The organism is Streptomyces sp. NPDC047453 (assembly GCF_040643155.1).
GTDB lineage: Bacteria > Actinomycetota > Actinomycetes > Streptomycetales > Streptomycetaceae > Streptomyces.
Genome location: NZ_JBEYTS010000005.1, coordinates 172,674 through 259,594, shown reverse-complemented (window position 1 = coordinate 259,594; position 86,921 = coordinate 172,674). Strand labels below are relative to the sequence as shown.

At 70.2% G+C, this 86,921-nt stretch carries 72 protein-coding genes, 3 tRNA genes and 5 pseudogenes (1 of these 80 only partly in view); 40 read left to right on the top strand and 40 right to left on the bottom strand.

Annotation, left to right across the window (positions count from 1 at the left end; genetic code table 11):
• Positions 1 to 52: 52 nt before the first annotated feature.
• The 3 genes from ABZ818_RS07915 to ABZ818_RS07905 form a co-directional block, all read right to left on the bottom strand.
• A tRNA-Arg gene (locus ABZ818_RS07915) sits at positions 53 to 125 on the bottom strand.
• 55 nt (positions 126 to 180) lie between these two features.
• The gene (locus ABZ818_RS07910; RefSeq protein ID WP_361412094.1) at positions 181 to 1,683 is read right to left on the bottom strand and encodes an IclR family transcriptional regulator C-terminal domain-containing protein; all 1,503 of its coding nucleotides are present in this window, start codon (positions 1,681 to 1,683) and stop codon (positions 181 to 183) included.
• 335 nt (positions 1,684 to 2,018) lie between these two features.
• Complete coding sequence (locus ABZ818_RS07905; protein WP_361412062.1) at positions 2,019 to 3,305, bottom strand: M6 family metalloprotease domain-containing protein; 1,287 nt, start codon at positions 3,303 to 3,305, stop codon at positions 2,019 to 2,021.
• 397 nt (positions 3,306 to 3,702) lie between these two features.
• Here ABZ818_RS07905 and ABZ818_RS07900 point away from each other — a divergent pair, with 397 nt between their 5' ends.
• Together ABZ818_RS07900 and ABZ818_RS07895 are read left to right on the top strand one after the other, a co-directional pair.
• The gene (locus ABZ818_RS07900; RefSeq protein ID WP_361412060.1) at positions 3,703 to 4,356 is read left to right on the top strand and encodes a helix-turn-helix domain-containing protein; all 654 of its coding nucleotides are present in this window, start codon (positions 3,703 to 3,705) and stop codon (positions 4,354 to 4,356) included.
• Between the two features lie 244 nt (positions 4,357 to 4,600).
• Entirely contained in the window at positions 4,601 to 6,148 is a 1,548-nt protein-coding gene (locus tag ABZ818_RS07895) for an MFS transporter (protein ID WP_361412058.1), read from the top strand.
• A 107-nt stretch (positions 6,149 to 6,255) separates the two neighbouring features.
• On the opposite strand, the gene ABZ818_RS07890 is transcribed toward ABZ818_RS07895, so the two are convergent.
• Positions 6,256 to 6,783 carry a MarR family transcriptional regulator gene (locus ABZ818_RS07890; protein WP_361412056.1) on the bottom strand — a complete coding sequence of 176 codons (528 nt, stop codon included), beginning with the start codon at positions 6,781 to 6,783 and terminating at the stop codon, positions 6,256 to 6,258.
• A gap of 101 nt (positions 6,784 to 6,884) precedes the next feature.
• On the opposite strand from ABZ818_RS07890, the gene ABZ818_RS07885 reads away from it, so the two are divergent.
• Together ABZ818_RS07885 and ABZ818_RS07880 are read left to right on the top strand one after the other, a co-directional pair.
• On the top strand, positions 6,885 to 7,676 hold the full coding sequence (locus ABZ818_RS07885; RefSeq protein ID WP_361412054.1) for a class III extradiol ring-cleavage dioxygenase: 792 nt from the start codon (positions 6,885 to 6,887) through the stop codon (positions 7,674 to 7,676).
• 446 nt (positions 7,677 to 8,122) lie between these two features.
• Positions 8,123 to 9,121, top strand: a complete 999-nt coding sequence (locus ABZ818_RS07880) for a sigma-70 family RNA polymerase sigma factor (protein WP_361412052.1) — start codon at positions 8,123 to 8,125, stop codon at positions 9,119 to 9,121.
• A 396-nt stretch (positions 9,122 to 9,517) separates the two neighbouring features.
• On the opposite strand, the gene ABZ818_RS07875 is transcribed toward ABZ818_RS07880, so the two are convergent.
• Positions 9,518 to 10,516 (bottom strand): YafY family protein, encoded by a 999-nt coding sequence (locus tag ABZ818_RS07875; RefSeq protein WP_361412050.1) that lies wholly within the window; start codon positions 10,514 to 10,516, stop codon positions 9,518 to 9,520.
• Positions 10,517 to 10,579: 63 nt separating this feature from the next.
• Here ABZ818_RS07875 and ABZ818_RS07870 point away from each other — a divergent pair, with 63 nt between their 5' ends.
• From ABZ818_RS07870 to ABZ818_RS07850, 5 genes are all read left to right on the top strand, one after another.
• Positions 10,580 to 12,124: an MFS transporter gene (locus ABZ818_RS07870; protein ID WP_361412048.1), complete on the top strand. Its 1,545-nt coding sequence runs from the start codon at positions 10,580 to 10,582 to the stop codon at positions 12,122 to 12,124.
• Positions 12,125 to 12,322: 198 nt separating this feature from the next.
• A complete protein-coding gene (locus ABZ818_RS07865) occupies positions 12,323 to 13,084 on the top strand; it encodes a DeoR/GlpR family DNA-binding transcription regulator (protein ID WP_361412046.1) in 762 nt (253 codons plus the stop codon).
• Entirely contained in the window at positions 13,081 to 14,028 is a 948-nt protein-coding gene (pfkB, locus tag ABZ818_RS07860; RefSeq protein ID WP_361412044.1) for a 1-phosphofructokinase, read from the top strand. The genes ABZ818_RS07865 and pfkB overlap by 4 nt, the downstream gene beginning before the upstream one ends.
• 136 nt (positions 14,029 to 14,164) lie before the next feature.
• Positions 14,165 to 16,348: a fructose-specific PTS transporter subunit EIIC gene (locus ABZ818_RS07855; RefSeq protein WP_361412042.1), complete on the top strand. Its 2,184-nt coding sequence runs from the start codon at positions 14,165 to 14,167 to the stop codon at positions 16,346 to 16,348.
• 113 nt (positions 16,349 to 16,461) lie between these two features.
• Complete coding sequence (locus ABZ818_RS07850) at positions 16,462 to 16,716, top strand: hypothetical protein (RefSeq protein ID WP_361412040.1); 255 nt, start codon at positions 16,462 to 16,464, stop codon at positions 16,714 to 16,716.
• A gap of 85 nt (positions 16,717 to 16,801) precedes the next feature.
• Here the strand turns inward: ABZ818_RS07850 and ABZ818_RS07845 are convergent, their stop codons facing one another.
• Together ABZ818_RS07845 and ABZ818_RS07840 are read right to left on the bottom strand one after the other, a co-directional pair.
• Positions 16,802 to 17,548, bottom strand: a complete 747-nt coding sequence (locus ABZ818_RS07845) for a DUF6227 family protein (protein WP_361412038.1) — start codon at positions 17,546 to 17,548, stop codon at positions 16,802 to 16,804.
• A gap of 206 nt (positions 17,549 to 17,754) precedes the next feature.
• Positions 17,755 to 18,783, bottom strand: coding sequence for a P1 family peptidase (locus tag ABZ818_RS07840; protein ID WP_361412036.1), 1,029 nt, complete (start codon positions 18,781 to 18,783; stop codon positions 17,755 to 17,757).
• Between the two features lie 95 nt (positions 18,784 to 18,878).
• Here ABZ818_RS07840 and ABZ818_RS07835 point away from each other — a divergent pair, with 95 nt between their 5' ends.
• Positions 18,879 to 19,061, top strand: coding sequence for a hypothetical protein (locus ABZ818_RS07835; protein ID WP_361412034.1), 183 nt, complete (start codon positions 18,879 to 18,881; stop codon positions 19,059 to 19,061).
• Between the two features lie 28 nt (positions 19,062 to 19,089).
• Here the strand turns inward: ABZ818_RS07835 and mscL are convergent, their stop codons facing one another.
• The 7 genes from mscL to ABZ818_RS07800 all read right to left on the bottom strand — a co-directional run bounded on the left by mscL (position 19,090) and on the right by ABZ818_RS07800 (position 24,906).
• Complete coding sequence (gene mscL / locus ABZ818_RS07830; protein ID WP_361412032.1) at positions 19,090 to 19,548, bottom strand: large conductance mechanosensitive channel protein MscL; 459 nt, start codon at positions 19,546 to 19,548, stop codon at positions 19,090 to 19,092.
• A gap of 63 nt (positions 19,549 to 19,611) precedes the next feature.
• Positions 19,612 to 20,226 carry a hypothetical protein gene (locus tag ABZ818_RS07825; protein ID WP_361412092.1) on the bottom strand — a complete coding sequence of 205 codons (615 nt, stop codon included), beginning with the start codon at positions 20,224 to 20,226 and terminating at the stop codon, positions 19,612 to 19,614.
• Positions 20,117 to 20,500 carry a hypothetical protein gene (locus ABZ818_RS07820; protein ID WP_361412030.1) on the bottom strand — a complete coding sequence of 128 codons (384 nt, stop codon included), beginning with the start codon at positions 20,498 to 20,500 and terminating at the stop codon, positions 20,117 to 20,119. The genes ABZ818_RS07825 and ABZ818_RS07820 overlap by 110 nt, the downstream gene beginning before the upstream one ends.
• Positions 20,501 to 20,580: 80 nt before the next feature.
• On the bottom strand, positions 20,581 to 21,414 hold the full coding sequence (locus tag ABZ818_RS07815) for an S-methyl-5'-thioadenosine phosphorylase (RefSeq protein ID WP_361412028.1): 834 nt from the start codon (positions 21,412 to 21,414) through the stop codon (positions 20,581 to 20,583).
• A gap of 75 nt (positions 21,415 to 21,489) precedes the next feature.
• Positions 21,490 to 21,828, bottom strand: a complete 339-nt coding sequence (locus ABZ818_RS07810) for an FmdB family zinc ribbon protein (protein ID WP_361412026.1) — start codon at positions 21,826 to 21,828, stop codon at positions 21,490 to 21,492.
• A gap of 67 nt (positions 21,829 to 21,895) precedes the next feature.
• Positions 21,896 to 23,191, bottom strand: coding sequence for an MFS transporter (locus ABZ818_RS07805; RefSeq protein ID WP_361412024.1), 1,296 nt, complete (start codon positions 23,189 to 23,191; stop codon positions 21,896 to 21,898).
• Between the two features lie 203 nt (positions 23,192 to 23,394).
• A complete protein-coding gene (locus ABZ818_RS07800; RefSeq protein ID WP_361412090.1) occupies positions 23,395 to 24,906 on the bottom strand; it encodes a potassium/proton antiporter in 1,512 nt (503 codons plus the stop codon).
• A 214-nt stretch (positions 24,907 to 25,120) separates the two neighbouring features.
• On the opposite strand from ABZ818_RS07800, the gene ABZ818_RS07795 reads away from it, so the two are divergent.
• Complete coding sequence (locus tag ABZ818_RS07795; RefSeq protein WP_361412022.1) at positions 25,121 to 27,934, top strand: penicillin acylase family protein; 2,814 nt, start codon at positions 25,121 to 25,123, stop codon at positions 27,932 to 27,934.
• Between the two features lie 126 nt (positions 27,935 to 28,060).
• Here the strand turns inward: ABZ818_RS07795 and ABZ818_RS07790 are convergent, their stop codons facing one another.
• A complete protein-coding gene (locus tag ABZ818_RS07790) occupies positions 28,061 to 28,687 on the bottom strand; it encodes a 5-formyltetrahydrofolate cyclo-ligase (RefSeq protein WP_361412020.1) in 627 nt (208 codons plus the stop codon).
• 91 nt (positions 28,688 to 28,778) lie between these two features.
• Between ABZ818_RS07790 and galU the strand changes: the two genes are divergently transcribed.
• From galU to ABZ818_RS07755, 7 genes are all read left to right on the top strand, one after another.
• The gene (gene galU / locus ABZ818_RS07785) at positions 28,779 to 29,705 is read left to right on the top strand and encodes a UTP--glucose-1-phosphate uridylyltransferase GalU (protein ID WP_361412018.1); all 927 of its coding nucleotides are present in this window, start codon (positions 28,779 to 28,781) and stop codon (positions 29,703 to 29,705) included.
• Between the two features lie 5 nt (positions 29,706 to 29,710).
• On the top strand, positions 29,711 to 31,033 hold the full coding sequence (gene glp / locus ABZ818_RS07780; protein WP_361412016.1) for a gephyrin-like molybdotransferase Glp: 1,323 nt from the start codon (positions 29,711 to 29,713) through the stop codon (positions 31,031 to 31,033).
• 86 nt (positions 31,034 to 31,119) lie between these two features.
• The gene (moaC, locus tag ABZ818_RS07775) at positions 31,120 to 31,632 is read left to right on the top strand and encodes a cyclic pyranopterin monophosphate synthase MoaC (RefSeq protein ID WP_326802854.1); all 513 of its coding nucleotides are present in this window, start codon (positions 31,120 to 31,122) and stop codon (positions 31,630 to 31,632) included.
• Positions 31,629 to 32,171: a MogA/MoaB family molybdenum cofactor biosynthesis protein gene (locus ABZ818_RS07770; protein ID WP_361412014.1), complete on the top strand. Its 543-nt coding sequence runs from the start codon at positions 31,629 to 31,631 to the stop codon at positions 32,169 to 32,171. Before moaC ends, ABZ818_RS07770 begins: the two co-directional genes overlap by 4 nt.
• A 20-nt stretch (positions 32,172 to 32,191) precedes the next feature.
• The gene (locus ABZ818_RS07765; protein ID WP_361412012.1) at positions 32,192 to 32,818 is read left to right on the top strand and encodes a GNAT family protein; all 627 of its coding nucleotides are present in this window, start codon (positions 32,192 to 32,194) and stop codon (positions 32,816 to 32,818) included.
• Between the two features lie 195 nt (positions 32,819 to 33,013).
• Positions 33,014 to 34,225, top strand: a complete 1,212-nt coding sequence (gene glpR, locus ABZ818_RS07760; protein ID WP_361412010.1) for a gephyrin-like molybdotransferase receptor GlpR — start codon at positions 33,014 to 33,016, stop codon at positions 34,223 to 34,225.
• A gap of 74 nt (positions 34,226 to 34,299) precedes the next feature.
• Positions 34,300 to 34,373, top strand: a tRNA-Ala gene (locus ABZ818_RS07755).
• A 134-nt stretch (positions 34,374 to 34,507) separates the two neighbouring features.
• Here ABZ818_RS07755 and ABZ818_RS07750 read toward each other — a convergent pair.
• Positions 34,508 to 34,990: a GNAT family N-acetyltransferase gene (locus ABZ818_RS07750; RefSeq protein WP_361412008.1), complete on the bottom strand. Its 483-nt coding sequence runs from the start codon at positions 34,988 to 34,990 to the stop codon at positions 34,508 to 34,510.
• A gap of 81 nt (positions 34,991 to 35,071) precedes the next feature.
• Between ABZ818_RS07750 and ABZ818_RS07745 the strand changes: the two genes are divergently transcribed.
• Entirely contained in the window at positions 35,072 to 35,875 is an 804-nt protein-coding gene (locus ABZ818_RS07745; RefSeq protein ID WP_361412006.1) for an exodeoxyribonuclease III, read from the top strand.
• A gap of 6 nt (positions 35,876 to 35,881) precedes the next feature.
• On the opposite strand, the gene ABZ818_RS07740 is transcribed toward ABZ818_RS07745, so the two are convergent.
• Complete coding sequence (locus ABZ818_RS07740) at positions 35,882 to 36,502, bottom strand: MerR family transcriptional regulator (RefSeq protein WP_361412088.1); 621 nt, start codon at positions 36,500 to 36,502, stop codon at positions 35,882 to 35,884.
• A gap of 204 nt (positions 36,503 to 36,706) precedes the next feature.
• Here ABZ818_RS07740 and ABZ818_RS07735 point away from each other — a divergent pair, with 204 nt between their 5' ends.
• The 4 genes from ABZ818_RS07735 (at position 36,707) to ABZ818_RS07720 (ending at position 40,478) form a co-directional block, all read left to right on the top strand.
• Positions 36,707 to 38,254 (top strand): NAD(P)/FAD-dependent oxidoreductase, encoded by a 1,548-nt coding sequence (locus ABZ818_RS07735; protein ID WP_361412004.1) that lies wholly within the window; start codon positions 36,707 to 36,709, stop codon positions 38,252 to 38,254.
• The gene (locus ABZ818_RS07730; RefSeq protein ID WP_361412002.1) at positions 38,251 to 39,294 is read left to right on the top strand and encodes an alpha/beta hydrolase; all 1,044 of its coding nucleotides are present in this window, start codon (positions 38,251 to 38,253) and stop codon (positions 39,292 to 39,294) included. Before ABZ818_RS07735 ends, ABZ818_RS07730 begins: the two co-directional genes overlap by 4 nt.
• Positions 39,291 to 40,184, top strand: a complete 894-nt coding sequence (locus tag ABZ818_RS07725; RefSeq protein WP_361412000.1) for an SDR family oxidoreductase — start codon at positions 39,291 to 39,293, stop codon at positions 40,182 to 40,184. The genes ABZ818_RS07730 and ABZ818_RS07725 overlap by 4 nt, the downstream gene beginning before the upstream one ends.
• A gap of 96 nt (positions 40,185 to 40,280) precedes the next feature.
• Positions 40,281 to 40,478 carry a hypothetical protein gene (locus tag ABZ818_RS07720; protein ID WP_361411998.1) on the top strand — a complete coding sequence of 66 codons (198 nt, stop codon included), beginning with the start codon at positions 40,281 to 40,283 and terminating at the stop codon, positions 40,476 to 40,478.
• A 115-nt stretch (positions 40,479 to 40,593) separates the two neighbouring features.
• Here ABZ818_RS07720 and ABZ818_RS07715 read toward each other — a convergent pair whose 3' ends face one another.
• On the bottom strand, positions 40,594 to 44,055 hold the full coding sequence (locus ABZ818_RS07715) for a S41 family peptidase (protein WP_361411996.1): 3,462 nt from the start codon (positions 44,053 to 44,055) through the stop codon (positions 40,594 to 40,596).
• A 155-nt stretch (positions 44,056 to 44,210) separates the two neighbouring features.
• Here ABZ818_RS07715 and ABZ818_RS07710 point away from each other — a divergent pair, with 155 nt between their 5' ends.
• The 4 genes from ABZ818_RS07710 to ABZ818_RS07695 all read left to right on the top strand — a co-directional run bounded on the left by ABZ818_RS07710 (position 44,211) and on the right by ABZ818_RS07695 (position 48,597).
• Positions 44,211 to 44,810, top strand: coding sequence for a TetR/AcrR family transcriptional regulator (locus ABZ818_RS07710; protein ID WP_361411994.1), 600 nt, complete (start codon positions 44,211 to 44,213; stop codon positions 44,808 to 44,810).
• A gap of 104 nt (positions 44,811 to 44,914) precedes the next feature.
• Positions 44,915 to 47,131 (top strand): MMPL family transporter, encoded by a 2,217-nt coding sequence (locus tag ABZ818_RS07705; RefSeq protein ID WP_361411992.1) that lies wholly within the window; start codon positions 44,915 to 44,917, stop codon positions 47,129 to 47,131.
• A gap of 153 nt (positions 47,132 to 47,284) precedes the next feature.
• On the top strand, positions 47,285 to 47,824 hold the full coding sequence (locus ABZ818_RS07700) for a YbaK/EbsC family protein (RefSeq protein WP_361411990.1): 540 nt from the start codon (positions 47,285 to 47,287) through the stop codon (positions 47,822 to 47,824).
• Entirely contained in the window at positions 47,821 to 48,597 is a 777-nt protein-coding gene (locus tag ABZ818_RS07695; protein ID WP_361411988.1) for a DMT family transporter, read from the top strand. Before ABZ818_RS07700 ends, ABZ818_RS07695 begins: the two co-directional genes overlap by 4 nt.
• Before the next feature lie 133 nt (positions 48,598 to 48,730).
• Here ABZ818_RS07695 and ABZ818_RS07690 read toward each other — a convergent pair whose 3' ends face one another.
• Both ABZ818_RS07690 and ABZ818_RS07685 read right to left on the bottom strand, forming a co-directional pair.
• Positions 48,731 to 52,096 carry a tetratricopeptide repeat protein gene (locus ABZ818_RS07690; protein ID WP_361411986.1) on the bottom strand — a complete coding sequence of 1,122 codons (3,366 nt, stop codon included), beginning with the start codon at positions 52,094 to 52,096 and terminating at the stop codon, positions 48,731 to 48,733.
• A 49-nt stretch (positions 52,097 to 52,145) separates the two neighbouring features.
• Entirely contained in the window at positions 52,146 to 52,463 is a 318-nt protein-coding gene (locus ABZ818_RS07685) for a trypco2 family protein (protein ID WP_361411984.1), read from the bottom strand.
• A gap of 422 nt (positions 52,464 to 52,885) precedes the next feature.
• On the opposite strand from ABZ818_RS07685, the gene ABZ818_RS07680 reads away from it, so the two are divergent.
• Positions 52,886 to 52,959 (top strand) — tRNA-Met (locus ABZ818_RS07680).
• 523 nt (positions 52,960 to 53,482) lie between these two features.
• Here the strand turns inward: ABZ818_RS07680 and ABZ818_RS07675 are convergent.
• The 5 genes from ABZ818_RS07675 to ABZ818_RS07655 form a co-directional block, all read right to left on the bottom strand.
• The gene (locus ABZ818_RS07675) at positions 53,483 to 54,037 is read right to left on the bottom strand and encodes a hypothetical protein (RefSeq protein WP_361411982.1); all 555 of its coding nucleotides are present in this window, start codon (positions 54,035 to 54,037) and stop codon (positions 53,483 to 53,485) included.
• A gap of 198 nt (positions 54,038 to 54,235) precedes the next feature.
• Entirely contained in the window at positions 54,236 to 57,379 is a 3,144-nt protein-coding gene (locus ABZ818_RS07670; protein ID WP_361411980.1) for a DEAD/DEAH box helicase family protein, read from the bottom strand.
• Positions 57,379 to 58,641 (bottom strand): restriction endonuclease subunit S, encoded by a 1,263-nt coding sequence (locus ABZ818_RS07665; protein WP_361411978.1) that lies wholly within the window; start codon positions 58,639 to 58,641, stop codon positions 57,379 to 57,381. The genes ABZ818_RS07670 and ABZ818_RS07665 overlap by 1 nt, the downstream gene beginning before the upstream one ends.
• A complete protein-coding gene (locus tag ABZ818_RS07660; protein ID WP_361411976.1) occupies positions 58,638 to 60,383 on the bottom strand; it encodes a class I SAM-dependent DNA methyltransferase in 1,746 nt (581 codons plus the stop codon). Before ABZ818_RS07660 ends, ABZ818_RS07665 begins: the two co-directional genes overlap by 4 nt.
• 313 nt (positions 60,384 to 60,696) lie before the next feature.
• Positions 60,697 to 60,954 carry a hypothetical protein gene (locus ABZ818_RS07655; RefSeq protein WP_361411974.1) on the bottom strand — a complete coding sequence of 86 codons (258 nt, stop codon included), beginning with the start codon at positions 60,952 to 60,954 and terminating at the stop codon, positions 60,697 to 60,699.
• Between the two features lie 760 nt (positions 60,955 to 61,714).
• On the opposite strand from ABZ818_RS07655, the gene ABZ818_RS07650 reads away from it, so the two are divergent.
• Positions 61,715 to 62,137, top strand: coding sequence for a hypothetical protein (locus ABZ818_RS07650; protein ID WP_361411972.1), 423 nt, complete (start codon positions 61,715 to 61,717; stop codon positions 62,135 to 62,137).
• A 290-nt stretch (positions 62,138 to 62,427) separates the two neighbouring features.
• Entirely contained in the window at positions 62,428 to 63,342 is a 915-nt protein-coding gene (locus ABZ818_RS07645; protein ID WP_361411970.1) for an aminoglycoside phosphotransferase family protein, read from the top strand.
• Between the two features lie 3 nt (positions 63,343 to 63,345).
• On the opposite strand, the gene ABZ818_RS07640 is transcribed toward ABZ818_RS07645, so the two are convergent.
• Positions 63,346 to 64,719 carry a sporulation protein gene (locus ABZ818_RS07640; protein ID WP_361411968.1) on the bottom strand — a complete coding sequence of 458 codons (1,374 nt, stop codon included), beginning with the start codon at positions 64,717 to 64,719 and terminating at the stop codon, positions 63,346 to 63,348.
• A 210-nt stretch (positions 64,720 to 64,929) separates the two neighbouring features.
• Between ABZ818_RS07640 and ABZ818_RS07635 the strand changes: the two genes are divergently transcribed.
• Positions 64,930 to 65,487 (top strand): ATP-binding protein, encoded by a 558-nt coding sequence (locus tag ABZ818_RS07635; protein WP_361412086.1) that lies wholly within the window; start codon positions 64,930 to 64,932, stop codon positions 65,485 to 65,487.
• Positions 65,488 to 65,807: 320 nt separating this feature from the next.
• Entirely contained in the window at positions 65,808 to 66,107 is a 300-nt protein-coding gene (locus ABZ818_RS07630) for a hypothetical protein (RefSeq protein ID WP_361411966.1), read from the top strand.
• Between the two features lie 410 nt (positions 66,108 to 66,517).
• Here the strand turns inward: ABZ818_RS07630 and ABZ818_RS07625 are convergent, their stop codons facing one another.
• Complete coding sequence (locus ABZ818_RS07625) at positions 66,518 to 67,297, bottom strand: GntR family transcriptional regulator (protein ID WP_361411964.1); 780 nt, start codon at positions 67,295 to 67,297, stop codon at positions 66,518 to 66,520.
• 164 nt (positions 67,298 to 67,461) lie between these two features.
• Between ABZ818_RS07625 and ABZ818_RS07620 the strand changes: the two genes are divergently transcribed.
• The 4 genes from ABZ818_RS07620 to ABZ818_RS07605 all read left to right on the top strand — a co-directional run bounded on the left by ABZ818_RS07620 (position 67,462) and on the right by ABZ818_RS07605 (position 70,956).
• Positions 67,462 to 67,809, top strand: a complete 348-nt coding sequence (locus ABZ818_RS07620) for a hypothetical protein (protein ID WP_361411962.1) — start codon at positions 67,462 to 67,464, stop codon at positions 67,807 to 67,809.
• Positions 67,809 to 69,110 (top strand): FtsK/SpoIIIE domain-containing protein, encoded by a 1,302-nt coding sequence (locus ABZ818_RS07615; RefSeq protein WP_361412084.1) that lies wholly within the window; start codon positions 67,809 to 67,811, stop codon positions 69,108 to 69,110. The genes ABZ818_RS07620 and ABZ818_RS07615 overlap by 1 nt, the downstream gene beginning before the upstream one ends.
• On the top strand, positions 69,107 to 69,304 hold the full coding sequence (locus ABZ818_RS07610; RefSeq protein WP_361411960.1) for a hypothetical protein: 198 nt from the start codon (positions 69,107 to 69,109) through the stop codon (positions 69,302 to 69,304). The genes ABZ818_RS07615 and ABZ818_RS07610 overlap by 4 nt, the downstream gene beginning before the upstream one ends.
• 302 nt (positions 69,305 to 69,606) lie before the next feature.
• Positions 69,607 to 70,956 carry a replication initiator gene (locus ABZ818_RS07605; protein ID WP_361412082.1) on the top strand — a complete coding sequence of 450 codons (1,350 nt, stop codon included), beginning with the start codon at positions 69,607 to 69,609 and terminating at the stop codon, positions 70,954 to 70,956.
• Between the two features lie 124 nt (positions 70,957 to 71,080).
• Here ABZ818_RS07605 and ABZ818_RS07600 read toward each other — a convergent pair whose 3' ends face one another.
• A complete protein-coding gene (locus ABZ818_RS07600) occupies positions 71,081 to 72,526 on the bottom strand; it encodes a recombinase family protein (protein WP_361411958.1) in 1,446 nt (481 codons plus the stop codon).
• Positions 72,527 to 72,552: 26 nt separating this feature from the next.
• On the opposite strand from ABZ818_RS07600, the pseudogene ABZ818_RS07595 reads away from it, so the two are divergent.
• A pseudogene (locus ABZ818_RS07595) lies at positions 72,553 to 72,675 on the top strand (EamA family transporter); the annotation flags it as partial.
• Positions 72,676 to 72,765: 90 nt separating this feature from the next.
• Entirely contained in the window at positions 72,766 to 73,041 is a 276-nt protein-coding gene (locus tag ABZ818_RS07590) for a DUF1876 domain-containing protein (protein ID WP_361411956.1), read from the top strand.
• A gap of 16 nt (positions 73,042 to 73,057) precedes the next feature.
• On the opposite strand, the gene ABZ818_RS07585 is transcribed toward ABZ818_RS07590, so the two are convergent.
• The 4 genes from ABZ818_RS07585 to ABZ818_RS07570 all read right to left on the bottom strand — a co-directional run bounded on the left by ABZ818_RS07585 (position 73,058) and on the right by ABZ818_RS07570 (position 76,932).
• Positions 73,058 to 74,227, bottom strand: coding sequence for a serine hydrolase domain-containing protein (locus ABZ818_RS07585; RefSeq protein WP_361411954.1), 1,170 nt, complete (start codon positions 74,225 to 74,227; stop codon positions 73,058 to 73,060).
• Between the two features lie 140 nt (positions 74,228 to 74,367).
• Positions 74,368 to 75,117, bottom strand: a complete 750-nt coding sequence (locus ABZ818_RS07580; protein ID WP_361411952.1) for an ABC transporter ATP-binding protein — start codon at positions 75,115 to 75,117, stop codon at positions 74,368 to 74,370.
• Complete coding sequence (gene cbiQ, locus ABZ818_RS07575; protein ID WP_361411950.1) at positions 75,114 to 75,875, bottom strand: cobalt ECF transporter T component CbiQ; 762 nt, start codon at positions 75,873 to 75,875, stop codon at positions 75,114 to 75,116. The genes ABZ818_RS07580 and cbiQ overlap by 4 nt, the downstream gene beginning before the upstream one ends.
• A gap of 1 nt (position 75,876) precedes the next feature.
• Positions 75,877 to 76,932 carry an energy-coupling factor ABC transporter permease gene (locus ABZ818_RS07570; RefSeq protein ID WP_361411948.1) on the bottom strand — a complete coding sequence of 352 codons (1,056 nt, stop codon included), beginning with the start codon at positions 76,930 to 76,932 and terminating at the stop codon, positions 75,877 to 75,879.
• 166 nt (positions 76,933 to 77,098) lie between these two features.
• Between ABZ818_RS07570 and ABZ818_RS07565 the strand changes: the two genes are divergently transcribed.
• Complete coding sequence (locus ABZ818_RS07565; RefSeq protein WP_361411946.1) at positions 77,099 to 77,458, top strand: SsgA family sporulation/cell division regulator; 360 nt, start codon at positions 77,099 to 77,101, stop codon at positions 77,456 to 77,458.
• A 100-nt stretch (positions 77,459 to 77,558) separates the two neighbouring features.
• Here ABZ818_RS07565 and ABZ818_RS07560 read toward each other — a convergent pair whose 3' ends face one another.
• The 6 genes and pseudogenes from ABZ818_RS07560 to ABZ818_RS07535 all read right to left on the bottom strand — a co-directional run bounded on the left by ABZ818_RS07560 (position 77,559) and on the right by ABZ818_RS07535 (position 84,854).
• A complete protein-coding gene (locus ABZ818_RS07560) occupies positions 77,559 to 79,232 on the bottom strand; it encodes a penicillin-binding transpeptidase domain-containing protein (RefSeq protein WP_361411944.1) in 1,674 nt (557 codons plus the stop codon).
• Between the two features lie 134 nt (positions 79,233 to 79,366).
• A pseudogene (locus ABZ818_RS07555) lies at positions 79,367 to 80,991 on the bottom strand (penicillin-binding transpeptidase domain-containing protein).
• Positions 80,992 to 81,151: 160 nt separating this feature from the next.
• Entirely contained in the window at positions 81,152 to 81,391 is a 240-nt protein-coding gene (locus ABZ818_RS07550) for a hypothetical protein (RefSeq protein ID WP_361411942.1), read from the bottom strand.
• A gap of 230 nt (positions 81,392 to 81,621) precedes the next feature.
• Positions 81,622 to 81,774, bottom strand: a pseudogene (locus tag ABZ818_RS07545) (DNA primase); the annotation flags it as partial.
• 477 nt (positions 81,775 to 82,251) lie between these two features.
• Positions 82,252 to 82,524: pseudogene (locus ABZ818_RS07540) on the bottom strand (hypothetical protein); the annotation flags it as partial.
• Positions 82,525 to 82,727: 203 nt separating this feature from the next.
• Positions 82,728 to 84,854: pseudogene (locus tag ABZ818_RS07535) on the bottom strand (FtsK/SpoIIIE domain-containing protein).
• Positions 84,855 to 85,044: 190 nt separating this feature from the next.
• On the opposite strand from ABZ818_RS07535, the gene ABZ818_RS07530 reads away from it, so the two are divergent.
• The gene (locus ABZ818_RS07530; protein WP_361411940.1) at positions 85,045 to 85,263 is read left to right on the top strand and encodes a hypothetical protein; all 219 of its coding nucleotides are present in this window, start codon (positions 85,045 to 85,047) and stop codon (positions 85,261 to 85,263) included.
• A 50-nt stretch (positions 85,264 to 85,313) separates the two neighbouring features.
• On the opposite strand, the gene ABZ818_RS07525 is transcribed toward ABZ818_RS07530, so the two are convergent.
• Both ABZ818_RS07525 and ABZ818_RS07520 read right to left on the bottom strand, forming a co-directional pair.
• Complete coding sequence (locus ABZ818_RS07525; protein ID WP_361411938.1) at positions 85,314 to 85,631, bottom strand: hypothetical protein; 318 nt, start codon at positions 85,629 to 85,631, stop codon at positions 85,314 to 85,316.
• A 789-nt stretch (positions 85,632 to 86,420) separates the two neighbouring features.
• Positions 86,421 to 86,921 carry the end of a site-specific integrase gene (locus ABZ818_RS07520; RefSeq protein ID WP_361411936.1) on the bottom strand. Its footprint extends 765 nt past the window's final position, so 501 of the gene's 1,266 nt are visible here — the last part of the coding sequence; the start codon falls outside the window, past its right edge; its stop codon occupies positions 86,421 to 86,423.

Here is an 86,921-nt window from a genome sequence, read left to right as displayed (position 1 = left end):
CCGTTCGAATGGAACGGGGGGCCGCTAGCCTTCTGACCTGCGGTGCAAGCTGTGCCCCCGGCAGGATTCGAACCTGCGACACCCGCTTTAGGAGAGCGGTGCTCTATCCCCTGAGCTACGAAGGCGGATCGTGGCGTGTGGGCCACAGGCGTCAGCGTACCGGATTGGGGCGGTGGGGAGTCAGGTCAGGGCGACACGGGTGAAGCGGGAGGCCATGTGGAGGTCTTCCTCCAGGTGGTGGGCGGTTCGGGTCAGGGCGGGGAGGAGGTCCTCGATGCACTCCTCGCGGGTGTGGCGGGCCGCGTGCAGGGCGATGTTCGTCGCGGCGACCGCTCTGCCCGTGCGGTCGCGGATGGGGACGGCGATCGAGCGCACGCCCTGTTCCAGTTCCTCGTCGACCAGGGCGTAGCCGTGGCCTGCCAGGAGGGCTCGGCCCAGGGACGTCGCGCGGGCCGGGAGGCGGGCGCCGACCGTGATGTCGACGCTCATGATGCGGCTCGTGGTGGCACGCGCCGTGTACTGGATCTCCTCGCCGGACGGCGTCAGCACGGCGAGGGAGGTCGTCTCGTGCACGTGGGCCGCCAGGTCCTCCAGATGCGGCTGGGCGATCCCGGACAGGGAGGCGCGGGAGAGGGGCGGGAAGCCCAGGGACAGGACCCGGGGGGTGAGGGTGAACGTACGGGTGTCCCGGGACTGGCTCACCAGGCCCAGGTGCTCGTAGGTGATCAGCGCCCTGCGCGCCGTCGCCCTGGCCAGGCCCGTGGCCTTGGCCACCTCCGTCAGGGTCAGGGCGGTCCGGCCCTCGTCGAAGGCCGTCAGGACCGTCAGCCCGCGGGCCAGGGATTCGATGAAGTCGCGGCCCAGTTCCTGTTTCGAGGCGGCGGTCCACGTCGCCAGGCCCGACGGCGGCGGGACGGGCGCCGGGGGCGGGGCCTCGCGCAGGTCCCGTTCCATGGCCGTGACCGTCTCCCGCAGGCGGGGCAGCAGCGTCGTGCGCAATTCACGTGCCGAGTGGCGGCTGGTGTGGCTCACCACGCTCGCCACGCACGCGATCCGGCCGTCGGCGGGGTTCCGTACCGGGACGGAGACCGCGACCAGGCCAGGTTCGATCAGCTGGTCGTCCAACGACCAGTCCTCCCGGCCGGCTTGAGTGGTTCGTTCCTCGAAGTCGTCCGGCCGTCCCGGGGAACGTGGCGGTACCGCAGGGAAGTTCCGGTCCCCCGGGTCGGCCGAGCGGCGCTCGTGCCAGCGGCGCCAGTCCTCGTCCGTCCACTCCGTGGCGAACAGCGCGCCCGGCGCGGTGCGTTCGGCCGGAAGCAGGTCGCCGATGCGGAAGCTCAGGGACATCGCGCGGCGGCGGGTCGCCTGGTGGATGAAGCGGATTCCGTCGCGGTCGCCGACCGCCAGGGACACCGACTCGTCCAGTTCGTCGGCGAGTGCGTCGGCGCGCGCGCCGAGCAGGGCCGGCAGGCGCAGGGCGGCCAGGTAGGCGTTGCCCAGTTCCATCAGGCGGGGGGTGAGGACGACGTCCCGGCCGTCGAGGCGGACGTATCCCATGCGGGCGAGCGTCGCCGTGATGCGGTCCACCGTCGAGCGGGCGAGGCCCGTCGCACGCTCCAGGGCGCTGGGGCTCAGCGCGCCCCCGGCCAGCGTCAGCTGCCGCAGCACCGCTACGCCCCGCATCAGCGGGGCGACCGCCTCGGCGGGTGCGGCCGGTGCGGCGGGTGCCGCAGGTACGGCGGGTGCGGCCGGGTGCGTACCTGCCGTGGAGGGCCCGATGCGGGCGTCGGCGCCGGCGGCCCCGTGGGCCTCCGGATCCGTCGTGGTGTTCGCGGGCATCGGCTCGGCTCTCCGGTACGGTGGCGGTCGCAGCAGGCCTACGGTAGTCCGTTCGCGAACTCGTCCGCGTCACTCACCCCACCGCCGGCCTCACCCCGCCTCCCCCCATCTCACCTCATCTCGCCCACCCGCCTCGGCCCCGGTGCGCTCCCACTCCCGCTCCCCGCAGACTCCTCGCGTCACTGCCGAGTGACCCGCACCCGGTAGTTCCCCGCGCGGTCGGCCGAGATCACGTCGACGCGGATGTGTGCCTTGGGATCCTTGAAGGACTCGCCCGGTGCGAAGGGCGCGTCGGAGAGTTCCGCCTCGACGTTGGGGCTGCGGGTGCAGCCGCCGGAGTGGGGGTGGGAGTCGTGGACCTTGATCGGGCCCTGCCCGGTGTCGACTTCGGCGTTGACCTTGTAGACCAGGATCCCCGGACGGCACACCTCCTCGTCGTTGCCCTCCCGGGTGCGCAGTTCGAGGGCGTAGCCGGTCCGTCCGTCGAGGGGGACGAAGACCAGTTTGTGGCCGCCCGCCCGGCCCAGCGGGGTGAGGGTGTACTCGGCGGACCCCTTTTTGGACGCGCAGCTCACCTGGGAGGCGTCCAGCCAGCCCAGCTTCCACTTGTGCCAGCCGAGCAGGTCGTTGTTGGCGCCCCAGTCCTCGCTCATGATGTCCCAGTGGCCGACCGCCTCCCCGCCTTCCTGGGTGTAGAGGTCGGGCAGGCCGAAGACGTGGCCGTTCTCGTGGGGCAGGACGCGGAAGCCGGTGTTCTCGTACGAGCCGGAGCCGTCGTCCTGGCGGGAGTAGATGAAGGACACGTTGGCCATGGCGACGCCGTTGGCGACGGGCGCGTCCGAGTTGCCGGCGAAGGTCACCGACAGGACCGTGTCCAGGGCGGAGGGGCCCGCGTTCGGGGTCATGAGGATGTTGATCAGGTCGTAGTCCCGGAAGTCCACCGTCGGTCCGGCGGACTCGACTATGTCCTTGATCAGTTGGCGGTAGCCCGGGTCGAACGGGGCGCCGCGCTCCAGGCCGTAGTCCTTGAACGGTTTCGGCATGCGCAGCCACCGGGTGATGGGGGTCTGCGCGCGGTAGTCGAGGCGGCCGTAGGAGGCGGTGCGGAACCACTCCTGGGTCTGCGGGAAGAACTCGTGGAAGCGGTCGAGCGCGTTGTCCTCGCCGGGCGCGTCGGAGAAGTCGATCATCAAGGTCAGAGCGTGGACGGTGCCGAGGGAGCGGGCGTAGCCGCCGGTGGTGGGGACGCCTTCCGACATCTGGACCGAAGAGGCTCCGCTGATCATGCAGGGGATCAGCGCGGGGGAGAGCGCAGCCGTCCCGGTCTCCGGGCCGCCCGCCCTGAGGTGACCGGTTCCCGCAGAGGTGCCGACCGCGAGGATCAGCGCCGTGACGGAGCCCAGGGCGACCGCACGGCGCTTGGGTATCGGGCCTTTACGGCGGCGGCGGGGCGGCTGCACCTGCATGCGTTCACCTTTCGCGCCGGGCAGCCGCCAGTTCCCGGCTGCACCCTTGTGATCACCCTGTGTCGCTGGGCCGTTCGGCGCGCGCTGGAGCGGTCCGGTCGTGGGACGGGCCGCCCGGTCGTGCGAAATGCGTGCGTCCAGATGGGTGTGACTCAGGTCACGGAAAAACTCGCGGCGGTCGGGAAATAACCGGGGACCTCTTCCCCGTTTGGTCATGTGTCCGAGCGAAACGGGGACTCGCTCCCCGGATCGCCCCGCCCGCCCGACTCACCGCCCGCCCGCCCGGCTGACCGGCGGGCCGGCCGGCCGATCGACCGCCCCACCGCCCGACTTACCGACGGGTCGGCTGACCAGCCGGCCGCCCGACCGACTGACCGATCGACCTGAGGAGTACGCCGTGAAGACCGCGACGACCGCGAATCCCGAACTGCGCAAGGCGACCCGGCCTCGCGCCGACGCCCTGCGCAACCGGGAGCGGATCGTCACGGCCGCCCGCGAGATGTTCGTCGAGCACGGGCCCGAGGTGCCGCTCGACGAGATCGCCCGCCGGGCCGGCGTCGGCAACGCCACGCTGTACCGCAACTTCCCGGACCGCGACGCCCTCGTACGCGAGGTCGTCTGCTCCGTCATGGACCGTACGGCTCGGGCGGCCGAGCGGGCGCTCGCCGAGACGGGCGACGCCTTCGACGCCCTGGAGCACTTCGTGCACGCCTCCGCCGACGAGCGGATCAGCGCGCTGTGCCCCATGGTCTCCAGCACCTTCGACCGGAACCACCCCGACATGGAAGCCGCCCGCACAAGGGTCGAGCACCTCGTCGAGGAGGTCATGGACCGCGCCAAGGAGGCCGGGCAACTGCGCCCCGACGTGGGCGTCGGCGACGTGATGGTCGCCGTGGCCCAGCTCTCCCGGCCGCCGGCCGGCACCGGCTGCGGCAGCATCGACCGCTTCGTGCACCGTCATCTGCAACTGTTCCTGGACGGGCTGCGGGCCCCGGCCCGATCCGCCCTGCCGGGTACGACCGCGACCCTGGAGGACCTCCGCCAGGCCTGACCAACCGGGAGCGGTCGGCCCGGATCCGCACTCCGGCCGTCACCGCGTCACGGCCGGCCGCCGCCCCGCCCACCGAACTCATCATCCGCAACCGAGCCCCGGGCCGACCGTGACGGTCGGCGCGATCTTCCGACACCACCTTTTCCGTCTTTCCTCGTCTTCTCCCGCCTCTTCCCGGCCTTTCCTGTCCTTTCCTGTCCTTTCTCGTCTTTTTCCGTCACGAAGTTCCGAAGTGGGTACCCCCATGTCTGAAACAGCCGCAAAGGCTCCCGGCGCCCCGGACAAGTCCGGTGACCCGGGCCGCTGGAAGGCGCTCGTCTTCATCGCGCTCGCCCAGCTGATGGTCGTGCTGGACGCGACCATCGTGAACATCGCCCTCCCCTCCGCCCAGCAGGACCTGGGCATCTCCGACGGCAACCGGCAGTGGGTCGTCACCGCCTACGCCCTCGCCTTCGGCGGACTGCTGCTCTTCGGCGGCCGGATCGCCGACCTGTGGGGCCGCAAGCGCGCCTTCGTGACCGGTCTGATCGGCTTCGCGGTGGCCTCCGCGCTCGGCGGCGCGGCCACGACCGGCGCGATGATGTTCGGCGCCCGTGCGCTGCAGGGCGTCTTCGGCGCGCTGCTCGCGCCCGCCGCGCTCTCCCTGCTCGCGGTGACGTTCACCGACGCCAAGGAGCGCGCCAAGGCGTTCGGCATCTACGGCGCGATCGCCGGTGGTGGTGGCGCCGTCGGCCTGATCCTCGGCGGATTCCTCACCGAGTACCTGGACTGGCGCTGGACGTTCTTCGTGAACATCCCGTTCGCCGTCGTCGCCGCGGCCGGCGCCTACTTCGTCATCCGTGAGCCGGCCGGCGGCCGCAACCGCTCCCCGCTCGACGTCCCGGGCGTGGTGCTGTCCACCCTCGGCCTGGTCGCCCTGGTGTACGGCTTCACCCGCGCCGAGTCCGAGGGCTGGAGCGACACCCTGACCGTCTCGATGTTCGTCGCGTCCGCCGTTCTGCTGGCGACCTTCGCGCTGGTCGAGTCGCGGGTGAAGGCCCCGCTGCTGCCGCTGCGCGTGGTCACCGACCGCAACCGCGGCGGGATCTACCTGTCGCTGGGCCTCGCGGTCATCGGGATGTTCGGCCTGTTCCTCTTCCTCACGTACTACCTCCAGGTCGTGCGGGGGTACACGCCGGTGCGGACCGGCTTCGCCTTCCTCCCGATGGTCGCGGGCATGATCACCGGCTCCACCCAGATCGGCGCCCGCCTGATGACCCGCGTGGCACCGCGGCTGCTGATGGGCCCCGGCTTCCTGGTCGCCGCCACCGGCATGCTGCTGCTGACCCAGCTGGAGATCGGCTCCTCCTACGCCGCCGTGCTGCTGCCCGCGATGCTGCTGCTGGGCCTCGGCATGGGTACGGCGTTCATGCCCGCCATGTCCCTGGCCACGCAGGGTGTCCAGCCGCGGGACGCGGGCGTCGCCTCCGCGATGGTCAACACCTCGCAGCAGGTGGGCGGTGCCATCGGTACGGCCCTGCTGAACACGATCGCGGCCTCGGCCACGACCTCGTACATCCAGGACCACATCGCGGACGCCGCCACCAAGCCCCAGCAGCAGCTGGTGCAGTTGCAGGCCATGGTGAACGGCTATACCAGCGCCATCTGGTTCGCCGTCGGCATCCTGGTCGTGGCCGCCGTGATCGCCCTGACCCTCGTCGACGCGGGTCGTCCGGGCGGTACCAAGGTGACCGGGTCCGGTTCCGGCGCGGGCGCCGAGGACGAGGTGGCGGTGCCGGTCATCGCCCACTGAACCACTCACTGAACCACCCGCTGATTCACCTGCTGAGGCGCCCGCTCAGACCCTGTTGAGGTGCCCCCGGGCGGTACGTACTTCAGCCCCTCCGGGCCGTACGTACCTCAGCGGAGCCAGGGCAGGTCCGCACCCGCTTCGTTCGGCTGGAGTCCCTCGGCGACGATCTGCATGATCTCGCCGAGGGACTTCTGCTGTTCCGGGCTGAGGCGGTCGAACAGCGCCTGGCGTACGGCGGTCACATGGCCCGGAGCGGTGCGTTGCAGCACCTGGAGGCCCTGGTCCGTCAGGACCGCGAACTGGCCGCGCTTGTCGGAGGGGCAGTCCTCGCGGCGCACCCAGCCGTTCTTCTCCAGGCGGGCGATCGCGTGGGAGAGGCGGGAGCGGGTGATCTTGGCGTCCATGGCCAGCTCGGTCATCCGCAGCCGGCGCTGCGGGGCCTCGCCGAGCTTGACGAGGAGGCCGTAGTAGATGTGCGGCATGCCCGCGTCGCGCTGGAGCTGGCGGTCGAGGTGGTCCTCGAGCAGGGTGGTGGCGTGCCGGTAGGAACGCCAGACGCGCTGCTCCTCGGCGGTGAGCCAGCGGTGGGCATCGGCCTCGGCGGGCTCGGGGGCGGAAGCGGGTGCCGTGTTCATACGTCCACTGTACGAGCTACTTCTTGAAGGTTAAACAAACCGCGCGTAATGTGAGGACAGAGCTTTAGCTTTCAAGCATCCAGTCGCAGGGAGTCGCCACCATGTCCGCCACCACCCGGGAGCGCATGCCCGCCCTCTACCTCAGCCACGGTGCCCCGCCGCTCGCGGACGACCCGGTCTGGCCCGGCCAGCTCGCCGCCTGGTCCGCCGAGCTGCCCCGCCCCAAGGCGATCCTCGTGGTCTCCGCGCACTGGGAGGAGGCCCCGCTGGCCCTCGGCGCCACCGTGACGGTCCCGTTGGTCTACGACTTCTGGGGCTTCCCCGAGCACTACTACCGGGTGCGGTACGACGCCCCCGGCGCGCCCGAACTCGCCGAGAGCGTACGGAAGTTGCTGCGCGCGCCCGGAATGCCCGTGCAGGACGTCCCGGACCGCGGCCTCGACCACGGCGCCTACGTCCCGCTCGTCGAGATGTTCCCCGAGGCCGACATCCCCGTGCTCCAGGTCTCCATGCCGACCCTCGACCCGGTCCGGCTCATGGACATCGGCCGCAGGCTGGCGCCGCTGCGCGACGAGGGCGTGCTGATCGTCGGCTCCGGCTTCTTCACCCACAACCTGGCCGCCCTGCGGCACACCGGGGGCGGGGTGCCGAGCTGGTCCGCGGAGTTCGACGACTGGGGCAGGCGTGCCCTGGAGACCCGCGACTGGGACGCCCTGCTGGACTTCCTCGGCAAGGCCCCGGCCGGCCGGTACGCCCACCCGCGCACCGAGCACTTCGCCCCGCTGTTCGTGACCATGGGCGCGGCGGAGGCCGGCGGTGAGCTGGGCACGCAGAAGTCCGTGATCGACGGCTTCTGGATGGGCCTGGCCAAGCGCTCGGTGCAGTTCGGCTGAGACATGTGCGCCCCCGCTGCGTAAGACGAGGGTGTGGGGAGTCTTGGATTTTCCCGAGAGTCCGGGTTTGCGGCAACCTTCCATCGGAGCGATTCGTCCATCAGGGTGGAAGGCGGTCGAAGAGGTCGAAGGGGACGCTCTTCCCGGAGTGGCGCCATTGGTGTGAGCGGAGTCTCACATGCGGGGCATCCGTCGGGGTCCGTGAGGGGCCCGGGGAGGCCCTCGATGCCACGCTGACCTGCGGTTCCGTATCCGTCGGCGGCGACGTTCGGCGGCTGCGGCGAAACAGGGTACTGCATGATCAGAAAATTGGCGGGCGGGTTGGGAATTCTGTCCGGATTCCAGTCGTTGTTTCCATCGGATGCCGGGCACCCGAGGAGAGTTCCGAGGCAGGTGCCAAGCATCTGAAGGACCACCCGCTGACCCACCATCGCAAGGGAGCACGCATGGCAACCCGTGCCGTCGCCCGTCGTCAGTCCGCCACCGGCGAGACGGCCGACGCGGCAAGCAGTGTTCGCGCCCATGGCGGCGAGATCGCCGATCGCGACCTGGTCGGCATGTATCTCGACGAGATCGCGCGTACACCGCTGCTCGACGCCGCCAAGGAAGTCGAGCTGTCCCAGATCATCGAAGCGGGTGTGTTCGCGCGGCAGGTCCTCGACCGGCACGAGGAGACGAAGACGGACGCCACCGACGCGGAGCTCCGGGCCCTGGTCGCCCAGGGGGAGCGGGCGAAGGACGTCTTCATCCGTTCCAACCTGCGCCTGGTCGTGGCGGTCGCCCGGCGCTACCCGCGCAGTGGCCTGCCCCTGCTGGACCTGATCCAGGAGGGCAACGCCGGCCTGGTGCGCGCGGTGGAGAAGTTCGACTACCGCAAGGGCTTCAAGTTCTCGACGTATGCCACCTGGTGGATCCGCCAGGCGATCACGCGCTCGATAGCGGACCAGTCGCGCACCATCCGGCTGCCCGTCCACCTCGTGGAGGAGCTGGGCCGCATCCGACGTGTGCAGCGCGAGTTCAACCGGGAGCACGGCCGCGACCCGGAGCCCGCGGAGATCGCCGAGGACCTCGGCTCGACGCCCGAGCGCGTCTCGGACGTCCTTGACTGGGCCCGTGACCCGGTCTCGCTGAACATGTCGGTGGACGACGAGGGCGAGACCCAGTTCGGGGACCTCCTGGAGGACACCTCCGCGGTGTCGCCCGAGCAGTCGGTCATGACGCTGCTGCGCAGCGAGGGGCTCGACGACCTCATCGGCCGCCTCGACCAGCGCACGGCCTCGATCATCAAGATGCGGTACGGCATAGAGGACGGCCGCGAGCGTACGCTCACCGAGGTCGGCAAGGAGCACGGCCTGACGCGTGAGCGCATCCGCCAGATCGAGAAGCACGCGCTGCTGGAGCTGAAGAAGCTGGCCCGCGACACCGGGTTCGACGCGGCGGCGTGAGGCCGTTCCGAACGGGATCCGGCCAGGGAGACGTCCAGGGGCGCGCAGGGATGCCCGTCCCCGAGGACGTTCGTCCCGGCCGGGGCGTGGTGAGACCGGGCAGACCGGGCGCGTGAGGTTGTCGGTGCACCGGGCGACCGCGTACGCCCGGTGGCGAAGGGCCGCGCAAACATGGCCGTGTACCGCCGCTTCAAGCGGCGGGGGCACGGGAACAACCCTTCAGAGCCCAGGAGTTGGACCGCCGGACGGGTTCCGGACCGGACCGGCTCCAGGCCGCTTCGGCGGAACGCACTGACGTCCAGAGCCACGTCCCGACGCACTCCCCCCGGCGCCGGGACTTACCCAGAGCCGGGCTCCGGCGCCTCTCCCCCCGGGGCGCCGGAGCTCGGCTCCACTTCAGTCGCCCGGGGCGCGCGCCGCAGGGAGGCCGCCGCCCCCGCCGGCCCGCGTCAGCCGTGCCCCCAACTGCCGTACGCATTGCACGAGTTCATCGGGCTCCTCCACCGTGAACTCGCACCCCAGCATCGCCAGCCGCACCGCGAGCCACTCCACCCGGTCGCCGGCCGTGGCCCGCAGCCGGCAGCCGCCCGTGTCGAGCGGCTCCGGGGTGCCGAGCCACGAGGGCAGCCGCGCCGCGACCACCTCGGCCGGGTCGGCGAAAGCCACCGCGAACGTGTAGGTCTCCTGCCTGCGGTACATCGACTGCCTGAGGTACTCGGCCGCGCTTCCGGTCGGCAGCTCCCGCGGAGCGAACCGCGCACCGGTGGCGAAGGGCTCGCTCACCCGGTCGACGCGGAACGTCCGCCAGTCCGCGCGGTCCAGGTCGTACGCCACGAGGTACCAGCGCCGACCGGTCGACACCAGTCGGTACGGCTCGGTCAGCCGCCGCGACACGGCCCCGTCGCCGGCCCGGTAGGCGAACCGCAGCCGCTCGTACCCCGCCACCGCGGAGGCCATGACGGTGAGCGTCTCCGTCGCGACGCTCGCCCCGTCGCCGCTGGTCAGCGGAGTCGTCGCGGCCTGAAGCGTGGAGACGCGGTGCCGCAGCCGGGTCGGCAGCACCTGTTCCAGCTTCGCCAGCGCCCGCACCGACGCCTCGTCGACGCCCTCGATCGCGTGCCCGGCCCCCGCGCGCAGCCCGACCGCGATCGCCACCGCCTCCTCGTCGTCGAGCACGAGGGGCGGCATGGCCTTCCCCGCGACCAGTCGGTAGCCGCCGTCGGCGCCCTTGGTCGCCTGCACCGGATAGCCCAGCTCACGCAGCCGGTCGATGTCCCGCCGGACCGTGCGCCGGGACACCCTGAGCCGGTCGGCGAGTTCGCCGCCGGGCCACTCGCGGGGCGTCTGGAGGAGGGAGAGGAGCTGGAGGAGCCGGGCCGGAGTGTCCGTCGTCATAAATCCGAGGATGCCGCAGAAGTGGGACACGATCTGACCTAATGCCTGCCTAGGTTTGGCGTCATGTCCTCCACCGAAACCCTTGCCGACAGCCCGGCCCCGGCCCCCGCCGCCGACCGCCGTCGCTGGTTCGCGCTGGCGATCGTGATGACCGCGGCCTTCATGGACCTCGTGGACGTCACGATCGTCAACATCGCGATTCCGTCCATCCAGCAGGACGCCGGCGCGTCCTTCAGCCAGATCCAGTGGATCACCGCCGGGTACGCCCTTGCCTTCGCGGCCGGGCTGATCACCGGCGGCCGGCTCGGCGACATCCACGGCCGCAAGCGGCTGTTCCTCCTCGGCATCGGAGGCTTCACCCTCGCCTCCGCGCTGTGCGGCTTCGCCGCGAACCCCGACATGCTGGTCGCCGCCCGTCTCCTGCAGGGCGCCATGGCGGCGATGATGGTCCCGCAGGTGCTCTCGATCGTGCACGCCACCTTCCCGGCGCACGAACGCGGCAAGGTCTTCGGCCTGTTCGGCGCGATCGTCGGCCTGGGCGCGGTCTCCGGCCCGCTGCTCGGCGCGCTGCTCACCGAGTGGAACCTGTTCGGGCTGGAATGGCGGCCTATCTTCCTGATCAACCTGCCCGTCGGCGTCCTGGCCCTCGTCCTCGGCAACCGTTTCATCAGCGAGTCCAAGGCTCCTCGGGCCCTCAAGCTGGACCTCGTCGGGGTCGCCCTGGTCACCCTGGGCCTGCTGATGCTGCTCTACCCGCTGACCCGGGGCCGCGAGCTGGGCTGGCCGCTGTGGGGGTACGTCTCGATGGCGGGCGCGCTGGTGGTCTTCGCGGCGCTGGTGGCGTATGAGCGGAGCAAGGCGGCGCGGGACGGCTCGCCGCTCATCGAACTGTCGCTGTTCCGGGTGAAGAGCTTCGCCGCGGGTATCGCGGTGCAGACCGTCTTCGGTGTCGCGCTGGGTGTGTTCTTCCTGGTCTGGACGCTGTACATGCAGGTCGGCCTGGGCTGGAGCCCGCTGCGGGCGGGCCTGACGGGCGTACCGTTCTCGATCGCCGTGTCCATCGCGGCCGGGATGTCGGTGCAGAAGCTGGTCCCGCGCTTCGGCCGCAAGGTGCTCCAGGCCGGCGCGCTGGTGATGGCGGCCGGTGTCCTGCTCTACATCTGGGAGTCCGAGCGGTACGGCCTGCACATCGCCCCCTGGCAGATGGCGCTCCCGCTGGTCGTGATGGGCGTGGGCATGGGCCTGATCGTGGCGCCGCTGACGGACGCGGTGCTCTCGGAGGTCCCGCGTGAGCACGCGGGTTCGGCGTCCGGCCTGATCAACACCGTGCAGCAGATGGGCAACGCGCTGGGACTCGGCCTGGTGTCGGTGGTGTTCTTCGGGGTCATCGGCGACCGCCTGGCCCCGGCCGAGGTGGGTCCGGCCTTCGTCAACGCCTTCCAGCACGCGCTGGTGTGGGTGGCGGCGGTGCTGGGCGTCATCTTCGTCCTGATGTCGGCCCTGCCCAAGCGACCGGGCCGCCAGGCGGAGGACGCCGAGGAGGCCGGGACGGAGGCGGCCGGTGAGCCGGCCGTGGTGGCACAGCGGGCGGGCGAACTGGTGGGCTGACCTGCGCGAACGTGGGCCTATGCCGCACGAGGGCCGATGGGCCCGGCACCCTCGGTGCCGGGCCCATCGGCGTACCCGGACACGACCGGAAGTCCGTTCATGTCCGGTTCCATGCCCGAACCTGTTTACTTCCTGGACGTCCCGGCGTAGCCTCCGGGAGGAACCACAAGTTCGGGCATCAGTCGGAGGCGAGCGGACATGTACGCACCGGAGCGGCAGCAGGAGATCCTCCGGCTCGCCCGGGACGGCGGCCGCGTGGACGTCGTGTCGCTCGCCGAGGAGTTCCAGGTGACGGCGGAGACGATCCGCCGCGACCTGAAGGCCCTCGACCGCGCGGGCCTGCTGCGCAGGGTGCACGGCGGCGCCATCCCGGCCGGCCGTCTCGACTTCGAGCCCGACCTCACCGAGCGCGAGTCCACCGCCGCCGACGAGAAGGACCGCATCGCCAAGGCGGCCCTGGCCGAACTGCCGGCCGAAGGCACGCTGATCCTCGACGCAGGCACGACGGTGGCCCGTGTGGCCGCCGCCCTGCCCCTGGAGGCCTCGCTCACCGTCGTCACGCACTCCCTGCCGATCGCCGCCCGCCTCGCGGACCACCCCGGTCTCCAGCTCCACCTCGTGGGAGGGCGGGTGCGCAACCGCACCCGCGCCGCCGTGGACGCCTGGGCGCTGCGGGCCTACGGCGAGATCCGCGCCGACGTGCTGTTCGTCGCCGCCAACGGCTTCTCCGCCGAACACGGTCTGACCACCCCCGACCTCGCCGAGGCCGCGGTGAAGCGCGCGGCGATCGCCGCCGCCCGCCGTGTGGTGCTGCTCGCCGACTCCGCCAAGCACGGCCAGGAGCACTTCGCCCGCTTCGGCGGCCTGAACGACGTGGACCTGCTGATCACCGACAGCGGATTGAGTCCCGAGGACGCGGCCGCCATCGAGCGCGCCGGCACGGAAGTAGTACGCGCATGATCGTCACCGTCACCCCCAACCCCTCCCTGGACCGGACCTACGAGGTCCCCTCGCTCGAACGCGGCCAGGTCGTCCGGGCCACCGGCGAGCGCATGGACCCGGGCGGCAAGGGCGTGAACGTCTCACGCGCCGTCGCGGCCGCCGGCCGGCGCACGGTCGCCGTCCTGCCCCTGGGCGGCGCCCCGGGCGCGCTCGTCGCGGACCTGCTCGACGCGCAGGGCATCGACGTCGCGCCGGTGCCGGTCGCCGGGGGCACCCGCTCGAACATCGCGCTCGCGGAGGCCGACGGCGTCCTGACGAAGATCAACGCACCGGGTCCGGAACTCTCCGCCGAGGAGCAGGAGTTGCTGCTGGAGACCGTGCGGCGGCAGTCGCACGGCGCGGACTGGATCGCGTGCTGCGGCAGCCTGCCGCGCGGGCTCGCGCCGTCCTGGTACGCCGACCTGGTCGCGCGGGCGCACGCGGCCGGTGTGCGCATCGCTCTCGACACCTCCGGGCCCGCCCTGCTGGCGGCGCTGCGCGAGGGCCCCGACGTGGTCAAGCCCAACGCCGCGGAGCTCGCCGAGGCCGTCGGCCGCTCCCTGGCGACGGTCGGCGACGCGGTGAAGGCGGCCGAGGAGCTGCGCGGGCTCGGCGCGCGCACCGTCCTCGCGAGCCTGGGCGCCGACGGGCAACTGCTCGTGGACGAGGCGGGCGCCTGGTTCGGCAGCGCGCGCGTGGACGCCGTCCGCAGCAACGTCGGTGCCGGCGACTCCTCCCTTGCCGGGTTCCTGATCGCCGGCGGCACCGGGCCGGAGGCCCTGGCCCTTGCCGTCGCACACGGCGCGGCCGCCGTCCAGCTGCCGGGCAGCCTGATGCCGACACCCGCCGACCTGGACCCGGCGGCGGTGACGGTCACGGCGGACGTGCCGGTGGACCGCGCGCTGACGGAGCCGGTGACATGACCCCCCGCCCGCCCCGCACCCGGTGCCGTACGACACCTCCGCCGACCCGCACCGCTTCCAACTCTCCCCGCACTGCCCCCGTCCCCACCCCCGCCCACCCCACTGACCGGGCGATACGCGCGCTAAGGAGCCCGCGATGAGCGACATGATCACCGCGGACCTGGTCGACCTCGACCTGTCCGCCGACACCAAGCAAGCGGCGGCGCGCTCCCTCGCCGAACGGATGGTGGCCCTGGGCCGGGTCACCGACCTGGAGGGCTTCCTCGCCGACGTGGCCGCCCGCGAGGCGCAGATGCCGACCGGCCTCGACGGCGGCATCGGCATTCCGCACTGCCGCAGCGAGCACGTCGTCGAGCCGACACTGGCCTTCGGGCGCAGCGCGGCCGGGATCGACTTCGGCGCGGCGGACGGCCCCGCCGATCTGATCTTCCTGATCGCGGCCCCGTCCGGCGCCGACGACGCCCACCTGAAGATCCTCTCGTCGCTGGCCCGGCAGCTGATGAACAACGAGTTCACCTCCGCACTGCGTTCGGTGGACAACGCGGCGGCCGCCACCGCGCTCATCCGCGGGGACGAGACTCCGGGCGAGGCCACGGCAGCGGCCAAGGACTCCGCGGCGGACGCCGAGGGCTCCGCCGCGACCGCCGAAGGCGTCTCCGCCGAGGCGCAGGACACCCCTGAAGACACCGCCGCGACGCCGGGGGCGGCCTCCTCCAGCGCCGTGGCGGGCAGCACGGCCCCGACGCCGGACGCGAGCGGCGAGGGCGCGGCCGGCGAGGGCGTGAGCGCCAAGGACACGAGCGGCGAGGGCGAGCGTCCGTTCCGGATCGTCGCCGTCACCTCCTGCCCCACCGGTATCGCGCACACCTACATGGCGGCCGAGTCGCTGGAGAACGCCGGCCGTGAGGCGGGCGTCGAGGTCGTCGTCGAGACCCAGGGTTCGGCGGGCTTCACCCGGCTCGACCCGGCGGTGATCGCGGCCGCGGACGGCGTGATCTTCGCCCACGACGTCCCCGTACGCGACAAGGACCGCTTCGCCGGAAAGCCGGTCGTCGACGTCGGCGTGAAGGCGGGCATCAACCGGCCCGGCGAACTGATCACCGAGGTCCGCGGCAAGGCCGCGCGCGGTGAGGTGACCGCGGCGCCCGCGCCGGGCGGCACCCCGGTCGAGCGGGCCGGCGAAGCGGGCGAGGGCTACGGCACGAAGCTGCGCAAGTGGCTCATGTCCGGCGTCAGTTACATGGTTCCCTTCGTCGCCGCAGGTGGTCTGCTGATCGCCCTCGGGTTCGCGATCGGCGGCTACGAGATCAACAAGGCGCCGTCGGTGATGGACCACTTCGTCTGGACCCAGGCGGACAGCTGGGCCGCCCTGCTGTTCCAGATCGGCGGTGTGGCCTTCGCCTTCCTCGTCCCGGTGCTGGCCGGCTACATCGCCTACGGCATGGCGGACCGCCCCGGACTCGTCCCCGGCTTCGTCGGCGGCTCGATCGCGCTCACCATCAACGCCGGATTCCTCGGCGGCCTGGCGGCGGGTCTGATCGCCGGTGGTGTGGTGATGGCGATCCAGAAGGTGCGCATCCCGGCGCCCCTGCGCGGCATCATGCCGGTGGTGGTGATTCCGCTGATCTCCTCGGCGGTCGTCGGGTTCCTGATGTTCGTGGTCATCGGCAAGCCCATCGCCACCGCGCAGAAGGGCATGACCGACTGGCTGAACGGGCTGACCGGCACCAACGCCGTCCTGCTCGGCGCGCTGCTCGGCCTGATGATGTGCTTCGACCTCGGCGGTCCGGTCAACAAGGTCGCCTACACGTTCGCCACCGCCGGTATCGCGGTCTCCGACCCCAGTGACTCCGCGATGAAGATCATGGCCGCGGTGATGGCGGCCGGCATGGTCCCGCCGCTGGCGATGGCCCTGGCAACGACCGTGCGCGGCAGGCTGTTCACCCACACCGAGCGGGAGAACGGCAAGGCCGCCTGGGTCCTGGGCGCCTCCTTCATCTCCGAGGGCGCCATCCCGTTCGCGGCGGCCGACCCGCTGCGCGTCATCCCGTCGTCGATGGTCGGCGGCGCGCTCACCGGCGCCCTGTCGATGCTCTTCGGTGCCACGCTCCGTGCCCCGCACGGCGGTATCTTCGTGGTCCCGCTGATCGGCAACCCGTTCCTCTACTTGATCGCCATCGCGGCGGGCGTGTGTGTGACCACTGCCCTGGTGGTCGGCCTGAAGACGCTGCGCAAGCCGGTGCCGGGCGCGGCGACCGCCGAGGCGGGCGAGGGCGCGCCGACCGAGCCCGCCGACCGGAAGCAGCCGGTGGCGGCCTGAGCGGCTCCCTCCTGCCTCCTTGTCCCTTTGGTGCACTGTGAGTTGTTCACGGCACCTGCGAGATACGTCACGGTCCGGGGCCAAAGTCCCGGACCGTGGTGTCTACTGAGCACATGCCTCAGCATGTCTCGACCCTGATGTGGATAGGTGTGGCCGTCCCCGCCACGCTGACCGTCGCCTGCCTGATCGGCCTCGCCCGCATCCGACGCGGCATCCGCCTCGAGACCGCTCGACAGCAGTCCACCCCGAGGCTGTCGGGCCTCCCGCTCCAGCGCGGGGCCGGACCCGGCCGGGAGTTCGTGGAACTGACCCCGGAGGAGAAGGACGCCTTCGCGGGTCTGGTACGTCGACTCGGCAACGGCCGCTGAGGCTCACCCCGGCCGAGCAGGCGGCGGCCGCCTCCACGCCGTAGCCGTCGGCACCGGCCAGCGAGGTCCAGGACATCTGCGCCGTCTAGGACATCTGCGCCGCGCGCCGTTCCATCGCGCCGCGGGCCGCGTCCTCCGTCACGTACACCTCGCACATGTGGCGACCGTCGGGGGTCGCCGTGTGCTCGACCTCCCAGAGCGAGATCTCCACGCCGTCGTCCAGCAGGAACGCGTGCTCGTAGAGCGAGAAGCACAGCCCGGCGCGGCCCGCGCGGCAGGGGCGGCCGAAGGCCTGGGTGATCCGGTGACCGGACGCCGCCGCCAGCAGGGACGCGACGTCCGCGCCCGGCCGGTCGGCGTTCTCCGCGCGCCGCAGCAGACGGCGTGCGTGGTCGGCGGAGTCGTCGGACGCGTACGCGTGCCGTGCCTGGGGCAGTGGCGAGAGCTGGACCAGCACCGGCAGCTCGAACTCCGGCGCGTCCGGCGGGAGCGGCAGCCGCGCCGTGGCGGTGCTCAGTTCCTCATCGTCGTCGTACACCTCGTGCTGCACCTCGCTGCCCGGCGCGGTGTTGTGCACCAGCTCCCACAGGGTGAGCGCCGAGCCGTCGGCGAGCAGCCAGGTATGCCGGTAGGTCTCCCGGTGCAGTCCGGCGCTGTGGTGCGCCGAGTGCAGCGAACCGTCGTAGGCCAGGGCGCAGTCGAGTCGCCGTATGGTCTCGTCGGGTAACTCGAAGGAGTTCAGGGCGCGGCCGAGCAGTCGCGCGAGGTGCTCCTCCGGAGACTCGGGCGACTCGCGTGGCTCGTACGCAGTCGTCTCGTACGGAACGCTCAAGGTTTCTCCCGGCGTTGCTGCATGTCACCTTGTGGGTGCATACCGTAGCCCCTCGGTCGAGCATCATGTCCGCGAACCGAGAAAACGTCCGCGAGGAAAACGCCCGGCACGCGCGAGAAGTTCCCGTGTGAGCCGTCGTTCCGTCAAAATCCGCTGATCAACAGGGCGTTGTGAAGCGGGGACCGGACAGGGGGCGGCACCGGAGGTCAACGGGCGCCGTACAGCTCCTCGTAGGCCGGCCAGTCCCCGCCCGGTCCGGTCACCGCCTCGGCGGCCCTTACCGCGCGGACGATCGCGCGGGTCACCTGGTCCGCGCCCGCCGCGAGGATCTCGTTCAGGGCGAGCGGGGAGCCGGGGTCGAGCGGACGCGCCCCGGTGGCCAGCGCGAACACCGTGTCGCCGTCGTTGAGCAGGTGCACCGGACGTACGGCGCGCGCGATGCCGTCGTGCGCCGTGCCGGCCAGCTTCTGCGCCTGCGCCTTGGTCAGGTCCGCGTCGGTGGCGACCACCGCCAGGGTGGTGTTCAGTGGCGGCGGCGTGTTTCTCGCGGCAGCCTCGGCGAGGCGCCGCCGCGCGGCCTCGTGCACCCGCGCGTCGGGGTAGTCCACCGGTCCCTGGAACAACTCCCCGTACAGCACTCCCGTTTCCGGATCGACCGCCGAGCCCACCGCGTTGGCCACCGCCAGCGCGGCCACCGTGATGCCCGAGTCGAGCACCGTGCTCGCCGTGCCGACTCCTCCCTTGAGCGGTCCCACGGCCGCTCCGGTCCCGGCGCCCACGCACCCCTCTGGCACGCGCCCGCCCACTTCGCTCGCCGCCGCGGCCTCGACCGCGGCGCGTCCGGTGACCGCGTCCGGCCGGGCCCGGAAGTCACCGCCGCGGCCCAGGTCGAACACGCAGGCGGCGGGTACGACCGGTACGACATGCGAAGGGTCCGGGCCGACCCTGACCCCGCGCCCCCGCTCCTCCAGCCAAGCCATCACCCCCGAGGCGGCGTCCAGCCCGTAGGCGCTGCCGCCAGTCAGGACGACCGCCTCCACCGTCCGCACCAGGTTGCGCGGATCGAGGGCGTCGGTCTCCTTGGTTCCGGGGCCGCCGCCGCGCACCTCCACGGCGGCGACGGCGCCGCCCTCCGGCGCGAGCACGACCGTCGTGCCGGTGAGCCAACCGCCGCCCGTGCGCGTCACATGTCCCACCCGCACGCCTTCGACGTCCGTCAGAGCGTCCACAGTCATGGGAGCCAGTCTCCCGGGCGCGGCGCAGCCACGGGCCTCTTCGGAGGAACGGCGTGCAACGTCACGCCGCCTGCCGCGGACCGTACCCTTGAGGCATGAGTACCGCCCCCGAGCCCGCCCCCGAACCGCGTGACCCGAAGGCCGCGCTGATCTTCGACGACCCGCTGAGCCAGCAGTCCGCGGACGACACCGACCGCGGGTGGGGCGAGCGCACGGACGGCGACTCCGCCGCCGACCTCAAGCGCTTCCTGGACGAGAAGCCTCCCCACCACCTCTGAGGCGCGTGGACCCGCCGGACCGCGGACGCTACCGCTCGCCGTATTCGGAGCGGCGCCGGGCGACCAGCTCGTCGCGGATCTCCTTGAGTACCTCCAGCTCGGTCAGCTCCACGACCTCCTCCGTGCCCTCCCTCGCCTTCTTCCGTGCCTCCTGGCGGGCCAGGAACTTCGCCATGGGCAGGACCATCAGGAAGTAGACCACCGCGGCGGTGATCAGGAACTGGAGCGTGGCGCCGAGCACCGAACCCCACATGATCTGGATGCCCTGATCGCCCTTGCAGGTGGCGCTCAGGCACGAGTCGTAATGGTCGAGGTTCTTGGTGCCGATCGCTCCGATGACCGGACCGATCATCCCCTTCACCACCGCGTTGACGATGTTGGTGAAGGCGGCGCCGACGACCACCGCTACTGCCAGATCGACGACGTTCCCGCGCATCAGGAAGGCTTTGAAGCCCTGCCAGACACTCGGGTCCTTCTTGTCGCTCACCTGGGGCCCCTCCTTGGACATGCAATTGCAACGTGCGGAACAAACAGCTCCGCAACCTACGGCTCACCACAGGGTCACCGCCAGCCTGGCCGTCGCGCTCGCCCCGGTCAGCCCCGCCGCGGTGGAGCGTGGTACCGACAGCGCCACCAGTGCCCCGCCCCCGGCCACGTCGTCCACGGGTTCCGGGACCTTGGCCACCCGGGCGCCGTGTGCGACCACCCGGGCCTGCCCGCCTGTCGCCGGATCCTCCGCGGCGATCACGTCGACCCGGTCGCCGGGGCGCAGCAGCCGGACCGTGGCCGCGTCCGCGATGCGCACGGGCGCGATCACCGTGCGCACCCGGTCCGCGCCGCGGCGCCCGGCGGCCTGACCGGCTCCGTCGGCCGGCGCGGGCTGTCCGCGGGCCGGTCCGTTGCGAGAGGGGTCCGGAGCATCCCGCGGGCCCGCCGCCACGAGCGCGGCCGCGGTCACGGCGAGCCCGGCCGCCACCGCGCGCCCCCGGTGCCGTACGAGCCGGCGCAGCCCGTACCGCCCGCCGCGCACGCGCACCGGCGCGAAGTGCGGCACCTCACATGTGGCCGGGGCGTCCGTACCGGGCGCGTACGGAGAGGACCGCGTGAGGGACGCCGAGGAAGCTGAAGTGCCCGGCCAGGGGGAGGGCGGCGGAGAGGAAGGCAGGGGCGGGGCGGGCAGGGGAGCGGGCGGCACCGGAGAAGACGGCAACGGAGAAGGCGGCAACGGCCAGGACGAAGACGGAGAGGACGAAGGCGGAGAGGACGAAGGCGGAGAGGACGAAGGCGGAGAGGACGAAGGCGGAGAGGACGGAGACGGAGAGGACGAAGGCGGAGAGGACGGAGACGGAGAGGACGAAGGCGGAGAGGACGGAGACGGCAGGGACATGCGGACCACCACCAGACGGGGATTTCGGCTTGCCACGCCCACGATGAGGCATCGCGCAGCCGCCCGCCGGAGCCCGTGTGCTACCCGCCGGTTGTGGACAACTCCCTCACCCGAAGGAGCAACTCCGTCCCACTACGGCAGCGCGAACCCCGGGTCCATCCCGCCCAGCGCGCCACCGCACAGGCAGTCCCGCTGCTCGGTCGTGGGCAGCGCGGCCACCGCGTCGAACAGAACGCCCCGCAGCCGTTCCACGTTGGCCGCGAACACCCGCAGCACCTCCTCGTGCGAGACGCCCTCGCCGGTCTCCGCGCCCGCGTCCAGGTCGGTGACCAGCGTCAGCGACGTGTAGCAGAGCTCCAGTTCACGGGCGAGCGCCGCCTCGGGGTGTCCGGTCATGCCCACCACCGACCAGCCCTGCGCCTGGTGCCACAACGACTCGGCCCGGGTCGAGAAGCGGGGTCCCTCCACCACGACGAGGGTGCCGCCGTCCACCGCGTCCCAGTCCCGCCCGCGCGCCGCCTTCAGCGCGACGGTCCGGCCCACCGGGCAGTACGGGTCGGCCAGTGAGACGTGCACGACGTTCGGCATCGTGCCGTCGGGCTGCGGCAGCCCGTCGAAGTAGGTCTGCGCCCGGGACTTCGTACGGTCGATGAACTGGTCGGGCACGAGCAGCGTGCCCGGACCGTACTCGGGGCGCAGCCCGCCCACCGCGCAGGGCCCGAGCACCTGGCGCACGCCCACCGAGCGCAGCGCCCACAGGTTGGCCCGGTAGTTGATGCGGTGCGGCGGGAGGCGGTGGCCCCGGCCGTGCCGGGGCAGGAAGGCGACCCGCCGGCCGGCGACCTCACCGAGGAAGAGGGAGTCGCTGGGTGCCCCGTACGGCGTGTCCACCCGGACCTCGGTCACGTCGTCGAGGAACGAGTAGAAGCCGGAACCGCCGATGACACCGATCTCTGCGTTCGCCATGACCAGCACACTAGCGCCCGCGCACACGCCGAGGACCCCACCGTCCCACGACGGCGGGGTCCCGGAAGGAAGACGTCAGGCGGCGGAGCTGCCGGCCGAGCTCGGGGTCGTCGAGGACGACCCCGACGACCCCGACGAAGAGGACGAGCCGGAGGAAGAGTCCGACGAGGAGGACGAGGAACCCGAAGAAGACGGGCTCGACGACTTCGACGACGCCGGGCTGCTGCTCGAGGAGGAGCCTCGGCTGTCGTTGCGGTAGAAGCCGGATCCCTTGAAGACAATGCCGACCGCGGAGAACACCTTCTTCAGGCGGCCATCGCAACCGGGGCACTCGGTGAGCGCGTCGTCGGTGAACTTCTGCACCGCCTCGAGGCCCTCGCCGCACTCGGTGCACTGGTACTGATAGGTGGGCACTGTCTTCCTCCTGGCACTCTCACTCGATGAGTGCTAACGACGGTCCATAGTGACGCATTCCCGAGGATCAGTCCACTGTGACGTGGGCGCGGTGACCGACGCCACGTGCGACCGTGCGGCCGTGCGACCGGGCCGCGAGCCGCGACCTGAGGGCGACCAGGGTGAGGAGGGCGAGCACCGTGCCGGCCATCGGCACCAGGAAGCCGGCGCCACCCCACAGACGGTCCTCCAGTTGCCCGGCGACGGTGACCGCCGCCGCCTGGCCGAGCGCGACCGCGCCCGTGAGCCAGGTGAACGCCTCGGTGCGGGCGCCGGCCGGGACCAGGCTCTCCACCAGGGTGTAGCCGGTGATCAGGGTGGGTGCGATGCACATGCCGACCAGGAGGCCGAGTGCCGCCAGGAGCGGCACCGAGTGCGCGGTCCACAGTGCGGACGCGGCCAGCGCCAGGGCGGTGTAGCCGACGAGGAGACGGTGCTGCGGGGCGGTCTTCCAGGCGATGGCGCCGCAGACGACGCCGGAGAGCATGTTGCCCGCGGCGAAGGTTCCGTACAGCACGCCGTTGAGGCCGGGCTCGCCGATCGACTCGGTGAACGCGGCCAGCGAGACCTGCATGCCGCCGAAGACCGAGCCGATGCCGAGGAAGGCCGCGATCAGCACCCGCACCCCGGGGACGCGCAGGGCGGAGGTGTGCTCCACGCGCGCGTGCCCATCGCCGGTGACGGACGGCTGGGTGCGCTTCTGCGCGGCGAACAGCAGACCGCCGACCAGGGTCAGCGCGGCCTCCGTGACCAGCCCGGCGGCCGGGGCGACGGTGGTGCACAGGGCGGTCGCCAGGAGGGGGCCGACGACGAACGTCAGCTCGTCGGTGACGGACTCGAAGGCGGCCGCGGTGGTCATCAGCGGCGAGTCCTTGAGCGTGACGCCCCAGCGGGCGCGCACCATCGGGCCGACCTGCGGCACCGAGGCGCCGGTCGGCACGGCCGCCGCGAACAGCGCCCACAGGGGGGCGTGCGCCAGGGCGAGCGCGGTCAGCGTCAGTCCCGCGAGGGTGTGCGCCAGAACGCCGGGGACCAGTACCGCGCGCTGCCCGTACCGGTCGGCGAGGCGTCCGCTGTAGGGCGCGAACAGCGCCATGGAGACACCGGTGACGGCCGCGGTGGCGCCGGCCGCGCCGTAGGAGCCGGTGGTGTGCTGCACCAGCAGCACGATGGAGATGGTGAGCATCGCGAACGGCTGGCGCGCCGCGAAACCGGGGAGCAGGAACGTCCAGGCGCCGCGGGTGCGCAGCAGCTGCCCGTATCCAGGGCGGGAGGATGCCGTCGCGGTCGGCGCCGGTTCGGTGCTGGTGACCGTGGATCCCACGGCCGTGCCTTTCTGCCGCCTGGTAGCGCGGGCCCGGGCGTGCGGGCGCGCCGAGAGCTGTCCTCTTGCGCAAACTGCGGTAGATACCGGCGCCCACTGCGGGGGACTACCCGGCCGCCATACGGTCGCGCCAGCTCTGCGTCAGGCAGAGTTGGTTCGATCAGGGTGCGTCCTCATCGTACAGGGGCGCGTGGAACACCCCTTCAGCCTCGGCTGCCGGCCCCCGCTCCGCCGGCCCCCAGCCATCCGGCCAGCTTGCCACCCTTGCCGACCGCGCGCAGGCGCTGTTCGGCCGCCTCCCGGACCGGGTCGGTGGCGACCACGAGGAGTTCGTCGCCGCGCCGCAGGGTGGTGGTCGGCAGCGGTACGAACGACTTGCCCTCGCGGACGACCAGGGTGACCGCGGACCCGGACGGCAGCCGCAGCTCGTTGATCTCGACGCCGTGCATCCGGGACCCGGCGGGGATGGCGACGGACAGCAGGTGGCCGCGCAGCCGCTCCAGGGGCGCCGACTCGATGCCGAGGTCGGCGGCCTCCTCGCCGGAGCCAAGCCGCAGCTTGCGGGCGAGCCAGGGCAGGGTCGGGCCCTGCACGAGGGTGTAGACGACGACCAGGACGAAGACGATGTTGAAGATGCGGTGGGTGGCGTCGACCCCGTTCACCATGGGGATCGTCGCCAGGATGACGGGCACGGCGCCGCGCAGTCCGGCCCAGGACATCAGGGCCTGCTCCTGCCACGGCACCCGGAACGGCAGCAGGCTGGCCACCACGCCCAGCGGACGCGCGACCATGGTCAGCACCAGGCCGATGACGAGGGCGGGCCAGACGTCGTCGAGCAGCTCGTGCGGGGTGACCAGCAGACCGAGCATGACGAACATGCCGATCTGGGCGATCCAGCCGAGTCCTTCGGCGAAGCCGCGGGTGGCGGGCCAGTGCGGCAGCTTGGCGTTGCCGAGCACCATCGACGCGAGGTAGACGGCGAGGAAGCCGCTGCCGTGGGCCAGCGCGCCGGCGGCGTACGCCGTGACCGCGATCGCCATGACGGCGATCGGGTAGAGGCCGGAGGCGGGCAGCGCCACATGCCGCAGACCCCAGGAACCGAGCCAGCCCACCGCCAGGCCGATGGCCGCGCCGATGGCCAGCTCCAGGGCTATCTCGCCCACCAGGACGTACCAGTGCTCGATCGGTCCCGCGGTGGAGAAGGCGACGACCAGGATGACCACCGGGGCGTCGTTGAAGCCGGACTCGGCCTCCAGCGTGCCCGTCACGCGCGCGGGCAGGGGGATCTTGCGCAGCACCGAGAAGACGGCCGCCGCGTCCGTGGAGGACACCACCGCGCCGATGATCAGCGACTGACGCCACCCCAGGCCGCTGAGGTAGTGGGCCGCGGCCGCGGTGACGCCGACGCTCACGGCGACGCCGACCACCGCCAGGGCGGTGGCGGCCGGAAGGACCGGCTTGATCTCCTTCCACTTCGTGCCGAGACCACCCTCGGCGAGGATCACGACGAGGGCCGCGTAGCCGATGACCTGGGTCAGTTCGGCGTTGGTGAAGTGGATGCCGCCGAGGCCGTCCGAGCCCATGACGACGCCTATCCCCAGGTAGACGAGCAGGCTGGGGAGCCCGCTGCGCGAGGAGATCCGAACCGCGGCGACGGCGACGAGCAGGACGACCGAGCAGGCGAGCAGGAGCTGGTTGAGGTGGTGAACAGTCAGCAGCGGTTCCTTCCGCGAGTTCCCGGTTTACTTCGTTACCTTACCTAACTCTTGACGCTTTCTTGACGCGTCCCGTGACGAGATGGAGACGTCTCACCGCCGCTGGACCCGACTCCGCGTCAAGTGCTACCGGGCCCTGCGCCTATGGTTGCTCCAGCGCTCATTCGAAGTCACAGCCCGACCTGCCGCTCGCGTTAGGACAGCAAGGACAGCGATGCCCCCGAACACCACCGCCTCAACGGGTGACAAGGCCGGCAAGTCCGGCAGGAAGAAGGGGCGAAAAGCCCGCTTGGTCGCGCTTGTCCTGGTCCTGGCCCTCGTCGGAGGCACCGCCTACGGCGCCTACTGGTCCGTCAGCACCGTGCGCGCCTCCTTCCCGCAGACCAAGGGCACCATGACGCTGCAGGGCCTGTCGGGACCCGTCGACGTCAAACGGGACGGAAACGGCATTCCGCAGATCTACGCCTCCAGTTCGGAGGACCTGTTCATGGCGCAGGGCTTCGTCCAGGCGCAGGACCGGTTCTACGAGATGGACGTGCGCCGGCACATGACCTCCGGGCGCCTGTCGGAGATGTTCGGCAAGGGCCAGATCAAGAACGACGAGTTCCTGCGCACTCTGGGCTGGGACCGGGTCGCCCGGCAGGAGTACGACAAGACGCTGTCGGCCTCCACCAAGAAGTACCTCCAGGCGTACTCCCAGGGAGTCAACGCCTACCTCAAGGGGCGGGAAGCCAAGGACATCTCCCTGGAGTACGCGGCCCTGGGCTTCGCCAACGACTACAAGCCCGGGCAGTGGACTCCGGTGGACTCCATCGCCTGGCTGAAGGCGATGGCCTGGGACCTGCGCGGCAACATGCAGGACGAGATCGACCGGGCCCTGATGACCAGCCGCCTCGGCCCGAAGCAGATCAAGGACCTCTACCCGGACTACCCGTACAGCCGGAACAAGCCGATTGTCAGCGAGGGCCAGCACAACGCGCTCACCCAGGCGTTCGAAGCGAGCGGCGGCGCGACGGACACGAGCGGCGGCACCTCGACCGGCACCGGCACCGGTACGCCCGGTTCGGCCGACTCGACGGGCACGGGCGGCGCCACCGGTACCGCGACGGACGCGAGCGGCTCCTCCGGTGTGCAGAGCCAGCTGATGGGCCTCCACGACGTCCTGGACGGCCTGCCGACGGCCGTCGGCGTCAACGGCAACGGCATCGGCTCCAACTCCTGGGTCGTCTCCGGGCGGTACACGATCACCGGCAAGCCGCTGCTCGCCAACGACCCGCACCTGTCGGCCTCGCTGCCCTCGGTCTGGTACCAGATGGGTCTGCACTGCCGCGAGCTTTCCAAGGCGTGCCCGTACGACGTCACCGGCTACACCTTCGCGGGCATGCCCGGTGTGATCATCGGCCACAACCAGGACATCGCCTGGGGCATGACCAACTCCGGTGTCGACGTCACCGACCTTTACCTGGAGAAGCTCAGCGGCGACGGCTACCTGCGCGACAACAAGACGGTGCCGTTCCGGACCCGCGAGGAGACCATCAAGGTCGCCGGCGGCAAGTCCAAGACGATCGTCGTGCGCGAGACCAGCGACGGAATGCCCCTGCTGTCCGACCGCTCCGACGAGCTGATGGCGGTCGGCAAGAAGGCGGCGGTCAACACCGCGGCGCCCGACCGCGGCGACGGTTACGCGATCGCCCTGAAGTGGACCGCGCTGGAGCCGGGCACCAGCATGGACGCCGTCTTCGCCATGAACAACGCGAAGGACTGGAAGTCCTTCCGGTCGGCCGCGGAACTCTTCGACGTGCCCTCGCAGAACCTGATCTACGCCGACACCAAGGGCAACATCGGCTACACGCTGCCCGGCCGCATCCCCACGCGCGCGAAGAACGACGACGGCTCCGTCCCGTCGCCGGGCTGGGACTCCGGCCACGACTGGACCGGCTACATCAAGCCGCAGGAACTGCCCTACGAGTACAACCCCGAGCGCGGCTACATCGTCACCGCCAACCAGGCCGTCGTCGACCCGAAGTCCTACCCGTACACGCTCACCACGGACTGGGGCTACGGCACCCGCAGCCGGCGGATCACCGACCTGATCCAGCAGAAGATCGACGGCGGCGGCAAGATCTCCACCGACGACATGCGCCAGATGCAGATGGACAACAGCAGCGCGATCGCCAACCTGCTGGTACCCAAGCTGCTGAACATCGACATCGGCGACAAGGACGTCCGCGAGGCGCAGAAGCTGCTGGAGGGCTGGGACCGCACGCAGGACGCCGACTCGGCCGCCGCCGCGTACTTCAACGCCGTCTGGCGCAACATCCTCAAGCTGTCCTTCGGCAACAAGCTGCCCAAGGAGCTGCGGGTCAAGGGCCAGTGCCTGTGGGTGGAGCCGACCGGCAACACGGGCCCGGCCGACCAGAACCAGAAGGTCCGCGAGTGCGGTCAGCGCGACGCCGACCAGGCGCAGCCGGACGGCGGCGACCGCTGGTTCGAGGTGGTCCGGGGGCTCGTCGAGAGCCCGGACAGCGACTGGTGGAAGACTCCGGCGTCGGGCACCCGCCCCAAGGCGGACAACCGCGACGAGCTGTTCAAGCGCGCCATGATCGACGCCCGCTGGGAGCTGACCGCCAAGCTCGGCAAGGACATCGACACCTGGAGCTGGGGCCGGCTGCACCGCCTGTTCCTGAAGAACCAGACCCTGGGCACCGAGGGACCCGGCGTCCTGAAGTACGTCCTCAACCGCGGGCCCTGGAAGCTGAGCGGCGGCGAGGCGGCGGTCAACGCCTCCGGCTGGAACGCCGCCGGCGGCTACGGCGTGGTGTGGGTGCCGTCCATGCGGATGGTGGTCAACCTCGACGACCTCGACAAGTCCAAGTGGATCAACCTCACCGGCGCCTCCGGGCACGCCTTCAGCGCCCACTACACCGACCAGACGGGCAAGTGGGCCAAGGGCGAGCTGCTCTCGTGGTCCTTCTCGCCGAACGCGGTCGACAAGAGCACGAGCGACACGCTGGTGCTCAAGCCGTGAGCCGCTGAGGCCACAACGGCGGCGAAGGCCCTCCACGCGCGCGTGGAGGGCCTTCGCCGTACCCGAGCCGTACCTGAGCCGTGCCGGCGGCCGAAGCGGTGCCGGCCGTGCCGAAAGCCGTGCGTGTCAGGTGAAGCGGCGTACCCCCGAAGGCGTCACCACGGCCTGCACCGGCCGGTCGTGGGGCTCCTCGGGGAGGCGCTCGACGACCTCCGTGTCGTACAGCAGGACCACGAGGGCGGGATGCGCCCGCGCCGCCTCCAGGCGGGCCAGGACACGGTCGTAGGACCCTCCGCCGCGTCCCAGGCGCATCCCGCGCGCGTCGACGGCGAGGCCGGGCAGCAGGACCACGTCGGCCGTCTCCACGGCGTCCGGGCCGAGACGCTCCCCGGCCGGCTCGAACAGCGCCATCCTCCCGCCGTGCTGCACGCGCGTGAGGGAGCCCTCCCCGGTGTACGCGCCCCAGTCCAGGTCGTTGTCGGGCAGCAGCGCGGGCAGCAGCACGCACACGCCCCGCGTGCGCAGCGCGTCGAGGAGCGGAGGTGTTCCCGGTTCGGTGCCCACGGAGACGTACGCGGCGATCGTGCGCGCCCGCGTCAGCTCGGGCAGCTCCAGGGCGCGCTCCGCCAGCGCGTGCGCCGCCTCCCGCACTTCATCCACGGTCAATGTCTTCCTCACCGTGAGGATTTCTCGCCGCAAGGTGCGCTTGGCAGGCTCGCCGCCGTGTCCGGTGTGGCTCACTGGTCCTTCCATACCCTTCCTTATGCCGGTATGTCTGCTCATGTGAGAGTCAATTAACCGGAGAGGCGGATCCCGCGCAAAGGCAGCGGATAGGGTTGCGGCCATGACACAGGCGCACCCCAGGATCAGCAAGGCTGTCATTCCCGCGGCAGGTCTTGGTACCCGGTTCCTGCCGGCCACCAAGGCCACTCCGAAGGAGATGCTGCCGGTCGTCGACAAGCCGGCGATCCAGTACGTGGTGGAGGAGGCCGTCTCCGCGGGCCTCGACGACGTCCTCATGGTGACCGGCCGGAACAAGCGGCCGCTGGAGGACCACTTCGACCGCAACTACGAGCTGGAGTCCGCCCTGGAGAAGAAGGGCGACGGCGAGCGGCTCGCCAAGGTGCAGGAGTCCAGCGACCTCGCGTCGATCCACTACGTCCGCCAGGGCGACCCCAAGGGCCTGGGCCATGCCGTGCTGTGCGCGGCCCCGCACGTGGGCAGCGAGCCCTTCGCCGTCCTGCTCGGTGACGACCTGATCGACCCGCGCGACCCGCTGCTCCAGCGGATGATCGAGGTCCAGGAGACCTACGGCGGCAGTGTGATCGCCCTCATGGAGGTCGCGCCCGAGCAGATCCACCTCTACGGCTGCGCGGCCGTGGAGGCCACCGGGGACAGCGACGTCGTCCGGGTGACCGGCCTGGTCGAGAAGCCGGACGCGGCGCAGGCCCCCTCCAACTACGCGATCATCGGCCGTTACGTTCTCGACCCGCACATCTTCGACATACTCCGCAAGACCGAGCCCGGCCGCGGCGGTGAGATCCAACTCACCGACGCCCTTCAGCACCTGGCCGAGGCGCACGCGTCGGCGGGCACCGACGAGCAGCGGGCCGGCGGCCCGGTGCACGGCGTCGTCTTCAAGGGCCGCCGCTACGACACCGGGGACCGTGGCGACTATCTGCGTGCCATTGTCAGACTCGCGTGCGAACGTGAGGACCTGGGCCCGGACTTCAGGGCCTGGCTTCAGCGGTACGTAGCCGAGGAGATGTAACGAAGTTGAGCAGCGCCGAGCCCCGCACCGCCGGCCCGGACCACCTGTGGTCGGTGGACGAGCACCTGGAGGACATCCTCACCACCGTCCGCCCCCTGGAACCCATCGAGCTGCAACTGCTCGATGCCCAGGGCTGTGTCCTGGTGGACGACGTCACGGTGCCGCTCTCGCTGCCGCCGTTCGACAACAGCTCCATGGACGGCTACGCGGTACGGGTCACGGACGTCTCGGGCGCGAGCGAGGAGTTCCCGGCCGTCCTGGAGGTCGTCGGGGACGTCGCGGCGGGCGCGGCCGGCCTGCTCCGGGTGGGCCCGGGACAAGCGGCGCGGATCATGACCGGTGCTCCGCTGCCGCCCGGCGCCGAGGCGGTCGTCCCCGTCGAGTGGACCGACGGCGGGCTCGGCGAGGGCCCGGTGAGCGCGATGCGCGCCCGAAGCCTCGCCCCCGAGGGCGCCGACGGGCACGTACGCGTGTACCGGCCGGCCGAGGCACGCGCGCACGTGCGCGCGAAGGGCAGCGATGTGGAGGCGGGCGAGCGAGCCCTGCGGGCCGGTACGGTCCTCGGGCCGCCGCAGATCGCGCTGCTCGCCGCGATCGGCCGCGGCACGGTCCTGGTGCGCCCGCGCCCGCGCGTGGTGGTGATGTCCACCGGCAGCGAACTCGTCCAGCCCGACGAGCAGCTCGGCGACGGCCAGATCTACGACTCCAACAGCTTCGCCCTGACCGCGGCCGCCCGGGACGCGGGCGCCATCGCCTACCGGGTGGGCGCCGTCGCCGACGACGCCGACACCCTGCGGTCCACCATCGAGGACCAGCTCGTCCGCGCCGACCTGCTGGTCACCACCGGCGGGGTGAGCGTGGGGGCGTACGACGTGGTCAAGGAGGCACTGTCCGACGTCGGCGACGAGGACGAGCCGGGCGGCGGCGTGGAGTTCCGCAAGATCGCCATGCAGCCCGGCAAGCCGCAGGGCTTCGGGACCGTCGGCGCCGACCACGTGCCGCTGCTGGCCCTGCCCGGCAACCCGGTGTCGTCGTACGTCTCCTTCGAGCTGTTCGTCCGCCCCGCCATCCGCACCCTGATGGGCCTTCAGGACGTCCACCGGCCGACCGTGCGCGCGACGCTGGCGGCGGACCGGGCGCTGAGCTCGCCGAAGGGACGCAGGCAGTTCCTGCGCGGGGTGTACGCCGACGGCGAGGTCAGGCCCGTGGGCGGCGCCGGATCCCATCTGATCGCCGCCCTCGCGCTGGCCGACGCGCTCATCGTCGTCCCCGAGGACGCCGAGTCCGTCGAGCCCGGTGCCGAGGTCGAGGTGGTCCTGCTCGGCTGAGCCGTCCGGGGTGGCGGTACCGTGTCGCGCACAACAGGCCCGTGAGCCGCACGGCGACGGGCCCGGACCGGGAGCCCCACACGATCATGACTGTGCCTTCCCGGGGGGAGACCCCCGGACCTCCAGCGCCGGACCGGCTGACGCACATCGACGACGCGGGCGCCGCCCGCATGGTCGACGTCTCCGGCAAGGACGTGACCGCGCGCACCGCCCGCGCCAGCGGTCGCGTCCTCGTCTCGCCCCGCGTGGTCGAGCTGCTGCGCGGCGAGGGGGTGCCCAAGGGCGACGCCCTCGCCACCGCGCGGATCGCCGGGATCATGGGCGCCAAGCGCACCCCGGACCTCATCCCGCTGTGCCACCCGCTGTCGGTGTCGGGTGTGAGACTGGAGCTGTCGGTCGCGGACGACGCCGTGGAGATCGAGGCCACGGTGAAGACCACGGACCGCACGGGCGTCGAGATGGAGGCGCTCACCGCGGTGTCCGTCGCCGCGCTCACCGTGATCGACATGGTCAAGGCCGTCGACAAGGGAGCGGTCATCACGGACGTGCGCGTGGAGGAGAAGACGGGCGGCAAGTCGGGCGACTGGAGCCGGGCATGACACTGGACGCATCGGCCGGAGACGCACTGCTCGCGCCGTACAGCGCTCTGGTGGTCACGGCCTCCAACCGGGCCGCCGCCGGGGTCTACGAGGACACGGGCGGTCCGCTGGTCGCCGACGGCCTCCGGCGCCTCGGCTTCGCCGTCGACGGGCCGCAGGTCGTACCGGACGGAGACCCGGTGGAGGCCGCGCTGCGCGCCGCCGTCGAGGCCGGGTACGACGCCGTCGTCACCACCGGCGGCACGGGCGTCTCGCCCACCGACCGGACGCCCGAGGCGACCCGCCGGGTGATCGAGACCGAGGTGCCGGGAATCGCGGAGGCCATCCGGGCGTTCGGCATGCGGAAGGTGCCGACCGCGGCGCTGTCCCGAGGGCTGGCCGGAGTGGCCGGAGGGACGCTGATCGTCAATCTGCCGGGCTCCACGGGCGGGGTGAAGGACGGACTGGCCGTCCTGGAACCCCTGTTGAAGCACGCCGTCGACCAGCTGCGCGGCGGCGACCACGTCAGACCCGGTGCCGGTAGTGGGGGTGCGAGCTGAACAGCCCATCCTGGCCCGTCGTGCTCGCGGAGGGCGATGTCGTCCTCCGGCCGATAAAGCTGCGCGACCAGCGGGCCTGGCGCGAGGTGAACCGGCGCAACCGGGACTGGCTCAGGCCCTGGGAGGCGACGATTCCGCCGCCCACGCCCGGTGGGCCCATCACGCACCGGCCGACCTACCGGCAGATGGTGCGCCACCTCAGGTCCGAGGCGCACGCCGGCCGCATGCTGCCGTTCGTCATCGAGTACCAGGGGCGGCTGGTCGGGCAGTTGACCGTCGCCGGGATCACCTGGGGTTCGATGTGCTCGGGCCACGTCGGCTACTGGGTCGACGAGTCGGTGGCCGGCCGCGGGGTGATGCCGACGGCCGTGGCGATGGTCGTGGACCACTGTTTCCGCACCGTCGGACTGCACCGCATCGAGATCTGCATTCGGCCCGAGAACGGGCCGAGCCGGCGGGTGGTGGAGAAACTCGGATTCCGCGAGGAGGGTCTGCGGCCCCGTTATCTCCACATCGACGGCGCGTGGCGCGACCACATGGTGTTCGCGCTCACCGCGGAAGAGGTGCCCGAAGGGCTGCTGAACCGCTGGCGCCGGACCCGGGCCCTGAGGACGCCGAAGGAGAATCCCGCCTCACCCGGAAATTGAATGCATGTTCGAAATTGATCGGCCTGCGATCCGAACCGGACCCGCTCGCGATCGCCCGGGTGGCATTGAATTCGCGTCCTTGACGTCCTGCTGATCACATCGATCGCAAAAAAAGTTCGAAATATCAGCCAGATCGTGCGACACACCGGCGCAATTGGCAGATGGCCTCATGCAAACCCCTCTACCGTGTGAGGCGTGAGCAGCAGCGGCCTCATCTACGCAGTCATCGTCGGGGCCTGGGCCGCCTACTTGGTGCCGATGTGGCTCCGTAGGCAGGACGAGCTGAACGAGGCCCGTCCGACGGAACGCTTCAGCACCGCCATCCGGTTCCTGTCCGGACGGGCGGGGATGGAGCGCCGGTACGCCAAGGACCTCAGGGCGCGCTCCGCCGAGGAGGGGGAGCCCGCCGACGGGGAGCCGGACGCCGTCACCGACTCGGTGGACGTCCGGGCCTTCGCCATGCCCCCGGGCCGGTCGCCGGAGCGGCAGCAGCCGCCGGCGCGGGAGGAACGGGAGCCGGTCCGCGGCCACGACGAGCGCGACCGGACCGGCAAGCCGGCCGCCCGGGCCGCGTCCCCGGCGGCGGCCCCGCCCGCCGACGCGTCCGCGCGTCCGCGGGTCCCTGCGGCCCGGCGCACGCCCCGCGCGGAGGTGTCCGCGGCGCGTGCCCAGCGCACGAAGGTCCTCGCACGCCGCAGACGCACCACCGTCCTCCTCTTCCTCGCCTTCACCCTCGGCGCGATCGTCGCCGCGGTCGGCGGGCTCACCTTCCTGTGGGCGCCTGGAGTGCCCGCCGTGATGCTCAGCGCGTACATCGCGTACCTGCGCTCCCAGGAGCGGCGCCGCTTCGCCTACCAGATGGACCGCCGCCGCGCCGAGGTCGCCGCGCAGCGGCTGCGTGAGAGCCGCCGCCAGCCGCGTCGGCGCACGCCCCTGGACCCCGCCGCGGACGAACCGGAAGCGGGGCCTGAGCCGGAGACGGACCCGGGCCTTTCCTCCCTCGCCGCCGACCGGCGCGCCCTGGTCGAGCAGACCGACCACGCCGAGTGGCTCGACCAGCAGCGCGAGCGCCAGCGCCGCCCCGGCCGGGGCGACAGCTGGGACCCGGTTCCGGTGCCGCTGCCCACCTACGTCACCGCCCCGGTCGCCCCGCGGGCCACCTCCGACGTGGACCTCGGCGCTCCGGACGCCTGGAGCTCGGCGCGGTCGTCCGCCGCGGTGCCGGAGCAGGAGGCGGCGGCCCCGGCCGCGCCCGAGCCCCCGCCGCACGCCGAGGACAGGTCCGCCGCCGACGGCCGCACCGACGCCCGCCGCGCCGCCTCGGCCCGCCGCTCTCGCGAGCGCGGCCGCACCCCCCTCTTCGACCAGTACGAGGACGGCGACCGCCGCCGCGCGGCCAACGAGTGACTCCCGCCCCTGACCAGCCAGGGAACGGATTACCAACCACCCGGGCGAGGATGCTAGAGTTTCACTCGTTGCAAGGGCCTGTGGCGCAGTCCGGTAGCGCACCTCGTTCGCATCGAGGGGGCCAGGGGTTCAAATCCCCTCAGGTCCACGCAGCTCAAAGCCCCGGTCGGGAAACCGACCGGGGCTTTGACGTGTCACGCGGGGCTCACAGGAACAGTGGTATGAGCGACCGGGGGCGCGTGATGGCCCCTTCCGCCGCGCCGTGGCGGGAGGGGCCTCGCGTCAGGACTGGAGCGTCTTCGCCAGGCAGATGCTCGACTCGTACTCGCGGTAGTAGCCGAACTTCGTGCACGGCTCGTAGCCGGTGGAGGCGTACAGGGCGACGGCCTCCGGCTGCTGGTCGCCGGTCTCCAGGACCATGCGGACGCGCCCGGCGACGCGGGCGTCGTCCTCCAGGGCGGCGAGGATGCGGCGGGCCAGACCGCGGCCGCGCATCGACTCGATCACGTACATCCGCTTGAGTTCGGCGTCGCCGGCCTCGTTGCCCTCGGCGTTCTCGTCCCGGCTGCGCCAGCCTCCCGTGGCGACGGGAGTGCCGTCCTCGTCGTAGGCGATCAGGTACGTGCCGTTCGGCGGCCGGAAGTCGGCCGGGTCGAGGGGCGTGGCGTCGCCACCGTCGCCGTAGCGGACGTGGTACTCGGCCTGTACCTCGTCGTTCAGCTTGACGGCGTCGGGGTGGTCGAAGGGCACGGGGCGGATGTTCATGTGGGAACCGTCTGTCGATGCGGATGTCGGGGCAGGTGGCCTCCGGGAAGACCTCGTCCAGTGTGCCGGTAGGGTGCCCGGGTGCTGACTGTGACCTCCGTCAATGTGAATGGACTGCGCGCCGCCGCCAAGAAGGGCTTCGTGGAGTGGCTCGCGGGGACCGGGGCCGACGTGCTGTGCCTCCAGGAGGTGCGGGCCGAGCCCCACCAGTTGCCGGAGCACGTCCGCACGCCGGACGGCTGGCACGTCGTGCACGCGCCGGCCGCCGCCAAGGGCCGCGCCGGCGTCTCCCTCTACACCCGCCGCGAACCCGACCGGGTCCGGATCGGGTTCGGATCCGCCGAGTTCGACGGCAGCGGGCGCTACGTCGAGGCCGACCTGCCCGGCGTCACGGTCGCCAGCCTCTACCTGCCCTCCGGCGAGGTCGGCACCGAGCGGCAGGACGAGAAGGTCCGGTTCATGGACGAGTTCCTCGCCCATCTCAAGGAGTTGCGGGAGCGGGCCGTCGCCGACGGCCGCGAGGTGCTCGTCTGCGGCGACTGGAACATCGCCCACCGGCAGGCCGACCTGAAGAACTGGCGCGGCAACACCAAGAACTCCGGCTTCCTCCCGGAGGAGCGGGAGTGGCTGAGCACGGTCTTCGCCCCCGAGGCCGGCGGGTACGCCGACGTCGTGCGCGAACTGCACCCGAACGGCGAGGGGCCGTACACCTGGTGGTCCTACCGGGGACGGGCCTTCGACAACGACACGGGGTGGCGGATCGACCTCCAGGTGGCCACGCCCGGGCTCGCCGCCAAGGCCGTCAAGGGGTACGTCGAGCGGGCGGCCACGCACGCCGAGCGCTGGTCGGACCACGCCCCGGTGACGGTCGTGTACGACCTCTAGCCGTCACTACGGCTGTTTGCGCAGCCGCCGGTCCAGGGCCATCGACACCTCCGCCTCCACCACGCTCTTGGCGAGCGGCCGCAGCCGCTTCAGGTCGTCCTCGGGACCGTGACGCAGGATCAGGGCGGTGAAGAGCTCGGCGAGGGCGTCGGCGTGTTCGCGGACGCGGCGGCCGGCTTCGAGGACTTCGGCGAGGGGGATGCCCTCGCGGACCAGGGCGGCGGAGACGTCCAGCAGCCGGCGGCTGATGTGGACGAGCTCGTCACCGTCGGTGCCCAGGTAGCCGAGTTCCATGGCGGCGGCCAGGTTCTCGGCGGTGACCTCGCCCGCGAAGTGGTCGGCGAGTTCCTCGGGGGTCAGGCGGACCGGGGTCTCCTCGGTGGGGGCGCCGAGGCCCAGCAGATCGCCGACGTCGCGGCCGTGGTCGAAGGCCTCGGCCAGTTCGGCGATGCCATTGAGGGTGTGACCGCGTTCCAGCAGCGCCGAGATCGTGCGCAGGCGGGCCAGGTGGTGGTCGTCGTACCAGGCGATACGGCCCTCGCGGCGCGGTGGCGGGATCAGTTTGCGCTCGCGGTAGAAGCGCAGGGTGCGCACGGTGATACCGGCCAGCCGGGCCAGCTCCTCCATGCGGTACTCGCGTCGGCCGCCGCGTGCTCCACCTTCTCCTGCCACGGGAGCAGCCTATGTTGTACCGGCGGTAACTTTTCCTCTGCCGCCCCCTACCGGTCGGTACGGACCTCCTCTACTCTCCCCATTGCGCCAGTGTTCACTGGCAGAGTCGCTGAAGGCTGCACGCGGGTCGCTGTACGCGAGTCATGGGAGGGGCGCTCAATGGCCGAGCACGAACACGAGCACGAGGACCGGCATCTGAGGGTGGCGGTGATCGGGTCCGGCTTCGGCGGACTGGGCGCCGCCGTGCGGCTGCGCCGGGAGGGGATCACCGACTTCGTCGTGCTGGAGCGGGCCGGCGGCGTCGGCGGCACCTGGCGCGACAACAGCTATCCGGGATGCGCCTGCGACGTGCCCTCGCACCTGTACTCGTTCTCGTTCGCGCCCAACCCCGACTGGCCGCGCACCTTCTCCGGGCAGGAGCACATCCGCGCCTACCTGGAACACGTCACGGACGTCTTCGGCCTCCGCCCGCACCTGCGCCTCAACTCCGAGGTCACGAGGATGACCTGGGACGCCGAGAAGCTGCGCTGGGACATCGAGACCACGAGCGGGAACCTGTCGGCGGACGTCGTGGTCGGCGCGACCGGGCCGCTGTCCGAACCGAAGGTCCCGGACATACCGGGGCTCGACTCCTTCCCCGGCAAGGTCTTCCACTCCGCCCGCTGGGACCACGACCACGACCTCTCCGGCAAGCGGGTCGCCGTGGTCGGCACCGGAGCCTCCGCGATCCAGATCGTGCCGTCCATCCAGCCCGAGGTCGCCCGGCTCACCCTCTTCCAGCGCACCCCGCCGTGGGTGATGCCCCGCGTCGACCGCGAGATCAGCGGCGTCGAGCGCCGGATGCACCGCGCGCTGCCGCTGACCGCGCAACTGCGCCGCGGACTGCTGTGGGGCATCCGGGAGTTGCAGGTCCAGGCGTTCACCAGGCATCCGGGCCAGCTCGGTTTCGTGGAGCGGCTGGCCCGGCTCAACATGTCCCGCGCCATCAAGGACCCGGACCTGCGGGCCAAGCTCACCCCCGACTACCGCATCGGCTGCAAGCGGATACTGCTGTCCAGCACGTACTATCCGGCACTCGCGCAGGACAACGTGGACGTCGTCGCCAGCGGACTGAGCGAGGTCCGCGGGTCGACCGTCGTCGCCGCCGACGGCACCGAGGCCGAGGTGGACGCGATCGTCTTCGGCACCGGCTTCCACGTCACCGACATGCCGATCGCCGAGCGGGTCGTCGGCGCGGACGGCCGTACGCTCGCCGAGAGCTGGAAGGACGGCATGGCCGCGCTGCGCGGGGCGTCCGCGGCCGGCTTCCCGAACTGGATGACGATCATCGGCCCCAACACCGGCCTCGGGAACTCCTCGATGATCCTGATGATCGAGTCCCAGCTCAACTACCTGGCCGACTACCTGCGCCAACTGGGCGTCCTCGGCGGCCGGGTCGCCCTCGACGCCCGGCCCAGCGCCGTGAACGCCTGGAACCGCAAGGTGCAGGAGCGCATGAAGCGCACGGTGTGGAACACCGGCGGCTGCACCAGCTGGTACCTGGACGCGGGCGGCCGCAACACCACCGTCTGGCCCGGTACGACCACCGAGTTCCGGCAGGCCACACGGCGGGTGGATCTCGCGGAGTACCAGGTCCTCCGGGCACCCGGATCCCAGGGCGCGGCCGGCCGCACCCCGGCGCGGCGGCCCGTGGAGGTGGACGCGTGAGCCGTCCCGCCCGCCGGACGGCCGGGGGCCGTCCGGAAGACCACGCTGCCCCGGATCCGTACGCCCCTCCCGTCCCCGCCCGTGAACTCACCGCCGTCTCCGCCGACGGGGCCCGGCTGCACGTCGAGGTGCACGGGCCGGTGGACGACCCCGCTGCCCCGGCCGTCGTCCTCGCCCATGGCTGGACCTGCTCCACCGCCTTCTGGGCCGCGCAGATCCGGGATCTGGCCGCCGACCACCGCGTCATCGCCTACGACCAGCGCGGCCACGGACGCAGCCCGGCGAGCCGGAGATACGGCACCGAAGCGCTCGCCGACGACCTCGAAGCCGTGCTCGCGGCGACGCTCGCGCCCGGCGAGAAGGCGGTGGTCGCGGGACACTCGATGGGCGGGATGACGGTGATGGCCGCGGCCGGCCGGCCCGGCTTCCAGGAACACGCGGTGGCCGTTCTGCTGTGCAGCACGGGCAGTTCACGGCTGGTCGCCCGGTCGACCGTCCTACCGATCCGGGCCGGTCGGCCGCGTACCTGGCTGACCCGGCGCGTCCTCGGCTCCCGGGCGCCGCTCGGGCCGGTCACTCCGCTCGCCCGGCGGATCCTCAAGTACGCCACGATGGGCCCCGGTTCGACGCCGCACATGGTCGAGGCGTGCGCACGGATCGTGCACGCCTGTCCACGCCGGGTGCGCCACGCCTGGTCGCAGGTGCTGGACCGGCTCGATCTCGACGACCACGTACGGCAGTTGAGGATGCCGGTGGCGGTCGTCGCGGGCACGACCGACCGGTTGACCCCGCCGGGGCACGCGCGGGCGCTGGCCGCCGCGCTGCCCGACTGCCTCGGCCTGACTGAGCTTCCGGGGCTCGGCCACATGACGCCGGTGGAGGCGCCCGGGCTGGTCACCGCGAAGATCCGGGAACTCGTCACCGGTCACGTACCCGGTCAGCCGACCGGCCAGGTCACCGGTCACATCCCCGGCCAGGTCACCGGCCGTGGAAGCGCACACGAGCAGCACGACGACGCACGGATCAGGGAGGGCGCATGAGCAGGGTGAGTCTGGAGGGGCAGGTCGCGGTCGTCACGGGGGCCGCGCGGGGCGTCGGCGAACTGCTCGCCCGCAAACTGTCCGCGCGGGGCGCGAAGATCGCGCTGGTCGGCCTGGAGCCGGACCTGCTCGAACAAGTCGGCAAGCGGCTGCACGGCGAGAGCGCCCACTGGCATGCCGACGTCACCGACCACGAGGCGATGGCCCGGGTCGCGGCGGAGGTCGAGGAGCGGTTCGGCAGGGTCGACATCGTGGTCGCCAACGCGGGTGTGGCGAGCGGCGGTCCGTTCGCCGACTCCGACCCCGACTCCTGGCGGCGGGTGATCGAGGTCAACCTCATCGGATCGGCGGTCACCGGGCGGGCGTTCCTGCCGGCGCTCACCGCGAGCCGCGGCTACCTGCTCCAGATCGCCTCGCTCGCCGCCATCACCCCGGCGCCGATGATGACGGCGTACTGCGCCTCCAAGTCCGGTGTGGAGGCGTACGCGCACAGCCTGCGGGCCGAAGTCGGCCACCGGGGCGTGCGGGTGGGCGTCGCCTACCTGTCGTGGACCGACACCGACATGGTGCGCGGGGCCGATCAGGACGACGTCATGCGGGAGTTGAGGCAGCGGCTGCCGTGGCCGGCCGGCCGGACCTATCCGCTGGGGCCGGCGGTGGACCGGATCGTGGCCGGGATCGAGCGGCGCGCCGCCCATGTGTACGGGCAGTGGTGGCTGCGCGGGATGCAGGGCGTGCGCGGGTGGCTGCCGGGCGTCGTGGGGACCGTGGGGCAGCGGGAGGTACGGCGCTTCGCGGACCGCCTGTCGGAGGTGCGGACCGGGCTGGTCGGAGCGGGTGGCGCGGCCGACGAGCGGCACCGATCCGCACCGGCTACGCAACGTCACTGATCGACATGCGCAGGGTCACCGCCCGTGTGAATCTGGTCGAGGCCGATCCCCTAGCCCACTTGGGGATCCCACTCACCCAACACGGGAGTGAACAGCATGGGTATGAAGGACAAGTACCAGGACCCGTCCGAGCAGCGGCAGCAGCAGGGCCGGCAGCGCCCCGGCGAGCGGCCCGGCGAGGGCCGTGAGAAGGCCGGGCAGCGCCCGTCCCAGCCGCGCGAGCGTGGGCGTCAGGACACCCACGACACGCCGGACGAGATGGAAGACCGCCTCAACCAGGACTACGACCGCTAACCACGGCACGTAGTCAGCGTTGTTGCTGCGCTCGGCCTCGGCCGTGACGGTGTGGGGTGTCCCGGATGCCGGGGCACCCCACGTCCGTGCTGTGGTGCCGCTCAAGTCCCGTCGCTCAGAGACGCGGAGGCAGCTTCGGTCGCGAACGGTCGGGTACGTCACGGTAGTCCGGCGGGATCGCCGCCGGGTTGGCGGCCAGGAGTTCCAGGGCCAGTTCGATCGCGTCGTCCATCTCGACGTGGCGGCCCTCGGCCCAGTCCAGGGGGGTGCGCAGACTCTCCACGTCGGGGGTGACGCCGTGGTTCTCGACGGACCAGCCGTAGGCGTCGAACCAGGCCGCGTTCATCGGCACCGTGATCACCGTGCCGTCGCCGAGGCGGTGCCGGCCGGTCATGCCGACCACCCCGCCCCAGGTGCGCTGGCCGACCACGGGCCCCAGCTTGAGCAGTTTGAAGGCGGCCGTGATCATGTCGCCGTCCGACGAGGTCGCCTCGTCGGCGAGGGCCACGACGGGCCCGCGGGGCGCGTCGGAGGTGTACGACACCGGCTGGGCGTTGCGGGTCAGGTCCCAGCCGAGGATGGTGCGGGTCAGCTTCTCGATGACCAACTCGCTGATGTGACCGCCCGCGTTGCCGCGGACGTCGACGATCAGCGCGGGCCGGGACACCTCCATGCGCAGGTCCCGGTTGAACTGCGCCCAGCCGGAGCCGCCCATGTCGGGGATGTGCAGGTAGCCGCATCGGCCGCCGCTCAACTCCCGCACGACGGCCCGGCGTTTGGCCACCCAGTCCTGGTAGCGCAGCGGGCGCTCGTCGACCAGCGGCACGACGGCGACCCGGCGCGGCGGTCCCTTGCCCTCCGCGGGGGAGAACGTCAGCTCCACCGTCGTGCCGCCCGTGCCCGCGAGCAGCGGGTAGGGGCCCGTCACCGGATCCACCGGGCGTCCGTCGACGTGGGTGAGCACCGCGCCCTCGCGGATGCCCGCGCCCGCCAGCGGGGAGCGGGCCTTGGAGTCGGAGGAGTCGCCGGGCAGGATCCGCCGGACGACCCAACGGCCTTCACGGCACATCAGGTTGGCGCCGAGCAGACCCTGAAGGCGCTGGTAGTGCGCGGGGCCCTCGTTGCGGCGGGCGGGGGAGACATAGGCGTGGGAGGTGCCCAGTTCGCCGAGGACCTCGCGCAGCAGGTCGGCGAACTCGTCCGGGGACGCGACGCGTTCGACCAGCGGGCGGTACTGCGCGAGCACCGCGTCCCAGTCGATGCCGCACATGTCCGGCTCCCAGAAGTAGGCGCGGATCAACCGGCCCGCCTCCTCGTACGACTGGCGCCACTCGGCGGCCGGGTCGACCACGTGCAGGATCCGGCGCAGATCGATCCAGGTCGTCGTGTCGCTGTCGCCGATCTCCGTGGACGGCACCGCGCGCAGCTCGCCCTCGTCGACGACGACCAGCCGGGTGCCGTCGCCGCTGACCGCGAACCAGTCCAGGTGGCCGACGAGTTCGTACTTCTTGGCCTTGCTGATGTTGAAGTGCTCCAGCGTCGGCCGGCCGGTGGTGTCGTCCGGGTTGACGAACGTCTCGCCCAGGGCGCCGGAGATCGGCCAGCGCAGCCAGACCAGGCCGCCGCCGGCGACCGGGTGCAGCGCCGAGTACTTGGAGGCGATGACGGGGAACGGGGTGACCCGGTTCGCCAGGCCCTCGACCTCCACGGTCACCGCGCCGGACTCGCCGGTCTCCTCGTCCTCGACGGGGTCAAGACCGCCCGCCGCCGGCCGCCCCTCGGGGTTCAGCGCGAAGGGAGACGGGGTCGCGGAGGACAGCGGAACGAGGTACGGCTTGCAGCCGAGCGGGAAGGACAGGTCGCCGGTGTGCACGTCGTACACCGGGTCGAAGCCGCGCCAGGACAGGAAGGCCAGATACCGGCCGTCCCGGGTGAACACCGGGTTCTCGTCCTCGAAGCGGCCGTTGGTGACGTCGACGATCAGGCGGTCCTGGATCCGCGCCATCCTGATCTGCCGCAGCGAACGCCCGACCCCGGGATGCGACCAGGTCAGCCATGCCCCGTCGGGCGAGAACGCCAGGTCCCGCACGGGCCCGTTCACGGACCGCACCAACTCGGTGAGACGGTCGGCCGAACCGCCCGTCGCGTCGGGGGCAGCCGATCCGTTCGTCGCGTCGGGGGCGGTCGGACCGTCCGTCGCGCCGGTCGCTGCGGGCGCACCGGCCTCCGCGGAGCCCTCGACGGTATCCGGACCGGCGGAGGTCTCCCCGCTCGACGAGGCGCCCGCGGCCGCCTCCTGCCCCTCCGCCCCCTCAGCCGCCTCCGCCGTCTCTCCCTCGTTCACGTCACTTACGTCGCTTACGTCGAGCAGCAGCAGGCGGCCGTCGTGGGAGGCGAGGGCCAGTCGTTCGCCGGCGGGGTCGGAGGCCGTCTCCAGGACGCGGCCGAGGCGGCCGGAGGCGAGCCGGCGCAGCGGGCGGGTGCCGCTGGCCCGGGGCAGGTGGGTGATCTCGACGGCGTCCTCGCCGTCCGCGTCGGTGACGTAGGCGACCTGGCCGGTCTCGCCGAGCATCTCCGGCAGCCGGATGCGCACACCGGGTGTGTCGATGAGGGTGCGGGCGGGGCCGTCGCGGTGGGTCAGCCAGTGCAGGGAGCCGCGTACGACGACCGCGCTGGCCCGGCCAGTCTCGTCGACGGAGATGCCGTCGACGTGCTGGGCGGCCGGCACCTGATAGCTGCGGCGGCCCGCCTGCGGTCCGCTCGGCCGCACCTCGAGCCGGCGCGGGACCGAGTCGGCGGACAGGTCGTCCATGATCCACAGGTCGCCCGCGCACTGGTACACCACCCGCGTGCCGTCGCTGGAGGCGTGCCGGGCGTAGAAGGCGTCGTGGTCTGTGTGCCGGCGCAGGTCGGAGCCGTCGGGGGCGCAGGAGTAGAGGTTGCCGACGCCCTCGTGGTCGGAGAGGAAGGCGATCCGGCCGCCGACGAACATCGGGCAGGCCAGATGCCCGCCGATGTCGGCGAGCAGCCGCTGTCCGTGCAGCCACAGCCGGCCCGTCGCGCCGCCCCGGTATCGCTTCCAGGAGGCCGGTTCGTGGGGCGGCGTCCCGGTCAGCAGCAGGGTCTTGTGGCCGCCGGCCACGTCGGCGACCTGGAGGTCGGAGACCGGCCCCCAGGGCAGCTTGCGGCCGGGGGCGCCGTCGGTGCCGACCTTGTAGGCCCAGGTGAAGTAGGAGAACGGCTCGCCGTGGGAGGTGACGGCGAGGATGTCGGTGCGGCCGTGTTCGTCGGGCGGCGCCCATCCGCACACCCGGGTGTCGGTGCTGCCCCAGTAGGTCAGCTGGCGGGCCGGTCCGCCGTCCACCGCGACCAGGTGGATCTCGGGCACCAGACTGCGCCAGCTCGTGTACGCGATGTGCCGCCCGTCGGGGGAGAAGCGGGGAGGGCCGACCTTCGTGCGGTCCACCGTGAGGCGCCAGGCACGGCCCGCTCCGTCGAGCGGCGCCAGCCAGAGGTCGTCCTCGGCCACGAAGCACAGCAGGTCGCCGCTGAGGTGCGGCAGGCGCAGATAGCTCACGTTCCCATGCTTTGCCCGGGTATGGGCCGCAGCAACTTATGCCGAACCGACAGTCGTGACCCAGGACACGTACGAAACGGTTTCGTTTCGTTAGAGGGGTGCGCTACATTCTTCGTGTACGAAACGGTGTCGTTCCAAGCGGGAAGGCGGCAGACATGGCCGAGGTCTCGACCGGGCGCCGCAGCCGCCTCACGCCCGAGCGTGAGGCGGAGCTGTACGCCGCGGTACTCGACCTGCTCCGCGAGGTCGGCTACGACTCCCTCACCATGGACGCCGTCGCCGCCCGCACCCGGTCCAGCAAGGCCACCCTCTACCGCCAGTGGGGCGGGAAGGCCGAGCTCGTCGTGAGGGCCATGCGGCACGGCAAGCCGGTGCGGCTCGACACGATCGACACCGGAACGCTCCGCACCGACCTGCACGCCCTCGTCACCCGCGAGGACGACTGCGTCATGGAGCAGAACTCCGCGCTGATGCGGGCCCTGGCCATGGCGATGCACACCAACCCGGACCTCAGACAGGCCTTCCGGGAGCAGCTCATCGAACCGGAGATGGCCGAGTTCCGCGCACTGCTGCAACGCGCCGTCGACCGGGGCGAGATCCGGGCGGACTGCCCGGCGCTGGACTTCGTGGTGCACATGCTGGCCGGCGGCTTCGTCGTCCGGGCGCTCATCGAGGCCCAGCCGCCGACCCAGGCCTTCCTGCATTCGTACATCGACGCCGTGGTCCTCCCCGCCCTCGGCGTACCGACCTCCTGACACCTCTCCCCAGCAAGCCCACCCTCTGACGTCACCGCTCACGTCGTCGGGCTGATCACCCCTGCCCACAACCACCCCCACGACATGACCGGGAGTACGTCAACGTGGCCACGTTCCTCTACAGACTCGGCCGCCTCGCCTTCCGGCGACGGCACTTCGTCGCCCTGATCTGGCTGGCACTGCTGACCCTGGCGGGCGTCGGCGCCGTTTCCGCGCCGGCCGCCGGAAACACCTCCTTCTCCATCCCGGGCACCGAGGCGCAGAAGGCCTTCGACCTGCTGGAACAGCGCTTCCCGGGGGCGAGCGCCGACGGGGCCACCGCTCGCGTGGTGTTCAAGGCGCCGAGCGGCGAGAAGATGACGGACGCCGGGAACAAGGCGACCGTCGAGAAGACGGTCGAGGACCTGTCCCGCGGCTCCGAGGTGGCCTCCGTGGCCGACCCCTACACCGGAAGGGCCGTCAGCCAGGACGGCACGATCGCCTACGCGTCGGTGCGGTACAAGGTCTCCGGCATGGAGTTGGAGGACTCCTCGCGCACCGCCCTGAACGAGGCCGCGCAGCAGGCGCGGGACGCCGGGCTGACCGTGGAGATCGGCGGCGACGCCCTCCAGACCGCGCCGCAGACCGGCGCGAGCGAGGTCATCGGCATCGCGGTCGCGGCCGTCGTGCTCGTCATCACCTTCGGCTCGCTCCTCGCGGCCGGACTGCCGCTGCTGACCGCGCTCGTCGGCGTCGGCATCGGAGTCTCGACGATCACCGCCCTCGCCCACACCCTGGACCTGGGCTCCACCACCTCCATCCTGGCCACGATGATCGGCCTCGCGGTCGGCATCGACTACGCCCTGTTCATCGTCTCCCGCTACCGCGCCGAACTCGCCGAGGGCCGCGAGCGCGAGGAGGCGGCCGGACGGGCCGTCGGCACCGCGGGCTCCGCGGTGGTCTTCGCCGGGCTGACGGTCGTGATCGCCCTGGTGGGCCTGTCCGTGGTCAACATCCCGATGCTGACGAAGATGGGCCTGGCGGCGGCCGGCACGGTCGTCATCGCCGTCCTCATCGCGCTGACGATGATCCCGGCCCTGCTGGGCTTCGCGGGCCGCAAGGTCAAGCCGGCCGGAGCGAAGAGCGGGCTGCTCCGCCGCGGGCGCCCCGCGCGGCAGCCGGACCGGCCCACCATGGGCACCCGCTGGGCGAGCTTCGTCGTCCGCCGCCCGGTCGCCGTGCTGCTGCTCGGCGTGCTCGGCCTGGGCGCCGCCGCGATCCCGGCCGCCTCCCTCGAACTGGGCCTGCCGGACGACGGCTCCCAGCCCGTCTCCGCCACCCAGCGCCGCGCCTACGACCTGCTCTCGGAGGGCTTCGGACCCGGCTTCAACGGCCCGCTGATGGTCGTGGTCGATGCCAAGGACAGCGCCGACCCCAAGGCGTCCTTCACCAAGGTCACGGAAGAGATCAAGGGCCTCAAGAACGTCGTCACGGTGACGGAGGCGCAGCCCAACAAGGTCGGCGACACCGCGACCGTGACCGTCGTCCCCGACTCCAAGCCGTCCTCCACCGCCACCGAGGACCTGGTGCACGCCATCCGCGGCGCGGGCGGCGACATCGAGGCGAAGACCGACGCGAAGGTCCTGGTCACCGGCTCCACGGCGATGAACATCGACGTCTCGCAGAAGCTCAACGACGCGCTGCTGCCGTATCTGGCGCTGGTGGTCGGCCTGGCCTTCCTGCTGCTGATCGTGGTCTTCCGCTCGGTCCTGGTCCCGCTCAAGGCGGCGCTCGGCTTCCTGCTGTCGGTGCTGGCGGCGCTCGGCGCGGTGGTCGCGGTCTTCCAGTGGGGCTGGCTGTCGGGCCTGATGAACGTGGAGGAGACCGGCCCGGTGATGTCGATGATGCCGATCTTCATGGTGGGCGTCGTCTTCGGCCTCGCGATGGACTACGAGGTGTTCCTCGTCACCCGCATGCGCGAGGCGTACGTCCACGGGGAGAAGCCGGGCCAGGCCGTGGTGACCGGGTTCCGGCACGGCGCACGGGTGGTGACGGCCGCCGCGGTCATCATGATCGCCGTCTTCTCCGGCTTCATCGGCTCCAGCGAGTCGATGGTCAAGATGATCGGCTTCGGGCTGGCGATCGCGGTGTTCTTCGACGCGTTCATCGTGCGCATGGCGATCGTGCCGGCCGTACTGGCGCTGCTGGGCCGCCGGGCCTGGTGGCTGCCCGGCTGGCTGGAGCGCGCCCTGCCCGACGTGGACGTGGAGGGCACGGCCCTGCACACCGAGCAGCCGCGGCACGCCGACCCGGACGAGCGGCGGGAACTCGTACAGGTGTGAGCTCGTAGCTCACCGGAGGGACCGGCCGGTGAGGGTGCCGTGGGGACGGCGCACCCTCACCGGCCTCGGCCGTGTTCGGCTGTGTTCGACAGCCTCGTCCACCACGTGGGAATTCTTTCGTGATGTCCGTAACCGGCAGCTAGCCTGCCGTTCATGACGACGACATCCGAGTCAGGAGCCCACCCCCGTTTCGCCGACGCCCTGCGTGAGTTGGGGCTCGAAGGGCTGATCCCCGAGGTCCGCAGGTTTCCCGAGGCGACCAGGACCGCCGCCGAGGCCGCGGCGGCCGTCGGCTGCGAGCTGAGCCAGATCTGCAAGTCGCTGATCTTCACGGCCTGGGGGTCCCCCCTGCTCGAGCGCAGTCGAGAGCTTGGGGGAGGGGAGCCGGTGCTGGTGCTCATGGACGGTGCCTCGCGGGTGGACGTCGAGCGTGTCCGGGAGGAACTCGGCGCCGAGAAGGTCACGCGGGCCAAGGCGGACGTCGTGCGGGAGGCGACCGGCTACGCCATCGGCGGCGTACCGCCCTTCGGGCACCGGACCCGGACCCGCGTGCTCGCCGACCGGTCGCTGCTGGACCACGACGTCATCTGGGCGGCCGCCGGAACCCCGTACACCGTCTTCCCCATGGCACCCGGGGCGCTGGTCGCCCAGGCCGGGGGCGTCCTCGTGGACGTGCGCGAGCGCACCTCGTGACGCCGGCGGTCACCGCGGCCGTCCTGCTCGCCGCGGTCACGCACGCCAGTTGGAACGCGATCGCCCACCGCATCACCGACAAACTGACCGGGTTCACCCTGATCGCGGGCGGCGGCCTGCTGATCGGGCTGGCCATGGCGCCGTTCGCCGCGCTCCCGGCCCGCGGCGCGTGGCCGTACCTGCTCGTCTCGGCCGCGATCCACGTCGTGTACTACGCCCTGCTGATGAAGTCCTTCCGGCTCGGCGACTTCGGGCAGGCCTATCCGATCGCGCGCGGCACCGCCCCGCTCGTCGTCACCGTGCTCGCCGCCGTCTTCGCGCACGAGGTGCCCGGCGGCTGGGCGGCCGCGGGCATCGCCGTGTCCTGCGCCGGCCTGACCGGTGTCGCCCTGTGGGGTCTGCGCGGCCGCCGGCCCGACTGGGCGGCGATCGGCGCCGCCCTGGCGACCGGACTGGTCATCGCGGCGTACACGGTCCTCGACGGGCTCGGGGTGCGGGCCTCCGGGTCGTCCCTCGGGTACATCGCCTGGCTGATGGCGATCCAGGGCGTGGTGATCCCGGCGTACGCGGTGTGGCACTGGCGCGGGCGCACGGTCGCCGCGCTGCGGCCGTACGCCGCGGTGGGACTGCTCGGGGCGGCGCTGTCCGTGGCGGCGTACGCGCTGGTGCTGTGGGCGCAGACACAGGCGGAACTCGCGCCGATCGCCGCGCTGCGGGAGTCGTCAGTCAAGCGCTGCTCATGCAGTAATGACTTCGCTGTTCCGGGGAGTTGATGAGGTCACTTTCGCATGTGCCCGTCGGATTGATCACTCATGGGCGTACGCCAGTTGATCGCGCGGCTAGGGAAACTGATTCGAGCATGGAGGGCGACGCTGAAGCGAAGTCGCTGCTCGCTGTTGGAGCGGATCAGGTGCTGGTCGATTTCACGTAGGTGAGGTTGGCCCTGACCGTACGGGTGGTGGGGTGATCTTCGCCCAAGACCCGTAGGCAGTGGGTCAGGGTTTGTTCGAACAGCGGGATGGCTCGACCAAGGTCCCCCGCCGACTTATAGGCGCCTGCGAGGTCGTTACGGAAGACCAGCGTGGTGGGGTGATCTTCGCCCAAGACCCGTAGGCCGTGGGTCAGGGTTTGTTCGTACAGCGGGATGGCTCGACCAAGGTCCCCCGCCGACGCATAGGCGTTGGCGAGGTTGTGACGGGAAGCGAGCGTGTCGGGGTGGTCCTGGCCCAGCACTCGTAGGCAGTCGGTCAGGGCCTGTTCGTGCAGCGGGATGGCTCGACCAAGGTCCCCCGCCGCCGCATAGGCGCTCGCGAGGTTGTGACGGGAAGCGAGCGTGGTGGGGTGATCTTCGCCCAAGACCCGTAGGCAGTCGGTCAGGGCCTGTTCGTACAGCGGGATGGCCCGACCAAGATTTTCCGCACTTCGGTAAGCGCCTGCGAGGTTGTTACGGGAGATGAGCGTGTCGGGGTGGTCCTCGCCCAGCACCCGCACCCGATCGGCGAGGGCCTGTTTGTACAGCTTGACGGCCCGACTAAGGTTCCCCGCCGACGCATAGGCGCCCGCGAGGTTGTGGCGGGAAGCGAGCGTGGTGGGGTGATCTTCGCCCAAGACCCGTAGGCAGTCGGTCAGGGTCTGTTCGTGCAGCGGGATGGCCCGACTAAGGTTCCCCACCGACGCATAGGCGCCCGCGAGGTTGTGACGGGAAGCGAGCGTGGTGGGGTGATCTTCGCCCAAGACCCGTAGGAAGTCGGTCAGGGTCTGTTCGTACAGCGGGATGGCCCGACCCAGATCTCCCGCCGCCGCATAGGCGCTCGCGAGGTTGTTGCGGGAGGTGAGCGTGGAGGGGTGGTCTTTGCCCAGCACCCGCACAGAGTCGGTCAGGGTTTGTTTGTACAGCGGGATGGCCCGACCAAGATCTCCTGCCGACTCATAGGCGCCCGCGAGGTCGTTACGGGAGACGAGCGTGTTGGGGTGGTTCTCGCCCAGCACCCGCACCCGATCGGCGAGGGCCTGTTTGTACAGCGGGATGGCCCGACCCAGATCTCCCGCCGCCGCATAGGCGCTCGCGAGGTTGTTGCGGGAGGCGAGCGTGGAGGGGTGGTCTTTGCCCAGCACCCGCACCCGATCGGCGAGGGCCTGTTTGTACAGCGGGATGGCCCGGCCAAGTTCCCCCGCTGCTCGGTACGTGTACGCGAGGTGGCTGCGGCTGGCAAGCGTGTCGGGGTGGTCGGGGCCGTGGAGGCGGGTGGACGCGTCCAGGCAGCGCTTGTTGTAGGTGATGGCCTGGGTGATCTGGCCTTGGTCTCGTAGGTAGTTGGCGGTGAGGGCGAGGAGGACATTGGTGGCTTCGGTGTCGTGGGCTGGGTTGACGGCGGTGAGGTGAGTTTCAGCATGGGGGAGAAGGGTGCGCCAGGCGGGCCATCCGGCCACGTTCGTCTCTGGGTCGTCGGGCAGTGCGGTGCACAAGAGGGTGGTGGCGTGGTTGCGGGCGGTGGTGATAGTGGCGTGGGTGCGGTGGGGGTCGGCGTCGTCTGTCGTGGCGGGGTCGGGGGTGCGGGCGATGGTCTGGATGAGGCGATGGACGCTGAGGGTGTCGGCGTCCAGGTTGATCATGTTGTAGGCGGCAAGTTGGCTCAGGGCGTGGGCGTAGCTGACGGGGTTCTCGGCCAGGGGGGCGAGCAGGGTGCGGGGGATGGCGGTGGGGGCGTACCAGGCGGCGGTGCGCAGGATGTCGACGGCCAGGGGGGTGGTGCGGTGGAGGGTGTCGAGGGTGATGCGCCAGATGCGGGCCATGGTGCGCTGGGGGTCGCTGCCCGCGGCAGCGGTGCTGGTGGTCTCGGCTGGGTGCTGGCGGAGCAGGTCCCGGTAGGTGCTGATGGGGATGCGGCTCTGGGCGATGAAGGCGCCGGCTTGTTCGAGGGCGAGGGGGAGGTGTCCGAGGTCGTCGGCGAGAAGGCGGGCGTTGCGCTGGTTGTCGGGGTCGGTCAGGCCGGTTAGCAGGGTGAGCAGGTCCAGTGAGGCGGCGGGGGTGAGGAGGGGAAGGGCGAGGGGGGTGGCGGGCCAGCCGTTCGCGAAGCGGCTGGTGATCAGGTGGCGTCCGGCGTGGTGGAGCTGGCTGATTAGGTGGCGGGTGGTGTCGGGGTGTTCGGCGTTGTCGAGAATGAGGAGCCAGCCGGGGTGGGTTTGGAGCCATCCGATGGCCCACTCCGCGTCCTCCGCGGTGGTGTGGCTGGTGGTGCCGCCGTTGATGCGGGTGGTCAGGCTGGCGAGGTCGGTGGTGATCTGTTCGGGGGTGTCGGCTCGAATCCACCACACCAGTTGGTAGGCGTCCCGGTGGGTGTGGGCGTAATGCAGGGCCAGGGTGGTCTTGCCGACACCGCCGAGTCCCTGCACAGTCTGCGTGATTGCCTTGGAGTCCTGCTCCAATGCGGCGGCGAGGATGGTGAGGTCTTCGTCCCGGCCGACGAAGACTTTGGGGGGCAGGTCGGGGAGGTTGTGCAGGCCCAGGGGCGCTTCCACGTCGTAAGGGCCTGCTGGGGATTGGTCGCCGCTGGCGGAGGTGGTGATGTCTTCCAGGGACAGGGGGTTCCCTGCGGTTTTGAGCGTGGTGGTGAAGCCGGGGCGGGCGGCGAGCGTGGTCAGGGGAACGGCGATGAGCTGGTTGCCCGGGTAGTGTCTCGTGCGGTCGGTGGTCAGGACTCCGGTCAGCAGGTTCCCGCAGAAGAGGGCGGCTCCGGATGCCCCCGACCAGGACGACGGCGCACCGGCTGGACTAGGGGTGGCAACCTGGTCGATGTGCGCGGTGATCAGTCCGGACTTCAGGCCACTGAGGGCCTCGATGTGCCCGCTGATCTGCTTGGTGTCGCGCTTTCCGTCCCGCTCCTCGGCCTGGGGGAATCCCACCGCGACACAGGCAATCCGGACCTCGGCGGCACCGGGTGAGGGTGCGGGCAGGCGTCCCCAGCGCACCGGTGCCGCAGAGATGGGGGGCTGCCAGGCGGTGTCGGTGATGAGCAGCAGGGCGGCATCGGTGTGCGGGTCCTGCTCGATGTCGGGCGGTTGCCCCGGCCATAGCACCTCGGCCGCTATCCACGCGGCCGGCTGCTCTCCGTGCAGGGCGAGCCGCCGCACCTCCACCGCGCGCTGAGCAGTGGATCCGGCGTGCTGGATGTTGTGGTAGGCGGACAGGACCAAGCGGTCCGTGATCAGGTACCCGGTCCCGGCGATTTGGCCTGCCGCGTCCCAGACCTCCACCACCCGTTGTACGTCCACTCGTGGCCCCCGTTCTTTGCATCTCACCCAGTGGGCGTCCGCCGGGGTGTTACTGGGGGCGCTGGGGGGTGTGGGAGCCGATCTTCTGATCCTGGCCGTGCTCGTCGACCGGCTGCAATGTGATCTTCAGACGGGATGTGGTGCCGACCGCGTATCCGGCTTTCGCCTCGACGCTGGCACTCCAGGGCAGGACCGAAACCTTCGCACCCGCCTGGCCGTCCTTCTTGACATCCACGGCGAACTCCATCTCCACCGGCCCGGTGCGGAACTGGACCGGACGCCCACGGCCATCGGCCAGGGCCTGCTCCAGCTCGCCCCGGATAGCGCTGATGGCCTCGGACAATCCCGCCCACGGCTCCTGCGACATGAGTGGCTCCCCCGCTCTGCTGAGGTGACGTCAGATGGGCAGAGTAACCGCTGCTGGCCGAGAAGAGGCCTGGAACGGTGATCCGTGGCACGGCCAGGAACAGCAGCAGCACCCCCTGCGGCGCTGGGGTGCACTGGGCGGGGCACCAGGCATGGCGTTTGAGACTGCGTCGCCCCCTGACGGCGCATGCCTCTGACCGCGCTGCACGAGTATCAGTCAAGTGCTGCTCATGCAGTAATAACCCGGCTGGTTGGGGGGCTGGACGGCGAGTAACAGCTGAGGCGTGGGCTTTTTGAGCCTGCTCGCTCCAGAGCGAGCAGGCCACCGGCTAGATCGGCTCCACCGACCGCTAGCTAAAGGCGTCGTCAGTCGAGCGCTGGTCACTGGAAGTCGCTGAGTGGCGTAAGGTGCTCCTACACCGACGCGGGGTGGAGCAGCTCGGTAGCTCGCTGGGCTCATAACCCAGAGGTCGCAGGTTCAAATCCTGTCCCCGCTACTACACATGAAGCGGATCCTGGGCATGCACGCCAGGCTCCGCTTCATATTTGCTCGGCAGGGCAACATCAAGGCGCAGATCCTCCCCGTAGGGGTTGCGGTTTCTGCGCGGCCGAGCGCTACCACCAGCAGTACCTTTCGGAAACCAAAAACCCGAACGGGTACTGCGGCCTGGGCGGGACGGGGGTCGAGCCAAGTACCCCGTTCGAGACGAACCGGGGCGCCTCCTGCCCCACCGGCGTCGCACCCGCCCCGGAGCCTCCCGAGAAGTAGCCGCGCGCGGCCGCTGACCCTGCAAAGCAGATCACCTTACGTGGATGAAAAAGAAGGGGTACGTCGTGGCTGGGGCGGTCGGCTCCACGGCTTTACGCAGCCACTTTGGCGCGAGCCTCGAAGATCATGTCCCCAACGTCGTGCTTTACCGGGCAGGTCCACAGACTGCCCGACGCGCCGGAAGCTTACGGGGCCGTGATCACTCGCGCCAAAGCCGCTCCGCCACCCGCGAAGCTAAGCCATCATCCATGTCATCCGCACTCCCCGTGTTCGAAACGGGCGGAGCGTGCTTTGGTCAACGCCTCAGGTAGATCTTTGGCCTTTTCATGTACCGGAACCCAACCGGTTTTCACGAATCCCTGCCATGTCCCAATGTCGCCGGGACTCACCATGGGTGCCAATGCAAGCGGCTCCCTCAGCTTGGGCAACGGGTCTGTCGTTTCAGGGCCGGCAGTCCAGGACTGGCACAGGAGACCGTAGGGTCCTGTTTCGGAAACGAGAAAGGGGGCTCGCGGGATATCGCCCACCAGAATCCTGAATCGGTGTCCGATCTCCCACTCCTCTCGTGCTACTTCCTCGCATCTGAGCCGATCCCGCTTGGTCGGCTTCCCGCCCTTGACTTCAATCCATGCTTTCGTTTCAGGGAGCCAGAAGTCCGGTAGGTACCGGCCGTGTTGGGTCTCAAACCCTTGCGGTTCGTAGTTCCACTCGATGCCGAGGGCATCAAAGAACACAGCCCATCGAGCCTCAAGACCGGAACGGAACCTGCATCCTGCGTAGCGTGTTTCAATTGCTTTGATGGCCATGCTAGTTCTCCTTATCAGCGTAGTCCGCACGATCCATAGCACACGATCTGGTGGTTAGGGCGGAGCTTGCCTGTACGCTGTGCTTCTAGCTGGCTGGCCGAGGTCAACTCGGCCTGCTCGATGACGGCCATGGATCCTGCTTGCCCTCACCTCCGCAGCGGGGTGGTCTGCTAGGGCGGCACATGCGTCCTGCCCTATCTAAGAACCCACCTGTTGATCGACCGCTGCTTCGTAGAAGGCATCCGCGAGGGCGACGATGATCGAGTTGATAGCCGGCCCGTCGGTGAAGAAGTAGTCAGCCATCGTGTTGTGGGCGTCCTGGTTGTCTGCGACCGCCTCCGTAACGGCTGCTTGGAAGTCTGGCGACTCCAGGAACTGCTTCTTGGAGTTCACCTTGGTCTGGTTGATCAGGTTCGAGTCGGCGAGCAATCGCTGTACGAGCCCCTGTACGAACTCCCGGACCTGGTACTCGGCGAACGATTCGGCCCCGAAGAGGTCGTTCATTTTGTCTATGACGACTTGGAGCGCAACGTACTTCGGATCCTTCTTCGTGCCCGTGCCGGCGGCGCTGATGCCCTTCAGTTGGCCGTCGCCCACAAGCGAGATGTCGACCGGGTTCGCCTTGTTGTGCTTGACCCCGACCAGCACCACGTCGGAGAGGTCTACGTCGGCGGCCCAGGCGGATTCGGCGATGACCTTCTCCAGCAGGCGCAGGAAGATGGAGAGCATCTCCATGTAGGGGTCGCCGTAGTCGACGACCTGGGACATGAAGTCATAGAGACGTACGTAGGTGGAGACATCCTTGCGGAAGAGGTCGAGCGCGTTGAGGGCGACCTTGTCCTCTTCCTCGATCGCCCGCGCGTAGCGGCGCCGGAAGTCGTGCTGCGCCGGGCTGATCGCCGCCGAGAGTGCGTTGTTGCCCTTCCGGGTCACCCACAGTTCGGCGACCTTGCGGACGTCGTCGTCGGTGTAGATTCCGGCCTGGGCGAGCTTGTTAGCCAGGTGGATGACGATGTACGGGTCGGTCTCGGTTTCCAGGGTGGCGTTCTTGAAGTACGGCTCGAAAGCTGCCTTGATGTCTTCGGGCTTGTTGGCGAAGTCGATGACGAACGTCTTGCGTTTCTGCTCCCCACCGGCGGTGCGGTGGGTGCGGTTGAGCCGCGAGAGCGTCTGCACCGCGGTGAGCCCCGGCAGCTTCTTGTCGATGTACATTGCCGACAGGAGGGGCTGGTCGAAGCCGGTCTGGAACTTGCTGGCGACCAGCATGATCTTGTACGTGTCGCCCTTGAACGCGGCCGCGAGATCAGCCCCGGCACCGGGGTTCATGTTGGCCTCGGTGAACTCGTCATCCTCCGATGGTTGCGGGCCCCAGTCGCTGTGCCAGGTATCGTCCTCGGTCATCGTCACCCCGCCGGAGAAGGCGACCAGCGTGCGGTAGTTGTACGAGGCGTCCGAGGCGCTGCGCTTGGCGATGTAGGCGTCGATGGCCCGCTTGTATTTCACGGCGGACTTGCGTGAGCCGGTCACCACCATCGCCTTGGCCTTGCCTTCGAGGAGGTAGGCGACGTTGGCGTGGAAGTGTTCGACGATGATCTGCGCCTTCTGGCTGATGTTCGTCGGGTGGAGTTGCACCCACCGCATCAGACCCTTGCGGGCGGCGGCCTCCTCGACCTCTCCTCCGTTACCGCTTTCGGCCTTGCCAGCGATCTTCAGCGCGGTGTCATAGTGCTGGTAGCCCTTGAGCACGTCGAGGATGTAGCCCTCCTCGATCGCCTGCTTCATCGAGTAGAGGTGGAACTCGCGCGGCTTTCCGTCGGCCCCCTTGCGGCCGAACAGCTCCAGCGTCCTGTTCTTCGGCGTCGCGGTGAAGGCGAAGTAGGAGATGTTCTCCGATTCGGCCCGCTCGGTCATTTCCGAGGCCAGCACCGACTCCACATCGACCTCGCCACCCTCCTCGATCTCCTTGACCTCCTCGGCCGTCAGCGCCTGCTTCAGCTTTGAGGACATCTGGCCCGACTGGGAGGAGTGCGCCTCATCGGCGATGACGGCGAACTTCTTGCCCTTCAGGCCAGCGTGGGTCCGGATCTCGTTCAGCGCATGCGGGAAGGTCTGCACTGTCACCGCGATGATTAGCTCACCGTTCTTCAACGCCTGCGCCAGCAGACCCGACTTCGACTTTGCGCCGGCCTTGCGGACGTCCTCGGGGCTGATAGTCGTGACGATCTTGCCGGTGCCGTCGATCTGCCGGATCGCATCCTGCAGCTGGGAGTCGAGCACGGTGCGGTCCACGATCACTATGACCGAGTCGAAGACCTTCCGATCATCGACATGCAGCCGCGCCAGCCGGTGGGCCGTCCAGGCGATGGTGTTCGTCTTCCCCGACCCGGCCGAGTGCTCAATCAGGTACCGCTGCCCGACACCCTCCTCCTTCACCGCCTCGACGATGCTCGTGACGGCCTCCCACTGGTGGAACCGCGGGAAGAGCATGCTCGTACGCCGCACCGACGTGCCGGTTGTGACGTCCCACTCTTCCTTGGTCTGCACGATCATCAGCCGCCCGATGATGTTCAGCCAGGCGTGTTTCTCCCAGACGCATTCCCACAGGTACGCCGTCGACGACCGTCCGTCCGCGCCGGGCGGGTTGCCAGTACCGCTGTCGAAGCCGATGTTGAACGGCAAGAAGTGGGTCTTCTCCCCCTCCAGCCTCGTGGTCATCGCCGCCAAGTCGTTCGAGACCGCGAAGTGCACCAGCGCCCGGTGACCGAACGACAGCAACGGCTCCGGCCGCCCGTTCGTCAACGGATTGCGGTCCTGCTTGTACTGGTTGACCGCCTCGTCCAGCGACTGGGTGAAGTCGGTCTTCAGCTCCACCGTGGCCACCGGGAGCCCGTTGACGAAGAACACCAGATCGATACTGCGCTGGTCGGCGGTCGAGAAGTGGACCTGTCGCACCACCCGCACCCGCATCGCCTCGTAGTGAGCCGTCGTGGTCTCGTTGAGCGATGTCTCCGGACGGAACTGCGCCATCTTCAACCGGCCACCGCCGATGTACTGCACCCCGTTACGCAGGATGTTCAGCGTTCCACCGCCATGTTCCAGCGGTCGGCCGAGCGCCGCGGTCAGCACGTCGAGGAACTTCGCCTGCGACCCTGCCGCCTTCAACGCCTTCTCGTACGCCGACTGCTGCGTCTCCTCCAGCCACGCGAAGAGGTCGTCCGGGAACAGAGCCCGCTCCCGGTCATACTCCCCGCCGTCACGGTCGTTCACCGAGTACAGCCAGCCATGGTCCCGCAGGAACTCGCAGATCTCCGTCTCGAAGACCACCTCGTTGTGGTCCGCCATCACGCCACCTCTCGTACGTCGATCTGCCCCGTTACCGCCGCCGTGATCAACGCCGACCGGCGCTCCTTGGAGAGCTGGACGAACCGCTCCGTCTCGGCGATGAGCGAGTCGATCTTCGCGGTCTCCTCGTCCAGGTATTCGACGATGCGGCGCTGCTCGTCGAGCGGCGGGAGCGGGATGCGGAAGGCCTTCAGGTCTCCCATCCCGATCGTTCGGATCGTCGAGCCGTTCTGGAACGAGTCGAAGAAAGGCTGCATTGCATCCCCGAACAAGACCCAGAGGTACTCAGGGTCAAGATCCGGTCCGCACACCCACGCCGCGAAGTGCTGAGATGTCGCCATCGGAACGCCCATGATCGCCGTACGACCGACAGTCGCGTCTCGAGAGAGGACAACAGTCCGTGCTGGAAGGAGACGGGCGGAGCTGTTGGAAATCCCAGCATCACTGATGTGCTGCGTCGTGTCGTGCAGGTACTTGACGCCCCGCATCATCCCAACGTCGTGGAGGCTTACCCACGGGATATAGCAGTCCCGCCACCAGTCTTCCCGGGAGCGGCTTGGAGTGTGCCCGCTTTCGAGTGCAGCGACTGAAGTGAGCGGGACAACGCGCCAAGCAGCTGGGAGCGTCTTTGCCCACGGCAAGGGGCTCTCGACCTCCTCAGCCGGCGCCGTTCCGTGCAAAGCCACGTTGACACGAAGTGCGAGCCGACGCTCACGAAGCATCTCGATCAGCCGCTGCTGCTCTTCGATGAGCGTGTCGATGCGGGCCGTCTCGCGGTCGAGGTAGTCGGCGATGACGCGCTGCTCCTCTGCAGATACGAGAGGCGCGACTATCGACAGCAGGTCGGCAATGTTCAGTCGGGGAGTTCGGACGTTCCCAGCCTCTGTTCCGCCGATACCTCGAACCAGACTGGCCATGGTCGCCACTGTGGATCCGCTGGTGAGGAAGTAGTTCAGCCAGCGTGAGTCGATGCTCGAGTCGACTCCCAGCACTGCGTAGTCCGGGCTGACGATCCCGTCCTCCGGGGCGATGCCAAGGGCCCCCTGGAACGCCCGCATACGGTTGATGACGAGGTCACCAGCGCGGCAGACCTTGTAGTTGGACAGATCCTCCGCCGCCGCCCTTGTAGTCGTGCCCGCAGTCTCCCGACGCCGAACGCCCCAACTGATCGACACCGACAGAAGCGGCAGGGCTTCGGCTTCCACCCCCGCTCGCACGTCGGATTCCGAGAGCAGCCACTTGAGGCGGACAGAGTCGCTCATCCCTCCACCTCACGGAGAAGATCGAGGATCTTGGCGACCTGTTTCTCCAGGTCGGCGTCAATCTCGGCGAGAGGGCGGGGTGGGGTGTACCTGTAGAAGTGGCGGGTGAAGGGGATCTCGTACCCGGTCTTGGTCTTGGCCCAGTCGATCCAGGCGTCAGGAACGTGCGGCTTCACCTCCGCGTCGAAGTACCTCTGGATGACTTCGCGCTCCCCTGCCGCGCCGACGGTTGAGCCGCCGTAGGTGAAGGACACGTTTTCGGTGTCACGCTTTTTCGAGTCGGGCTTCAGGTTCCCCTTTCGGTCGACGACAGGGTTCCCGTCCTCATCGAGCAGGGGACGCTCGACGGTGATGGCCCAGCAGCCGAACTCATCGTTGCGCAGCATCTTGGAGAAGTCGGGGTCGGCGTCCTCGAAGTCGGCATAAAGCCGCACGATCTCGGCGCGGTCATCGTCACTGATCTCGCGCCCCTTGGACCCGAGGTTCTTGCGCATCTTGGTCCAGAACGACGTGCCGTCGATGAGTTGGACCTTGCCCTGGCGGTCGGGGTGCTTGGTGTTGTCGAGGATCCAGATGTAGGTGGCGATGCCGGTGTTGAAGAACATGTTGGTCGGCAGGGCGACAATGGCCTCGACGAGATCGTTCTCCAATAGCCACTTGCGGATATTGGAGGGGCCGGATTCGGCGGCGCCGTTGAAGAGGGGGGAGCCGTTCATGACGATGCCGACGCGGCCGCCGCCGTCCTCAGGTGCGCGCATCTTGTGGGCCAGGTGGAGCAGGAAGAGCATCTGGCCGTCGGAGGTCGCGGGGAGTCCCGGCGCGAAGCGGCCGTAGGGGCCGGCGGAGTCGCGCTCATCCTTGATCGCCTTGGCGTACTGCTTCCAGTCCACTCCGTAGGGCGGGTTGGACATGCAATAGTCGAACTGGCGGCCCTTGAAGGCGTCGTCGGTGAGCGTGTTGCCGAAGGCGATGTTGATCGCGTCGTGGCCCTTGGCGAGCAGGTCGGACTTGCAGATGGCGTACGACTGCGGGTTGTACTCCTGGCCGTACAGGCTCAGCTTCGCCTCGGGGTTCTGCGCGAGCAGGTGCTCCTCGGCCAGGGAAAGCATGCCGCCGGTGCCGGCGGTGGGATCGTAGAGCGAGCGGATGATGCCGCCCTCGGTGAGATCGACGTCCTTCTCGGCGAAGAGCAGGTCGACCAGCAGCCGGATCGCGTCGCGCGGCGTGTAGTGGTCTCCGGAGGTCTCGTTCGCGGCCTCGTTGAACTTGCGGATGATGTACTCGAACGCATCCCCCATGTCTGCGTTGGACACCACGTCGGGATGCAGGTCGACGGCGCCGAAGGACTTGACGATCTCGCGCAGGAGCCCGGCCTTGTCCAGGGCCAGGATCTCCTTCTTGAAGTCGAAGTACTCGAACACGTCCACGTCGGCGGAGAACCGGTCGATGTAGTCAGCGAGGTTGTCCGCCAGTCCGTCAGCATCGGCCAACAGGTTCGCAAACTCGTAGAAGGAGGTGTTGTAGAACGTCCGCCCTGTGGCCTTCTTGACCTCGACCTTGAGCCGGTTCGGGTTCTCGTACCTCGCAGCCAGCTCCCGTACCGCCGCGCGGTCCGGCTCGAGTACGCAGTCCAGCCGTCTCAGGATCGTGAACGGGAGAATCACTGTCCCGTACTGGTTGGGGCGATAAGGGCCCCGAAGCTGGTCAGCGATTGACCAGATGAAGCTACCGAGCGTGCTCACAAGGTTCCTCAAGAGAATCGTCTAGCAGTGACGATTACTTTGCCAGAGGCAGCAGCCAGCGTCCCATGGTTCAGCTATGGGACAGGTTCTGACATCCATGGCTCACATCAACGACAGGGGACGGGGACGTACACCAGCGTCTCGGTCCGGCTGTCCCACCAGCCGACGACCGCAGCCGGAGAGGGCTCGGATCGAACTCCTAATGCGGTGGTCGCGCGCTCGGGTATCGACGATAGGGCCGGCAGCGGCGGCGGACGACACCCGTGTCCGGCAGCGCTACGAGTCCGTCAGGCTGGGCCGCCGAGATGATGGCCTACAAGGCTGGTTGGTCGCGATAGCTAATTTCACCAAGTACGGCGACCTCCTCCCTCGTCAAGCCGTGCCGCTCCATCGTGTAGCCCATGTGTGCCTCGCGCGCAGCAGCCGCATCCGCAGCCAAATGTTGCAATAGCTCATCAATAGACGCTTCGGGGTGCAGTTCGACCCAGGAGGCAACCGTGTCGTGACAAAATGTCTTGATTTGCGCCTCCGTGCTCAGACGGAACCCCTCGAAGGCCGTTCGTTGGTTCATTGGACAAGCCTGCCTGAAAGGCAACCGTTGCGTGGGCGGTTCTCCTTCGCAGGCTCGAAGAACTCAGCGATCGGAGCGACTGCTGAACTTCGGCATACCTGCGAGCGAGCCTTCTGAACCGTGCTCCGTCGTGCGGCTCAGAACCTTCGGGGGAGTCGCCGTACAGCAGTGAAGTACAGCAACCACCGCAAGCGCAGCCGACCGCCAACGCTCCTCATTAGCCGACTGACCAGCCCACCGGACCTCAATACCTCCCTAGCCGAGAGTTCGGGACGAAGAGGCGCGCGGCCGGCGCTGGCAGGTCTCGCTCTTGGCCATCGACGAAGCCCGACCGTCGGTTAGGTCCCGGGCTGTTCCCGGGCCGCCCCCAGACAGAGTCGGGGATGCAACTGCACTACAGAGCTGGGCACCTCGGATGCCGGCCGCGCGTCTGTGACCGTAGCTCCAGCCACTGACAACGGTCGGTCCGGGAGCGCCCGACGAGCGTCAATGCCGGGCCGTCTCTGGGCCGTCCGAGGACGCTCGGCAGTGGCCAACGATGACCAATGGCAACCAGTCGTAGGCGGGCAGCCAGGGCTCTCACCAGCAAGAACCCAGCTCATCGAGATCCCCGACAAGACCCAGGGCAAGAAGAAGCCGAGGCCACGACAGCAATCGGCTGGCCAGGACGTCTCGTCGCACCCACGATGGGCGCATGGACCGGTTGCAACACAGCGCTTGGCAGTACGTGGCGGAGGTACTCCCAACCGAGGAGCTCCCGATGCTGGCTGCTCATGCGCTCGTCGACGGGCGTGATTCCCCTGCCTTGCGCGAACTGGCTGGCCTGCCGCGCAGGAGCGACGAGACCGAGATCCGTGAACTGTACGTCCAAGCCATACACGAACTCGGCATACCCATTCCCGACGAAGAGGCAGCCGGCCGATACCTCCTCGTGAGCCTCGCGTTCGGTCTCGCAAAAGGCGAGCTGAGCCCCAAGGACGTGGCCGACCGGTTGTCAATGACGGTCGCAGCCCACACCCAGGAGGAGACACGGTTCCTCTCCGTCGCAGCGGACTACAGCGAATGGATCGATCCCGACGGGCTCCCGGGATGGGAGAACGATCTGAGAACCGCGGCCCACTCGTTGACCACCTCCACCGACCTCGGCCCCGGCATCGGCGTGCCGGATCCGCGGCGCGACTGACTCACCCGCTGGACGTGCTCCCGTGCCAAACCCGTGCCAGATAGCGCGGGGAACCACGGGGAACAGCGGTCAACCACCCAGCACACCCTCAGGTCATGATGCCGCTCCGCGGCAGGTCAGCAAGCCCATCGACCTCGTAGAACCCGAGCTTCCCAAGCTGAGGGCTCCTACTCTCGCTGAGACGCCCTTCTCCTGGGTACCGTCGTGGTCGTGTGTCCAGTGCACGTCGGGTTGGTCACCCGTAGGCGTGCGCCGGTTGATCGCGCGCGACTAGGGGAGCTGGTACGGGCATGGCGGTTGACGCTGCTCGATCGGAAGAGGGGTTCACGTCGGCGGGGGCTGCGCGGGTGATGAGTGCCGCGTGCCGGGCTGCGGGGCTCGACGACAGGGGCGCGGAGTTGATCCGGCTCGGGGAGAACGCGTTGTTTCGGCTGGCCTCGGTGCCGGTGGTCATGCGTGTGGCTCGTGGGCGGGAGTGGTTGACCACGGCTCGTAAAGAGGTCGCTATCTCGCGCTGGTTGGCGGATGAGGGGTTTCCGGCCGCTCGGATCGTTGAGGATCTTGAGCAGCCCTTTGTGGTCGACGGTCACCCCGTGACCTTCTGGCATCTGATCGTTGAGGGGGACCAGAAGGCGACGTATGGGGAGCTGGGGGTCACCCTGCGGGATCTCCACGCTTTGAAGGTGCCGGACGGGCTTGAGCTGCCCTCGTTCGATCCCTTCGACAAACAACAGCGCCGGCTCGACCGGGCCGTGATCCCGGAAGACGACAAGGTGTTCCTTCGGAAGCGTTGGCGCGAACTGCAGGACAAGTACGCCGAACTGCGCTTCCAGACGCCCAAGGGGCCGGTGCACGGTGACGCGCACGTGCAGAACCTCATGGTGGACGATCAGGGGCAGGTCATCCTGATCGACTTCGAAGCATTCTGCTTCGATCACCCCGAGTGGGATCTCATGGTCACGGCCGTTGAACATCACAGCCTTGGGTGGCAGACCGATGAGCAGTACGCCGACTTCGTGACCGCGTACGGGCGTGACCTGTATGACTGGCCTGGGTACGAGACGCTGCGCGGGCTGCAAGAGTTCGGCATGACGACGTGGCTCATGCAGAACGTGCAGGAGGACGAGAGGACGGCGGCCGAGTACCGCCGGCGCATCGCTGGCCTGCGTAACGACGATGCTCCGCGCGACTGGCGGCCCTGGTAGCTGCTACTCCTCGTCGTCGAGTCGGGCAAGTGCGTCCCGCACCTGGTCGTTGAAGGCCGCCACGATCGGGTTCGCTGCGTGGGCGCTCACCTCGGCCTGGAAGTCGGTGACGTAGCGCTGGAAGCGGGTGGACTGAAGGGAGTCGCCGCCGTCGACTGCGAGGCTCGCGGTGGTGACGGCTGCCTCCAGTTCGCCATTCAGTAGCTGGCTTTGCGCAAGCACCATGCGGCAGAACCCGAGGGTTCGGGCGTATTTCGGATCGGTGCTGTCCACGGCGCGCTGCGCCTGCTCGACTGCTTCGCGGCGCATCTTGAGGTCGCGGAAGCAGTGGCAGAGCTCGCCCATGAGTTCCGCGGAGTCGAAGTAGGCGAGCCATGCGGGGTCTTCGGCTGTGTCGGCCTGCTCGAAGTGGCGTTCTGCCTCGTTCATCGCCCGGCCTGCCGCGATGCGGTCGCCTGCGTTGGACAGGGCACGGGCCTCCATCGCCGAGTAGTTCGCCATGGCGCGCGGAGTGGCGCGGCCCTTAGCACCCTCGACTGCGGCGCGGGCCAGTTGGATCGCTTGGGTGTGGCGACCGAGGTAGTTGGCCTGGTGGCTGAGGTTGCCGAGGATGCGGGCGCCGAACATGCGGTCGTCGATCACCTGGGTCAGGCGCAGAGTGGAAGTCAGGTAGCGGTGGGCGAGCGGGTGGTTTCCGGTGTCGTACGCGGTCCATGCGAGCAGCTGCGAGACCTCCGCGGCGGCGCTGAATAACGCGGTGCCCGTCTTCTCGCTGTAGCTGGCGTCCAACAGGGGCAGGACCTCATGGCGGAAGTAGTGGCGTAGGGCTTTGTGTCCATGGCCTCCGCCGTACTTGAAGTCGAGTTGCATGAACATGCTGGCGGCGTCCCTGATGGCGCGGACGTCGCGCATGCCGACTCGTTGGTGTGCGGGGCGGTCGGTCTGGACGCCGTCGGGGCGCGCGATCATCCATGACAGGACCGCTGAGCTGAGTTCTCCGTCCGAGATGGTCAGCTGATCGGCGGCCGGGGCTTCGGCGCGCTCATCAGCCAGGCCGCCCAACATGGACAGCGCCTCCGGCACCGTGCTGGGGTATTCGACTGGCTCATGGGCAGCCGGTCGCGCGTGATCGAAGAAGCCGAGATCGCCCGGCATGATGCGACGGCCCAGTTTGGTGCTCAAGACCTCAGCCATGATCGCTGCTGCCTGCGGCTGGATGCCCGAGCCCTCGCGCCATCGCTTCACGGAGACGTGTGTGGTTCCAAGGCTCACTCCGCGCTGTGCGGCGGCGTCCTGCATCCGCTTCGCCAGGCCCTTGTTCGAGACCTTGGCCTCATGCATGACGGCGATCAACTGCGCGTTCGGCTCTCGGTTCATGCTCCCCTGCCAACCCGAGAATGACAGCGAGTATTCATCGTGTCACAGCAGTCTCCCGCTGGGGGGTTCATTGATGAACCCCCTTTGTGTTTGCCGGTGTTCACGTGAACCCCCTGGTGAACGCTCCCGGTCACGCGCCTTTCACCGTGTACTGGCTTGCGTGCAGCAAGCGGTGCCGTGAGGGCCGTCTCAGGCTCGGAAGGGGACATGATGGATGCGGGGAAAGCCAAGCACCTGGCAACCGAGTTGGACGCGTACGCCCACTGGTTCGTGGCGCCGGACCCGTCGTCTGCTGGGCACTTCCTGACGCTGACGCTCTTCGCCGAGTGCGGCAACACGGCACGCGTCGCGCGGGATCAGACGGCCGAGTTCCTTCGCGGCGCGGGTGCCGGTGACGTGGTGGACGATGCCCGGCTGGTCGTCTCGGAGCTGGTCGGGAACGTGCTGAACCACGCGGTGCCGGATCGGGACCTGGCTCGGCCGGGTGGCTGTCGGCGCATCGACGTGATCGTCAAGGTGTGGCCGAAGTGGCTGTTCATCGGCGTTGCCGATGAGGACTCGACGCCTCCCCTGCTGCCGGTGTGCGAGACCTTCTCGCCGGGGCTGGTGGGGGAACTGTCCGAGGCGGTGTTGCCGGACAGCGGGCGTGGGCTGCTCATCGCTCAGCGACTGGCCACGGCCGTGTGGTGGACGCCGGGAGACGGGGGCGGCAAGACGGTCTGGTGCCGCTTCGATCTGGACGGCGGGGCTGAACACAGACCGCGCTGATGATCTCCGATCCGCCGCCTGCGGTTCTCCCTCGCGATCGGGAGTCGGCGGCGGATCGGACACCGATCGGAGCTCGACCCGCTCCGGTCACGGGCGCGGCCCCTCCGGTCGTGGGAGCTCCCCTCCCGACCGAGGGTCGCGCCTGACAACCACATACCGAGACCGGGCCACCCCATTAGCCCTGGAAAGCGAAGGGTGGCCCGGCTGGGAACACGGCGGTTCCCGGTGCCTGATGGTACCGGGGCCGTCGTGCTGCTCGTCTGCCCTGGACCAAAGAGAGTTGATGATCCGTTACCTAGATCAGGGCAGAGGTGGGCAAGGTGACTGGCTCGGGTGAGAGCTGGCTGAGCGATGGTCTCGATGACGTGATGGGCGTCGGCCACGGCCTGTGGGTGCCGGGGGTCGACTACGTGGCGGGCTGGCGGGAGGCCCGTGAGGCTGCCGACCGGTTGAACCGGGGGCTCCTCGGTGCGGGCTTCGAGTTGTCGGCCGTGCGGGCGGTCGCCTCGACGGGTGAGGACGGGCGCGGGCTCGTGCGGTTGGCGGGTTGGCCGGATGCGGTGGACCGGCTCGCCGGGCTCCTGGAGGGACTCGGCGGCGGTGGCGGCGGTGCGGCATGAGGGGTGTTTCCGCTGGTGAGCGGTGCGCGTGGGCACCTCGCCGGCCGGAGAGACTTTGGGCAGTAGCTGCCATGGGGCGAGTGAACAGGGGGCCTTACGCTGGCCCGGCGAATCGGGCAGGTAGTGGACCTGCCCGCGGTTGTGCCCGATGGGCCCCCTGTTCTTCGAGGCTCGCCCCATGGGAGCTGCGTAAAGTCTCGGAGGCCGGCGACCCCCAGCCACTCACGCCCCGGCCTGCGACGGTCGGTCGACGCTGCGACTTCTCCGGCTGGCTGCGGCGTGGGGCGTCCGGCGACCGGACGGGACCGGCGGCCACGCCGCACGCCCGGCCGGGGCGGCCGGGCGGCCCGGCGCGCCGCAGGCGCGCCCTTGAGGAAGTGAAGGCGGTTTCGACCGATGCCGGTTGCCGCTCAGGCGCGGGTGCGTCGGGCGGGCTGTTTGTCGGCGGTGATCCGGTAGGCGAGTTCGGCACGGTCCGCGCCGATGCGCAGCTCTTCGAGGATCAGGGGGCGGTCGTCGGTTCCGTGCGTGACGCGGGCCATGTGCAGGATCGGGGTCGCGTCGGGGAGCTGGAGCGTGGCGCGCTCGTCGGGCAGCGGCATGCGGGCGCGCACCGTCTCGGTCCACGACAGCTTGTGTCCGGCCTGGGTGAGTACCCAGTAGATCGCTGCCGGAGGCTTGCACGGCTCCTTGCCGAGCAGCGGGACAGCCTCGGCGATCTCGAAGGGGATCAGTGTGCGGTGCATGGCGCGCGTCCCGGTGCCGGGGTCGGTGAGCAGCCGGTCGCAGCCGAACAGCGCTTCTTCCTCATCGAGTTGAAGCAGGCGGCCGCTGTCCTTCGTGGTGTGGGTGCGGTAGGTGCTCGGCTCCTCGGCCTCCTGCCATACGTCGCCGTTGGGCATGACGAACTTGCCCTCGGGAGTGCGGCTGATGCGTCGTTCGAGGGTGAGGGCCGGTTGGCCGTCGGAGCGTACGAAGCTGCCCTTGCCGTGACGCACGTCGATCAGCCCTTCCGCGCGCAGTGCGGCGATCGCGTTGCGGACCGTGGGGCGGGAGACGCCGTAGCGGGCCATGAGCTGGGCCTCGGACGGAAGCAGGGAGTCGGGGGCGAACTCGCCCGTGAGGATCGCTTCCCTGATCGCTGCGGCCACCTGCTGGTAGAGGGCTCCGGGGCGCTGGATCTCGGTCATCTCGGCTTCTCCGGGTCGTGGTCGTAGGCACGTCGCACGCGCGACATCACTCGTCAGCATAAGTAGTTGCACCCCCGCCGTACAGGACTCCATAGTCGTAACTCGTAAGGACAAGTGACGTCAGTACATCGCTGGCGTCCCGACTGGCCAGGGAGGCCAAAGAAATGCAGTCCATTCCCGTGGACACGGCGCGGCTCGGCGTACTGCGGTGCGCCATCGCGCCCGAAGCGAAGATCAGCAACCCCGAGACACAGGAGGTGAAGAAGGACCGGGACGGCAACCCGGTCTACACCGTGGCGGTCACCGTGCGGCAGGACCGGCGGCGGATCTCTGTCATCGAGATTGCCGTGACCGGTGAGCCCAAAGGCATCGAGGAAGGCCAGATCGTTAAGGTCACCGGCCTGACGGCGTTCATGTGGGCCATGGGCGACCGGCACGGCGTCAGCTTCCGCGCCGACGCCATCACGCCCGTGCCCAGCCCGGCGGCGCACGTCAAGGGCGGTGGCGCGTGATGGGGCCGATCCTGCTCGCCTTCGCCTTGGCCGTGGTGGCCTGGGTGCTGGTGGTCGGTGACCTGGTGCGCCGGCATCGTCCGGCCTGGCACTGGTACCTCGTGGGCTACCCGGCCGCCGCGTGCCGGGTGGTGTTCACCTGGCGCAAGGTCGCCATGCTCAACGACCTCGCCGTGTCCCGCCGCCCGCCGCGCGGGCTGCTCGGGGACCTGGTGGTGAAGGGTGATCCGCTGCGGCCGGTGGCTCCGCGGGTCTCCTTCCCGCGCGCCACCCGCATGGGCCTGACCGTGATCGTGCGGCTGCACGCGGGCCAGACCCCGGCGACGTACCTGAAGGCGGCGGACGCGTTCGTGCACGCGTGGAAGGTGCACGCCGTGCGGATCACCTCGCCGGAACGCGGGCTCGTCCTGCTGACGGCGACGGCCACGGATCCGCTGCAGCGGCCCGGCTTAGCCACGGCCCCGACCGAACTCCTCTCCGCGCTCATAGGCGTGCTGGAGTCCGGCGGTGCCTGGGTGATGAACCTGCGGCTCGTGCCGCACTGGCTCATCGCCGGAGCCACCCGCTCGGGCAAGTCCACCCTTCTTGCGAGGCTGATCACACAGTTGGCCACTCAGCCCGTCGCCTTGGTCGGCATCGACTGCAAGGGCGGCATGGAACTGGGCCTATTCGCCGGACGGCTCAGCGCGCTGGCGACCTGCCGGAGAGAAGCGGTCGCCGTGCTCTCCGCGCTCGTCGTCGACATGCAGGACCGCATGAGCGCCTGCCGGTCCGCCGGTGTCCGCTCGATCTGGGAACTGCCCGAAAAGCTGCGGCCGGTGCCGGTCGTCGTGATCGTCGACGAGATCGCCGAACTGTACCTGTCCGACGGCACCCGCGAGAGCAAGGCCGAAGCAGACCAGTGCTCCACGCTGCTGCTCCGGCTCGCCCAACTCGGGGCCGCACTCGGCCTGCACCTGGTCGTCGCCGGCCAACGCGTCGGCTCCGACCTCGGCCCCGGCGTCACCGCCCTGCGAGCCCAGCTCGGCGGCCGCATCTGCCACCGCGTCAACGACCCCGGCACCGCAGAGATGACCCTCGGCGACCTGAACAAGGACGCCGTGGCCGTCGCCCAGTCGATCACAGCAGAGGAACGCGGGGTGGCCGTGTGTACCGGCCCGGACGGCGGCTGGAGCCGCGCCCGCTCCCACCTCACCCCCACGGAAGAGGCCGTGGCGACCGCGAGGAAGTACGCGGCAACCACTCCCGAACTGCCCGGCCTGACACGCGCCCTTGAGGCGCTGGAAGGAGACGACAAGTGATCGGCGAAGGTACGGCGTTCACGTTCGCGGTGATCTTCGGGATCATCACCGTCCTCCTCGTCCGCTCCCGCGACGTCCGCGCCTGGGAAGCCGTTTGCGTCGGCCTCTTCGGCCTCTACCTCGGCCAGACCCCCGTGGTCTTCACCATCCACGGCCTCGTCACCTGGCTGATCAACGGCTTCTCCCACCCCTGAGCAGAAAGGACACAACCGCATGCCCATGCCCCGCGTGAGGTGCCCCCAGTGCAAGGGCGACGGAGCCCGCAAGACCTGGACCGGACGGCTGCGGCGCTGCCGCATCTGCCGGGGCACCGGAACCATCCGCTGACCGACGGTCACGGCGACTGACCGCCCACGTAAGGAGACCGACTCATGGACGAGAGCGCACCACCAACCATCATCCGTGCCGCTTCGGCGGCCCACCCTGGAAGGTCACCACCATCACCCGGCAGATCACCCCGGCTGACAGGCGCGCCGCCCTCAACCGTGCGGCGCGCCTGCGTCAGCTCTCCGAAGCAGACCGCGACGCCATTCGCCTCACCCAAGACCCCAAGTTCCCACGCTTGTTAGCGCAGATCACCGCCACCGGCGGCTGCTCTCATCCCGTCCACCTCTCCGGCTCGACCACCACCCTGGACGGTGCGACCGGCGAGATCCTCCACCACTACGACACCCGCCATGAGCTCGGCGAACGCCTCCTCGTCCGCTGCCGCAACCGGCGCGCAACCGTCTGCCCGACCTGCTCCCGACTCCACGCCGGAGACACCTACCACCTCGTCCGCGCCGGCCTCCTCGGCGGCAAGAACGTCCCTGGCACCGTCCGCCACCGGCCCCGCCTCTTCGTCACCCTGACCGCGCCGTCCTTCGGCCCGGTCCATCGAGCCGGGGAGTTGTGCCGTCCCCGTCGCGACGGTGGAACCTGCGAACACGGCCGCCCCCTCGGCTGCGGTGTCGTCCACGTGCCGGACGCGCCGACTGCCGGACAGCCGCTGTGCGCCGACTGCTACGACTACACCGCCCACGTGCTGTGGCACGCACACGCCTCCAAGCTGTGGGACCGGTTCGCCATCGACGTACGGCGGCGCCTGGCCTCCTCTGCCGGCATCGTTCAGTCCCGCTTCGCTCAGCACGCCCGGCTGTCCTTCGCCCGCGTCGCTGAGTACCAGAAACGCGCGGCCGTCCACGTGCACGCCATCGTCCGCCTCGACGGCCCGAACGGACCTGCCGACGAACCCCCGCCCTGGGGCACCGCGGAACTGCTCATCGACGCCGTACGCGCCTCCGCCCGGCGGGTCCTGGTCCGTACCCCCTACAGCCCCGCCGTGGGCGAGTTGACCTTGCGCTGGGGCGCCCAGGTCGATGCCCGGTCCCTGCGCGCCGACGGCGACGGCCCCGACGATGACGCAGTCGCCGCGTACGTGGCCAAGTACGTCACGAAAGGCGCCAAAGAGACAGGCGCCGGCCTCGACCACGCGCTCTCCACCTGGGGCGACATCGAGTCGGCACCCGTGAGCGAACACGTCCGCGCCCTCATTCGCGCCTGCTGGCGTCTTGGCGGCCTCCCCGAGTACGCGCCTCTTCGCCTCCGCGACTGGGCTCACACTCTCGGCTACCGGGGCCACATCCTCACCAAATCCCGTGCCTACTCCACCACCTACGCGGCACTGCGGGCCGAGCGCGCACGCCACCTGGGTCACGCCGACATCCTGGACGCGGTCACCGAACGGCACTGGCGCTACGCCGGCTCCGGCCACACCCCTGGCGCCGTGCTCATCGCCGCTGGAGTCGCCGAGGACATCGCCACGAACCGCGAGATCGCCCGAGAAGAGCGTGAGGTGCCCTGGTGACGAGACGGCGTAACGAGCAGTGGGCTCGGGCTGTCGAACGCCAGGCGGCCAAGTTCCCCACACGCATAGGGCCGAAGAGCGCTGCGCGACTCGCGCGGCTCCTCGGCCCTGCACGGAAGGATTCCTAGTCCAGCGGGTTCGGCTTGATGTCCACCCGGTCGGTGTCGAACCCCCTGCCTCTCCTCGTCGGCGGGCGGACGACCACGGCGGCGAACAGGAACCGGTAGATCGCGTTCATGCGCGCGTAGTCCTCCTCCTTCTCCAGCGTCTCCCAGTTGGCTTCGGCGTCCGGTCCGGCGATCCCCTCCAGGACGGCGATCGGGCGCTTGACGGTCTTCCGCTGCCGCTCCTTCATCCGCTTGAGGATGGGCGCACGCATGGATTGGAAGTCGGCCGTCGTGAAGTCGTCATCGTTGAGCCACAGCTCTTTGAGCTCCTCCAGCTTCGCGCGGTCTTTCTCGTCCGCGAGTACGTCAGCCTCGGGGCGCGTGGTCGCGGCGGGTTCGTAGCCTGAGGTGTCCAGCCTGGTCAGGACCTTGATCGCTACGTCTCGCACAAAGTCTTCGAGGGGTCCGGCGGAAACGGAGCGATTGCATTTCTGCTTGCCGGTTTCGTCGGCTCGGGTGCAGCGGTAGTAGGCGTACCGACTGTTCGTACCGGCCATGCGCACTCCGCATGCGCACGTCGCGACTCCGCGCAGGAGGTAGGAGCGGGTCGGTCGCTTCTGCTCGTCCCTGGAGCGCTCGGCTCGGTACTCCCTGAGCCGCTGGACCTCGTCCCACTGGCCCCGGTCGATGATGGCGGGCCACGCCCCCACTCCCACCTCTGCGCCCTGGTGGATCCGGACCCCCGCCACGAAATTGGACGACAGCAGATGACGAACATTCTCGGGCTGCCACGTCTTGCCCTTGGACGTGAGGACCGAGCGCGCCATGAGGTCTTGGGCGATATGGCGCGGCGACTCACCGTCCAGGTAGCGGCGGAAGACCTCGCGGACGATCTCCGCTTCCTCCTCGATGATCGCTCGGCCGTCGCGGGTGTAGCCGTACGGGCGGTTGCCCACGTGCGGCTTGCCCTCACGGGCCTTGTCCTTCAGGGCGTCTTTTAGGCGTCGCGACGTGTCGTCGGAGGAGCGGCACGCGTGGGCAACCTCGATGCGGAGGATGAACCGGTCGTCGGGGTCCGACAGATCGCGCCGGTTCGCCTCGCCATGCAGGAGGATGCGCTTGTCATCGGCTATGGAGAGCAGTTCCTCAAGATCCTTGGGCTGCCGCATGAGGCGGTCGGGGTGGTAGACGATGACGTGCCGGATCTCCCCTTCCCCCATCGCCTTCAGCATCTCTTCCCACCCTGGCCGCTTGCGGTTGCGCTGCCATGCCGAACGGTTGTTGTCCACGTAGACGTGGGCCGGCGCGACGCGGAGCTGAAGCCGTTCGGCGATGTCCCGGCAGATGCGCTCCTGGCGGTCGACTCCGGTCTGGTCCTCGTCCCTGGCGTGGGAGATGCGGCAGTAGATCGCTGCGGGCTCGCCCGGCGTGATGGTGGTCCTGGCTAACTTCGATCGGCTCATGACAAACACTGTATGGTCAAGGTATGACATCGATCATCGTGGGCGCCGCGATCGGCGCCGTCTTCTTCAAGGAGCGCTTCGGGGCGCCGCGCATCGCGGCCGCCGGACTGCTGGTCGTCGGCATCGGGCTGATGCTGCACACCGGCTAGCGCCGGACTCCTTGGCCCGTGCGGGCTCCTTGGGTGCGCGGGCGGCGGCCGAGGGGCACCCTGGAAGGAGGTGTTCCGGAGGTGACCGTCATGATGAAGACCGTTGTGGGATGGCACATCGAGCTGGAGTTCCAGGAGGACGGGCAGCACACCCGGGCGGCGGCGCTGGTCCGCTTGCCCGACGGCAGCGAGGTCCGGGCCCACGGCAGGGCCAGCCGCCACCACACCGACTCCAATCAGCCGCGGGTCGGCGAGGAGATCGCCGGCGCGAGGGCCCTGAACGAACTCGCCATGCAGCTGCTGACCAAGGCGCACGGCGAGATCGACCAGGCGTCGGGCCGCACGTCGCAGCCCATCCACGTCTGAACTCCCACAGGGAGCGCTACGCCAGGGACGTGCGCAGCGCGTGGACCAGGGCCTGGGCCCTGGGGTCCGCCGTCACATTGGGGTGGAAGCCGTTGGTGACATAGGCGAAGGCGATGGCCGAGTCCGGGTCGGCGAAGGCCAAGGCGCCACCGCGGCCGGGGTGGCCGAAGGAGCCGGGGCCGAGCAGCGGGGACGCCGGGCTGTGCAGCATGTGGCCGAGGCCGAAGCGGGTGGGGGCGACCAGCACGCGGTCGGGCCCGGCGGAGTGCTCGGTGCGGGCCAGCTCCGTGGTCTGCGGGGTGAACAGGCGGGTGCCGCCGTCCACCTCGCCGACCAGCGCCGCGTAGAAGCGGGCCAGACCGTCGGCCGTGGCGATGCCGTTGGACGCGGGCAGGACCGCCGCGCGGTAGGTGGGGTCGTTCTCGTCCGGCAGCGGGGTGATCGCCGCGAACGCCCGCCGGGTCAGCGACTCCGGGTCGGCGTACGCCTCGGCCACCGACCGCTTGGGGCGGGTGCGCAGGCCCGACGCGGAACGCGGCGGCTCCACCTGGCCCACCCGGCCCACGCGCCCGGCCTCGCCGGCCGGCAGCCCCACCCACAGGTCGGCCCCCACCGGGCCGGCCATCTCGCGCGCTGTCCACTCGCCGATCGTGCCGCCCGTGACCCGCCGCACCAGCTCGCCGGTCAGCCAGCTGTACGTCTGCGCGTGGTAGCCGTGGTCCGTGCCCGGCTCCCAGACCGGCGCCTGCGCGGCGACCGCCTCGGCACCCAGCACCGGATCGGCGGCCTGCTCCGGTGTCAGCGGCCGGTCGAGGACGGGGACGCCCGCGCGGTGGGCAAGCAGGTCGCGGACCCGGGTCCGCTCCTTGCCCGCCGCCTTGAACTCGGGCCAGTACGTTCCCACCGGCGCGTCCAGGTCCAGCTCCCCGCGCTGGTGCAGCAGCAGGAGCACGGCGGCGGCGACGCCCTTGGTCGCCGAGCGCACGATCTGCGCGGTGCCCCGCTCCCAGGGCGCCGAGTCCGCCGTACCGTCGACGTCCCGCGTCCCCGCCCACAGGTCCACGACCCTGTGCCCGTCCCGGTACACGGCGACCGCCGCGCCCCGCTCGCCCCGCAGCGCGAAGTTCGCCGCGAACGCCTCCCCGACCGGCTCGAAGCCCTCGGCCACTGTGCCGTGCACGTCCACGTCCGCCACTCCTTCCGCTCTTCGCCTGCGACAGTGGGTGCAACCGGTGGTCCCGGCCTGCGATTCCTGCGGCCGGTGGGCTTGGCGCGATCGTTATGTCGACGCTGCCCGCATGTCTGCCGTCTGCCCGTCCCGACGCGTCAGGCGCCCATCGTCACGGACCGCGGGTCGAAGCCGAAGGGCAGCTCCAGGCGGTGGGCGCGCATCAGGGCGTCGTCGGAGAGCAGTTCGCCGGTCGGTCCGTCCGCCGCGATCACGCCGTCGCTCAGGACGAGCGAGCGCGGGCACAACTCCAGCGCGTACGGCAGGTCGTGGGTGACCATGAGCACGGTCACGTCCAACGAGCGCAGGATGTCGGCCAGTTCACGGCGCGAGGCGGGGTCGAGGTTGGACGAGGGCTCGTCCAGGACCAGGATCTCCGGCTCCATGGCGAGGACCGTCGCCACCGCGACCCGGCGGCGCTGGCCGAAGGAGAGGTGGTGCGGCGGCCGGTCGGCGAAGTCCCGCATGCCGACCCGCTCCAGGGCCGTGGTGACCCGCGCCTCCAGTTCCGGCCCCTTGAGTCCGGCCGCGGCGGGCCCGAAGGCCACGTCCTCCCGCACGGTCGGCATGAACAACTGGTCGTCCGGGTCCTGGAAGACGATGCCGACCTTCTGCCGGATCTCGGCCATGTGCTTCCTGCCGACCGGCAGCCCGGCGACCGTCACCGTCCCGGTGCCCCCGCTCAGGATGCCGTTCAGATGCAGCACGAGGGTGGTCTTCCCGGCCCCGTTGGGGCCGAGCAGGGCGACCCGCTCGCCGCGCCCGATGGCGAAGTCGACACCGAACAGGGCCTGGTGGCCGTCGGGGTAGGCGAAGGCGAGGCCGGAGACCTCCAGAGAAGCTGTCATAGGACCCATCCCAGCAGACAGACGGCAACCGCGGCACAGGGGAGGGCCAGGGCGTACGACCACTGCGCCCGGGACGCGGTCACCTCGTCGATGACCGGCATCGAACCGGCGTAGCCCCGGCTCACCATGGCCAGGTGCACCCGCTCCCCGCGCTCGTAGGAGCGGATGAACAGCGCGCCCGCGGACTTGGCGAGCACGCCCCAGTGCCGGATCCCGCGCGCCTCGAACCCGCGTGACTCGCGGGCGATCCGCATCCGCCGCATCTCGTCGGCGATGACGTCGCCGTAGCGGATCATGAAGGACGCGATCTGCACCAGCAGCGGCGGCAGCTTCAGGCGTTGCAGGCCCAGCAGCAGTTCGCGCAGCTCCGTCGTGCTCGCCAGCAGCACGGACGCGGCGACGCCGAGGGTGCCCTTGGCGAGCACGTTCCAGGCGCCCCACAGCCCGTTCACGCTCAGCGACATCCCGAGGACGTCCACCCGCTCGCCCTGGGCCACGAACGGCATGAGCACCGCGAACGCGACGAACGGGACCTCGATCAGCAGCCGCTTGAGCAGGAAGCCGGCGGGCACGCGGGCCGCGGAGGCGACGGCGGCGAGCAGGAGGGCGTACACGGCGAACGCCCACATCGCCTCCCGCGGGGTCGACACCACGACCACGACGAAGGCGAAGGCCGCGGCCAGTTTGGTGTGCGGCGGCAGCGCGTGCACGGGGGAGTGCCCGTGCCGGTACAGCCGGTGCGCGTGGCCCGCCCCCATGTCAGGCGGCCCGGGAGGAGGGGGCGGACGGCTCGGCGGCCGTACGGCGCCTGCGGACCACCCAGAAGACCGTGCTGCCCGCGACGACGGTCGTCGAGACGCCGATCACGCCCGCGAGCCCGCCGGACAGCCGGGCGTCGGAGACGTCCTTGACGCCGTAGTCGGCGAGCGGGGAGCCGGACGAGGCGTGCCGCTCCTCCTTCTGGTCGATGCCCTGGTCGTGGGCGACCTTCTCCAGACCGTCGGGGTTGGCCGAGGCGTAGAAGCTGACGAACCCGGCGAGGACGAGGGAGGTGACCAGGCCGGTGATCCACAGCTTGCGGTGGGACCGGGCGGCGGCGGGCACGGGCGCCGGCTCGGCCGCGGGGGCGTCGACGAGCTCGCCGTTCACCCGCAGCTTCAGGCGCTGCTCCAGACCGCGCGCGCCGTACACCAGGTCCGGGCGTACGGCGATGACGGCGCCGACGGTCAGCGCGGTGATCGCGGCCTCGCCGATGCCGATGAGGACGTGCACGCCGATCATGGCGGTGGCGACCTTGCCGATCGCCACGTCGGTGGTGCCGCCGACCGCGTAGATCAGCGTGAAGGCGACGGCGGCGGCCGGGACGGAGAGGAGCGCGGCGGCGAAGGAGGCCACGGTGACCGAGCGACGGCGCCGCGGGAGCACCTTCACCAGTCCGCGGAAGACGGCGTAGGCCACCACCGTCGTGACGATCGCCATGTCGGTGATGTTGACGCCGAGCGCGGTCAGGCCGCCGTCGGCGAAGAGGATGCCCTGCATGAGCAGGACGACACTGACGCACAGGACCCCGGTGAAGGGGCCCACGAGTATCGCGGCCAGCGCCCCGCCGAGGAGGTGGCCGCTGGTGCCGGCCGCGACGGGGAAGTTCAGCATCTGCACGGCGAAGATGAACGCCGCGACGAGACCGGCCAGCGGCGCGGTCCGTTCGTCGAGTTCCCGGCGCGCACCGCGCAGGCTCACGGCGACGGCGCCGGCGGCGACGACTCCGGTGGCTACGGAGATGGGGGCGTTGATGAATCCGTCAGGCACATGCACCGTTCGATGATAGAGGCTTGTTGCGAACCTCTTGCAAGAGCGAGGGCCTCGTGGATGTGTGCCGTTTCCCGGATGTTCGAGAAGCGGAATCCTGGAAACATGCGACATTGGAGGGGAAGCGGATGTTCAGCCCTCGCATACGTCACACAGCGTTAGGGGTCGTCCGATGTCGGTAGTCGAACAGCACGCACGAGCCCACATCCTCACGGACGACGTCCCCGAGGACGTCGGGGCCGTCCCGGTCGTCCTGCGCTACGACCCCCTTCAGGATCCGCGCGTCGTGCAGGTGGACCTGCCCGGCCCGCACGAGTGGACCTTCCCCCGGTCGCTGCTCGAACAGGGGCTGCTCGCCCCGGTCGGCAGCGGTGACGTGCGGGTGTGGCCCTGCGGCCGGGTGCAGGCCGTGATCGAGTTCCACTCCGCGCGCGGAGTCTCGGTGGTGCAGCTCGAGACGAAGACACTGCTCAGGTTCCTGCGGCGGACCTACCGGGCGGCGGCGTCACCGGCGGCGGTCGCCCACGGGTGACGCCCGCGGGTGACGCCAACCGTTGGTGACGTCGGCCGCCGGTGACGTCGGTCGCCGGTGATGTGCGCGGCCGTCGTCAGCTCTTGGTGCCCGGCCGTCGTCAGCTTCCCGCCTTCAGCAGGGACGCCACTATCGGACCGGCCGTGTCGCCGCCGTGGCCGCCCGCCTGGACGACACCCGCGGCCGCGAGGTCGCCGCGGTAGGCGGTGAACCAGCCGTTGGCCTTCTTCTGGTTGTCGACCTCGGCGGAGCCCGTCTTCGCGCCGTAGTCCGGGCCGAGTCCGGCCATGGCCTCGGCGGCCGTGCCGTACGCGGCGGTGTACTGCATCACCTCACGCAGCTGGGACAGGGTGGAGGCGGACATCGTCCGGGAGGCCGTGGCCAGCTTGCGGTTGTCGACGGACGGGGAGACCAGGTACGGCTGGTGGAAGACGCCCGCCTTGACCGTCGAGGCCACCGACGCCATGTTCAGCGGGTTCATACGGACCCCGCCCTGCCCGATGAGCGAGGCGCCCATCGGGGCCGCCGACTGCACCGGGACCGCGCCGTCGAAGGTCGGCACTCCGACCGCCCAGTTGTCCAGCGCCAGGCCGAAGACCTGCTGGGCCTGCTGGGTCAGGTCGGAGTTCTTGAGCTTCGGCGCCTGACTGATGAAGGCCGTGTTGCAGGAGCGGGCGAAGCTCGCCTTGAAGGTGCCGTTCTTGATCTCGAACTTCTTGTCGTTCTGGAACTTCCAGCCGCCGTAGGTGAAGGTCTTCGGGCAGGGGTGCGGCTTGTCGGCTGAGGCCAGCTTCTTCTCGAAGAGCAGCGACGAGGTGATGACCTTCATCGTGGAGCCGGGGGCGAGGGAACCCTGGAAGGCGATGTTGAAGCCGTGGTTGGAGTTCGCCACCGCGAGGATCTCGCCGGTCGACGGACGCATCACGACCACCGAGGCCCGCTCGGTCTTCGACACCTCCTTCTCGGCCGCCGCCTGGAGGGACGGGCTCAGCGTCGTCTTCACCGTGCCCGGCTTGCCCTTGCTCAGCTCGACGAGCGTCTTGTCGGACAGCTCCGCCTTCTTCGACGCCTTGCCGCGGATCACGCGCAGCTCCACGCCCGCGCTGCCGCCGGCCGTCTCGCCGTACTTCTCGCGCAGCCCGTCCAGGACGGGACCCAGCGACGGGTACTTGGTGGTGGTCATCTCGTCGCCGCCCCGGTCCAGGGCCTTGACCGGCGGGGTGCCGGCCTCGCCGGTGACGAGGGTGTCGCCGTCCTTCAGCTCGGGGTGGACGACGGAGGAGTGCCAGTCCACGACCGGCTTGCCGTCTGCGCCGCTCCGGACGACGGTCAGCGCGCTGTCGTACGCCAGCGGCTTGGTCAGGCCCTTGTACGACACCGTGGCCTTCACGGAGAACGGCACCTTGCCGCCTGCGGCGGTGCCGGCGGTCAGGGTGACGTCCTTCAGGTGCGCGTCCTTGGCGTAGCCGGTCAGCAGGGCGGTGGCCGCCGCGGTGTCGTTGGTCGCGGCGGCCGCCTGGGCGGGCTTGCCCTGCTGCCAGGCTGCCAGGAACCCCTCGGCCGCGGTCCGCACCTCGGCCGCCGACGGCGGGCCGGTCTTCTTCTTCGCCTCACCGTGGCCGGCCGCGGTCTGCTTCCCGTCGTCGGCCGCCGAATCGCCCCCGTACATCGCGTAGGCGCCGATGCCCGCCCCGACGACGACCACGGCGATCACCCCGCCGACCACGGCCGGAGTCGTCTTCCGTCGCTCGGCGACGCGCCTTCTCTTGCCCACTGCCTTCCGTCCTCTGCCAGTCCCCCGGGGCCCCCGCTGCCCCATCGCCCCCACGATCCTCAATGACGGCCCCACCCTAGGGCCTCTCGCGCGGATGCGTCCGGGGGGTGGGGTTCGGGTACGGCCCGGGGGCGTCAGCCCGCCGTGCGCAGGACGGCTGCCACGATCGGGCCCGCCGCGTCGCCGCCGTGGCCGCCCTCCTGGGTCATGGCGGCGGCTGCCATGTCGTTGTGGTAGCCGGTGAACCAGCTGTTGGACCTGGCCTGGCCGTCGACCTCGGCGGAGCCGGTCTTCGCGCCGACGCTGCCACCGAGTCCGGACATCGCGGAGGCCGCGGTGCCGCTGGTGGCGGTGCGGTTCATCATCTGCCGCAGCTGGCCGACCGTGCCGGCCGACAGGCCCCGGGCCTGGGCGACGGGCGGCCGTCGAGCTTCGTGGACACGATGACGGGCTGGCGGAAGGTGCCGGTCATCGCGGTCGCCGTCACCGACGCCATGTTCAGCGGGCTCATCTGCACCTGGCCCTGCCCGATCAGGTTGGCGGCGGTGTCCGGGCCGCCGGAGGCGGGGACGGAGCCGTCGAAGGACGGTATGCCGACCTTCCAGTTGTCCCGGCCGAGCCCGAAGCGCTCCTCGGCCTCCCTGGTCAGGGAGTCCACCTGGACCTCGTCCGCGTACTTCACGAACGCCGTGTTGCAGGACCGGGCGAAGCTCTCCGAGAGGGTGGCGTTCTCGTTGGGCGGCATGTTCTTGAGGTTGTGGAAGGTCTGGCTCTGCCACACCGCCTCGTTCGGGCAGGGGGCGGGGCCGGCGGCCGTGGTGATCCCGTTGTCGATCAGGGTGGCCGCGCTGAGGATCTTCATGGTGGAGCCGGGCGCGAGCCGGCCGAGGAAGGCCGCGTTGAAACCGTCCGCCCGGTGGTTGGCGACCGCGAGCACCTCGCCGGTGGACGGCTTCACGGCGACCACGGACGACTCGGCGTACCGCTGCACGGCCCGCTCGGCCGCCGCCTGCGCACTCGCGCTGAGGGTGGTGCGCAGCTTGCCGGGACGGCCCTTGGCCAGGGTGATCAGCGGGGTCTCGGCGGCGCCGGAGGCCTCGTGCCGGATGCTCAGCTCTACCGACGGCTCGCCGCCCGCCTTGTCGCCGTACTTGGCCCGCAGCTCGTCCAGGATCGGCCCGAGCGAGGGGTACTTGTCCTTGGCCAGTACGGCGCCGTCGCGGTCGACGGCCTCGATCGGCGGGGAAGCCGACCCCCCGGTGACGAGCGTGTCGCCCTTGACCAGGTCGGGGTGTACGACCGAGGGCTGCCAGTCGACCAGCGGCTGGTGGCTGGACACACCCCGCACGATCGTCAGCCGGCTGTCGTAGGCCAGCGGCTTGGACTTCCCGTCGTACGACACGGCGGCCTTGACCGAGAAGGGCACGGTGGCCCCGGAGGCGGTCCCGGGCGTGATCTTCACATCGGTGATGTGGGCGTCGCCTCCGTAGGCTGTGAGCAACTGCTCGGCCGCCTCCGGGAAGTCCGTGTACGACGCGGCCTCCGCCGCCTCGTTCTTCTCCCAGGCCGCGAAGAACTTCGCCGAGGTCTCCTTCACCTCGTCCCGGCTCGGCGGCCCGGTTTTGACCGGGGCCGGCCCGCCGCCGGCGACCGTGTTCCCGTTCAGCGCGTGCACGAAGTTGTACGTCCCGTACCCCGCCCCGCCGATCATCGCGGCGAACACCCCGCCGACGATGGCGGCCTTGACCCCCTTGCGCATGGAAGCGCTCCCTCCCCGTTGCGGCCCCACCGCACTGTAAGTGGCCGACGGGGCAACTGTGAGGGCTGTTTTCGGATGGTGTCCGAACAGTGATCAGCCGGCTGACCCAGACCCCGGTGTCCAGTCACATCCGTGAACGCCGTGGTCGGTGTCGGCCGGATCACAGATGACGCGAATCTCGAACACGAACAGTCCTTTCCGGATAGTGGTTGGTCATGACGAATGACCGGCGCACGGCCGGACGGATGCACTCCCGGTGGATGCGCCGCTCAGTGATGGCGGGCATCGCGCTGCTCTTTTCCGGCTGCGGCGCTGTGGTCTCGCATCTGTGGGTGGGACAGACGTGGCGCGATGCCGTGTTGTTGGGCGCTTTGGTGGCGGCGGGATCGGTGATCTCCATGGAGGCCTCGGACCGTAGGCGAGCTGCTCGGGAGAGTCCCTGAAGGTAAGCCGTGGAAGGCGCTGCGCGTGGACGAGGCGCCCGACGGTGTCATGCTCACGGCGGCGTTCGGTGCGGGTCCGACGCGCAGGGAGGGACCATGAGGCTCTACCTCGCCATACCTTCTGTTCTGATGGCGCCGCTCTACGCCGCCTCGGGCGTGGCGGCGATTACCCGTGGCTGGGTGCGCGGTGCCCGCCGGCGCAGGGCCCGGTTCCGGTGCAGGCGGACTCTCCGTGGAGGGCGGGCCGCTTCGTGTCGGGACGGAGGGGGAAGACGTACCAGCCGTGCAGCACGGCGTCTAACGCGGCATGGAGCAGCGCAGAGTTGGCGTTATGGGTCATGCTGGGTGTCTCCAGTTCTGTGGAAGTGCTGGATGGTCAGGGCGGCCCCGGACTTTGGCGAGACGGGGGCCGCCCTTGGCGTTGCTGGGACTGTCCGGCCGATCAGGAGCGTCGTGGGCACGGAAGCGCGTGGACGCGGGGTGCGGCGGGTGTCATGCTCGCGGCGGCGTCCGGCGCGGGTCCGACGCGCAGGGAGGGACCATGAAGGTCTACATGGCCATACCAGGTGTTCTGATCGCGTTGCTCGCCGCCGCCTCCGGCGTGGCGGGGATTACGCGTGGCTGGGTCCCCCCCAGGCTCCCCACGAACCGGCGGCCGGTCCACCGCCCTCGCCTCTATGGCTGGGGCCAGTTGGCGTGTGCCTTCGGCATCCTCGGGAGTGGCGCGTTCTGGCTGGCGCTCACTGACCCCGGCATTCGGCCGTGGGGGGCCCTGTTCAGCGGCGCGCTTGGGCTGACCGGCATCATCCTGATGATGGGCGAGGAACCCGACGCCTCCGAGGGCGACGTTCACCGCCGCGCGGGAGACGGCCGGCTTCGCGGCGACCGGTTCGGGCTTGGCGGGCTCGATGGCGTAGCCGGTGACGACCCGCCCGTCCGGCAGGACCACACTCGCCACGGTGGGCAACGCGCCCGGCTGGACGGGGACGAGGGGCGCCGCGATCGGGGCGGCGGCCGGCTGTATGGGGGTGGGGTGGTGGACTTCCACGGCCCGCACGGCGGGCGCGTGGGGGGCGTTCTCGGGGTACATGCGGAATCCCTTCCGGTGCTCGGTCGGGGAGGTGGAGACACCCCCTTCGGGGTGCCGTGCGGAGGGGTGTTTTGGGGGTCTGAGCAGGGCGCCTCCCCGCCTCCCCGAAACGATGTTTGCGCTGATCAGCGCGGGGAGGCGGGCCCGGGGAGCGGTTGGGGAGTTCTCCCCGCCTCCCCGGGCCGGACGGTGGTTCCTCCCCGCTACTCGGCGGCGGAAGCGGAACCGTCGGCGTCGCGGTTGGCGAGCGCCCGCAGGACGTGATCGCGGCGGACGACCATGACCCCGTGCGACTTCTTCGGCTCCTCGCCGTGCTCTTCCAGCAGCCGCTTCAGCCGACCGTTGTTCCACTCGCCGTAGACGGCCGTGTCCAGGGCGTGCAGCCGCTTGAGTACCTCATCCGTGCGCAGCCGGGGGGCGTCGCCGATGACGGCGGCGACGTCGGCGAGCGGGTCACGCTCCTCACCGCGCGCGATGACGCGCAAGGTCGTCGCGCCGTCGCGCAGAGCCTTGGCCCGGTCGGCGATCTCGACGGCCGGCTCGTCGTCGATGAAGTGGGTGCGGACCGTGATGGAGGGCTGGCCGGCGGGAATCGTGATGCCGTCGGAGGCGACCACGAGGGTTCCCTTGTCCAGACCCTGACGCAGCAGGTGCGGGGCGGCACCGCCGTTGACGGCCTTGTCACCCAGGGCCATGCGGGACTGTGACTCGGTGCCCAGCACGAGGGACGCGCGGGTATGGGCGCCCTCGCGGACCAGTTTGGGAAGGTTCTGGTCGGTGGGGTCCTGCGTGCCCTGCCACATCAGCACGTCGACCGCACGGCCCTGGTTGTGGATGGTGCGGACGCCCATGAAGTACCGGGACGTCGCCTTGGAGCCGCCATAGGGCCGCTTTGACTCGTCGACAGCCGGACACATGAACGCCTTCTGTGCTTCGTCCACCAGGACGATGAGCGGCTCGAAGACGATGCTCGGGTCCCGGCGGCGTTCCTCGATGCGCCGGTTCATCTCCTCCACCGCGTCCTCGACCATCTCGGTCGCCTGGATGACGTGTTCGTCGGACGGGCCCTCGATCAGTACCTGTGCGATGCCGTCGAACATGCTCCAGTCACCGATGCCCTTCAGGTCGGCGATCCAGAACTGCACCGACCGGTCCAGCGCCAGCCACAGGGCGAGCGCGCGCAGGGCGGCGGTCTTGCCCTGGTTGGACAGACCGGTGACCAGCAGATGCCGCTGATACAGGCTCAGCACGGCAGCGTCCCCGCGCAGGTCCTGCCCCCACGGGGCGCGGCCCTTGGCGTAGTCGGCGGTCAGGGTGTCGTCCATGACCAGCGGGGACGGGCCGATCGGCTCGTCCAACGCCCCCGAGTCGGCGATCCACAGCCGCACCGTGCGGGCGGCTTCCGGGAGGGTGATGAACACCTCGTGCTCGTGCCGGGTCAGGTTCTCCGCCAACTTCCGCCGCCGGTTCTGCACCTCGACCGTGGACACTCCGGACGGCAGGGTGACGTCCACCTCGACGCCGCATCCGGCGATGCGGATGGGTCCGAGCATGGACGCGCCGGCGTCGCCCATCTCCTTGATGGCGTTGCGCAGCGCGGGCACGCCGAGGTCGCGCAGGGCCTTGACCACGATGGACGGGGTGATGGGCTCCCCCGCCGTGTCGCGGACAGTCTCGGGCAGCGCCCATTGGGGTGCGGCTTGCTGGTGGCTGCCGACGGCCCACAGGGCGAGCAGGGCGAGAAACGGGCCGATCGAAATGAGCGGCCCTCACACCACCTGAACGATCGTGATGAGCAGCCGGATGAACTTGACCACGGCCATCAGCGGGGTGACGACATCGGTGACGTCCTTGTTGGCGATGGCCAGGACGACCCCGAGGGCGACCAGGGAGCCGATGCCCATACCGGTGCCGACCAGCACACCCTTGGCCGCGTCCATCGGGGAGTGGAGCAGGTCCATGCGGCGGCGGTGCCGGGCCTCGCGGAAGCGCTGCCCGCGCTCCTCCCACTCCGCGGCGGCCTCGTAGTTCCCGGCCGCCTCCGCGGCCCGGAGCATGCGCTCGTAGCGGGCGGCGGTGCGGCCGTCCCAGGTGCGGCGGGCCACGATCCGCGCGCCGCCGGCGACGTAGAGGGTGTGCCGGGCGGCGCCGCGCGCGGCGGCCCTGGTCGTCTCGTGCGTGACCACCGTGCGGATGGCGCGGCCCGAGCGCACCCACAGCGGCACCACCGGCGCGGCCGGCTGCTCGGGAACGACGGTCAAGGCCGGGCGGGCGCCAATGGCGGCGGGCGGGTCGGTGTGCTTGTGCAGGTGAACGACGTTGCCGCTCATGGGAGAAACACTCCTGACTGCCCCAGGCCGGGGCGAAGCTGAAGGGGAGGCGGCGGGCCGGCCGAGCATGGCGCGGCGTTCCTTGAGGTAGCGGACCCGTAGTCAAGATCGGGTGCAGCTGACAAGATCTGGCCATCGAGCGCTGGGAGACGCACAGATGAACCATCGGGATCGCGAGATAGCACGAGCGGTGGCGCGCTACCTGGCGCAGTGGTTGTCCGGCGTCGTTGCCGTCGGCGCCTTGGCGCTGTTGGGCATGATCGGGCTGATGAGCGGTCCTGAGGACTTCGTGTTCCACCTCAAGGAAGGCAGACTTTCGTTTCCCGTCATGATCTTCACTGGATCGGTGTTGGCGTGGCTGTTGCTCCGCGTGGCAGAAGCACGATCACGACGACATGACGAATGGTGAACGCTGGATCTCTTTGGTCAGCAAGGTGATCGCGTTCGTTTTCCTATAAGTCACCACCAACCGGATGACTTCTTGGCGGACTTGGCGACGGCGGCCTCGGTGACGATGCGCTGCCGCTCGGTCTGCAAGGCGGTGATCTCCGCGATCAGACGGGTCTCGGCGCTGCTCCACGCGGACTCCAGCCGGCGTTCGGCCCGGTCGGTGCCACGGCCGCGTATGACCCCGTAGGAGCCGCCGGCCATGGCCGCGACGATCGCGCGCCGCTCGCGGCTGTCCAGCGGCCACATCTCCCGCTCGCGGACCGCCTCCAACTTGCGGTTCGTCTTCTGGATCTCGCGGTCCAGGCGGCGGGTGTCGGGCTTGCCCATGTCAGCCCCTCCTTGGGGTGTCGTCGTCTAGCGGGGTGGCGGGGGTGGGGAAGGCGCAGGAAACGCACATGCCGAGCGAGCCGGGGATCACGTAACCGGCGTCGGTCCGGCACTCGGGGCAGAGGCGGCGGGCGGTGTTGGCCTTGGCCAGGGCAGCCTGCACGGCGACAGCTCTGCCACTACGGGCCCGGTGCTCTACGGAGTGTTCGCGTCAAGTGCAGGGCTTTGCTACGTAGGACAAACGCAGGAGGCCGAACGTCGCCTGCGCGACCTTCCAGTGGGCGAGAGCCATCACTTGGCCAACACGGTGCCACTCGAGGTCTGGGAGAGGGTGGTAGTGATCCGCTGGCCGCTGCTGCTCTCCGAGGCACCAAGGTCCGAACAGTTGGAGGTTGAATCCATGGGTTCTGCGGACTCGCGCTGGAGCACGCGCTTCAACTGGCAACGGCCCCTCCATTGAACAGCCGCCGGCGGCGCACTTCCGGTGATTGGCAGCCTCGTAACCTTGCGCGTAGCCGTTCCCGCGGTGCCATTCATTCGCAGCGGATACCGGAACTCAGTCGACTGACCCTCGCCGCCTGGAACGCCCTCTCAGAGGCGGAGGTCCCGAGGGCAGCAGCGGTAGTTGCCAATCTATCCAGCTAGACCCAGGTATCCAGCCACATCCGCGACCGCCACGAGTCGATGGGAATCGACGTGCCCGTGTACAGCGGCCAGAAGTAGATGAAGTCTGCGTGATCCGGCCCGGCAGGGCCCCGACCAGCGCGTTTGGCGCTGCCCGGGGCCGTCTCAGGCGGCTTGGGCCGTCTGTGGGCCGTGATCTTGAAGAGTCGACGCCAGATAGAGGCTGTCGACGGCCTTCCGGGTGCGGCCCTCGCTGCTCGGCATGAGGTGCGTGTAGGTCCGGAGCGTGAACCCCGGATCGCTGTGACCGAGGTAGGAACTCAGGGCCCGGATGTTCTCGCCGGCGTCCAGCAGCACGGACGCGTAGAAGTGCCTGAGCGCGTGCATGCCGTGCTCGGGGGCCGACGCGTACCGCTTGCCCGCTTCCCGCGCCGGGATGATGCCCGCGGCGGCAAGCGAGGCTTTCCAGTGGTGGTCGTTGAAGGTGCTCACGCGCACGTGGTTGCCCTCGGGCCCGCTGAACAGCAGCCGCTTCGTCACGGGTGGACCGTCCGGCGTACGCCAGGGAAGCGTCACGTTGACGGGGACGAATGCCTCGGAATGGTCGCGCAGCACGGTGGCCACAGCCTTCGGAAGCGGCACGTCCCGGACCTTGCCGCCCTTCGG

Coding starts and splice junctions, on each gene's coding strand:
- ABZ818_RS07850 (WP_361412040.1), top strand. CDS start 16,462: ATGCCTCAGCATGTCTCGACCCTGATGTGGATAGGTGTGGCCGTCCCC.
- ABZ818_RS07645 (WP_361411970.1), top strand. CDS start 62,428: ATGGCGGTTGACGCTGCTCGATCGGAAGAGGGGTTCACGTCGGCGGGG.
- galU (WP_361412018.1), top strand. CDS start 28,779: ATGACACAGGCGCACCCCAGGATCAGCAAGGCTGTCATTCCCGCGGCA.
- ABZ818_RS07875 (WP_361412050.1), bottom strand. CDS start 10,516: ATGACGACGGACACTCCGGCCCGGCTCCTCCAGCTCCTCTCCCTCCTC.
- pfkB (WP_361412044.1), top strand. CDS start 13,081: ATGATCGTCACCGTCACCCCCAACCCCTCCCTGGACCGGACCTACGAG.
- ABZ818_RS07820 (WP_361412030.1), bottom strand. CDS start 20,500: ATGCCTCATCGTGGGCGTGGCAAGCCGAAATCCCCGTCTGGTGGTGGT.
- ABZ818_RS07870 (WP_361412048.1), top strand. CDS start 10,580: ATGTCCTCCACCGAAACCCTTGCCGACAGCCCGGCCCCGGCCCCCGCC.
- ABZ818_RS07865 (WP_361412046.1), top strand. CDS start 12,323: ATGTACGCACCGGAGCGGCAGCAGGAGATCCTCCGGCTCGCCCGGGAC.
- ABZ818_RS07740 (WP_361412088.1), bottom strand. CDS start 36,502: ATGGAGGAGCTGGCCCGGCTGGCCGGTATCACCGTGCGCACCCTGCGC.
- ABZ818_RS07910 (WP_361412094.1), bottom strand. CDS start 1,683: ATGCGGGGCGTAGCGGTGCTGCGGCAGCTGACGCTGGCCGGGGGCGCG.
- ABZ818_RS07655 (WP_361411974.1), bottom strand. CDS start 60,954: ATGAACCAACGAACGGCCTTCGAGGGGTTCCGTCTGAGCACGGAGGCG.
- ABZ818_RS07625 (WP_361411964.1), bottom strand. CDS start 67,297: ATGACCGAGATCCAGCGCCCCGGAGCCCTCTACCAGCAGGTGGCCGCA.
- ABZ818_RS07735 (WP_361412004.1), top strand. CDS start 36,707: ATGGCCGAGCACGAACACGAGCACGAGGACCGGCATCTGAGGGTGGCG.
- ABZ818_RS07650 (WP_361411972.1), top strand. CDS start 61,715: ATGCTGGCTGCTCATGCGCTCGTCGACGGGCGTGATTCCCCTGCCTTG.
- ABZ818_RS07700 (WP_361411990.1), top strand. CDS start 47,285: ATGACGACGACATCCGAGTCAGGAGCCCACCCCCGTTTCGCCGACGCC.
- ABZ818_RS07640 (WP_361411968.1), bottom strand. CDS start 64,719: ATGAACCGAGAGCCGAACGCGCAGTTGATCGCCGTCATGCATGAGGCC.
- ABZ818_RS07565 (WP_361411946.1), top strand. CDS start 77,099: ATGTCGGTAGTCGAACAGCACGCACGAGCCCACATCCTCACGGACGAC.
- ABZ818_RS07725 (WP_361412000.1), top strand. CDS start 39,291: ATGAGCAGGGTGAGTCTGGAGGGGCAGGTCGCGGTCGTCACGGGGGCC.
- ABZ818_RS07710 (WP_361411994.1), top strand. CDS start 44,211: ATGGCCGAGGTCTCGACCGGGCGCCGCAGCCGCCTCACGCCCGAGCGT.
- ABZ818_RS07905 (WP_361412062.1), bottom strand. CDS start 3,305: ATGCAGGTGCAGCCGCCCCGCCGCCGCCGTAAAGGCCCGATACCCAAG.
- ABZ818_RS07550 (WP_361411942.1), bottom strand. CDS start 81,391: ATGGAGATCACCGATCCCGCCGCCACCAAAGCGCCCAACAACACGGCA.
- ABZ818_RS07815 (WP_361412028.1), bottom strand. CDS start 21,414: ATGGCGAACGCAGAGATCGGTGTCATCGGCGGTTCCGGCTTCTACTCG.
- ABZ818_RS07635 (WP_361412086.1), top strand. CDS start 64,930: ATGGATGCGGGGAAAGCCAAGCACCTGGCAACCGAGTTGGACGCGTAC.
- ABZ818_RS07840 (WP_361412036.1), bottom strand. CDS start 18,783: ATGACTGTGGACGCTCTGACGGACGTCGAAGGCGTGCGGGTGGGACAT.
- ABZ818_RS07720 (WP_361411998.1), top strand. CDS start 40,281: ATGGGTATGAAGGACAAGTACCAGGACCCGTCCGAGCAGCGGCAGCAG.
- ABZ818_RS07685 (WP_361411984.1), bottom strand. CDS start 52,463: ATGTCGCAGGAGCCGTGGGCGGGATTGTCCGAGGCCATCAGCGCTATC.
- ABZ818_RS07600 (WP_361411958.1), bottom strand. CDS start 72,526: ATGAGCCGATCGAAGTTAGCCAGGACCACCATCACGCCGGGCGAGCCC.
- ABZ818_RS07855 (WP_361412042.1), top strand. CDS start 14,165: ATGAGCGACATGATCACCGCGGACCTGGTCGACCTCGACCTGTCCGCC.
- ABZ818_RS07750 (WP_361412008.1), bottom strand. CDS start 34,990: ATGAACATCCGCCCCGTGCCCTTCGACCACCCCGACGCCGTCAAGCTG.
- ABZ818_RS07790 (WP_361412020.1), bottom strand. CDS start 28,687: ATGGAAGGACCAGTGAGCCACACCGGACACGGCGGCGAGCCTGCCAAG.
- ABZ818_RS07835 (WP_361412034.1), top strand. CDS start 18,879: ATGAGTACCGCCCCCGAGCCCGCCCCCGAACCGCGTGACCCGAAGGCC.
- ABZ818_RS07615 (WP_361412084.1), top strand. CDS start 67,809: ATGGGGCCGATCCTGCTCGCCTTCGCCTTGGCCGTGGTGGCCTGGGTG.
- cbiQ (WP_361411950.1), bottom strand. CDS start 75,875: ATGGGGGCGGGCCACGCGCACCGGCTGTACCGGCACGGGCACTCCCCC.
- ABZ818_RS07880 (WP_361412052.1), top strand. CDS start 8,123: ATGGCAACCCGTGCCGTCGCCCGTCGTCAGTCCGCCACCGGCGAGACG.
- ABZ818_RS07795 (WP_361412022.1), top strand. CDS start 25,121: ATGCCCCCGAACACCACCGCCTCAACGGGTGACAAGGCCGGCAAGTCC.
- ABZ818_RS07885 (WP_361412054.1), top strand. CDS start 6,885: ATGTCCGCCACCACCCGGGAGCGCATGCCCGCCCTCTACCTCAGCCAC.
- ABZ818_RS07670 (WP_361411980.1), bottom strand. CDS start 57,379: ATGGCGGACCACAACGAGGTGGTCTTCGAGACGGAGATCTGCGAGTTC.
- moaC (WP_326802854.1), top strand. CDS start 31,120: ATGACTGTGCCTTCCCGGGGGGAGACCCCCGGACCTCCAGCGCCGGAC.
- ABZ818_RS07675 (WP_361411982.1), bottom strand. CDS start 54,037: ATGGCCATCAAAGCAATTGAAACACGCTACGCAGGATGCAGGTTCCGT.
- ABZ818_RS07525 (WP_361411938.1), bottom strand. CDS start 85,631: ATGGGCAAGCCCGACACCCGCCGCCTGGACCGCGAGATCCAGAAGACG.
- ABZ818_RS07665 (WP_361411978.1), bottom strand. CDS start 58,641: ATGAGCGACTCTGTCCGCCTCAAGTGGCTGCTCTCGGAATCCGACGTG.
- ABZ818_RS07770 (WP_361412014.1), top strand. CDS start 31,629: ATGACACTGGACGCATCGGCCGGAGACGCACTGCTCGCGCCGTACAGC.
- ABZ818_RS07580 (WP_361411952.1), bottom strand. CDS start 75,117: ATGACAGCTTCTCTGGAGGTCTCCGGCCTCGCCTTCGCCTACCCCGAC.
- ABZ818_RS07890 (WP_361412056.1), bottom strand. CDS start 6,783: ATGAACACGGCACCCGCTTCCGCCCCCGAGCCCGCCGAGGCCGATGCC.
- ABZ818_RS07620 (WP_361411962.1), top strand. CDS start 67,462: ATGCAGTCCATTCCCGTGGACACGGCGCGGCTCGGCGTACTGCGGTGC.
- ABZ818_RS07895 (WP_361412058.1), top strand. CDS start 4,601: ATGTCTGAAACAGCCGCAAAGGCTCCCGGCGCCCCGGACAAGTCCGGT.
- ABZ818_RS07590 (WP_361411956.1), top strand. CDS start 72,766: ATGATGAAGACCGTTGTGGGATGGCACATCGAGCTGGAGTTCCAGGAG.